The organism is Longicatena caecimuris (assembly GCF_004341945.1).
GTDB classification, from domain to species: domain Bacteria; phylum Bacillota_I; class Bacilli_A; order Erysipelotrichales; family Erysipelotrichaceae; genus Longicatena; species Longicatena caecimuris.
Map to the genome: position 1 here is coordinate 115,344 of NZ_SMBP01000001.1, position 115,343 is coordinate 230,686.

At 37.3% G+C, this 115,343-nt stretch carries 124 protein-coding genes, 1 other RNA gene and 3 other annotated features (2 of these 128 cut by a window edge); of the genes, 47 read left to right on the forward strand and 78 right to left on the reverse strand.

Going from position 1 to position 115,343, the window contains the following annotated elements:
* The 4 genes in view from EDD61_RS00555 to EDD61_RS00570 are tightly spaced (at most 21 nt apart) and all read left to right on the forward strand, a layout consistent with a single transcriptional unit that may run on beyond the window.
* On the forward strand, nucleotides 1–391 hold the end of the coding sequence (locus EDD61_RS00555) for a glycine--tRNA ligase (RefSeq protein WP_008688414.1). It extends 992 nt beyond the left edge of the window; the window shows 391 of its 1,383 coding nt (coding positions 993–1,383); the start codon falls outside the window, past its left edge; the stop codon is at nucleotides 389–391.
* A 21-nt stretch (nucleotides 392–412) separates the two neighbouring features.
* Complete coding sequence (gene dnaG, locus EDD61_RS00560; protein WP_008688416.1) at nucleotides 413–2,182, forward strand: DNA primase; 1,770 nt, start codon at nucleotides 413–415, stop codon at nucleotides 2,180–2,182.
* 4 nt (nucleotides 2,183–2,186) lie between these two features.
* Nucleotides 2,187–3,377, forward strand: coding sequence for an RNA polymerase sigma factor RpoD (gene rpoD / locus EDD61_RS00565; protein WP_008688418.1), 1,191 nt, complete (start codon nucleotides 2,187–2,189; stop codon nucleotides 3,375–3,377).
* Between the two features lies 1 nt (nucleotide 3,378).
* On the forward strand, nucleotides 3,379–4,062 hold the full coding sequence (locus EDD61_RS00570; RefSeq protein ID WP_132223216.1) for a tRNA (adenine(22)-N(1))-methyltransferase: 684 nt from the start codon (nucleotides 3,379–3,381) through the stop codon (nucleotides 4,060–4,062).
* Between the two features lie 102 nt (nucleotides 4,063–4,164).
* Here the strand turns inward: EDD61_RS00570 and ispH are convergent, their stop codons facing one another.
* Nucleotides 4,165–5,082, reverse strand: coding sequence for a 4-hydroxy-3-methylbut-2-enyl diphosphate reductase (ispH, locus tag EDD61_RS00575; RefSeq protein WP_008688423.1), 918 nt, complete (start codon nucleotides 5,080–5,082; stop codon nucleotides 4,165–4,167).
* A gap of 162 nt (nucleotides 5,083–5,244) precedes the next feature.
* Here ispH and EDD61_RS00580 point away from each other — a divergent pair, with 162 nt between their 5' ends.
* Complete coding sequence (locus tag EDD61_RS00580; RefSeq protein ID WP_132223219.1) at nucleotides 5,245–6,606, forward strand: DEAD/DEAH box helicase; 1,362 nt, start codon at nucleotides 5,245–5,247, stop codon at nucleotides 6,604–6,606.
* Nucleotides 6,603–7,487, forward strand: coding sequence for a deoxyribonuclease IV (locus tag EDD61_RS00585; protein WP_132223222.1), 885 nt, complete (start codon nucleotides 6,603–6,605; stop codon nucleotides 7,485–7,487). The genes EDD61_RS00580 and EDD61_RS00585 overlap by 4 nt, the downstream gene beginning before the upstream one ends.
* 145 nt (nucleotides 7,488–7,632) lie before the next feature.
* On the opposite strand, the gene ispG is transcribed toward EDD61_RS00585, so the two are convergent.
* On the reverse strand, nucleotides 7,633–8,706 hold the full coding sequence (gene ispG / locus EDD61_RS00590; protein WP_132223225.1) for a flavodoxin-dependent (E)-4-hydroxy-3-methylbut-2-enyl-diphosphate synthase: 1,074 nt from the start codon (nucleotides 8,704–8,706) through the stop codon (nucleotides 7,633–7,635).
* A 111-nt stretch (nucleotides 8,707–8,817) separates the two neighbouring features.
* Here ispG and EDD61_RS00595 point away from each other — a divergent pair, with 111 nt between their 5' ends.
* From EDD61_RS00595 to EDD61_RS00720, 25 genes are all read left to right on the forward strand, one after another.
* Complete coding sequence (locus tag EDD61_RS00595) at nucleotides 8,818–10,917, forward strand: peptidoglycan D,D-transpeptidase FtsI family protein (protein WP_008978393.1); 2,100 nt, start codon at nucleotides 8,818–8,820, stop codon at nucleotides 10,915–10,917.
* 72 nt (nucleotides 10,918–10,989) lie between these two features.
* Nucleotides 10,990–11,139 carry a 50S ribosomal protein L33 gene (gene rpmG, locus EDD61_RS00600; protein ID WP_008688434.1) on the forward strand — a complete coding sequence of 50 codons (150 nt, stop codon included), beginning with the start codon at nucleotides 10,990–10,992 and terminating at the stop codon, nucleotides 11,137–11,139.
* A 38-nt stretch (nucleotides 11,140–11,177) separates the two neighbouring features.
* On the forward strand, nucleotides 11,178–11,786 hold the full coding sequence (locus EDD61_RS00605) for an MBL fold metallo-hydrolase (RefSeq protein ID WP_119983373.1): 609 nt from the start codon (nucleotides 11,178–11,180) through the stop codon (nucleotides 11,784–11,786).
* Nucleotides 11,787–11,934: 148 nt separating this feature from the next.
* Complete coding sequence (locus EDD61_RS00610) at nucleotides 11,935–12,837, forward strand: transglutaminase-like domain-containing protein (RefSeq protein WP_008688438.1); 903 nt, start codon at nucleotides 11,935–11,937, stop codon at nucleotides 12,835–12,837.
* Between the two features lie 23 nt (nucleotides 12,838–12,860).
* Entirely contained in the window at nucleotides 12,861–13,889 is a 1,029-nt protein-coding gene (locus tag EDD61_RS00615; protein ID WP_132223228.1) for a type II secretion system F family protein, read from the forward strand.
* A gap of 9 nt (nucleotides 13,890–13,898) precedes the next feature.
* Complete coding sequence (locus EDD61_RS00620; RefSeq protein WP_008688441.1) at nucleotides 13,899–14,207, forward strand: hypothetical protein; 309 nt, start codon at nucleotides 13,899–13,901, stop codon at nucleotides 14,205–14,207.
* The gene (locus EDD61_RS00625) at nucleotides 14,191–14,646 is read left to right on the forward strand and encodes a DUF4860 domain-containing protein (RefSeq protein ID WP_008978390.1); all 456 of its coding nucleotides are present in this window, start codon (nucleotides 14,191–14,193) and stop codon (nucleotides 14,644–14,646) included. The genes EDD61_RS00620 and EDD61_RS00625 overlap by 17 nt, the downstream gene beginning before the upstream one ends.
* Nucleotide 14,647: 1 nt before the next feature.
* Entirely contained in the window at nucleotides 14,648–15,022 is a 375-nt protein-coding gene (locus EDD61_RS00630) for a hypothetical protein (RefSeq protein WP_008978389.1), read from the forward strand.
* Entirely contained in the window at nucleotides 15,009–15,404 is a 396-nt protein-coding gene (locus EDD61_RS00635) for a hypothetical protein (protein ID WP_132223231.1), read from the forward strand. The genes EDD61_RS00630 and EDD61_RS00635 overlap by 14 nt, the downstream gene beginning before the upstream one ends.
* Nucleotides 15,394–16,449: a type IV pilus twitching motility protein PilT gene (locus EDD61_RS00640; protein WP_008688447.1), complete on the forward strand. Its 1,056-nt coding sequence runs from the start codon at nucleotides 15,394–15,396 to the stop codon at nucleotides 16,447–16,449. Before EDD61_RS00635 ends, EDD61_RS00640 begins: the two co-directional genes overlap by 11 nt.
* 183 nt (nucleotides 16,450–16,632) lie before the next feature.
* Nucleotides 16,633–17,622 carry an ATPase, T2SS/T4P/T4SS family gene (locus EDD61_RS00645; RefSeq protein WP_119983367.1) on the forward strand — a complete coding sequence of 330 codons (990 nt, stop codon included), beginning with the start codon at nucleotides 16,633–16,635 and terminating at the stop codon, nucleotides 17,620–17,622.
* Nucleotides 17,623–17,635: 13 nt separating this feature from the next.
* Nucleotides 17,636–18,562: a type II secretion system F family protein gene (locus EDD61_RS00650; protein ID WP_132223234.1), complete on the forward strand. Its 927-nt coding sequence runs from the start codon at nucleotides 17,636–17,638 to the stop codon at nucleotides 18,560–18,562.
* 14 nt (nucleotides 18,563–18,576) lie between these two features.
* Nucleotides 18,577–18,876 carry a competence type IV pilus major pilin ComGC gene (gene comGC / locus EDD61_RS00655; RefSeq protein WP_132223237.1) on the forward strand — a complete coding sequence of 100 codons (300 nt, stop codon included), beginning with the start codon at nucleotides 18,577–18,579 and terminating at the stop codon, nucleotides 18,874–18,876.
* Complete coding sequence (locus EDD61_RS00660; protein WP_132223240.1) at nucleotides 18,866–19,249, forward strand: prepilin-type N-terminal cleavage/methylation domain-containing protein; 384 nt, start codon at nucleotides 18,866–18,868, stop codon at nucleotides 19,247–19,249. Before comGC ends, EDD61_RS00660 begins: the two co-directional genes overlap by 11 nt.
* 143 nt (nucleotides 19,250–19,392) lie before the next feature.
* A complete protein-coding gene (locus EDD61_RS00665; protein WP_132223243.1) occupies nucleotides 19,393–19,785 on the forward strand; it encodes a prepilin-type N-terminal cleavage/methylation domain-containing protein in 393 nt (130 codons plus the stop codon).
* Nucleotides 19,754–20,122: a transcriptional regulator gene (locus tag EDD61_RS00670; RefSeq protein WP_243642674.1), complete on the forward strand. Its 369-nt coding sequence runs from the start codon at nucleotides 19,754–19,756 to the stop codon at nucleotides 20,120–20,122. Before EDD61_RS00665 ends, EDD61_RS00670 begins: the two co-directional genes overlap by 32 nt.
* 524 nt (nucleotides 20,123–20,646) lie before the next feature.
* Complete coding sequence (gene efp / locus EDD61_RS00680) at nucleotides 20,647–21,207, forward strand: elongation factor P (RefSeq protein ID WP_008688463.1); 561 nt, start codon at nucleotides 20,647–20,649, stop codon at nucleotides 21,205–21,207.
* 118 nt (nucleotides 21,208–21,325) lie between these two features.
* Nucleotides 21,326–22,264 (forward strand): hypothetical protein, encoded by a 939-nt coding sequence (locus EDD61_RS00685; RefSeq protein WP_132223249.1) that lies wholly within the window; start codon nucleotides 21,326–21,328, stop codon nucleotides 22,262–22,264.
* Nucleotides 22,261–22,917 carry a (d)CMP kinase gene (gene cmk / locus EDD61_RS00690; RefSeq protein ID WP_132223252.1) on the forward strand — a complete coding sequence of 219 codons (657 nt, stop codon included), beginning with the start codon at nucleotides 22,261–22,263 and terminating at the stop codon, nucleotides 22,915–22,917. Before EDD61_RS00685 ends, cmk begins: the two co-directional genes overlap by 4 nt.
* Nucleotides 22,918–22,955: 38 nt before the next feature.
* Entirely contained in the window at nucleotides 22,956–24,266 is a 1,311-nt protein-coding gene (der, locus tag EDD61_RS00695) for a ribosome biogenesis GTPase Der (protein ID WP_026006721.1), read from the forward strand.
* 4 nt (nucleotides 24,267–24,270) lie between these two features.
* The gene (locus EDD61_RS00700) at nucleotides 24,271–25,260 is read left to right on the forward strand and encodes an NAD(P)H-dependent glycerol-3-phosphate dehydrogenase (protein ID WP_008688468.1); all 990 of its coding nucleotides are present in this window, start codon (nucleotides 24,271–24,273) and stop codon (nucleotides 25,258–25,260) included.
* Between the two features lie 99 nt (nucleotides 25,261–25,359).
* Nucleotides 25,360–26,952: a peptide chain release factor 3 gene (locus tag EDD61_RS00705; protein WP_132223255.1), complete on the forward strand. Its 1,593-nt coding sequence runs from the start codon at nucleotides 25,360–25,362 to the stop codon at nucleotides 26,950–26,952.
* A 62-nt stretch (nucleotides 26,953–27,014) separates the two neighbouring features.
* On the forward strand, nucleotides 27,015–27,200 hold the full coding sequence (locus EDD61_RS00710; RefSeq protein ID WP_008688470.1) for a (2Fe-2S)-binding protein: 186 nt from the start codon (nucleotides 27,015–27,017) through the stop codon (nucleotides 27,198–27,200).
* Nucleotides 27,201–27,298: 98 nt separating this feature from the next.
* Entirely contained in the window at nucleotides 27,299–28,777 is a 1,479-nt protein-coding gene (spoIVA, locus tag EDD61_RS00715; RefSeq protein WP_008688471.1) for a stage IV sporulation protein A, read from the forward strand.
* A gap of 99 nt (nucleotides 28,778–28,876) precedes the next feature.
* A complete protein-coding gene (locus EDD61_RS00720; RefSeq protein WP_008688472.1) occupies nucleotides 28,877–29,161 on the forward strand; it encodes an HU family DNA-binding protein in 285 nt (94 codons plus the stop codon).
* A 352-nt stretch (nucleotides 29,162–29,513) separates the two neighbouring features.
* Here the strand turns inward: EDD61_RS00720 and EDD61_RS00725 are convergent, their stop codons facing one another.
* The 7 genes from EDD61_RS00725 to EDD61_RS00750 all read right to left on the reverse strand — a co-directional run bounded on the left by EDD61_RS00725 (nucleotide 29,514) and on the right by EDD61_RS00750 (nucleotide 33,671).
* Nucleotides 29,514–30,527, reverse strand: coding sequence for a rolling circle replication-associated protein (locus EDD61_RS00725; RefSeq protein ID WP_132223258.1), 1,014 nt, complete (start codon nucleotides 30,525–30,527; stop codon nucleotides 29,514–29,516).
* 344 nt (nucleotides 30,528–30,871) lie between these two features.
* Nucleotides 30,872–31,615 (reverse strand): hypothetical protein, encoded by a 744-nt coding sequence (locus EDD61_RS00730; protein ID WP_132223261.1) that lies wholly within the window; start codon nucleotides 31,613–31,615, stop codon nucleotides 30,872–30,874.
* A 24-nt stretch (nucleotides 31,616–31,639) separates the two neighbouring features.
* On the reverse strand, nucleotides 31,640–31,885 hold the full coding sequence (locus EDD61_RS00735; protein WP_132223264.1) for a hypothetical protein: 246 nt from the start codon (nucleotides 31,883–31,885) through the stop codon (nucleotides 31,640–31,642).
* Nucleotides 31,882–32,466, reverse strand: coding sequence for a hypothetical protein (locus EDD61_RS00740; RefSeq protein ID WP_132223267.1), 585 nt, complete (start codon nucleotides 32,464–32,466; stop codon nucleotides 31,882–31,884). The genes EDD61_RS00735 and EDD61_RS00740 overlap by 4 nt, the downstream gene beginning before the upstream one ends.
* Nucleotides 32,397–32,996 (reverse strand): hypothetical protein, encoded by a 600-nt coding sequence (locus tag EDD61_RS00745; RefSeq protein WP_132223270.1) that lies wholly within the window; start codon nucleotides 32,994–32,996, stop codon nucleotides 32,397–32,399. The genes EDD61_RS00740 and EDD61_RS00745 overlap by 70 nt, the downstream gene beginning before the upstream one ends.
* A gap of 80 nt (nucleotides 32,997–33,076) precedes the next feature.
* Nucleotides 33,077–33,244, reverse strand: coding sequence for a hypothetical protein (locus tag EDD61_RS13700; RefSeq protein WP_165877185.1), 168 nt, complete (start codon nucleotides 33,242–33,244; stop codon nucleotides 33,077–33,079).
* 163 nt (nucleotides 33,245–33,407) lie between these two features.
* The gene (locus EDD61_RS00750; protein ID WP_132223273.1) at nucleotides 33,408–33,671 is read right to left on the reverse strand and encodes a hypothetical protein; all 264 of its coding nucleotides are present in this window, start codon (nucleotides 33,669–33,671) and stop codon (nucleotides 33,408–33,410) included.
* Nucleotides 33,672–33,879: 208 nt separating this feature from the next.
* Here EDD61_RS00750 and EDD61_RS00755 point away from each other — a divergent pair, with 208 nt between their 5' ends.
* Nucleotides 33,880–34,155 carry a helix-turn-helix domain-containing protein gene (locus EDD61_RS00755; RefSeq protein ID WP_132223276.1) on the forward strand — a complete coding sequence of 92 codons (276 nt, stop codon included), beginning with the start codon at nucleotides 33,880–33,882 and terminating at the stop codon, nucleotides 34,153–34,155.
* An 8-nt stretch (nucleotides 34,156–34,163) separates the two neighbouring features.
* On the opposite strand, the gene EDD61_RS00760 is transcribed toward EDD61_RS00755, so the two are convergent.
* The 4 genes from EDD61_RS00760 to EDD61_RS00775 all read right to left on the reverse strand — a co-directional run bounded on the left by EDD61_RS00760 (nucleotide 34,164) and on the right by EDD61_RS00775 (nucleotide 37,223).
* Nucleotides 34,164–34,415: a hypothetical protein gene (locus EDD61_RS00760; RefSeq protein WP_132223279.1), complete on the reverse strand. Its 252-nt coding sequence runs from the start codon at nucleotides 34,413–34,415 to the stop codon at nucleotides 34,164–34,166.
* 207 nt (nucleotides 34,416–34,622) lie between these two features.
* Entirely contained in the window at nucleotides 34,623–34,751 is a 129-nt protein-coding gene (locus EDD61_RS14220) for a DUF1660 family phage protein (protein WP_117547657.1), read from the reverse strand.
* Between the two features lie 421 nt (nucleotides 34,752–35,172).
* The gene (locus tag EDD61_RS00770; RefSeq protein ID WP_119983363.1) at nucleotides 35,173–35,913 is read right to left on the reverse strand and encodes a type 1 glutamine amidotransferase; all 741 of its coding nucleotides are present in this window, start codon (nucleotides 35,911–35,913) and stop codon (nucleotides 35,173–35,175) included.
* The gene (locus EDD61_RS00775; protein ID WP_117547582.1) at nucleotides 35,910–37,223 is read right to left on the reverse strand and encodes a Mur ligase family protein; all 1,314 of its coding nucleotides are present in this window, start codon (nucleotides 37,221–37,223) and stop codon (nucleotides 35,910–35,912) included. Before EDD61_RS00775 ends, EDD61_RS00770 begins: the two co-directional genes overlap by 4 nt.
* A 277-nt stretch (nucleotides 37,224–37,500) precedes the next feature.
* Between EDD61_RS00775 and EDD61_RS00780 the strand changes: the two genes are divergently transcribed.
* The 3 genes from EDD61_RS00780 (at nucleotide 37,501) to purB (ending at nucleotide 40,592) form a co-directional block, all read left to right on the forward strand.
* A complete protein-coding gene (locus EDD61_RS00780) occupies nucleotides 37,501–38,184 on the forward strand; it encodes a phosphoribosylaminoimidazolesuccinocarboxamide synthase (RefSeq protein ID WP_008688476.1) in 684 nt (227 codons plus the stop codon).
* A 233-nt stretch (nucleotides 38,185–38,417) separates the two neighbouring features.
* On the forward strand, nucleotides 38,418–39,125 hold the full coding sequence (gene purC, locus EDD61_RS00785; RefSeq protein ID WP_132223282.1) for a phosphoribosylaminoimidazolesuccinocarboxamide synthase: 708 nt from the start codon (nucleotides 38,418–38,420) through the stop codon (nucleotides 39,123–39,125).
* Nucleotides 39,126–39,161: 36 nt separating this feature from the next.
* Nucleotides 39,162–40,592: an adenylosuccinate lyase gene (purB, locus tag EDD61_RS00790; RefSeq protein ID WP_008688480.1), complete on the forward strand. Its 1,431-nt coding sequence runs from the start codon at nucleotides 39,162–39,164 to the stop codon at nucleotides 40,590–40,592.
* Nucleotides 40,593–40,886: 294 nt separating this feature from the next.
* Here purB and EDD61_RS00795 read toward each other — a convergent pair whose 3' ends face one another.
* The 24 genes from EDD61_RS00795 to truB all read right to left on the reverse strand — a co-directional run bounded on the left by EDD61_RS00795 (nucleotide 40,887) and on the right by truB (nucleotide 65,052).
* Nucleotides 40,887–42,500, reverse strand: a complete 1,614-nt coding sequence (locus tag EDD61_RS00795; protein ID WP_132223285.1) for a CTP synthase — start codon at nucleotides 42,498–42,500, stop codon at nucleotides 40,887–40,889.
* 16 nt (nucleotides 42,501–42,516) lie between these two features.
* On the reverse strand, nucleotides 42,517–43,095 hold the full coding sequence (locus EDD61_RS00800) for an ANTAR domain-containing response regulator (RefSeq protein WP_132223288.1): 579 nt from the start codon (nucleotides 43,093–43,095) through the stop codon (nucleotides 42,517–42,519).
* Between the two features lie 387 nt (nucleotides 43,096–43,482).
* The gene (locus EDD61_RS00805; protein ID WP_132223291.1) at nucleotides 43,483–44,766 is read right to left on the reverse strand and encodes an adenylosuccinate synthase; all 1,284 of its coding nucleotides are present in this window, start codon (nucleotides 44,764–44,766) and stop codon (nucleotides 43,483–43,485) included.
* A 206-nt stretch (nucleotides 44,767–44,972) separates the two neighbouring features.
* A complete protein-coding gene (locus EDD61_RS00810) occupies nucleotides 44,973–45,806 on the reverse strand; it encodes an Mrp/NBP35 family ATP-binding protein (RefSeq protein ID WP_132223293.1) in 834 nt (277 codons plus the stop codon).
* 21 nt (nucleotides 45,807–45,827) lie between these two features.
* The gene (locus EDD61_RS00815; protein WP_132223296.1) at nucleotides 45,828–47,018 is read right to left on the reverse strand and encodes a phosphopentomutase; all 1,191 of its coding nucleotides are present in this window, start codon (nucleotides 47,016–47,018) and stop codon (nucleotides 45,828–45,830) included.
* Nucleotides 47,005–47,916, reverse strand: a complete 912-nt coding sequence (locus EDD61_RS00820) for a tyrosine recombinase (protein ID WP_008688493.1) — start codon at nucleotides 47,914–47,916, stop codon at nucleotides 47,005–47,007. The genes EDD61_RS00815 and EDD61_RS00820 overlap by 14 nt, the downstream gene beginning before the upstream one ends.
* 176 nt (nucleotides 47,917–48,092) lie before the next feature.
* A complete protein-coding gene (locus EDD61_RS00825) occupies nucleotides 48,093–48,755 on the reverse strand; it encodes a tRNA1(Val) (adenine(37)-N6)-methyltransferase (RefSeq protein ID WP_132223299.1) in 663 nt (220 codons plus the stop codon).
* A 36-nt stretch (nucleotides 48,756–48,791) separates the two neighbouring features.
* Entirely contained in the window at nucleotides 48,792–49,397 is a 606-nt protein-coding gene (locus EDD61_RS00830; RefSeq protein WP_008688498.1) for a stage II sporulation protein M, read from the reverse strand.
* A gap of 66 nt (nucleotides 49,398–49,463) precedes the next feature.
* On the reverse strand, nucleotides 49,464–50,636 hold the full coding sequence (gene dinB / locus EDD61_RS00835; RefSeq protein ID WP_132223302.1) for a DNA polymerase IV: 1,173 nt from the start codon (nucleotides 50,634–50,636) through the stop codon (nucleotides 49,464–49,466).
* A 94-nt stretch (nucleotides 50,637–50,730) separates the two neighbouring features.
* Entirely contained in the window at nucleotides 50,731–51,561 is an 831-nt protein-coding gene (spo0A, locus tag EDD61_RS00840) for a sporulation transcription factor Spo0A (RefSeq protein ID WP_008688501.1), read from the reverse strand.
* A gap of 174 nt (nucleotides 51,562–51,735) precedes the next feature.
* Nucleotides 51,736–52,749: a SpoIVB peptidase S55 domain-containing protein gene (locus tag EDD61_RS00845; protein WP_243642675.1), complete on the reverse strand. Its 1,014-nt coding sequence runs from the start codon at nucleotides 52,747–52,749 to the stop codon at nucleotides 51,736–51,738.
* 59 nt (nucleotides 52,750–52,808) lie between these two features.
* Entirely contained in the window at nucleotides 52,809–54,464 is a 1,656-nt protein-coding gene (gene recN / locus EDD61_RS00850; protein ID WP_132223308.1) for a DNA repair protein RecN, read from the reverse strand.
* Nucleotides 54,465–54,468: 4 nt separating this feature from the next.
* Entirely contained in the window at nucleotides 54,469–55,248 is a 780-nt protein-coding gene (locus tag EDD61_RS00855) for a TlyA family RNA methyltransferase (protein ID WP_008688508.1), read from the reverse strand.
* A gap of 9 nt (nucleotides 55,249–55,257) precedes the next feature.
* A complete protein-coding gene (gene dxs, locus EDD61_RS00860; RefSeq protein WP_132223311.1) occupies nucleotides 55,258–57,117 on the reverse strand; it encodes a 1-deoxy-D-xylulose-5-phosphate synthase in 1,860 nt (619 codons plus the stop codon).
* A 12-nt stretch (nucleotides 57,118–57,129) separates the two neighbouring features.
* Entirely contained in the window at nucleotides 57,130–57,972 is an 843-nt protein-coding gene (locus tag EDD61_RS00865) for a polyprenyl synthetase family protein (protein ID WP_132223314.1), read from the reverse strand.
* Nucleotides 57,965–58,177 (reverse strand): exodeoxyribonuclease VII small subunit, encoded by a 213-nt coding sequence (xseB, locus tag EDD61_RS00870; protein ID WP_008688514.1) that lies wholly within the window; start codon nucleotides 58,175–58,177, stop codon nucleotides 57,965–57,967. Before xseB ends, EDD61_RS00865 begins: the two co-directional genes overlap by 8 nt.
* Entirely contained in the window at nucleotides 58,177–59,505 is a 1,329-nt protein-coding gene (gene xseA / locus EDD61_RS00875; RefSeq protein WP_008978359.1) for an exodeoxyribonuclease VII large subunit, read from the reverse strand. Before xseA ends, xseB begins: the two co-directional genes overlap by 1 nt.
* The gene (gene nusB / locus EDD61_RS00880; RefSeq protein WP_008688518.1) at nucleotides 59,502–59,882 is read right to left on the reverse strand and encodes a transcription antitermination factor NusB; all 381 of its coding nucleotides are present in this window, start codon (nucleotides 59,880–59,882) and stop codon (nucleotides 59,502–59,504) included. The genes xseA and nusB overlap by 4 nt, the downstream gene beginning before the upstream one ends.
* A gap of 86 nt (nucleotides 59,883–59,968) precedes the next feature.
* The gene (locus EDD61_RS00885) at nucleotides 59,969–60,868 is read right to left on the reverse strand and encodes a 5'-nucleotidase (RefSeq protein ID WP_008688520.1); all 900 of its coding nucleotides are present in this window, start codon (nucleotides 60,866–60,868) and stop codon (nucleotides 59,969–59,971) included.
* Nucleotides 60,869–60,912: 44 nt separating this feature from the next.
* Nucleotides 60,913–61,242 (reverse strand): Asp23/Gls24 family envelope stress response protein, encoded by a 330-nt coding sequence (locus tag EDD61_RS00890; protein ID WP_008688522.1) that lies wholly within the window; start codon nucleotides 61,240–61,242, stop codon nucleotides 60,913–60,915.
* A 39-nt stretch (nucleotides 61,243–61,281) separates the two neighbouring features.
* The gene (locus tag EDD61_RS00895) at nucleotides 61,282–61,827 is read right to left on the reverse strand and encodes a SpoIIIAH-like family protein (protein WP_008688524.1); all 546 of its coding nucleotides are present in this window, start codon (nucleotides 61,825–61,827) and stop codon (nucleotides 61,282–61,284) included.
* 78 nt (nucleotides 61,828–61,905) lie between these two features.
* Nucleotides 61,906–63,279: a GTP pyrophosphokinase gene (locus EDD61_RS00900; RefSeq protein WP_008688526.1), complete on the reverse strand. Its 1,374-nt coding sequence runs from the start codon at nucleotides 63,277–63,279 to the stop codon at nucleotides 61,906–61,908.
* A gap of 1 nt (nucleotide 63,280) precedes the next feature.
* The gene (ribF, locus tag EDD61_RS00905) at nucleotides 63,281–64,213 is read right to left on the reverse strand and encodes a riboflavin biosynthesis protein RibF (protein WP_008978357.1); all 933 of its coding nucleotides are present in this window, start codon (nucleotides 64,211–64,213) and stop codon (nucleotides 63,281–63,283) included.
* Between the two features lie 8 nt (nucleotides 64,214–64,221).
* Entirely contained in the window at nucleotides 64,222–65,052 is an 831-nt protein-coding gene (truB, locus tag EDD61_RS00910) for a tRNA pseudouridine(55) synthase TruB (protein ID WP_132223317.1), read from the reverse strand.
* A gap of 113 nt (nucleotides 65,053–65,165) precedes the next feature.
* Here truB and EDD61_RS00915 point away from each other — a divergent pair, with 113 nt between their 5' ends.
* A complete protein-coding gene (locus tag EDD61_RS00915) occupies nucleotides 65,166–66,113 on the forward strand; it encodes a tRNA lysidine(34) synthetase (RefSeq protein WP_132223320.1) in 948 nt (315 codons plus the stop codon).
* Between the two features lie 113 nt (nucleotides 66,114–66,226).
* Here the strand turns inward: EDD61_RS00915 and EDD61_RS00920 are convergent, their stop codons facing one another.
* The gene (locus EDD61_RS00920) at nucleotides 66,227–66,808 is read right to left on the reverse strand and encodes an HD domain-containing protein (RefSeq protein WP_008688530.1); all 582 of its coding nucleotides are present in this window, start codon (nucleotides 66,806–66,808) and stop codon (nucleotides 66,227–66,229) included.
* 79 nt (nucleotides 66,809–66,887) lie between these two features.
* Nucleotides 66,888–67,062, reverse strand: a non-coding RNA gene (gene ssrS, locus EDD61_RS00925) — 6S RNA.
* A 181-nt stretch (nucleotides 67,063–67,243) separates the two neighbouring features.
* Here ssrS and ku point away from each other — a divergent pair.
* Together ku and ligD are read left to right on the forward strand one after the other, a co-directional pair.
* On the forward strand, nucleotides 67,244–68,038 hold the full coding sequence (gene ku / locus EDD61_RS00930; protein WP_008688532.1) for a non-homologous end joining protein Ku: 795 nt from the start codon (nucleotides 67,244–67,246) through the stop codon (nucleotides 68,036–68,038).
* Nucleotides 68,038–68,973 (forward strand): non-homologous end-joining DNA ligase, encoded by a 936-nt coding sequence (ligD, locus tag EDD61_RS00935; RefSeq protein ID WP_132223323.1) that lies wholly within the window; start codon nucleotides 68,038–68,040, stop codon nucleotides 68,971–68,973. Before ku ends, ligD begins: the two co-directional genes overlap by 1 nt.
* Nucleotide 68,974: 1 nt before the next feature.
* On the opposite strand, the gene EDD61_RS00940 is transcribed toward ligD, so the two are convergent.
* The 9 genes from EDD61_RS00940 to EDD61_RS00975 all read right to left on the reverse strand — a co-directional run bounded on the left by EDD61_RS00940 (nucleotide 68,975) and on the right by EDD61_RS00975 (nucleotide 80,144).
* Entirely contained in the window at nucleotides 68,975–69,511 is a 537-nt protein-coding gene (locus tag EDD61_RS00940) for a methylated-DNA--[protein]-cysteine S-methyltransferase (protein WP_132223326.1), read from the reverse strand.
* 111 nt (nucleotides 69,512–69,622) lie between these two features.
* Nucleotides 69,623–69,940, reverse strand: a complete 318-nt coding sequence (locus EDD61_RS13875) for an ATP-binding cassette domain-containing protein (RefSeq protein ID WP_341539315.1) — start codon at nucleotides 69,938–69,940, stop codon at nucleotides 69,623–69,625.
* Nucleotides 69,937–71,208, reverse strand: a complete 1,272-nt coding sequence (locus EDD61_RS00945) for an ABC transporter transmembrane domain-containing protein (RefSeq protein WP_207900921.1) — start codon at nucleotides 71,206–71,208, stop codon at nucleotides 69,937–69,939. Before EDD61_RS00945 ends, EDD61_RS13875 begins: the two co-directional genes overlap by 4 nt.
* Before the next feature lie 344 nt (nucleotides 71,209–71,552).
* A complete protein-coding gene (gene aspS, locus EDD61_RS00950) occupies nucleotides 71,553–73,298 on the reverse strand; it encodes an aspartate--tRNA ligase (RefSeq protein WP_008688537.1) in 1,746 nt (581 codons plus the stop codon).
* Between the two features lie 14 nt (nucleotides 73,299–73,312).
* On the reverse strand, nucleotides 73,313–74,620 hold the full coding sequence (gene hisS, locus EDD61_RS00955; RefSeq protein WP_008688538.1) for a histidine--tRNA ligase: 1,308 nt from the start codon (nucleotides 74,618–74,620) through the stop codon (nucleotides 73,313–73,315).
* Between the two features lie 51 nt (nucleotides 74,621–74,671).
* Nucleotides 74,672–74,875, reverse strand: a binding site (T-box leader).
* A 176-nt stretch (nucleotides 74,876–75,051) separates the two neighbouring features.
* Nucleotides 75,052–75,789: a YebC/PmpR family DNA-binding transcriptional regulator gene (locus EDD61_RS00960; RefSeq protein WP_040013756.1), complete on the reverse strand. Its 738-nt coding sequence runs from the start codon at nucleotides 75,787–75,789 to the stop codon at nucleotides 75,052–75,054.
* Nucleotides 75,790–76,060: 271 nt separating this feature from the next.
* Complete coding sequence (locus EDD61_RS00965; RefSeq protein WP_008688540.1) at nucleotides 76,061–76,942, reverse strand: YitT family protein; 882 nt, start codon at nucleotides 76,940–76,942, stop codon at nucleotides 76,061–76,063.
* Between the two features lie 252 nt (nucleotides 76,943–77,194).
* Entirely contained in the window at nucleotides 77,195–79,594 is a 2,400-nt protein-coding gene (gene leuS / locus EDD61_RS00970; protein ID WP_132223329.1) for a leucine--tRNA ligase, read from the reverse strand.
* Nucleotides 79,595–79,634: 40 nt separating this feature from the next.
* Nucleotides 79,635–79,840: a binding site (T-box leader), on the reverse strand.
* A 64-nt stretch (nucleotides 79,841–79,904) separates the two neighbouring features.
* Nucleotides 79,905–80,144: a hypothetical protein gene (locus tag EDD61_RS00975; RefSeq protein ID WP_020990780.1), complete on the reverse strand. Its 240-nt coding sequence runs from the start codon at nucleotides 80,142–80,144 to the stop codon at nucleotides 79,905–79,907.
* Between the two features lie 210 nt (nucleotides 80,145–80,354).
* Here EDD61_RS00975 and EDD61_RS00980 point away from each other — a divergent pair, with 210 nt between their 5' ends.
* Nucleotides 80,355–80,606, forward strand: coding sequence for a hypothetical protein (locus EDD61_RS00980; RefSeq protein ID WP_008688543.1), 252 nt, complete (start codon nucleotides 80,355–80,357; stop codon nucleotides 80,604–80,606).
* Nucleotides 80,607–80,954: 348 nt separating this feature from the next.
* Here the strand turns inward: EDD61_RS00980 and gltA are convergent, their stop codons facing one another.
* From gltA to aroD, 3 genes are all read right to left on the reverse strand, one after another.
* Nucleotides 80,955–82,343: an NADPH-dependent glutamate synthase gene (gene gltA, locus EDD61_RS00985; protein WP_132223332.1), complete on the reverse strand. Its 1,389-nt coding sequence runs from the start codon at nucleotides 82,341–82,343 to the stop codon at nucleotides 80,955–80,957.
* A 1-nt stretch (nucleotide 82,344) separates the two neighbouring features.
* Nucleotides 82,345–83,187, reverse strand: a complete 843-nt coding sequence (locus EDD61_RS00990; protein ID WP_132223335.1) for a sulfide/dihydroorotate dehydrogenase-like FAD/NAD-binding protein — start codon at nucleotides 83,185–83,187, stop codon at nucleotides 82,345–82,347.
* Between the two features lie 123 nt (nucleotides 83,188–83,310).
* Nucleotides 83,311–84,081, reverse strand: a complete 771-nt coding sequence (gene aroD / locus EDD61_RS00995; protein WP_132223338.1) for a type I 3-dehydroquinate dehydratase — start codon at nucleotides 84,079–84,081, stop codon at nucleotides 83,311–83,313.
* 699 nt (nucleotides 84,082–84,780) lie between these two features.
* Between aroD and EDD61_RS01000 the strand changes: the two genes are divergently transcribed.
* Together EDD61_RS01000 and aroF are read left to right on the forward strand one after the other, a co-directional pair.
* Nucleotides 84,781–86,046 (forward strand): shikimate kinase, encoded by a 1,266-nt coding sequence (locus tag EDD61_RS01000; RefSeq protein ID WP_132223341.1) that lies wholly within the window; start codon nucleotides 84,781–84,783, stop codon nucleotides 86,044–86,046.
* A gap of 18 nt (nucleotides 86,047–86,064) precedes the next feature.
* On the forward strand, nucleotides 86,065–87,081 hold the full coding sequence (gene aroF, locus EDD61_RS01005) for a 3-deoxy-7-phosphoheptulonate synthase (protein WP_008688550.1): 1,017 nt from the start codon (nucleotides 86,065–86,067) through the stop codon (nucleotides 87,079–87,081).
* Between the two features lie 143 nt (nucleotides 87,082–87,224).
* Here the strand turns inward: aroF and EDD61_RS01010 are convergent, their stop codons facing one another.
* The 3 genes from EDD61_RS01010 to EDD61_RS01020 all read right to left on the reverse strand — a co-directional run bounded on the left by EDD61_RS01010 (nucleotide 87,225) and on the right by EDD61_RS01020 (nucleotide 90,017).
* Nucleotides 87,225–88,253 carry a zinc-binding metallopeptidase family protein gene (locus tag EDD61_RS01010; protein WP_207900922.1) on the reverse strand — a complete coding sequence of 343 codons (1,029 nt, stop codon included), beginning with the start codon at nucleotides 88,251–88,253 and terminating at the stop codon, nucleotides 87,225–87,227.
* Between the two features lie 232 nt (nucleotides 88,254–88,485).
* On the reverse strand, nucleotides 88,486–89,319 hold the full coding sequence (locus EDD61_RS01015; protein WP_132223347.1) for a DegV family protein: 834 nt from the start codon (nucleotides 89,317–89,319) through the stop codon (nucleotides 88,486–88,488).
* A 14-nt stretch (nucleotides 89,320–89,333) separates the two neighbouring features.
* Nucleotides 89,334–90,017: a M48 family metallopeptidase gene (locus EDD61_RS01020; protein ID WP_008688553.1), complete on the reverse strand. Its 684-nt coding sequence runs from the start codon at nucleotides 90,015–90,017 to the stop codon at nucleotides 89,334–89,336.
* Between the two features lie 230 nt (nucleotides 90,018–90,247).
* Between EDD61_RS01020 and mnmL the strand changes: the two genes are divergently transcribed.
* Both mnmL and EDD61_RS01030 read left to right on the forward strand, forming a co-directional pair.
* Complete coding sequence (gene mnmL, locus EDD61_RS01025) at nucleotides 90,248–91,198, forward strand: tRNA modification radical SAM protein MnmL/YtqA (protein WP_132223350.1); 951 nt, start codon at nucleotides 90,248–90,250, stop codon at nucleotides 91,196–91,198.
* A gap of 72 nt (nucleotides 91,199–91,270) precedes the next feature.
* Nucleotides 91,271–91,936: a gamma-glutamyl-gamma-aminobutyrate hydrolase family protein gene (locus EDD61_RS01030; RefSeq protein WP_008688555.1), complete on the forward strand. Its 666-nt coding sequence runs from the start codon at nucleotides 91,271–91,273 to the stop codon at nucleotides 91,934–91,936.
* Here EDD61_RS01030 and EDD61_RS01035 read toward each other — a convergent pair.
* The 4 genes from EDD61_RS01035 to EDD61_RS01050 form a co-directional block, all read right to left on the reverse strand.
* Nucleotides 91,891–92,457: a YqaA family protein gene (locus EDD61_RS01035; RefSeq protein WP_008688556.1), complete on the reverse strand. Its 567-nt coding sequence runs from the start codon at nucleotides 92,455–92,457 to the stop codon at nucleotides 91,891–91,893. The two genes, EDD61_RS01030 and EDD61_RS01035, sit on opposite strands and share 46 nt — an antisense overlap.
* Nucleotides 92,458–92,540: 83 nt before the next feature.
* Nucleotides 92,541–93,068, reverse strand: coding sequence for a hypothetical protein (locus tag EDD61_RS01040; RefSeq protein ID WP_132223353.1), 528 nt, complete (start codon nucleotides 93,066–93,068; stop codon nucleotides 92,541–92,543).
* 133 nt (nucleotides 93,069–93,201) lie between these two features.
* The gene (locus EDD61_RS01045) at nucleotides 93,202–95,292 is read right to left on the reverse strand and encodes a sodium-translocating pyrophosphatase (protein ID WP_008688558.1); all 2,091 of its coding nucleotides are present in this window, start codon (nucleotides 95,290–95,292) and stop codon (nucleotides 93,202–93,204) included.
* 200 nt (nucleotides 95,293–95,492) lie between these two features.
* Entirely contained in the window at nucleotides 95,493–96,653 is a 1,161-nt protein-coding gene (locus EDD61_RS01050) for an MFS transporter (protein WP_132223356.1), read from the reverse strand.
* A 137-nt stretch (nucleotides 96,654–96,790) separates the two neighbouring features.
* Here EDD61_RS01050 and EDD61_RS01055 point away from each other — a divergent pair, with 137 nt between their 5' ends.
* On the forward strand, nucleotides 96,791–97,363 hold the full coding sequence (locus tag EDD61_RS01055) for a TetR/AcrR family transcriptional regulator C-terminal domain-containing protein (protein WP_008688560.1): 573 nt from the start codon (nucleotides 96,791–96,793) through the stop codon (nucleotides 97,361–97,363).
* Nucleotides 97,364–97,702 (forward strand): cupin domain-containing protein, encoded by a 339-nt coding sequence (locus EDD61_RS01060; RefSeq protein ID WP_008688570.1) that lies wholly within the window; start codon nucleotides 97,364–97,366, stop codon nucleotides 97,700–97,702.
* Nucleotides 97,703–97,828: 126 nt separating this feature from the next.
* On the opposite strand, the gene EDD61_RS01065 is transcribed toward EDD61_RS01060, so the two are convergent.
* The 11 genes from EDD61_RS01065 to EDD61_RS01115 all read right to left on the reverse strand — a co-directional run bounded on the left by EDD61_RS01065 (nucleotide 97,829) and on the right by EDD61_RS01115 (nucleotide 105,663).
* Nucleotides 97,829–98,182, reverse strand: coding sequence for a hypothetical protein (locus tag EDD61_RS01065; RefSeq protein ID WP_132223359.1), 354 nt, complete (start codon nucleotides 98,180–98,182; stop codon nucleotides 97,829–97,831).
* Nucleotides 98,179–99,483 carry a pyrimidine-nucleoside phosphorylase gene (locus EDD61_RS01070; RefSeq protein WP_132223362.1) on the reverse strand — a complete coding sequence of 435 codons (1,305 nt, stop codon included), beginning with the start codon at nucleotides 99,481–99,483 and terminating at the stop codon, nucleotides 98,179–98,181. The genes EDD61_RS01065 and EDD61_RS01070 overlap by 4 nt, the downstream gene beginning before the upstream one ends.
* Nucleotides 99,480–99,968, reverse strand: coding sequence for a dihydrofolate reductase (locus EDD61_RS01075; RefSeq protein WP_132223365.1), 489 nt, complete (start codon nucleotides 99,966–99,968; stop codon nucleotides 99,480–99,482). The genes EDD61_RS01070 and EDD61_RS01075 overlap by 4 nt, the downstream gene beginning before the upstream one ends.
* On the reverse strand, nucleotides 99,965–100,663 hold the full coding sequence (locus tag EDD61_RS01080) for a pseudouridine synthase (protein ID WP_132223368.1): 699 nt from the start codon (nucleotides 100,661–100,663) through the stop codon (nucleotides 99,965–99,967). Before EDD61_RS01080 ends, EDD61_RS01075 begins: the two co-directional genes overlap by 4 nt.
* A gap of 1 nt (nucleotide 100,664) precedes the next feature.
* Nucleotides 100,665–102,317 (reverse strand): oligosaccharide flippase family protein, encoded by a 1,653-nt coding sequence (locus EDD61_RS01085; RefSeq protein WP_132223371.1) that lies wholly within the window; start codon nucleotides 102,315–102,317, stop codon nucleotides 100,665–100,667.
* Between the two features lie 14 nt (nucleotides 102,318–102,331).
* A complete protein-coding gene (locus tag EDD61_RS01090; protein WP_132223374.1) occupies nucleotides 102,332–102,895 on the reverse strand; it encodes a hypothetical protein in 564 nt (187 codons plus the stop codon).
* 151 nt (nucleotides 102,896–103,046) lie between these two features.
* On the reverse strand, nucleotides 103,047–103,211 hold the full coding sequence (locus EDD61_RS01095) for a DUF1540 domain-containing protein (RefSeq protein ID WP_008688582.1): 165 nt from the start codon (nucleotides 103,209–103,211) through the stop codon (nucleotides 103,047–103,049).
* Nucleotides 103,212–103,251: 40 nt separating this feature from the next.
* Nucleotides 103,252–103,431: a sporulation protein Cse60 gene (locus EDD61_RS01100; protein ID WP_008688585.1), complete on the reverse strand. Its 180-nt coding sequence runs from the start codon at nucleotides 103,429–103,431 to the stop codon at nucleotides 103,252–103,254.
* 39 nt (nucleotides 103,432–103,470) lie between these two features.
* A complete protein-coding gene (gene dapA / locus EDD61_RS01105) occupies nucleotides 103,471–104,322 on the reverse strand; it encodes a 4-hydroxy-tetrahydrodipicolinate synthase (RefSeq protein WP_132223377.1) in 852 nt (283 codons plus the stop codon).
* Nucleotides 104,322–104,903: a dipicolinate synthase subunit B gene (locus EDD61_RS01110; protein WP_008688587.1), complete on the reverse strand. Its 582-nt coding sequence runs from the start codon at nucleotides 104,901–104,903 to the stop codon at nucleotides 104,322–104,324. Before EDD61_RS01110 ends, dapA begins: the two co-directional genes overlap by 1 nt.
* A complete protein-coding gene (locus tag EDD61_RS01115) occupies nucleotides 104,893–105,663 on the reverse strand; it encodes a hypothetical protein (RefSeq protein WP_008688588.1) in 771 nt (256 codons plus the stop codon). Before EDD61_RS01115 ends, EDD61_RS01110 begins: the two co-directional genes overlap by 11 nt.
* 129 nt (nucleotides 105,664–105,792) lie before the next feature.
* Between EDD61_RS01115 and EDD61_RS01120 the strand changes: the two genes are divergently transcribed.
* Both EDD61_RS01120 and EDD61_RS01125 read left to right on the forward strand, forming a co-directional pair.
* Nucleotides 105,793–106,365: a TetR/AcrR family transcriptional regulator gene (locus EDD61_RS01120; protein WP_008688589.1), complete on the forward strand. Its 573-nt coding sequence runs from the start codon at nucleotides 105,793–105,795 to the stop codon at nucleotides 106,363–106,365.
* 178 nt (nucleotides 106,366–106,543) lie between these two features.
* Nucleotides 106,544–106,960: a DUF2871 domain-containing protein gene (locus tag EDD61_RS01125; RefSeq protein ID WP_008688590.1), complete on the forward strand. Its 417-nt coding sequence runs from the start codon at nucleotides 106,544–106,546 to the stop codon at nucleotides 106,958–106,960.
* Between the two features lie 536 nt (nucleotides 106,961–107,496).
* On the opposite strand, the gene tyrS is transcribed toward EDD61_RS01125, so the two are convergent.
* The 9 genes from tyrS to pepV form a co-directional block, all read right to left on the reverse strand.
* Complete coding sequence (gene tyrS, locus EDD61_RS01135; protein WP_008688593.1) at nucleotides 107,497–108,720, reverse strand: tyrosine--tRNA ligase; 1,224 nt, start codon at nucleotides 108,718–108,720, stop codon at nucleotides 107,497–107,499.
* A gap of 38 nt (nucleotides 108,721–108,758) precedes the next feature.
* Nucleotides 108,759–108,964: a binding site (T-box leader), on the reverse strand.
* A gap of 42 nt (nucleotides 108,965–109,006) precedes the next feature.
* Nucleotides 109,007–110,002 (reverse strand): LacI family DNA-binding transcriptional regulator, encoded by a 996-nt coding sequence (locus EDD61_RS01140; RefSeq protein ID WP_008688596.1) that lies wholly within the window; start codon nucleotides 110,000–110,002, stop codon nucleotides 109,007–109,009.
* 18 nt (nucleotides 110,003–110,020) lie between these two features.
* On the reverse strand, nucleotides 110,021–110,554 hold the full coding sequence (locus EDD61_RS01145) for a hypothetical protein (RefSeq protein WP_132223383.1): 534 nt from the start codon (nucleotides 110,552–110,554) through the stop codon (nucleotides 110,021–110,023).
* Complete coding sequence (locus EDD61_RS01150) at nucleotides 110,551–110,946, reverse strand: hypothetical protein (RefSeq protein WP_008688600.1); 396 nt, start codon at nucleotides 110,944–110,946, stop codon at nucleotides 110,551–110,553. Before EDD61_RS01150 ends, EDD61_RS01145 begins: the two co-directional genes overlap by 4 nt.
* Before the next feature lie 49 nt (nucleotides 110,947–110,995).
* The gene (gene murC / locus EDD61_RS01155) at nucleotides 110,996–112,309 is read right to left on the reverse strand and encodes a UDP-N-acetylmuramate--L-alanine ligase (protein WP_117547618.1); all 1,314 of its coding nucleotides are present in this window, start codon (nucleotides 112,307–112,309) and stop codon (nucleotides 110,996–110,998) included.
* Between the two features lie 18 nt (nucleotides 112,310–112,327).
* Nucleotides 112,328–113,083 carry an internalin gene (locus EDD61_RS01160; RefSeq protein WP_132223386.1) on the reverse strand — a complete coding sequence of 252 codons (756 nt, stop codon included), beginning with the start codon at nucleotides 113,081–113,083 and terminating at the stop codon, nucleotides 112,328–112,330.
* A gap of 19 nt (nucleotides 113,084–113,102) precedes the next feature.
* Nucleotides 113,103–113,441 (reverse strand): thioredoxin family protein, encoded by a 339-nt coding sequence (locus tag EDD61_RS01165; protein ID WP_008688603.1) that lies wholly within the window; start codon nucleotides 113,439–113,441, stop codon nucleotides 113,103–113,105.
* An 81-nt stretch (nucleotides 113,442–113,522) separates the two neighbouring features.
* Nucleotides 113,523–114,182 carry a tRNA (guanosine(46)-N7)-methyltransferase TrmB gene (gene trmB, locus EDD61_RS01170; RefSeq protein ID WP_008978316.1) on the reverse strand — a complete coding sequence of 220 codons (660 nt, stop codon included), beginning with the start codon at nucleotides 114,180–114,182 and terminating at the stop codon, nucleotides 113,523–113,525.
* An 8-nt stretch (nucleotides 114,183–114,190) separates the two neighbouring features.
* Nucleotides 114,191–115,343, reverse strand: partial view of a dipeptidase PepV gene (pepV, locus tag EDD61_RS01175; protein ID WP_008688606.1) — the 3' portion only. The gene runs 239 nt beyond the window's last position; only the last 1,153 of its 1,392 coding nucleotides appear in the window; its start codon lies off the right edge, out of view; it ends in the stop codon at nucleotides 114,191–114,193.

Genomic DNA, 115,343 nt, shown 5'->3' on the forward strand with positions numbered 1-115,343 from the left:
CGTTGGTGTGGAACGTTTGATGTTAGCCTTTTTATGCGATGCTTATGATGAAGAAGAATTAGAAAATGATACGCGTATCGTTATGCATTTGCATCCTTTCCTTGCGCCGATTAAGGCATGTATTACACCATTGTCAAAGAAATTAAGCGAAAAAGGTATGGAAGTATTCCAGATGTTGGCGCCTGTTGCAAATTGTGATTATGATGATGCAGGAAGTATCGGAAAACGCTATCGTCGTAATGATGCGATCGGTACACCATTCTGTATCACAGTGGATTTTGAAACAGAACAAGATAACTGTGTAACCGTACGTGAACGTGATACGATGAAACAAGAACGTGTAAATCTGAATGATTTAGTATCATATATTGAAGAACGTATCAAACTATAAGCGAAAAGTGTGGTGTAGCGCATGGCTCGATTAAGTGAGCAGGAAATTAATCAGATTCGCGCCAAAGCTGACATTGTTGATGTCGTAGGACGCTATGTTCCTTTAACACGAAAAGGGCGTAATTATGTTGCTCAGTGCCCTTTTCATGATGATCATGACCCATCCATGTCAGTAAATGCGGATAAACAGATTTTTAAATGCTTTGTATGTGGGACAGGCGGCAATGTCTTTGGTTTTGTCCAAAAGTATGAAAAAATTTCTTTTATTGAGGCAGTCTATAAAGTGGCAGAGTATGCCGGAGTACCCATTGAGCATTCTTTGGCTCTTCCTGTCAAAAAAATCGACCCTCATTTAGCTGCCTTATATAAGGCAAATCAAGAAACAATTGAATATACGCACTATCAATTAGATACTTTAGATGCTCGTCATGTAAAAGAATACTTATATAAACGTAATCTTACTGACGCGATTATCAAAACCTTTGCAATTGGGTATAATCCTGAAGAAGATGCATTATATCGTTTCCTTCATGCAAAAAAAATACCGGATAGTGACATTTTAGCTGCCGGTCTTGCCCGTATGAGTTCTATGGGGATGAAAGATGTGTTTGCGAATCGTATCATGATCCCAATTCATGATGCAGATGGTCATCCTGTTGGATTTACAGCCCGCCGCATAAAAGAAAGTGACGAGGCGAAATACATAAATACAACAGAAACTGATGTTTATAAAAAAGGGGATTTAATCTTTAACTATCATCGGGCGAAACCAGAAGCAAGAAAAGCCAAAAAGGTCTTCTTGGTTGAAGGTGCAATGGATGTTTTAGCATTTGAAAAGGTTGGATTGCATAATGCGCTTGCTACTTTAGGAACAGCCATCACCAAAACACAATTGCAATTATTAAAGATGCTTCATGTTCCTATCGTTGTTTGTTATGATGGGGATATGGCAGGGAAAAATGCAACTTATAAGTTTGGGAAGATGGCCGTTCAGGAACAAATTGCATTTGAAATCGTCGATAATCGGTATGGATTGGATCCGGATGAGATCATTGATGCTTATGGTAAAGATGAACTGATCGCTCTCTCTTCACGTACCTTATCTTGGATAGACTTTCTGTTTGAATACCTATTAACAAGATATAACTTAGATAATTATTCACAGAAAAAAGAATTTGCTATGGAAATGGCTGATGCCATAAAGCATCTGCAGGATGACTTTGAAAAAGAAAGCTATTATATCCGACTTCGTGAACTGACTGATTTTGATATGCAGGAAAAAAATACTGCTATAAATGAACGACAGATTCAGAAAAAAGAAACATTTGGAAAACGAAGTTTTTTGACTTTTCCCAAAAGTGGACGAAGTCATGCCGAATACGAAATACTCTCGCAGATGTTAAGTGGTATTTCTGCCAGCAACTACTATAAAGAAGAATTAGGTTTTTTGAAGGATGATACTTGTAATAAGCTTGCAATCTATATCATCGATTATTATCGCACGCATACGCTCATGGAAATCGCTGATTTGTTAGATACCATCAAAGAAGAAACGGTCAAGACGTTAGCACTTGATATAGCAGATTGGGAGCTAGCAAGAGAAGAGGTAGATATGGAAGTATTGAAAGAAGCGGTAGAAAAGGTTAAGGACTGTTTCCTTGATGATAAGATCCAAATGCTGAATGAAAAAATCAAAACAGTGAATGATCCTATGGAAAAAGCCAAGCTTGCAGGTGAGAAAAACCAACTTATCAAAGAACGCGGAGAACGGCTCTGCCAAGGAAGGAAGTAGAGATATGAAAAAAACGAAAGCCAAAGCACAGCTGCAGGAATATAAGACATTAGATGAAATCAAAGATGAATTGCAGGAAGCATATCAGGTCAATAAGGTACTGTATCAAAAAGATATCATGGATGCGGTTGAACATTTAGATATGAGTGATGCAGACTTTGATGAATTGTTGCAGTGGTTCAGCGACAACGGCATCGCTGTCAAAGATGATGAAGACGATGTTGACTTATTAGATGACGACGCTCTTGTTGGTGATGATGACGACATTGATTTTTTAGATGATGAAGATGAAGAGGAAGACTCTTTAGCAGCAGAGATTGAAAGCTTAGAACAATCTTTTGCCAATTCTTCTCATACTAAGATTAATGATCCGGTTAAAATGTATTTGAAAGAAATTGGTCGTGTAGAATTGCTGGATCCGAAAGAAGAGCCAGAAATTGCCAGAAGAATACAGGCTGGAGATGAAGAGGCTAAGAAGAAATTAATTTCAGCCAATCTTCGTCTGGTTGTTTCTATTGCTAAAAAGTATGTAGGCCGAGGCATGCTGTTTTTGGATCTGATCCAAGAAGGAAATATGGGCCTTGTTAAAGCAGTAGAAAAATTTGATTATACAAAGGGATTTAAATTCTCAACATACGCAACATGGTGGATTCGCCAGGCAATTACCCGTGCCATAGCGGATCAGGCGAGAACAATCCGTATTCCTGTACATATGGTTGAAACCATTAACAAATTGACACGTATTCAGCGTCAATTGGTGCAAGATTTAGGAAGAGATCCTTCGGCAGAAGAAATTGCAGCGAAAATGGAAAACATTTCTCCTGAAAAAGTACGTGAAATTCAGAAGATTGCTCTAGAACCAGTATCTTTAGAAACACCAATCGGTGAAGAAGACGATTCACATTTGGGTGATTTTATTGAAGATAAAGAGGCTTTATCACCAGATGAATATGCGAACAATCAGCTGTTAAAGGATGAAATAAATACCGTATTACAAGGATTGACAGAACGTGAAGAAAAGGTGCTGCGTCTGCGTTTTGGATTATATGATGGAAGAACAAGAACTTTAGAAGAAGTCGGCAAGGAATTTAATGTTACTCGTGAACGCATTCGTCAAATTGAGGCAAAGGCATTACGTAAGCTAAAACATCCAACCCGTTCAAAACGTTTAAAGGATTTTGTTGATAAACCTTAAGATGAAATTAAGTAAACGATTAAAGGCTATTTACGATATGGTAAATAGCCCTTGCATTTTAGCGGATATCGGATGTGATCATGCTATGCTTCCAATAGCATTGATGCAAAGTGGGAAGTGCGAAAAAGCTTATGCCTGTGATATTCATATAGGACCATTGCAGCGGGGCGCAAAGGCAATTAAAGAAGTGCATCTTGAAGATCGGATCCATACCGTATTAAGTGATGGTCTACAGAATGTGGCGGATGATATTACTTGTATTACGATCGCTGGTATGGGGTGGGAAAGTATTACTTCCATACTGGCACAGGACATAGAAAAAGCACATCATTGTACACAACTTGTTTTACAATCGAATAATCATGTTGATGATTTAAGACGATGGCTGAATGAGCATCATTTTGTGATTGATGGTGAGGATCTGGTGCATGAACAGCACTATTATCAAATATTATCGGTACATAGCGGTGAGCAAACATTAACTGAAGATGAGATTTTGTTTGGTGTTTTTTTAGATCAACATCCTTTGTTTACAGAATATTGGATGTATGTTCTTGAAAAGAAAGAAAATATTTTGAAGCAGTTACAGCTACATCATGTTGGCTATGCTGATTTAAAACAGGATATACAACGTATAAAAAATAAATTGGCGCAATCAAAAAAATCTGTGTTTCCGGCTAAATAAGGCTAGAAACACAGATTTTTTACAATCATTATACAGTCTTAATAATCAAAACGTTAAATTCTGATGGCTATTTATCATATAGAGTACTTTATCTTTTTAAGCTTATTGCAAGATTTTGGCCACCTCTGTAATAGGTTTCGCCAATTTTGGTGTATAGCTGTTTAGATACTGAATCACCTGATTTGTCAGATAGGTTGGTGTGGAAGCACCTGCTGTAATAGCTACAGCTTTACAGTTAGCCAATTGTTCATCAGTGATATCGTGTACATCATCAATAAGAAAAACATTTGCGATTCCTTGCTCTTTTGCAATCTGAGCAAGGCGGTTGGAGTTATTGGAATGTTTATCACCAACTACATATAAGACATCTATTTCAGCAGCATCAAGCTCAGCTATGGCCTGTTGACGGATTCTTGTGGCATTGCAGATTTCTTCACAAAACTCTGCTTGCGGATATGCTTGAGCAATCGCGGTAAATAATGTTTCAATATCAAATATTGACATTGTTGTTTGATTTGTGACAAAAACCTTAGACATTGTCGTAGGCAACTGCTGAATATCTTCCATATTTGTTATTAAATGAACCTTTGGGCTTAATGAGATGACAGCTTCAGCTTCTGGATGAAAAGCTTTTCCAATATAGAACACATCATATCCTTCTTCTAATTTTGTTTGTACAATAGCTTGTGTCTTTACAACATCTGGACAGCTGGCATCAATACCAATTAAGCCAAGTTCTGCGGCCTTTTGCTTTACTGCTGGGGCAACTCCATGAGCAGTAAAAATAACTACACTGCCAGATGGTATCTCTTGCAGCAATGCTAATCTTGTTTTCGTTTTATCGTCAATGGTATGAATATGCAGTTGATCTAAAGCCTGCATAACAAAACGGTTATGTACTAACATACCTAAAACATAAATGTTTTTATCGGGATACTCCATCGCTGTTTTGCGAGCAAGAGCAATGGCTCTTGTGACACCTTTACAATAACCGCGAGGAGTGACTTTTATTACCTTCATAAGCGTTCCTCCTGTTGTTATTATACCGTATTTTATGAGTGAAAAGATAGGAAAATACTAGAATTTCGGGTATAATAAGGAAGTAAAAACAGTGTTTTTTATTTACAACAAAAAGGATTCATGTATAATAGAAGAGCTGCTTTTAAAAAAGGAGGGGCATTCATGAGTAAATATAGCGATTATATGTTTCAAAAACATACAAAAATGTTTATTGAACTTGAAAAATTTATAGAACCTACACCGATTCAACAGGCGGTAATCCCTATGGCTTGTAAAGGAAAAGATATTATCGGTATTTCAGCGACAGGGACAGGGAAGACACACGCTTTTTTGATTCCTATTATGGAAAAAGTAGACAGCAGTAAACCTTGTGTGCAGGCGGTAATCACTGCACCTACCAGAGAATTAGCCTTACAGATTTATCAGCGATGTGAAAAGATGAGTGAAGCGGATCCCAAACTCGTCATCCGTTTAATTACAGGCGGAATTGAAAAGAGCCGGATGATTGAACAATTAAAAGTTCAACCACATATTGTTGTAGGAACTCCAGGTCGTATTAAGGACTTGTTTTTAAACGAACAGGTCTTGCGCGTGGATACCGCAGATATCATGGTGGTGGATGAGGCTGATATGACTTTAGAGTTTGGCTTTTTGGAAGATGTAGATGCGATTGCAGGGAAGATGCGCAAGGACTTGCAGATGATGAGTTTTTCAGCAACGATTCCTCAGGAGCTGCGCTTGTTTCTAAAGAAATATATGGATCGTCCGCAAACTGTACAAATTGAAGAACAAAGTGCATTTCATCCTAAGATCCAACATATTTTAGTGCCTGTCCAGCATAAAACATATGCTGAAAAAGTATTAGAGATTTTACCTTCTTTTACCCCATATGTTTGCTTAATCTTCGCTAATACGCGAAGTGAAGCTGCCAATGTGGCAAGCAATATGCGAGATGCAGGTTATGGTGTAATAGAATTGCATGGAGATTTAACTCCAAGAGAGCGCACGAAAGCGATGAAGGATTTGTCCAATTTGCAAAAATCATATGTAGTGGCAACCGATATTGCAGCTCGTGGCATTGATATTGAAGGGATATCTCATGTTATATCGATGGGGTTTCCTAAAGAATTAGATTATTATATCCATCGTAGCGGACGTACTGGCAGAGCAGGACATGAGGGTATCTGTTATGCACTATATGAAAAAAAAGATGATACTGCTATACGTCAGTTAGAAGTTCGAGGCATTCATTTTGATCATAAAACCATAAAAAATGGTCAGTGGTGCGATTTAGAACCTTTGCATAAGAAGAAAGTACGCAAAGATGACCCATTAGAGAAAGAAATTGCAAAGATTGTTTCTCGTAAGAAGAAAAAAGTAAAGCCAGGTTATAAGAAAAAGCGTCAGCAGGAAGTAGAAAAATTAAAACGAAAAGCCAAACGTGCTATGATTCAAGAAGATATTCAGCGTCAAAAGAAAGAACGTGCTAAACAAAAGATGTTAGAGAAGAGGAATAGCGAATGAAAATAGGTAGTCATGTATCTATGTCTGCTCCTGAATATGTATTAGGAGCCGTAAAAGAAGCTATTTCATATGGTGCAAATGCATTTATGTTATATACAGGTGCACCTCAAAATACACGCAGAAAGCCAATGGAAGAACTGCGCATAAAAGAAGCACATGAGATCATGAAGTTACATGGTATAGAAAAAAGCAGCATGATCGTACATGCACCATATATCATCAATTTAGCAAATTGTGCGAAAGCAGAAACATTTGAACTCGGTGTTGATTTCTTGGCAAAGGAAATTGAACGTGTCAAACAATTAGAAGCAAGCATTTTGGTCTTACATCCAGGCAGTCATGTAAAGGCCGGCGAAGATGCTGGACTTGCTAAGATCGTAGATGGATTAGATCTAGCTATGAAACAGATTGGTGATGTAGAGATAGCAATCGAGACGATGGCAGGGAAAGGTAGCGAACTTGGCTATAATTTTCAGCATATTCGCTACATCATTGATCATGTGAAACATCCTGAAAATATCAAGGTTTGTATGGATACTTGTCATTTGCATGATGCAGGATTTGATTTAAGTGATTTTGATCTTCTTTTGAATGAATTTGATGCGATCATTGGGATAGATCGTTTAGCATGTGTACATGTTAATGATTCAAAAAATATTCAAGGTGCTCGTAAGGATCGTCATGCGAATATTGGCTTTGGCGAAATTGGCTATGATAAGCTGCATGCAATCGTACATAACAAGCGAATTCAAGATGTCGTTAAAATATTAGAAACACCTTATGTGGACGGACATGCACCATATAAGCATGAAATTGCAATGTTAAAACAAGGTGTTTTTGATGCGGATTTATTGGACAAGTTAAAAAATGAAGTTGTGTAATGCATTTGCTATTTTTAGATAAGACTATGTGTTTATTAAGTAAAAAATGATAATAGTTCAGCATACGTTAGATCTTAGTTCCAACTATTGAAAATGATAAGAAAAAAGTAGGTAAATCCTAATGGAATGCCTACTTTTTTGAATATCAATTATCTTTTTTGTGTTCTGCAGCAAATGATCGGATTTCCTGCTTTAAGCGTTCCACTATTTTATCCTGTGGAAGTTTTTCAATGACAACGCCTTTTTTTATTAACAATCCTTCTTGTTTGCCACCGGCAATCGCGATATCTGCATGTTTAGCTTCTCCAGGACCATTTACAGCACAACCCATGATAGCGACATTTATATCACAATCTATCGTTGTTAAAAAGGATTCTATCTCATTGACAACAGGTTGCATATCCCATGCTGTACGACCGCAAGTAGGACAGGCAATTAAATTTGGTGTATTTTTTAATAACCCGCAGCATTTTAATAATTGCTTTACAATTGTGATTTCATTTACTGGATCACCATTTACACTGATACGAATCGTATCACCAATGCCTTCATTCAATAAAGTACCTAATGCCATACTGCTTTTAATAGCACTACCAATAAAAGTACCAGCTTCTGTAACCCCTAAATGTAATGGGTAAGGGAAGGTATTACTTGCTAAGCGATATGCCTCAATACATAATAAGGGATCACTTGATTTAAAAGACAGACAAATATCATGAAAATCCAACTCTTCTAAAATTGCTACATGGCGTTTAGCACTTTCCATCATGCCTGCAGCTGTCGGTTTGCCATATTTTTCATGGATGTCTTTTTCTAAAGAGCCACTATTTATGCCAATTCGGATAGGAATATGATGTTGCTTGCAAACACTTACCACTGCTTGTACATTTTCTTTCGATCCAATGTTTCCAGGGTTTAAACGAATTTTGTCAATTCCATTTTCTACTGCAGCTATCGCTAGGCGATAATCATAATGAATATCAGCGACAAGAGGAATATGGGTGCGGTTACGAATTTCTCTGATTGCTTTTGCATCCTCTTCATCAATGATAGCCATGCGTACCAATTCACAGCCGCAAGCTTCTAATTGTAAGATTTGCGCAACCGTTTTTTCAATATCCTTGGTACGTGTATTGCACATACTTTGTATCACAACATGCTCGTTACCTCCTATCATAAGATCACGAACACGAATACTTCTTGTTTCGGTGCGAAGCATATAATATCAACTCCTTCATGTACCATTATAACAAAATTTATTTCTTTTACAATATGGTGGCATTTTCCATGAGATTTGTATTATAATAAGCGGTATACAGGAGGTGAATACATGATACGTAATCCATTTCGCGATCTGGATCATAAGAAATTACGCCGTAGTTCTGATGTTCTGCAGACGCAAAACGATTATTATAAAATTGTAAACCGACGTATTTTAATTTTTTCAATGATTGTGATTTTATTATTTTCAACAATAACGATACGTTTGGTCTTTATACAAGTGCGTGATCATGAAGATTATACAACAAAGTTGGTGAATTATTCTTCTCAACAACAGCGGTTTCAGACACCTCGTGGTGAAATATATGACCGCAATGGCAAATTGGTCGTAAAAACGGCTTCTGCGCATAACATTACATATTTTCCGCCAAAGGATGTAACTAGTAATGAAAAATGGGAACTGGCTCAGAAATTTGCCAAACAATTTCATATTAAGCATGAAACATTTACGAAAAGCGACATGCAAGATCTCTATTTATTCTTATATCGTGATGAAAACGGTAATGCAGATCGTACAGGGAATCATCTATTAAGTGATGAAGAATTAGCTACATTGACAAAAGCCAGTGATAAGGATAAACTTGTGCGTTCACGTATTACAGAAAAAATGGTAGATGAAATAGCTAGTGAAGAGGATAAAAACGCATTTAGTGTATATCTGTTAATGAATCAATCACCTAGTAATTCAATTAAGGTCATTGTTGAAGATGCTTCGAATGAAGATGTTGCCTATTTGATGGAGCATAAGGATGAGTATCGAGGTTTTGATGTGGACTTTGGTTCTTGGAAACGCGAATATCCTTATAAAGATACATTACGTGATGTCTTAGGTAGTGTCACTACCACCAAACAAGGTGTTCCAAGTGAAGAGCGTGAATATTATGAAGCATTAGGCTATTCTTTAACGGACCGTGTAGGAAGCAGTGGCTTAGAAAAGCAATATGAGCAGTTATTGAGTGGTACCCCTAAGGTGAGTGAAGTAACCTTTGAAAAGGATGGTACAGCGGTTTTAAATGAGATTAGTGCTGGAAAGAAAGGATATAATCTACATTTGACGGTCGATATTGAATTACAGAAAAAAGTCGATGATATCATGACCAGTATTGTTAAGCAATATGCTGGTACAAGTGGCCGTGAGGCATTTAACCAGGCCTTTGTTTTATTAATGAATCCAAATACAGGAGAGATATATGCATTAAGTGGAGCTGTTAAAAACAAAGATGGATCGATGACGAAATTCGCCAGTGGAACCTATTTGAATAACTATCAGGTAGGTTCTGTCGCAAAAGGTGCCACGGTATATATGATATTGAATGAAGGCGTGCAAACGGTAACTAGTACAGAATATGATACGACGATGAATATCGCCGGAGAAGAAAAAAGTTCATTTATGAATTTGGGTGTTGTAGATGCGGTGCGTGCATTGGAAGTTTCAAGTAATGTCTATATGTGGAAATCTATTATAAAGTTAGCAGGTGGCACCTATGTATCAGGGCAACCCTTAAATATTTCCAATGAGGCAACAGCCAAGACATTAACCAAGATGCGTCAATATTATTCGATGTTCGGTTTAGGAACAAAGACAGGATTAGATGTACCTAATGAAGCGTTAGGCATCATTGGCTATACACAGACGGCTGGTAACTTACTAGACTATTCTATTGGACAGTATGATACCTATTCGCCAATACAGTTGGGACAATATGTATCTACGATTGCCAATGGTGGTAAAAAGGTGCAGCCGAAGTTGGTGAATACGGCAAGTGAGGTTAACAGCAATTATACGATTTATGAAAATAAAACCAAGGTACTTTCGCAACTTTCAGGTAATTTGGATTACCTAAAGACCGTACAGCAAGGTTTCCGCGCTTGTATCACTGGAAATCATTGTGGTGTGGAGTTAAATGCCATGGATAAAGGTATAGCAGCTAAAACAGGTACCGCACAGGTAAGAGAATATAAAAACAATAAAGAATATCGTTATACAAATGTAAGTGAAATCGGTTATGCTCCATATGATGATCCGGAAGTTGCCTTTGTGTGTAGTGCACCAACCTCTGCTGCCGATTCTAGCAATCAGGAGGCAAGTATCTGTTCAACACAGATTTTACCGAAGGTTTTAAAAGAATATTTCAAAAAGTACGACTAATTTCGTAAAAAGTATTAGCATTCTTGCATATTGTATGATATAATTTTCAAGCAAAGTACGAGGAGGGACAACATGAGAGATAGAATCACTTTCAAATGTTCAGAATGTGGCGAAGAAAACTACATTGGAACACGTAATAAACGTAAAAATCCAGAACGTATGCAGATTCAGAAGTTCTGCCCACGTTGTAACAAGAAAACACTACATAAGGAGAAAAAATAAGAAGGGCCGACTACGGTCTTTTTTATTCGTGAAGACATATGAAATCAATTGAAACATTTGTATTAGGTATGGTTCAGGTAAATACCTATTTATTATGGAATGATAATCATGTTTTGGTAATCGATCCAGGTAGTAAATCATTAAGATTGCAAGAGGCAATCGACAAACGAAACGGTATTGTGGATGGCATCGTTTTGACACATGCCCATTTTGACCATATTGCTGGTGTTGATACGCTGGTGAATAAATACCATTGTCCATTATATATGAATGATTTGGATATACCGCTGCTTACCGATCCGCAATTGAATTTTTCAATAGGAGATCCAATCATCGTTCATACAAAGGCACAAGTACTAACCCCTGGTGAGCATACGATTGGTAAATTTACTTTCCGATACATTGATGCACCAGGTCACAGCGAAGGCTGTAGTATGCTATTATGGGATGATCATTTATTTTGTGGAGATGTGTTGTTTCAAGGTAGTATCGGGCGGACTGATTTAGCCACAAGTTCAAATACTAAAATGATGCAGTCTTTAAAATACATTAAAACCATGGACCCCGATTTGAAGGTATATCCTGGTCATGGACCTAGGACGACATTAAAGGATGAATTTCAATGGAATCCTTATCTGCAATTTTAAACAGCTATTGCTGTTTTTTTTCTTCCTTAGTTTAAAACACAATTTTACCATTGAGAATGAACAGCATGCTAGCAGGCTTTTTCAATTCTTTTAGTTTTGTAAAGGTTTGATTTGGTGTATAATGAATAACAAGTGAGGAGGATATGCTATGCACAAAAAAATTTGTTTGCTGATTGCTTTTTTATTACTCTGTACAAGCTGTTCCTCCAATCAACAGGATAAGGTCAAAGAGGCAATGGAATCCTATCCCAAATCTCCAGCTGTTACAGAAAACCAAATCCTATATCCTAAAGAGCTGGGCAAGGATGTTTTAAAAACAAAAATAGCTATCATTGACTATACCCAGTGCAATGATGGATATATTTATGTTCATGCGCAATTTAAAGATAACAAAAAAGTGAAAATTCAAATTGCGAAAGGTGAAACCAAATATAATTACGATTTGCACAAAGATGAAGCAACGGCATTACCTTTACAAATGGGAAGTGGTAATTATCTCGTTAAGGTGTTGCAACATATGGAACAAAACCAGTATGCCATCGTAGATGTGATTGAATTTCATGCCGATATAAAAGAAACTACATCACCTTTTCGTTATCCAAATCAAATTGCATGGTATGAAAAAGGTGATGACATCATTTCCTTTGCTTTAGATACCGTAAAAGATGCGGATAATGATTTAAAACGGATTCATGATATTTACAACAAAGTTGCACAAACGATAACTTATGATGATGCAAAAGCAAAGCAGGCTTCTAATAAATATATGATTCCAAATCTGAAAGACGTGCTGAAGCGTAAGCGGGGGATTTGTTTTGATTATGCTGCTTTGATGACAGCAATGTTGAGAATCAACCATATTCCAGCACGCTTGATTTGCGGAAATACGGATATCGAATATCATGCCTGGGTGGAAGTTTATGTAGAAGGACAAGGATGGGTCAATCCGGATATTTATGTAGATGAGGAAACCTGGACTAGAATTGATCCAACTTTTGCAGCGCAAAAGTTTCAATACGATGGATCTTATGATGCGGTTTATTATTATTAAATCGAGTAGGAGGTGTTAAGGATATGAATATAAATATGCAAAGCCGTCATATGTTGTTTCTTCAGTTTGGTTTGATACTTCAAGCAGGCTATGGTTTGGAGCAGGGACTTCATCTGATTGCTGAACAGCTAGATGAGCAGGAATTGAAAACACTGGTATGCCGGTTAAATGAAGAAAGAGAAAAGCAGCCAACATTGGCAGATGCTTTTGCTGCTTGTGAGGTATTTGATGATTTCACGATCCATATGATTTCCATAGGGGAAATCAGTGGTAATTTAGATGAAGTGATGTTATCATTAGCTGATTATTATCAGCGTATGGATGAAATGAGCAATCAATTGCGACAGGCTTTGAGCTATCCTATGATCTTACTGCTGATGATGCTTTGTGTAGTAGGTGTGGTTGCATGGAAAGTATTACCTCTATTTCAAGATGTATTACGTTCTTTGGGAAGTGATTTATCTACACAAGCAGTTATGTTTATGCAATTCGGAAGAATTTTTTCAATGGCTGTCTTTGGGCTTTTGTTGTTGCTAACAGCGGGTCTTATTGTTTTCTTATTGTATGCAAAACGCCAAAAAGAAGATGCTGCAACCTTATTTCTATTCCATAGCCCCTTTTTCAAAAAACTTCGTCATATTTCTCTTTTAGCGCAATTGACGTATGCACTTGCTATGCTTTTGCGCAGTGGCATTGATCTGCGTGAAGCAATGCAATATGCATGTTCTTTACTTCCCAATTGCGAAATCATTGATAAGTTGCAGGCTTGTGTTCAAGGTATGAATGAAGGTGAATCTTTTTGCGATGTGATTCGCAAAGAACAGTTATATGAAGGTCTTGCGTTGAATTTTATTGAAATAGGTTTTACCAGTGGAAAAGGGGAAGCGGTCATGCAACAGCTAAGTGATGAATATCAACAGGAAGTATCACATAAAACTGAACATTATCTTAATGTGATTGAACCAATCATCGTATTGTTATTAGCCGTAATCATAGGTGTTGTCTTATTATCTATCATGTTACCACTGGTGAGTATTCTCTCTTCACTATAGAGGTGTAACATGCAAAAAACACTACATGGACTGCTATTTCTTGGTATCTTATTGTTATTTGTGTTTGGTTTTCAATCAGCTGCTTCTTTCAACAAAAGAAATGAACAACAACAAATTACGGAAACCATTCAGAAATTAACTTTAAAATGTTATAGCATAGAAGGAAGATACCCTACATCAATTGCTTATTTAAAAGAACATTATGGTTTATTGATAGATGAAGAAGAATATCGTGTTAATTATCATTATGAAGGAGCAAATATCGCTCCGCATATCGATGTTTATAAAAAGGGGCGAATTTATGAAAACGCATCATAATCTGTATTTGTTAGTTTCGTTATTGTTACTGCTACTATTTGCGGCAGGCTCCTTTTCTTTATTATCTACGGAAATATTTGCTTATCGCCGTCTGAATGAAACAATCCAATCGCAAGAAGATGTTAGTCTTCCGCTTGCTTATGTGCATACAAAATTGAAACATGCCAGTGCACGGGGACAAGTTGCTTATGTGACAAAACCTATTACCTGTTTACAGATTAAAGAAAAAGAGACAGTAACCTATTTGTATTATCAGGATGGCTATATCAAAGAAATTACGGCTGTTTCCAGTTATCAACCTACCTTTGAAGAAGGAACTAAGCTGTTTCAAGTAGATGCTTTTACAATAATTGAGAAACAAGATTGTTTCCTTTTTACAGTTGAGAAAGATGGTAAAAAAGAACAGTTAAGTATATATCTGTATGGAAAGGCGGGATAGAATGAAACACACGCAACGATCCTTTTCCTTTTTAATGGAATTTGTCATCATTTTGTTTTTCTTTGCTTTAGCAGCTACTATCTGTGCAGGTTTCTTACTAAAGGCAAAAGAAAAAGAAGCAACGGCCATTACCTTACAACATGATTTATTACAAGCACAAAGTATTATTGAAGAATTGCAAATAGCATCTGATGTGCCTTTTGAACAGCGATTTGATAGTATTAAAAAAGATGAATTGAACTATCAAAAAGGCAATATGAAAATCATATTTAACGATAAAGCTTTATCATCTGGCAAGATACAGTTATGGCATGAAGATGTCATCTTATGTGAGATACCTTTTGTTTTAGGAGAAATTTATCATGCGTACGAATAAGAATCATATACTGCCCCTTGGACTAGGTATACCAACATTATTTACTTTATTTGTTATTTTAGTTATGCTGATGTTGGCTATTTTAACATATGTGAGAGCAAATAGTTATTATGTTTCAACCATTCGCCAGATGGAATTTACAACAGATTACTATGAAACAAAGGCTAATCTTATGGATATCTATAGACAACTAGAACCTAACCATTTGGATGAACAGTTAAAAAAGATGAAAATAGATTATACAAAAAAGGAAAATCTCTATATAATAGAGGAAGATATGAATAATGGAACAGCGTTGCAGTTGCTTTTTCATAAACAAAATGATGAGATTGTTATACAAACCTGCCAGATGATAGATAAGGGTGATGAAAATGGAAATTAAAGCATTGTTAGAAGATGTAGTTAAACGCAAAGCTTCGGATGTGTTTATTGTCGCTGGTTCTCCTTGCGCTATTAAAATAGATGGCAAGATTGAGCCATATGATGATAAAAGGCTTATGCCTCAAGATACCGAACAAATGATTCGTGATATTTATACGATTGCCAAAAAGGATGATATTGAAGATTTTATACATAATGGTGATGATGACTTTTCTTTTTCCATACCTCAAGTTGGACGTTTTCGTGTCAATGCTTATCGTCAACGCAATTCCTTTGCAGCTGTCTTACGTATCGTTAGTTTTTTATTACCAGATCCTAAAATCATGCATATTCCTTCTATCGTAATTGACTTGGCAAAACAAATGAAAGGGATGGTACTGGTAAGTGGACCTGCGGGCAGTGGAAAATCGACGACACTGGCTTGTATCATTGATCAAATTAATAATTCACGTAATTCTCATATCATAACAATTGAAGATCCGATAGAATATTTGCATACCCACAAGCAAAGCATTGTTTCACAAAGAGAAGTTTATCATGATACCAAGGATTATGTATCAGCTTTAAGAGCGGCTCTTAGAGAAGCACCTGAAGTCATCTTAGTTGGAGAGATGCGGGATTTAGAAACGATTGAAATATCTGTAACAGCAGCTGAAACCGGTCATTTGGTGTTTTCGTCATTACATACGATTGGCGCTGCTAATACAATTGATCGCATGATTGATGTTTTTCCAGCAACACAACAACAGCAGATTCGCGTACAGCTATCCATGGTGTTGAATGGTGTGGTTTCTCAGCAATTGTTGCCAGGGAAAGATGGTAAGATGTTACCAGTGTTTGAAATCATGCTATGCAATCAAGCCATTCGCAATCTGATTCGAGAAGGAAAGACACATCAGATGCAAAATACGATAACGGCAAATCGCGCCAGTGGTATGATTACCATGGATGATGCTATTATTGAAGCTTACAAGCAAGATAAGATTACCAAGGAAACAGCGATCATGTATGCAAGTGATGCACGCTATGTAGCTAGTAAAATGTGATTTTATTTAATAAGTATTTTTATGAAATTTTCAAAGATATCAATCGGATTGCTAAGCTATGTGAACAGTCAATTTGACTGTTTTTTTTGTTTTATCAGTTGGTTAATAAAAAAAGAAGAAAATTCATGGAAATTACGTTTTTTCTAATTTTAAAACGTATATAAAGGTGAGGAGGCGATAGGGTTGAAAGAGAAACTGGATGCTATATTGCATATAGCGCTGCAAAAACAAGCGACAGACATTCATTTTGTTAGTACAACACAAGGATTATCAGTTACTATGCGCTGTGAAGATGGTGTCTTGCCAATATATAGTGCTGCGGCTGATAAGAGCTTGTTTAACTACTTGAAATATATAGCGCATTTAGATCTTGGGTTAGGGCAGACGGCGCAAAGTGGAAATTTTCAATATGAATTTCAAGGGGAATGCCTGCAATTTCGCTTTGCATTGTTATCCACGTTGCAAAAGCAGACGGCTGTGCTTCGCATATTGAATAATCATACAGGCATTTGTCTGGAAACTTTGAGTTATGATAAAAAACAACAACAGATTTTTCACTCATGGTGTCAGGCTAGAAACGGTTTGATCGTATTAAGTGGGCCAACTGGTAGCGGCAAGACAACAACTCTGCATGCCATGATGCAATATATTGCAAAAGGTGGAAAACAACGCGTTGTTTCTTTAGAAGATCCTATTGAAATTGTTGATGACTCTTATCTGCAACTTCAAATTAATGAACAACATCATTTTTCTTATGAAGAAGGGATTAAGGAACTGCTTAGACATGATCCGGATGTCATAATGATTGGCGAAATACGAGATCCGATGAGCGCCCGGATGCTGATGCGTAGCGCATTGAGCGGTCATCTGATTTTTACAAGTGTTCATGCAAAAAGTTGTCTGGAGGTGATCTATCGCTTGCATGAATTTGGTTTGAGCAAAGAAGATTTGCGGCAGACATTGACAGGTATTACATCGCAGCGTTTGTTTCATCGACGAAAAGGGAAAGGAAGGGTTTGTATCTATGAAGTATTGGATCAGAATGAAATTATCACTTATTTCAAGCAAGGTGAACTGCCTTCAACGCATGAAAATATGGAAATGCAAATTGCGAGCGCAATTCGGGCAGGTACGATTCAAGAAGAAGCGCAAGAAGACTTTCTCTTTCGATAAAGAATCATTTACTATGTTAATGGAACTTTTAAAAAGTGGGTGTTCATTACAGGATGCAATAGCTTTTTTACCAGGGGACGTTACATGGCTAAATGATAAACTGCAAGCAGGGGAAGAATTTTCTACAATTTTGCAAGAAGATAATCGCCCCTGGATTCGTCATTTTACTTTTTTTTATCGTATGAGTTCACTTCCTGTTGCTATGGAAGAGGCTTTACGTATGACAGACTTTGAGGAAGGGCTTAAGAAAAAATTCCTGCGACAAAGTGCCTATCCTATGCTTATTCTCTTTCTTTCTTTTGCAATGCTACAACTTTTCACAAGTGCCATCATACCCCAAATGTTAGAAAGCTTTGCGATGGAGGAAACATTCTCCCTTACGCAAATACTGTTACATATTTTACAAATATGCAGTATGGGCTTTTTCATATGTGTAATCATGACTTTGCTTGCTTTTTTATATTTAGCTTCACATGCTAAGATTCGTGGCCGATTTCTATACACTGCAGCAAAAAAAAGCGAAGTGATCCGTTGCTATTGTTCCTATCTATTTGCTGGATATATAAAGGAATTAGATACATGTGGAATCGCGACGATGCATGCACTTCAGTTCTTGCAAGAAGTTCCGATTTCATGGATGTGTGAAATGGCAAAACGTATGCAAAAACGATTAGAACAAGGAGAAGCATTCTTACATGTTTTGGAAACAGAGAGGTTACTATCTAAACAGCTGTATCGTTGTTTACAAATGCGTATGTTGACACAAGAAAGTGATAAACCTATGCAGCTTTATCTGATACAACAAGAACAGTATTGGAATCATTTGCTTAAGAAATGTAGTTATCTCTTACAAGGAATTGCCTATGGATTTGTCGCTGTGCTTGTCATCTTAGTCTTTCAAATTTTAATGTTGCCTTTGCAAATGCTGGAAACGATATAAGGAGGATTTACATTATGAAAAACGAAAAAGGCTTTACGATCTTAGAGATGATGATCGTTCTTTCCATCATTGCTCTTGTCTTTTTATTGACATTGCCGAATATTCAACAAAAGGAAAAAATCATTCGCAAAAAAGGATGTGAGGCTTTAATTGAAGTTGTAAATGCACAGATCTTATTGTACGAAATAGATAATCTGACAACGCCGACAAGTGTGGATTCATTGATTCAAAAGGGATATTTAAAAAGCACACAAAAGCGTTGCCCTAATGGTGATACGATCTATCTTTCCAATGGACAAGCTTATGCAAAATGAGAAAGGCTTTACCTTAGTAGAAATGTTAGTAACAATAAGTATTTTACTGCTGATCATGGCTATTTTTCCATTTTTAAAGCCATCGCGGCAATTGGCATTCACCTGTGAAACGGAAAAGCTTCATTCCTTTTTATTACAAGCACACATGAAGGCCATGTTTACTAAAAAAAACATGTACATCCAATTTCAAACAGATGGTGTACAAGCGGGAGAGGAGTTTTTTATATATGACAATATGTACTGTGAGGGAAAAGCGTTTCATTACACAAAACAAGGAACCATTTCACAAGCCCAAACGATCACTTGTTCGCTACAAAATAAGAAAAAAACCATCGTGTTGCAACTCGGCAGCGGCGCTATTGACGTACGATAAAAAAGGATTTTTGTTGATGGACGCCTTGATCTTACTTTTGCTTTGCTCGCTTTGTTGTTTGCTATTGATCAATTGCTGTATGACAGTTACTTCTTGGTATGCCAGTGATCAAGAGCTAAATAATGAAAAGGTAAGGGAAATCTATGCAAAATAATCATGGTTTTACTTTAATTGAAATGCTCTTAGCCCTTTTGATCATTTCCTTTGCTATTGCATTGTTACCACCTTGTCTATCAATCGTTAAACAATTGTTAAAGGATGAGCGCTTCACTGATGATCGTATAGCAATCCATCAATTGCGTCAAATCACTGCCATGTCTAGTGAGTATCTTATGCAAAATCAAAAGGTGATTTTGCAACGAGGGGATGAGGAAATTCAGTTGTTTTATGATCGTATGCGAATTGTGAAGACACCCGGTTACGAAATATATTTAGAACATGTTGACAATGCTGTTTTCTATGAAGATAATAGCTGTCTGCATCTGTTCTTAAAACGAGGCCATTATGAAAAAGATGCCATACTTGGTTGCAAATGATCATGGATTTGCCAGTTTATATGGCTTATGGGTGCTTTCTTCCATCTTATTGTGTATTTCTTTATTTACGATGCGTTTGGTTACGTATACCCAACTTCGAAAATCAGAAGATCTTATGGATGTGTTTATTCTACATACCGTACAAAAACAGTTAAAGAATGAGTATGCTAATAATAAACATGATAAGGAGGTGATAGAAAGGAAGGAAGAGAAACAGGATACATCGCATTCGGCAAAGGAAGACGATAAGGAAGTGGAAAACAAGCCTTACTATTTTTACAAAACATATGCAAATTGTACATTACAATTTCGTTGGGAGATACAGATGTATATGTAAATGGAGATTGTCTCAATGAAACTATGCACATTTATTTAGATGAACAATGTCATAGCATTGTATCTTTTGCATATGAAACCTAGAAAAGGGTAAACTGATGCTAGGTGATAATGATGAATGTACTATGTAGTATGATTTGTTTTGTTTTATTTCTGTTATTAGGTGATGTTTTAATGTTTATCAATACACGGTTTTTTGTTTTACTTCCTTGGTTTCTTATTTACCTCTTTCTTTTAAAAGGTGTTTACAAAACAGCAAATTGTAAAGCATTAGAAGCTAAGGATTTTTTATGCACTTTGCTTTTTACGATTGTTTCGGCTGCTCTTCTAGGTTTTCTTAATATCTCGATGAGTTTGCACACGTATGCTTATCTATATCTGATGAGCTTCATATCCTTACTTGTCTATATTGATGATATTCGCTTTAAAAGTCTTATGTAATCGGTGTTTTTGTATAAAAAAAATTGACAAATACGATAAATACATTAAAATAGAATAGGATAAGTAAGGAAAGGTGAAAAGATTATGATCAGTTCTAATGATTTAAAACCTGGTATGACAATACAGCAGGACGGTGAAATTTTTGTTGTGCTGGAACAGAGTCAGAATAAAACTGCACGTAGTGCTATGGTTGTAAAAGCGAAAGTAAGAAACCTGAGAACAGGTGCAAATGTTGAATTGTCTTGGGGTGGAGGAGATAAGATTACGCCTGCACACATCGAAAAGAAAGAAATGCAGTATTTGTATGATGCAGAGGATGCTTTGGTTTTCATGGACAATGAAACTTATGAACAAATTGAGATTCCTAAGGAACATTTGAAATGGGAATTAAATTTTATGAAACCAAATGATAACGTGAATATTTCTATGTTTGAAGGAGAAATTCTCGGTGTTATTTTACCAGATAAAGTAGCTCTGCAGGTTGTTGAATGTGAACCAGCAGTAAAAGGTGATACTGCTACATCGGCAAGCAAAAATGCCGTATTGGAATCAGGATTGGAAATTAAAGTTCCATTATTCATTTCACAAGATGAAATGATCCTTGTTTCAACAGCAGACGGTAAATACTCAGGACGTGCAAAATAAGGAAAAAGCTGCGTGATGCGGCTTTTCTTTTTGTGAATCTTCACAAAAACTTCCCAATAAAAGTATTCAAGACCCTATATTTTTGATATAATAAAAGCTAGATTGGGAGGTAACTCGTATGGAAAAATTATCACGGGTCAAAAAATATGAAGATCTAAGAAAATCTATCGAAATGGATAATAATATAGATGCTACCGTTCAGGATGAATCACTTGCAGCTTCAGAAAACTTATTGAAGTCTTTTGATTCCTCTGTTTTCAAAAAAGTGGAGATCAAAGAAGAAGAGGAAACGCCGAAACGAGCAAAAGCATTTGATGATCAGACAGAAACAAACAAGGAAAATCTGAATGATACTTTTACTAATGAGTATCTTGATGATTTCATCAAAGAGGTTCGTGATTATAATATTCGCAAAGGCAATCGTGAAAGTGAAGATACCGAAGTTGATATTTTATATCAATTAAATGCCGCCAATCGGGCCAAACGTACACGCTACATACAAGAAATAAAAGATGAAGTGCCAGAAATGGTCCAGGAAAGTCCGAAAACTGTATTAAGCAAAGAAGAAATTGCACAAGAAGTGAAAAATTTATTACGCGATGATTCAATAGCAGAAGATGTGCAAGAAACAGTAGCTCCGCCTGAAACTACGGAGACGATGGAAACACTGATCTCTGATATTCAGGAGGAAGAAGCCCTTGAAACTGAGGAAACGAATGATGAAGCAATACCTGATGTTTCGCAAACGCAGCAGATAATTACAGAACCAGTTAAAAAAATTATAACACCTGTTTATGAAGATGTTGAAGAAGAGGATGTACAGGAGATTGACGATGTACAGCTAGATAACACCTATCATAAGAAACTCATCGAAGAAACACAGCAGTTACGTGTTCAGATGGATGAATATGAAGAAGAATTAACAGATTTAAGTGATGGAGTCGAGAAAACGAATAAGTTATTAAACTTTGTTTTATGTTTTCTTATTCTTGTTTTATTAGTTGTTATAGGATTTATTGGATATTCCATTTGGAAAGCTGGAGGTTTTAATTTATGAAAATAAATATTGCAATTGATGGACCTAGTGCTGCCGGCAAAAGTACAATTGCGAAAATCCTAGCCAAAGAATTAGGCTATGCTCATCTAGATACAGGAGCGATGTATCGCTGTGTCGGCTATTATGCATTACAGCAAAAAATTAATATCGATGATGAAGAAGCATTAGTGCACATGATGGAATATATGCAGATTAGTTTTGATGCGGATGGCAATGTTTATATCAATGATCAAGATGTATCTAAAGAAATACGTCAAAATGAAATTTCAATGGTAGCAAGTAAAGTTTCAGCATTTCCTAAAGTACGAAAACACCTTGTAAAATTGCAACAGGAAATGGCAAAGAATAAGGGATATATCATGGATGGGCGTGATATAGGAACCATCGTATTGCCGGATGCCGAATTAAAAATCTATATGGTAGCAAGTGTGAATGCACGCGCAAAACGTCGTTACAAAGAATATTTAGAAAAGCATATTGAGGCAGATTACGATGTGATATTCAAAGATATTGAACAACGTGATTATCAAGATATGAATCGCAAAACATCACCGCTTTGCAAAGCGAAAGATGCTATTGAACTTGATACTTCCGATATGACGATTGAAGAAGTTGTTTCAGCAATACATAAGCTGATGAAAGTAAAACTGTGAATGGAGGTGGCGTTTGACTGTGATGGTCAAACATGCATATGATTAGTGGTATCGTAGCGATCGTGGGACGACCGAACGTCGGAAAATCCACGATTTTTAATCGAATAATTGGTGAAAGAAAAAGTATAGTAGAGGACACACCAGGTGTTACACGTGATAGAATATATGGTAAAGCAGAATGGTTGACAAAAGAATTTCGGGTAATTGATACTGGCGGTATACAACTAGCCGATCAACCGTTTCGTGAAGAGATTAATATGCAAGTAGAAATTGCCATAGATGAAGCAGATACGATTTTATTTGTTGTCAATGGAAAAGAAGGTATTACCAACGATGATGAATATATTGCACGTCTATTACAGCGTTCACAAAAAAAAGTTATCCTTGCAGTAAATAAAGTAGATGATTTTGCCCAAAGTGACAGCATCTATGAGTTTTACAATTTAGGGCTCAGTGATCCAATCGCAGTTTCTGGTGCACATGGCATTGGAATTGGTGATATCTTAGATGCAATTGTAAACAGCTTCCCAGATAAGATACAGAAGGATTATGATGGAATGACGCGTTTCTGCGTCATTGGACGACCAAATGTTGGAAAGAGTTCGTTGGTAAATGCTCTTTTAAATCAAGAACGTGTTATCGTATCCAATATTGAAGGGACAACAAGAGATGCAATCGATACACCTTTTAAACGTGAAGGTAAGGAATATGTAGTAATCGATACTGCAGGTATTCGTAAACGCGGCAAGGTGTATGAGAATATTGAAAAATATTCCGTATTGCGTGCCATGAGCGCTATAGAACGAAGCGATGTGGTGTTAGTTGTCATTGATGGAGAAAGTGGAATTCGTGATCAAGACAAACATGTTGCTGGCTTTGCACATGAAGCGGGAAAAGGGGTTATCATCGTATATAATAAATGGGATGCTGTAGAAAAAGATGAAAAAACGATGAATCGTATTGAGAAAGAAATACGGACACAGTTTCAATACTTATCCTATGCACCAATTCTGTTTGTCTCTGCATTAAAAAAACAACGCATCCAGACAATTCTGCCGATGATTGACGATGTACATGATGCTTCCGTTTTACGCATACAAACAAATGTGTTAAATGAAGTTTTAATGGATGCACAATTAATGACCCCACCACCGACCCATAAAGGGAAACGCTTGAAAATTTATTATGCGTCGCAGGTGGCTGTAGCACCGCCAACGATTGTTTTATTCGTAAATGATCCAGAATTACTGCATTTTAGCTATAAACGTTTCCTAGAAAATAGCTTACGTGAAGCCTTTGGCTTTCAAGGAACAACATTACGTATCTTAGCAAGAGAAAGAAACAGGTGATCATATGAAGTGTGTAGTTATCGGCAGCGGTAGCTGGGGAACTGCATTAGCACAAGTATTATGTGATAATAAAGTTCATGTGACTTTATGGGGCAAAAATAAAAATGAAGTGGAGGATGTTGAACTGCATCATCAAAACAGTCGTTTTTTTCCTGGTGTCGTTTTGCATCCCAATTTGCATGCAACAACGGATTTGACGATTGTTAAGGACGCAGATGTAATCGTTCTCAGTGTACCTACGATTGCGGTTGAGGAAATGTGTCGTAAGATTGATACTTTATTAGAGAAATCTGTTATCATCGTAAATACAGCAAAAGGATTTCATCCAGAAACAAATGAGCGTATGTCAGAGGTGATTCGTCATGCTATGACACATTTATCAAGCGTTGTATCCTTAATTGGGCCTAGTCATGCCGAAGAAGTTGTCTTGCGAATGTTGACAACTATTTGTGCAGTATCACAAAATAAAGAAGATGCTATTTGCATCCAAAAACTATTTTCAAATGACTATTTGCGTGTTTACCGTGGCCACGATGAAATCGGCAGTGAAATTGGCGTTGCTTTAAAGAACGCCATCGCAGTAGCAAGTGGTGTGTTAAGTGGTGTCGGTTATGGCGATAATACAAAAGCCGCTTTGATTACCAGAGGACTGACAGAGATGATCCGCTATGGTGTGGCCATGGGCGGTAAACAAGAAACTTTCATGGGACTTACGGGAATAGGAGATTTAATAGTTACTTGTACAAGTAAACACTCTCGTAACTTTCAAGCCGGTTATGAAATAGGTATCCATAATTCAGCTGATTATTTTTGGAAAAATAATAAAAAGACAGTAGAAGGTGTGCGTACTGCAAAAGTTGTTCATGAAGTAGCCCAGAAACGCGGCATTGAGATGCCGATTATTAATGAGATATATAAGGTGCTATATGAAGGTAAAAAACCGAAAGATAGCGCACAAGAGCTTATGCTACGTGATTTAAAAGAGGAAATGTAAAGGTGGTTTATGAAAACTGCCTTTTTTTTCATCATCTGTGGATTTTCTTTTCAAAATCATGCTATAATAAGTAACGCATTGTAGTCAGGAGGAAATAATATGGCAGATTATGTCAATGAAATAAAGCGGCGAAGAACCTTCGCAATCATTTCTCATCCGGATGCTGGTAAGACCACACTGACTGAAAAATTATTATTATATGGTGGTGCTATCTTACAAGCCGGAAGTGTAAAAGGAAAAAAAGCAAATAAACATGCAGTCTCTGACTGGATGGAAATAGAAAAACAAAGAGGTATTTCTGTAACAAGTTCTGTTTTACAGTTTGAATATAATGATTTCTGTATTAATATTCTAGATACGCCAGGCCATCAGGATTTCTCTGAAGATACATATCGTACCTTAATGGCAGCTGATTCTGCTGTTATGGTTATTGATGCTTCAAAAGGTGTTGAGGCACAGACAAAAAAATTATTCAAGGTTTGCTTGTTACGTAAGATCCCTATTTTTACCTTTATTAACAAGATGGATAGGGCGGCAATGGATCCATTTAAGCTATTAGAGCATATCGAAGCCGAATTAGGCATTTCTACTTATGCAATGAATTGGCCAATTGGTTCTGGCAAAGAATTCAAAGGTGTATATGAACGTGATCATAAAAGAATTATCGCGTTTCATGGCGGCGATCATGGAATGAAAGCTGCTGAAGTAACAGAAGGGTCTCTTGAAGATGATACCTTCCGCAGCATTCTTGGTGATCATTTTTTTGAACAGTTACGTGAAGATAGTGAATTGCTAGATATCGCCAGTACTGAATTTGATGAAGCAGCGATTGCAAAAGGTGAATTGACTCCCGTATTTTTTGGAAGCGCCTTGACTAACTTTGGTGTTGAACCTTTCTTATCACACTTTTTAAATATGACCACTAGTCCTTTACCAAGAGAAGCCAGTGTAGGCGAAATTGATCCTTTTGATGAACATTTTTCAGCATTTGTATTTAAGATCCAAGCAAATATGAATAAAGCACATCGTGATCGTATTGCATTTATGCGTATTTGTAGTGGTAAATTTGAAAAGGGAATGGAAGTCTTGCATGTCCAACAAGGTAAAAAAATCCGTCTTGCACAACCACAGCAATTCATGGCACAAGACCGCGAAATTGTAGAAGAGGCATATCCTGGTGATGTGATTGGTGTCTTTGATCCAGGTATCTTCGCTATCGGTGATACTCTTTGTGATGCATCTTATAAATTTGAGTTTAAAAAAATCCCAACTTTCGCTCCAGAACACTTTGCTCGTGTTACGCAAAAAGATACAATGAAACGTAAGCAATTCACAAAAGGCATTACGCAAATTGCACAAGAAGGAGCAATTCAAGTGTTCCAACAAATCGATACTGGGATGGAAGAAATCATCGTAGGCGGTGTTGGTGTTCTACAATTTGATGTATTAGAACAACGTTTACAAAGTGAATATAATGTTGAAATTAAATTAGAGATTCTTCCTTATCAGTGTGTTCGCTGGATTGATGATCAAACATTAGATCCACATACGTTAAATCTTACGAGTGATACAAAACGACTAAAAGATCTGAAAGGTAAAAATCTTTTACTATTCATGAATAATTGGGGAATAAAATGGGCAACGGAACAAAATAAATCGCTATCGTTAAGTGAATTTGGCAATATGGAATAAAAATACCTGAAAAGGTATTTTTTCTATTGTTCGCACAATAATAACTACAGGAGGTAATTATCATGAAGGATGAAGATATTATTTGTACCTGTATGAGCGTATCTGTAAAAGATATACGCCAGGCCATTGATGAAGGTGCTAGAACAGTTCAAGAAGTACAAGATAAGACGGGTGCAGGAACTGTTTGCGGTGTATGTAATGAAGATTTAGAACAATGTGTTATGGAGTTATTGGCTCAACTACATTAAGAACCTTTCAATAGGTTCTTTTTCAATGTTCTTTCTTTGATTAGGCATAAACCCAGTGTCTTTATCATAAGTTTAGAATGACTAAGGGAGGACAAACTATGGATACCACAGAGATTTTAAAAAATATAGCTCAGCGATGCGGTGGTGATATATACTTAGGAATCGTCGGTCCTGTACGCGTTGGTAAATCAACGTTTATCAAAGAATTTATGGAAAAAGCCGTCATTCCATACGTACATGATGAATATGAAAAAGCCCGAATGATCGATGAACTGCCACAAGCTGGTGTTGGAAAGACGATCATGACCACAGAGCCAAAATTCGTTCCAAACAATGCCGCTACAATTGAATTTGATGATGGTTTTACGGTTAATGTACGTCTTGTCGACTGTGTTGGCTATGTTATACCAGAAGCAAAAGGATATAAGGATGAAGATGGCATTCGTATGGTAAGAACACCATGGAATGATGAACCAGTACCGTTTAACGAAGCTGCTAAGACAGGAACGCAAAAAGTAATTCAAGATCATTCTACCATTGGCATTGTAATTACAACAGATGGAACGATATCCGATTTATCCAGAGAGGCTTATATAGAAGCAGAGGCTGAAGTCATTGAGGAACTGCAAGCTATTGGAAAGCCATTTATTGTTATTGTAAATAGTGTAGACACAGCTTCTCCAACATGTAAAGCTGTTGTTGAAAAACTACAAGAGAAATATCAAGTTCCAGTATTAGCCGTTGCTGTGAATCATATGAGTGAAGCGGACATTCAGTATATTTTAAGAGAAGCTCTTTATGAATTTCCTGTATCGGAAATTAATATAAATATGCCGCAATGGATTGCTGTATTGAATGATGAACATTGGTTGAAAAAAAGTTTTCAGGATACCATAGAAGAAAGCATGTCCAGTGTCGAAAAGCTACGTGAAGTAGAGAGTATCACGGACATATTAGATACGAATGATAATATTGAATCAAGCAATATTGCGACCATTGATACTGGGCAGGGAATAGTGAATGTTGATATCACTATAAAATCTGGTTTGTACAATGAAATACTAAAAGAGATTATTGGTAAGGATATTAAAGATAAAGCGGAGCTTATATCCCTAATGCAAGACTATAGTAAAGCAAAAAGGGAATATGATGCTGTAAGCAGTGCCCTGAAAATGGTTAAACAAACAGGATATGGTTTTGCTAGTGCATCCTTACAGGATATCGCTTTAAGTAAGCCAGAAATTGTTAAGCAGGGGAGCCGCTATGGTGTGAAGCTAAAAGCTGTCGCTCCAAGCATCCATATGATCAAAGTGGATGTTGAAAGCACTTTTGAGCCAATCATTGGTTCAAAGGAACAAAGTGAGGAGCTAATTCGCTATTTACTTCGTGATGAAGGTAAGAATGATGAAACTATCTGGGATAGTGATATTTTTGGTAGAAAGCTTTCCGATCTAATTCGCGATGGATTGAATGCAAAACTTTCAATGATACCGGAAGCAGCAAGAGCTAGACTTCAAGATATCTTGACAAAACTCGTTAATAAAGGAAAAGGAAATGTGATTGCTATCGTGTTATAACGATATAATTAGTTATAACTTTATTTGAATAATTAACGAAATATATTGAAAAAAAAGCCTTCAAATGGTATCATATATCTATGTTGGAGGTAATTAGACATGAGTGAAATCTTAAATAAAAAAGCATTGGTTGAAGTCGTAGCTGAAAAGCTGGAAATGACAAAAAAAGATGCAACAGTTGCTGTTGATACAGTATTTGAAGAAATTACAAAAACACTGGCAGACGGCGGAAAAGTTGATTTATCTGGATTCGGTAAATTCGAAGTAGCTGAGCGTCCAGCTCGTATGGGTATCAATCCTGCTACAAAAGAACCATTACCAATCGCTGCATCAAAAGCTCCTAAATTTAAAGCTGCTAAAGCTCTGAAGGATGCTGTAAAATAACAATGTTTAATAAAAGGGATGTTCTTTATCAATAGAATACCCCTTTTTATTTCACAGTAGAGTAGGTTAGTTGATTCATGTTATAGTTACTTATATTACTTTTAACTTATAAAATTGTTTTGTGTACTACCTGTGCTCTTATAATAAGCATAAGCGATTATAAGTATTACGAATTCGTTTTTTGTTTATTCCTTGAATTTTATTCTAATTATATTTATCCTAATGATGTAGTAGTAATTAAAAAGAATGTAGGTATCTTGAGCTATACATATTACTTCGCATAATGTATATTATGTAATATAAATAGACGTAATAATGTACACTTTAATAGTTTAATCATAAAATCACTCCTTTACAAATCTATACCGTATTGATAATCAGCTATCATATTAATATAATCATTAATCTCATCAACCGTACTTTCATAGCCGATTGATTTATCAGTCTTATATACTTGGTTTAACAATAATAGCAACTGCTTATTACTAACAACACTCTCTTTAACAGGCTTAAGACAATTCTGAGAATAATAAAAATGTCTTTGTCCCTTTTGGTAATCATCATCAATATTTTTACTGATATATTTTAATATATATGACCGACAAGCCGCTTGGTCTTGTATCTTAGATACAGTACTAAAACCATTATGCCAGTTACTCCAATTATAAATAGGCAAATCTTTATGATACCTACGTTTATACTGATTACTACGTACATTATCATATGTTAATAAACTATCATCCTCAAGATATATCAATCCATGATAATGATATGCTCCATCCTTGTGTTGCTCATGCACTAACAAATACTTAAAATTAGGACATGTGTCTTTATGCAAAGACCTAAAATTATTTAGATACTTGCGCACTTTACTGCTACAAGCACTAAAACTATACCTATCACAACACTCGGAGTTAAACGTAAGAGTAACAAAGTAGTTAAAATCATTACTACGAGCGATATCAAAAATCTTATTACGAGTTTTTGCGATATTATAAAGTACTTTTGCTCTCCGCTTTTCTTCAGCTGATTTTTTTCGCGCATCATCAGATATTGACTCAAACGCAGACTTTGCAAACGCAGGTTTTTCCGCGCTCGCAATATCCAAAAATCCACCTTGTAACTCAATCTCTCTACTACGCTTAGCGTCCGCCCACTGCGCCACAAAGTCACTATATGTTTCAGTTTTTTTATACTGTCTATCATACTTCTCTGCCAACCTTTCCTCATCCGTAATACATTCATAGCCACTAACTTTTTTAAATGCCGTGAAGTTAAGTTTTTTAACAGCTATAGTACCATCGGGATATTTAGTGATAATTGTATCAAAAGGCTTGCTAATCTCTATCTCTTTTTTTAGTGCCATGAGATACTCCCCTGTCTGTAATTTACCTAACGTTTAGTAGTTAGGTAGTGAGTTAGAGGGGTTTAGTCAAGTAACGCGCGTGCGCGCGATTATACCCCTCTAACGACAAAATGTCAATAAAAATTTAAATTTTATTAACATATAAATAAATAAAAGCTTCTGCCTCCCTCGGAAAAGCTATGGGCTTATCTCTCAATCAGCACTATCACTACAACATATGCGCTTGCTACAGCAAGGGTATATAAACGCACGTAGTGCGCCCTTGCTTGCGCTCACTTGCATATGTAACGTTAACCGTGCCGACCGAGGGAAAGCCCTAAAAAGCTGTCCCTCAATTTTTTTAGTTATACGCGCTTAGGAGCAAAGCCATCACGAGCCAAACGCTGTATAACCTCATACGTATTGTAACAATTACGTAACTCATCAGATTGGATAAAACTGCACTTATACTTACGTGGTGTTTTGAATTTCTTTTTAGGGTCAGTCTGATCAATCATATAGTTATAATCATCACCATCATAACAACGATTACGAGTCCATCTACCGCCAAATGTGCGGCACTCAATGACCTCGTAGCACTGCTCACGTAATGGCTTGCTAACGCGCGTAAATACTTGAGATGTACTTAATATAGTGACACACTGCTTACGTTGCATGGTAATAGCTGACAAAAGATACTCGGGAAAATCCTTAGACCTCTGACTGCTAAATTCATTCTGAATTTCATCGAACGCAAATATGACCCCATCCGTGCCATTACGTAACCTCATCAAGTCATTAAGAGACTTAAGACGACCGTCAGCATAACGGTAATAAAAATTAGTAAAAATCATTGCTTTTGGATATTGCTTATGTAACTCATTAAGACGATTTACCATGCTTACAGTCTTACCGCCACCTTGCCTACCAACATACATATGCAAACCAAATTCGTTAAATCTTTGTACCCCTGCCCGCCTTTCAGCGGCAGAAAGTTTAATATCCAACCACTTATACTTCAAAAATTGACATAAATGTATCAAAAAAAGCTTAATCTTACCAAACTTTAACACACAAATAAACACAATAAACATATATATATAATACATATATACCTCCCACTACACTGACCGCTAATCAACACCAGGTATCTTTTTGTAAATCCACTCTATGACAGCCCAACCTATGTGCCCGAATTGCCAAAGACTAATATTAGCCAAGCACACAGCCCACACATCCGCAGGAAAAAACATCATAGCAATACCTAATAAATTAGCAGTATCTTGTGCCCAACCAGGCATACTACTACCAACAGGTATCAAAGATATAAGACCATCAATTATGCCAAAGATAGGAGTAAACAAAAGCTCTAAAATCATTTACTATCACCGCCCTGAGAGCCACTACTACCATTTTGTAAAGTATCCCGTCTAATTAATTTATAAACTTGATTAATGTTATAAAACAGTAACAATACAAACATCACACCACGTACCCAACCATAAATAGTAGTCTGATAATCGCTATACCAACTCATATCAACAATAGTTAACTGTTGACCCATAATAGTAGTAGTCATATCAGGTAAAGTAGAAGCACGAGTAGCAACCTGTAAAGACGCTAATAACTCCTCATAATCTTGTGTTTTTACACGAGTACCAAGAGTCTTAGACAACATATTGAACTGAGAATCAAAATAATCATCAGACGGTACAAATAATGCCTTTAATAAATCTCCAATAGCACTAACAAGACCCCCTAAAAAATTAAGTAAGCTTGTAAATCCGCTAACAAGTGACCCAATCGGGTCAGAAAAGAAAGCCCAAACTGCCCCTGCAACAGCCTTAACAGCGGATACGATACCGTCAAAAAGAAACTTTAAACCATCAACTATTGCCCCAGGAATCGCGGCAATTGCTTGCACAAGACCGTCAAAGAGACTCCCAAGACCACCAAACAAATCGTCCCACCAATTATTATCGTCTGGTTCTGGTGGGTCTGGGTAATCAACGGCGCAACCGTCTCCGGAGTCAGCAGGGGTACACGAAAAGTGACGTTACCATTATCATCAGACAAAGTGTGGCTACTGTGAAATAAATGATAAGCCCATCCTTGAAACATATAAGGACCATTAGCCTCAGTAGTATGAGTATAATAATTTAAACCATCTTTGATCTGATCAGCTTTAAAACGTATCTTACCACCATCGCTATAAGACGTTAAACTACCCTTTGAATACACATAACTATCACCATATAACTTAACAGTTTCATTACCGTCAAAAGTAATAGGCTTGTTACTACAGCAAAAAACATAAGAACTATCCAAAGCAATAAAAGCGTAATAAGGGTAATCATCGGCAATATCTTTATAAGCAGTAGGCAAAGGTGGAGTATCATATACGATACTAGCCGCACTTACAGGAGTAGTCCATAAACCAAACAAACAAGCAAAACATAAAATACCAAAAAATATCTTTAATTTTTTCATTACTTATCTCCTTTCATTCATCATGAAAATTTAAAGAAAGCCCCGCGACCGCAGTCATGCGGGAGCGCGGGGCAGTCATCTTACAAAAACTTGTAAACGATGCGCGGTATTAAACCAACACCAACCATAATAGCCATGATAGCAATACCAACAGGTAATAATACACCAACATTGTCACTAACAGCTGTACTAATAGGAGCAAGTTGCTCAGCAGTAAGAGTAGCACCAGCAGCTAAAAAAGCACCCATAAATTACCTCCTTTCTACCGACCTATTTCAACGACCAACGAAATACATCAATGGACGTAAAACAAAATAAACAACTAAGATGCCAAAACCAACAATCACAGACCAATGTATTAATATATGTATCTGCTCAATATGTGAAAGAATCTCAGTAAGTAACTCAATATCACTCAACAGATATCAACTCACTGACCTTACCATATTTGTTATAGATAACTTTAACCTCTGTATCCACAACATCATCGATATTACGGCCCTGTAAAAACTCAATCATACGCTTTTCATTAAGACTAAATTTAAACGTCTCCCTACCTGCAAAATACTGACTGTCTGGACGGTCGTTTAATACGTGACAAGTGTAACCTTGAATTTGTTGACCAGTCTTTTGGTCAGCAAAGTTGTAAGGGTTAATACCCACTAATAACATCATGTGCCATACCTCCTTTTAATTTATAAGCACAAAACCATGATATGGTAAAATTTACCATGTAGATAATAAATAAGGATATTTATATCTTACATAAATATTATAAGATATAAATACAAATATGTAAATAATAAATATTTATTTTTTAAATAAAAGCTTTAATTTTATAAATAAAAACATATAATAACAATAACAGAAAAGAGGCGAGATAATGAATAGATTAAAAATACTCAGAGAGTCAAAAGGACTAAAACAAAAAGATATAGCAAATAAAATGAATTTGTCACAAGGAAATTACTCAAGATATGAACAAGGTACTTTGACACCAACAACAGAAACATTAATCGCATTATCAAACTATTACAATGTATCAATTGACTACATTTTAGGATTAGATAAAACAAAAGGTGACATAGAAATACAATTAGATTTAATAATAGATTACATAGAAAACATAAAAAAAAGCTTAAAAAAAGACGCTGAATAGCGCCTTTATTACTTTATCTGAATAACTTTATACCTATCAAGTGGAACAAGACTCAAGACCTCTAAAATTAGCTCACAATGCCAGTCATAACTATCAATTAGCTTATGTGGAGCAAATTTAGTAACTTTAAGTTTAATATGCCCATCCTTATGCCAATAAGACCAATACTCATAATACATACCAAAGCCACTATGCACATAGACATAACCAATACCAAAACGATAAACACGCTTATAATAACCCTGTATAATACCTAGCATATAAGTGTTAACTTAGCGATATGTATATTATGTTGTTAAATAATATAAAAATATAAGGTTTATAAAACAATTAGTAATACTTAGCTCTTAATTATTACTATATACACACACTTCATATGATATTGTTTCTTCCAGCATTTCGTTTGTTGATCCTTTACACATTACTTTCTTATATTATATTTTTGTCATATAAATAGCTATTAATTCCTATAGCAAGTAGTATTCCTTATGATATATTACATTATCTATTTCATGTATCTTGCTTCTATTGACTTTCTTCATATATTCTTTATTTTTAGCACGCTCTAATTTGCAACGAAAGCATGCTAAACGTATCTATGCTTTGCTTGCTGCATAAAATCGGATAGTATACTACCTCTGATTGCTATGTGTGCTTATTAAGGCGATTCATAGCATTATTCCTACATGTGATTAGGTGTTTTAAACTACATCATAGTATGTACATGATAAATTCATCATCTGCAATTTATTTGTCAAACAATAATATAATTATAGACATATTATTAACACATAAATTCAATGCCAAGTCTATATGTTTATAATTCGTTTGTTGCATCCTGCTATAATTCTTTCAAAGAACATATCGTATTTCAATGGCCCGTTTTATAATAAATATAATTATCTTATTATCATTCTCACCTCTTGTACCCTATACAATATGTGAAATAATTAACAAATAAATATCGTAATAAAAAAAGGATGATATTCATCACCCTGATCAAATGTTCTTATGCTCTTAAATAGCGTGTAGTCGTTTTAACATTTGATTTTTCGCTTTATTTTCTAAAGAATCATCCAATGGCAATAGGTCTGAAAACTTCAAATCCGGATATTCTTTTGTTAAGCTCTTATAAATTACAAAATCAGCAATTTTGGGGTTTTTAGGAAATAAAGGGCCATGCATATATGTACCAAGCACCTTACCGTTATAGAAACCCTCTATTTTATCTTCAAAATTGTTTCCATAGCCAGCTATGACTTTGCCAAATGGAGTTGCTACATTTCTCGTTTGCCCACCATGGTTTTCAAAGCCGACTGCCATGAATTCTTCACCATCTAAATTACACTGAATAGCAATATTGCCAATACAACGTTTTCCATTATCGCCGCTTTCAGTATAATAATCGAAGAATTTCAAACCTTCAATTTTTTCATTATTGGCATCGATATAATACTGACCAAATAACTGATATCCACCACATACAAGGAAAATGAAAGTATTGCTATCCATAGCTTTTTGAATGTTATTTTTACGGGCAAGTAAATCATCAATCAGCATATGCTGTTCTTTATCTGCTCCCCCACCTAGAAACATCAGATGAAATTTGCTTAAATCTTTCTTTTCACCAATGGCACAAGTGTCAATCTCAATATCGATACCGCGATCTTTACAACGTTTCGTAAGTACCATCATATTCCCTTTATCTCCATAAAGATCCATGATATCGTGATACATCCAGCATACCTTTAATTTCATTTTTCATTCCTCCTTAGCAGCTTGCGAACCGGCTGCAAGGCCGTATACGTAGCAATGGCATACATAGTGGTATCTGCATTCTTTAGACTTGCGACTGCCTTTTCCAGATTTTCTTCCACTTCAATGCGTTCTTTATAACCTGCATACTTTAATCTTAATGCCATATCGTAACAACGTGTACCGCTGCAGATGATATGAACGGTTTTTTCGTTTACTAATTTTTCAAAAAATGTATCATAAATCCAGGATACATCAGTGCCATCCTGCGCATGATCATTTAATACCAGTAAAACTGTTTTATCATCCTGATCTTCTTCTATGACTTTCATGACTTCATTGGCACCTGTAGGATTTTTCACAAGATTCAATACACATTTTTGACCATGAAAGTTAAATTCTTCATTACGGCCATCAGGAACATCCATGGTTTCAAACGTTTTAGCTGCATACTGCATATCAATGTGGAAGAAATCTGCCACGCATAAAACAGCCATACAATTATACATGGTATATAAACCACCTTGTGGTGCATGAAATTCCATATCTTTCCAAGTGAATTGGCGATCACGAATGCTTTTCACGCTACCTATGACATCTGTAGCAGGTGTTTCATAGTCCTTATTCTCACAATGGTATTCACCGATATGAGAATACTGGTAAAAGTCATAAATCAGCTTACCACCACAACGTGGACAGAATTTACCTTCACTTGCCTCTTTGTTAACGGTTTTGCTTTCCTCACATCGCTCCATGGCAAAGTATCGTGCATCTGCTTGCACAGCAGCATCTTTTAAACGAACAACATTGGGATCATTGGCATTCAAGATCAAGGTACCATCAAAATCATGGATTGCTTCTTCTACTTTTTGGATTAATTGCTCCATCTCCCTTGCCCTATCCAATTGATCACGAAAGAAATTAGTTACCACTAATGCGGTGACAGGCAGACTTTTAATAATATAAGGGATATTTAATTCGTCAACCTCTAATACGATATAATCGGCAGGCACTACACCAGATAGACTTGCCGCTTTCAATAAACAAGTCGTAATACCGGCACGCATATTATCACCTTTACGATTGGTAACCACTTGTTTATGAGCCGTTTCAAACATGGAAGCAATTAGATTGCTTGTAGATGTCTTGCCATTGGTTCCTGTTACTAAAATGATGGGGCATGAGATTTTCAGCTCTTTTAAGATGTTAGCATCAACCTTTAGTGCTAATTGTCCAGGCAGAGAACCTCCGCGATGAACCAAACTTAGCAGAAAGGATGCAAGCTTATTCAGCAGTATTGCGAGATACTTCATATAATTCCTCCTTGATTGCTAGAAGTGTATTGTAAAATTCACTTCCTTATTATACCTTGAAATGTTTAAAAACGCTACGTTCTTCATAGAATTTATGGGATTTCTTCTTTTATTATATAACTGCCCTTAGAAATTATGTGAAAGCCTTTTAAAAATAAGAATATTTTCGGTAAAAGAGCAAAAAAAATTAAAAAATTGAAGAAATTGTAAAATTTAAGTGGTAATTATGCTGAGAAATGCTATAATAATTTCGTCATTAAGGAATATGGAGGACACTATGGAAAAAATCTACGTAGGTAAAACAAAAGATGTTTACAAATTAGACAACGGTAACGTATTGTTGAAGTTTAAAGATGACTGTACTGGAAAAGATGGCGTTTTTGATCCAGGCGAAAATGCAGTTGGCTTAACAATCGAAGGTATTGGTAAAGCAAATCTGGAAACTTCAATCCACTTCTTTGAAATCTTAAAAGATGCTGGCATCAAAACACATTACGTAAGTGCTAATGTAGAAGATGCAACGATGGAAGTTCTGCCTGCTACCGTATTTGGTAAAGGCTTGGAAGTTATCTGCCGTCTGGTAGCAACCGGTAGTTTCATTCGCCGTTATGGTGATTATATTGAAGATGGAACACCTCTTCCTGGCGGATATGTAGAAACAACATTGAAAGATGATGCCAAAGGTGATCCGCTGATTACCAGTGAAGGTCTGGCTGCTTTAGGAATCATGAGCGAAGAAATGTTCGCAAGCATGAAAGAACAGACTTTAAAAATTACGGAAATTGTAGCTGCAGACTTGAAGAAAAAAGGTCTTGACCTGTATGATATCAAGTTTGAATTTGGTTACAACAATGATGAAGTGATTCTGATTGATGAAATTGCATCCGGAAACATGCGTGTTTACAAAGATGGTAAGATCGTTGATCCAGTTGATCTGACATCAATTATTTTAGGTAAATAATGCAATGAAGCATTCTCATGCACGTAATAAGTGTGAGAATGCTTTTTTAAACGGTTACATTACAATATCAGCACAAGAAAGATTGACATGAAAAATCCCCTGCCCTATAATTGTAAGGTAAAAAAAGCAATACATTTTTTTACTTGGTTTACATAGGTATTCATGTTCGATATATGCTATAGAAAAGATATTTATTTATGTGATATCTGTATATGGAAAGGAAATGAACAACAATGAAAGAGTGCACATTACTTTACGAAGGAAAAGCAAAGAAAGTTTTTACCACAGAAGATGCTGATGCTGTTATTGTAGATTATAAAGATGATGCAACAGCATTTAATGGTTTAAAAAAAGGTACGATTCAAGGAAAAGGCAGTATGAATAATCGCATAACAAATTTTTTGTTTCAGAAGTTGGAAGAGCAAGGAATTCCAACCCATCTGATCAAGGAATTAGATGATCGCAAGACCTTGGTGAAAAAAGTGGATATCATCCCTTTAGAGGTCATCGTACGTAATAAGGTGGCTGGTAGTTTTGCGAAGCGTTTAGGCCTGGAAGAAGGCACGGAAATCAAGAGCCCGATCTTAGAATTCAGTTATAAAAATGATGAGCTTGGTGATCCTATGATCAACAGCTATATGGCAATTGCTATTGGTATTGCAACACGTGAAGAAATCGATACTATTACTGATATGGCATTTAAAATCAACAACACATTAAAGGATATCTTTGCGAAAGCCGATATCGAATTGATTGATTTTAAAATAGAATTTGGTAAATTTCATGATACTATTGTATTAGCGGATGAAATTTCCCCAGATACATGCAGATTATGGGATATGCATAGCCATGAACATTTAGATAAGGACCGTTTCCGCCGTGATTTAGGAAATGTGGAAGATGCCTATCAGGAAGTATGTAAACGTCTGCATATCGCTTAAAAAATTACTTAAATAGATGAATGGAAAGGAGCTTATATGTACGATCGATATGAAAGTCCGTTGGGACAGCGCTATGCTAGCAAAGAGATGCAGCAAATATTCTCACAGGATAAGAAATTTAAAACATGGCGTAAGCTATGGATTGCTTTAGCGGAAAGCGAAAAAGAATTAGGATTGGATATCACTCAGGAACAATTAGATGAATTGATTGAGAATAAAGATACTATCAACTATGAAGTGGCGAAAGAACGTGAAAGAATCGTGCGCCATGATGTGATGAGCCATGTGTATGCATATGGTGTACAGTGTCCAAAAGCCAAAGGTATCATCCATTTAGGTGCGACTAGCTGCTATGTTGGTGACAATACAGATCTCATCCTCATGTATGAAGCATTAGAGCTGGTAAAAAACAAAATTGTGAACGTCTTGGCGGAATTAAAAAAATTTGCATTGACCTACAAAGATCTTCCGGTTTTAGCATTCACCCACTTTCAGCCAGCCCAACCAACCACACTTGGTAAACGTGCTGCCATTTGGGCACAGGATCTACAGTTGGATTATGAAGAAATTTGCTATTTACTAGAGCATAAAAAACTTTTAGGCTGTAAAGGTACGACCGGTACACAAGCAAGCTTTATGGAATTGTTTGACAATGATAATGAAAAGGTTAAGGAACTGGACAAACGTATCGCAAAAAAAATGGGTTATACAGATTGTTATCCGGTATCTACCCAGACCTATTCACGTAAGATTGATTCTCGTATACTTCAGGCATTAAGTAATATTGCCCAAAGTGCACATAAGTTTTCAAATGATATTCGCCTTTTACAGCATTTAAAAGAAGTGGAAGAACCATTTGAAAAGGGACAGATCGGTTCCAGTGCTATGGCTTATAAGCGCAATCCTATGCGCAGTGAACGAATGGCTTCTTTAGCTAATTATGTCATCTCGGATGCATTAAATCCGGCATTAACTGCCGCAACGCAATGGTTTGAAAGAACCTTGGATGATTCAGCTAATAAACGCATCAGTATTCCGGAAGGCTTTCTTGCTGTAGATGGTATTCTTGATCTTTATTTGAATATTACGGATGGCTTAGTTGTTTATCCAAAAGTCATTCATGCACATTTAATGAAGGAACTCCCTTTCATGGCTACCGAAACTATATTGATGGATGCGGTAAAAGCCGGCGGAGATCGTCAGGAGCTGCATGAACGCATTCGTATTCATTCTATGGAGGCTGGTAAAGCGGTGAAAGAAGAAGGAAAGGAAAACGATTTGCTTGCACGTATAGCTGAGGATGAAATGTTCCCTATGCATATGGAACAGCTAGAAGCTATCATGGATCCACAGAATTTTGTTGGTCGTGCGCCACAGCAAACGGAAGAATATTTCCATGACTTCATTGACCCTATTCTAGCCAAAGAAAAAAACGCACTGGGAATACATGCTGATATTCAAGTATAAAAAGCGATAAGCATTGCTATGTATAAGAAAGACTGTACGACACGCAGTCTTTTTCTTTTACGTTAAAGCGAATCGGTTTTTGCTTATTTGCAAGAAAAAATTATAGGAGTAGGAAGATGGTGGTTACCAATAACGTTTATTTTGCATAACATATACCATCTTCCCTTTCTACTAAAAATACGACACACCCATAAGCAGGACTGTGTCGTATTATAAAGAATTATCATAGAATATCATAAAAAAGCATATAAAGCACTTTTTATGGTTTATCCAATACATAAAGATACTGCTTTGTTATTCGTAATCCTTCTTATCCAATTGTTTTGCATATTTAATAAAGTCTATAAATAAAGGATGTGCACGATGTGGGCGGCTTTTAAATTCCGGATGATATTGTACGCCTATATAAAAATCATTGGCAGAATACTCAATAGCCTCGACTAATGCATCATCAGGTGATACCCCACTGATACACATGCCATGCTCTTCAAAAGATGCGCGATAGGCATTGTTAAATTCAAAGCGATGACGATGTCGTTCTGCGATATGATTTTTTTGATAGGCTCTCTCTAGTTGCGTTCCTTTTTTAATGGTACTAGGATACGCCCCTAAACGCATTGTTCCACCTTTTGAAAGCAGTTCTCTTTGTTCTTGCATATAGTGGATGATTGGATGCTGACAGTCATTATCAAACTCTGCAGAATTGGCATCCTTAAGTTGTAATACACTGCGGGCAAAAGCAATAGCGGCAATCTGCATCCCTAAACAAATACCTAAATAAGGAATGTTATGGATACGGGCATAATTGGCAGCAACGATCTTCCCTTCTATGCCTCTATTACCAAACCCTCCAGGTATTAATATACCATGACAGCCGCTTAATTTTTCAGCTACGCTTTCCTCTGTTAATTCTTCTGAATCTATCCAGCGGATTTGAATGTGAACTTTGTTTTTTAAACCGGCATGATGAAGTGCTTCAACAACGGATAAATAAGCATCATGGAGCTTCACATATTTTCCTATCAAGGCAATTGTTACTTCTTCCTGAATACTGGAAAAAACTTCACTTAATTCTTCCCATTGATGTAAATCAGCTGATGGTAACGAATAGTTAAAATGTTTCAGCACAATCTCATCTAATCCATTTTTTTGTAACATCGAAGGTACCTCATACAATGAGCGCATCGTTCGATTTTCAATGACACATTCCTTAGGTACGTTGCAAAATAATGATAACTTTTCTTTAATCGTATCTTCTAATGGTTCATTGACTCTCGCAATCAAAATATCCGGTGAGATACCATACGATTGCAGTTCTTTTACCGAATGCTGAGTTGGCTTTGATTTATGCTCTTGGCTGCTTTGTATATAAGGAATAAGCGTCACATGAATGTACAAACAGTTTTGACGTCCCTGTTCAAGTGCAACCTGACGAATCGCTTCAAGAAATGGCTGGCTCTCAATATCCCCGGTAGTTCCACCGATTTCGCATAATAAAATATCTGCTTGCGTTTTCTTCTGGGCCATATAAATATAACTTTTAATCTCATTGGTAATATGGGGAATGACTTGAACAGTTTGACCAAGATAATCTCCCCGACGCTCTTTTTGTAAGACATTCCAATAGATCTTCCCAGTTGTTACGTTGGAATAGCAGTTTAAATCTTCATCAATAAAACGCTCATAATGACCTAAATCCAAATCGGTTTCACTGCCATCCTCGGTCACAAAGACCTCGCCATGTTGATAAGGGCTCATGGTTCCCGGATCTACATTGACATAGGGGTCCATTTTCATCGCTGAGATTTTCAACCCTCTTGCTTTTAATAGTCTTCCTAAAGATGCTGCGGTGATGCCTTTTCCCAAGCCGGATACAACACCACCGGTAATAAAGATAAATTTACACATAGATATATATCCTTTCTCATTCGGTTTTATTTTCATATTTTCGTATCACCGCTTTTGCTAGCTGTAAGCGTGTGAGTCGCGCATTCATTGCTTTTTTCTCTAAATATTTGTGTGCTTGTTGCTCATTCATATGTTCATGTTCTAACAACAGGCACTTTGCTTGCTGGATAACCTTGATTTCCTGCAGACGTTGTTTCCATTGCTGTTCATCTTTTTGTTGCTGTTTTTGTTTGCGCTGAGTAAGTATGGCAAATTTTAAAAGCTGATACAGCGTATGTTGATGAATTGGTTTTCCAACGGTCATGATACCGGCTTTCTGCATGCGATCATCAATACTTTTTAATTTCTCATGATGTACCAGTAATAAGATGCTGGCATTGTTTTTCACATTCATATCCAACATCAGGCGATAATCTGCTTCATCTGGAAGCGGATAGTTTATGATAATGAAATCATAGGCAGCTGTTATAAAAAGACGGCGAGCGTGCGCTGCATGGGTGCTGATCGTGATACTGAGGTCATCTTCACATGCTAAAAATTCGCGTATGCATTCAGTTGTCTTTTTACTGCCAGATATAATCAATACACGAATCATAGATCATCACCTCTTTTAATCGTATCAAGTTATTGTTTGTGTGTTTTCATTTTGATAGTTTTTACATTTAGTTTTAATGCACAAATCCTTGTTTGCAGTAGACCGATAGCCTTATTCGTATATATATCGATTCATAGTTAGTATGGTGTAGAACAAGAGCTAGAATACTATCTAAGCGTGTATTATGCAATCACAGGTTGTATGTTCCCATGCTTAAAATTCGCAGTTGTCTAATCATGAAATGTTATTAGAAGTTCTAACACTTCCCTTACAAGTCGCTATTTCTTTCTGGTTATGAAATTAAAAAGGGCGTTAAAGGAAGTGAAACATCTAGTTTCATCCTTTGAACGCCTTTGTTCAATACTTATTTTATAATATATATAAAGCTTACTTTAACATTTCATGAACGATGATATTACTATTACGCTCTGGTCCAACAGATATCATAGAGATTTTTGTATGGCACAATTCTTCAATGCGACGCAAATAAATTTTGGCATTCTCAGGAAGCTCATCATAATGGGATATGTTTGCGATATCCTCATTCCATCCATCGAATATTTCATAAATTGGTTTTGCTTTTTGCAAGTCTTCAATATTGCTTGGTATGTAATCATAGCGCTGTCCATCAATCTCATAGGCAACACACATTTTGATTTTATCAAACCCGCTTAAAATATCTAACTTCGTAATCACAAGATCGGTTAATCCATTGATCATTGCGGCATGTCGTACAACATTGACATCCAGCCAACCACAGCGGCGTGGACGTCCGGTCGTAGCACCATATTCCCCACCTTTTTCACGCAGTGTATCGCCTTCCTCATCAAATAATTCACATGGGAAAGGTCCTTCTCCAACACGCGTAGAATATGCTTTGGCAATTCCGATGATCACATCCAACTTCTGCGGTGCAACACCAGCACCTGTACATACACCGGCACTTGTAGGTGAACTGCTTGTCACATACGGATAGTTGCCATAATTGATATCTAGCATTGCCGCTTGGGCACCTTCAAATAGCACCTGTTTGCTTGTGTCTAATGCTTCATTAACTAGCAACTGCGCATTGACGATACGCGGCAATAGTTTTTCTCTGATCTGGGCAAATTGCTGCACCATGTCTTCATATACGAATCCTTCATCCTGATAAACTTGATGAAAGAGGATGTTTTTCATTTCTAAAGCACGTTTCAATTTCTTTTTAAACTGTTCAAAGTCTTTTAGATCTCCCATTCGCAAGCCGATGCGAGAATACTTATCAGCATAGCATGGACCAATACCACGTTTTGTTGTACCGATTTTTGCTTCCTGCAATTGAGCTTCCTGCAAACTATCTAAACGCACATGATATGGCATAATGATATGGGAACAATCAGAAATCTTGACATGTTCCGTAGGCAGACCTTTTTCCTCTAATGCCTTAATTTCTTCCAAAAAGACAAAAGGGTCAACAACAACACCTGGTCCAATGATACACAACGCTTTTTGTAAAACGCCACTTGGCAACAAATGGAGAACTACCTTATCATCATTGACAACAACTGTGTGTCCGGCATTGTTACCACCTTGAAAACGAACAACATAATCCATATGGGAACCTAAATAATCGACGACTTTTCCTTTTCCTTCATCGCCCCACTGTGTTCCTACAACAACATAACCTGGCATAAAAATTCCTCCTTGCGGGTTTTTAAAGCCCAGTTGTTAAGACTTATAAAAAATCCTTTACTAATATAGCACAATCTATGGTAAATGAAAATATTTTTTTCATGAAAATAAATGGGAATTGTTACATTTAGATAGATTTAGCAGTATCACATAAGTGAGTAATCTTGCAAAAGGCACTAAAAAAAGGCATTTTATGCCCTTTTTCATTATTTCATGCACGCTTCCAATTTATCAACAGCAGGTGCAATTAATTTCTGTACTTCTTTTACTGTTTCCGGGGTGAAGTCATCATCTTTATAAATCTGTGAAATGGCATCCATCATTGGTAATTCAGCCCATAATTCAACATCATTGTTCTGTAAGAATTCATCTGTATTCTTATGTGCAAATATTTCAATATGGCGACCACAATCCGGGCAAACGACATAGCTCATGTTTTCGATGATACCCAAAACCGGCACCTTTACTTCCTTACACATATTAATGGCTTTCGATACGATCATTGATACCATAGGTTGTGGTGTAGATACCATCACAATGCCATTCACCGGCATATTTTGTAAAACAGTCAATGCGACATCACCAGTTCCCGGTGGCATATCGATCAGCAGATAATCCAATTCTTCCCAAACGACATCTGTCCAAAACTGACGAACAGCATTTCCAACGATGGGACCTCGCCATACAACCGGTTGATTTTCATCATCCATCAAAAAGTTCAAAGACATTACTTTAATACCATCTTTATCAATGACAGGTTCAATAGCATCGTTTGTGCCATATGCCTTTTCATGTTCCAAGCCTAAAAGTCTTGGGATACTTGGCCCAGTGATATCGGCATCCATGATACCCACCTGATAGCCTCTTTGACGCAGCTCTTTTGCTAATAAAACGCTCATTGAGCTTTTACCTACGCCACCTTTTCCACTCATCACGCCAATGACGTGTTTGATTTTGTTGCGGGCATTGTTCTGGATACCACAGGTATCTTCACTCTTCCCACAGGTCCCTTTACTAGGACAGCTACTGCAATTACTCATGTTCTCTACTCCTTTACTTATTTATTTCCATAAAGCCAGCATACTTGTTCCAATCGTATTCTCTGGCATCTCAATTGCAAAATTTTCCGCAATGCTGGCACCGATATCCGCAAAGCTATCGCGCAATGCTAATAAGCCATGTCCTTGCATAGATGGACTATAGGCAAGCATTGGCACCATTTCTTTGGTATGATCACTGCCTTTATAGGTAGGATCATTTCCATGATCAGCGCTGATAATTAATAAATCATCTTCCTTTAGCTGTTTTAAGACGATGCCGAGTTTTTCATCAAAGCGCTCTAGCTCTTCTCCATAGCCAACAGGGTTACGGCGATGCCCCCACAAAGCATCAAAATCAACAAGATTTACAAAACATAAGCCTTGGAAGTCCTTTTTCATGATATCGATTGTCTGCTCCATACCATGCACACTGCTTTTTGATTTATACGCTTCACTGATGCCTTCGCCTACAAAGATGTCATTGATCTTACCAACACTGATAACATCATACCCATGCTCTTGTAAGGCATTTAATACCGTTTTCCCATATGGTTTTAAGGCATAGTCATGACGATTTGCCGTACGCTTGAATTCGCCTTTTTTCTTGCCGATATATGGACGGGCTATAACACGTCCTACCTTCCATTCCGGTTTCATGGTCAACTCTCTGGCGATTTCACAACAGCGATATAATTCGTCTAAACCGAATGTTTCCTCGTTACCGCAAATTTGCAAGACACTATCTGCGGAAGTATAGACAATCATATCACCGGTGGCAATTTCGTGTTCGCCCAGCTCATCTAAAATTTCGGTACCACTTGCTGCTTTATTCCCGACAATCTTATGTCCGGTGCGTTTGCTCAGCTCATCGAGCAGCTCCTTAGGAAAGCCACTATCTGTAAATGTTTGAAATGGTGTGTCGATATATAACCCCATCATTTCCCAATGACCGGTCATCGTATCCTTACCGACACTGCGCTCGATCATTTTGGTATGATATCCCATAGGTTCTTGTACGCTTGCTACATGCTGCATAGGATGCAGATTGGCAAGTCCTAGTTTTGCTAAATTTGGGATATGGAAATTTTCCATATGCATAGCAATATGACCTAAGGTATCACATCCTTCATCGCCATATGCCTTGGCATTAGGGGCAGCCCCAACACCAAGGGAATCTACAACGATGGTGAATACACGTTTATATGTTTTCATGGTCGTCTTCCTCCTTTGATCTTGGATGAAAAGATGCATAAGCATCTTGTAATCGTTTGTTTTGAATATGGGTGTAAATTTGTGTCGTAGCGATATCCGCATGTCCCAGCAACTCCTGTACAACGCGAAGATCAGCACCACCATCTAAAAGATGTGTGGCAAAGCTATGACGAAAGCTATGTGCGGATAAACGTTCATCTAAGCCAAGTGCTGTAAGTTTGCTTTTGATCAGGTTATGTACATATTGTCTTGAAACATTCTGTCCTCGTGAGTTAAGAAACACAAAAGGACTTCGCTGTTTCACCCATTGTGGGCGAACGAATTCTAAATACTGTTGCAACGCATGTACGCTGCGCTGATGCATAGGCACCATCCGCTCTTTTTCTCCTTTACCAAGCACTTTGAGAAAGCCCTGCTCTAAATGTGTCATATTTAAACGCAAATGCGTCAGCTCACTTACTCGCAAGCCACAGCCATAAAGCACTTCTAATAAAGCCTTATGGAATATGTCCATATCACTGTCTTGAAAGCTATCTAATAAGCGTTCAATATCCGCCACATTAAAATAGGTCGGTAATTTCTTTGCGGTTTTGGAAGAGCGTATGTGTAAGGTTGCATCGGGAATTTTAGGGTATGTCATCGTCAAATAGCGATGAAACATGCGCAATGAAGTAATCATATGATTGACACTGCTCGTTTTTTTCTTTACTTTTTGTTCTTTGAGAAAATCTTGCAGATCCATGTAGGTTACATCTTCAATAGCCGTAAATCCATGTGCGTCTAAAAAAGCGAGGTATTCCTTTAGATCATTACGATAGGATGCCACGGTTGCTAAGGACTTATTCTCTACGACTTGTATATAATGAAGATAATCTTCAAATGCATCAGTTATCTGCATAATCTCACCATATGATATTATAGCACAGTTTTTATCTTTTTGGTATGGATAGGCTTATATCCTTACTACATGCAGAAACACTTCAATATCCTATCTTTTAACCGTAAAAAAGAAATATATACGTGACAATCTAAATTAGTATTAAGATTGAACAATCTTACGATTGATACTTTACTTCATCGCTTTAGCATGATTGGTGGTAACACATGTGTATGATGACCCCCATCTTTAATTGCCTCAATTAAAACAGTGATGGCTTCCTCTTTATTTTGATCATAAACAAATTGTAAGGTACGCACACCGAATCGATGTTGTAACAATTCTTTCATCAATTCGCCAATCCGATCCGCACGATGTACCAAATAAAAACGGCCTTTTTCTTGTAGCGTGGAAGCTGCCTGTTTACACAATAAAGGAAAAGGCAGGTAACACTCGTGACGGGCAATACGCAAATAATCACTCTCATTGAGATTTGCATGCGTATTGACCTTAAAATAAGGTGGATTGCATATCACAACATCTACCTTAGGAAGCGTCATGTTCCTAGCATCACCTGCTAAAATTGAAAATGGCACACCACAATCTTTTAAATTATGTTCAGCCAACTTGCATGCTGCTTCTTGAATTTCTACACCATATAGGTAAGCGGGCTGCTTTGTTGCAGCCACTGCCAGTAAAGCTCCATTGTTCGTTCCAATATCTAAGATGCGCTCTCCTTGTTTTATCTGCATAAATGCGGCTAAAAGACTGGTATCAGTATTTATGCGAAACATGTCTTTTCGCTGATATACATAAGTAGTTGTACCATGTATATAATCATACGTATAATGATCGTTCATCTTCTCACTTCCTGTATGTAGTATTATACAGGAAAATCACATTAAATTAAACAGCTTAATGAATTCAATAACAATCGTTGATTTCAAATATGCCCCCACTAGCATAATCAGAAAACAAATAAAGATATCATTAAGTACGGTATTAAATAATTTACGAAAGTCTAGGCGTTCACGGTTTGTGCAGCTATAAACGATGTACATTGACAATTGAATTGCACTGGCAGAAATCAAAAACGTAGCAAGTAGGTCAAACACAACCTGGGGTAAGAGTGTCAACAAAATGCCGACAATTCCTTTCATCTGATAGGTTGCCACAAAGAGCGCACAAGAGAAGCCGATTTGTAATCCCTTCGTAAACACAACGAAACTAATAATGGGGATGCCGGCAATGCTTGTCCCCAACAAAAAGACAAATAAAATAAAAAGAATTCCCAAAAAGAATTGTGATATAAAATAGTCATACTTATTGACATTGGAATCAATGGTCGTTAAATAAGCAGAAAGATTTTGAATATCATTCACATCTATGTAATTCGATAAGATAATACCCATGCATAGTCCACAACCAACCAAGATAGCAATATACAAATAGACATTTTGATATTTCTTTAAAAAGCCGTGATAATGATGTTTCTTTTTCATATGCTCACCTCACTTCAGCATATGAAAAAAAAGAAGAGTTCACCCCTTCTTTTCTTCGTCATATTTCTACATTTTTTTCTTAAGCTGCGCGGCGCTGATCAGATTTGCACCAGGAAGTTGCTTATTCAACTGTTTCAACACCATAGCAACATCGTTTGTATCTTCTACGGGTTCTTGAAACATGTCAATTTGTGTAACACTGGTTTCTTCACTGTAAAGCGATCCTAATCCGATTCCAAGATGACGGATTTCTTTACCGCTGTGATTTTGATCAAACAATAGCAATGCTGTTTCCAATAAAATGGTTTCCTCATTCGTATAGCCTTGTAAAGACTGTGAGCGAACAGCATTGGTAAAATCATAATATCGAATAGAAATGGATAGTAAAGAACCTTTGATTTTTTCTTGTTTTGCTCGTTGACTCAAAGAATGAGCTAAACGGCGAAAAACAGTTTTTACTTCATCGTATTCTATGATATCACGATCCAGTGTCGTTGATTGTGAAATGGATTGCACACTGGTGTTATAGGATAAACGATTACTGCCATTTCCACGCGCATGTTGAATGGCCATATACCCCTGCTTGCCAAGCAGTGTCATTAGCATCGTTTCATTTGATGGATCAGCCAAATCGCCAATGGTATGAATTCCACGTTCTTCTAATAATGGCACACTTTTCTTACCAATGCCCCACATATCTGTGATTGGTAGTGGCCATAACTTAGATGGCACTTCTTGCTTCCGCAATACCGTGATTCCCATAGGTTTTCGCATATCACTCGCCATCTTTGCTAAAAACTTATTTGGTCCTACTCCTATACTGCATGGTAACCGCAAATCTTCATAGACACGTTTCTGAATGATCCATGCCAAATCTAGCGGTCGTTTATAATTACCTATGATATCAGTAACATCCATGTAACATTCATCGATACTAGCCGGTTCAATACAAGGGGTGAATTTACGCAGATAGGTGAAAAAACGATTACTTAATTCTTCATACCAGGAAAAATCACCTTGTACAACTACCAGCTGCGGACATTTTTCTAAAGCCATCAATAATGGCATAGCACTATGAACTCCACATTTACGAGCTTCATAATTTGCCGTACTGACAACACTTCTGCGATGCAATCCGGCTACAGCAACCGGTTGTCCCTCCAACGCAGAATTCTTCAAAACCTCCGCACTTGCATAAAACGCATTTAAATCAATATGAAATATAACTCTTCCTGCCATATCCAACATCCTTTATTTTGGTTAATAAACATCAAATGTACATGATGATTCATCCGCTTACCTTGACCATTATAAAGGATTTCAGGAAGAAAATCTAGCGATAAGTTTGCATCATCGCTGTTTTGTTTTTTAAACGATGCTCAAGACGTAATTTATCGGCAATCATCGCAATGAATTCCGAATTGGTTGGTTTTGCCTTACTAGCAGAAATCGTATAACCAAAAATATCATCAATGGCATCAATATTCCCTCTATTCCAAGCTACCTCTATCGCATGACGAATGGCTCTTTCCACACGTGAGGCGGTCGTTGCATATTTACGAGCAATCTCCGGATATAAGACTTTGGTGATCTGACCTAAGAAATCAACATTTAGATAAGTTTCTAAAATAGCTGTTCGTAAGTACATATAGCCTTTGATATGTGCGGGTATACCGATCTCATGGAGTAATTCCGTAATCTCACTTTCCAGTTCTAATTTGGCAAGGCGTTTCTTTTCATCTTCATCAAGATTCACCCGCAAGCCATTGCCTTTCTTTTGTTTACTGGTAAAGCCAACGATGAAGTTTAGCTTATCGACAAGCTCCTCCATCTCAAAAGGTTTCATGAGTATGTAGTCGATCCGAAAGTTCTGCACTTGTGATACGATCAAATCATTCACAAATGGTGTTGTGGTGATGATGTGAGCTACCTCAATGTTGTTTTTCTTTAAATCTTGCAGAACACTGATCCCATCCTTCTTTGGCATCAGCAGATCCAGTACGAGGATGTCAATGTGTTTCCCATGAAGCTCTACAAGACATTGTTCACCATTGGTGGCACTGCCTACGATCTGATATGCATCACTCTTTGCGAATGCTGCTTTCATAGAGTGAATCATTTCCAGACTGTCATCGACAAGATAGACGCTAAGTTTGTTGTTCATATATTTCTTTCTCTCCTTCCCTATTAATTATAAGAATTCTAAATGAGAAATAACAATGAATTTGTCGAACACCGTAAAGAAATTTACAAATTTTTTCAAATTATGAAAAAATGACGACGTTTTATGCCGTCATTTCTGTGATAACACCAAAGTGTAAGTCGAATAATGTCGTAATTACGCAAGTTTCTTAGAATTAGATAACATCCATTCGATAAAGACACCATATCCATGAATAGGATCATTCGTAATAACGTGTGTAACTGCTCCTATGATTTTGTTATCTTGGACGATAGGTGAGCCACTCATGCCTTGAATAATACCATTTGTCTGTGCTAATAATACAGGATCGTCAACAATAAATTCTATACCTTTTACATCACCGATGTGCTGATGATGAATCTTGGTGATATTGATGGAAAAAGCTTGTACTTCGTCACCATGTAAGACCGTATACAACTGGGCTTTCCCTTTGTGTACACTTTGCGCATCTGCCCATTCCATGAGAGGCGCATTCCTTCCCAATTGTACATAGGTTCCATAAATACCAATACGCGTATTTTCCCGAATCGTTCCCAAGACTCTAGTAAAATCAATGGTGGCGCGTTTTTCTCCGGCATGATTTTGCTGTGCTTTTTGAATAGATGATACATTCGCCGGATAAATGCTTCCTGCTTGAATATCCGCTATCTCCTGCAAATCCGTATCCATAATTTCATGCCCAAGTGCTCCATAAGTATGATTGCTAGGATCATAATAGGTCAAGGTACCAACACCGACAATTTTATCTTTTACATATAAACCACACTTATATACCTTGTCTGTTTCATCATACACATTAAACAATGATGTTTCTATGAGCTGATTCTTTCTAAGAACAGTGATAGGAATACTATCTTTTGATTGTGTTCTTTGATAGGTCAACAGTTCCCTTTGCATATCGGCAATGTTTGTTACCGTGACGCCATTGATTTTTTTTATGATATCTTTTTTCTGAATATAGGTTTCTGGTGTATACGTTTTATTTTGTATCGTAAAGTGATACGTCCCACTGATGAGTACACCATCATAAGAAACTTCAATACCAACGCTATCTCCGCCTAAGTAAATACCTTCATTGGCACAGATCATTGAAGGATGAATGAATAGGCAAATGAAACAGCTTAGTAAAATTAAAAATTTCTTTGACAAAGTATCACCTCCCAGGGCTAGTTTGTCCTGTGTCAAGTGAAACAAGTCAAAGAAAATCATTAATCTCTTCGCGCTTTTTCTAATAATTCTTTTGCCATGGCATGCGCAGAAACACTTTGTGATGCACTAGATATACTAGCAAGTTGAATGATACGCTCTTGTTCATCTAATACATGGATCTGTGTTTTGACATGATCATTTTCCTGTAACTTTTCTACTACATAATGATGGTCCGCACAAGCTGCTACTGGGGCCAGATGTGTTACGCAGAAAACCTGAACATCTTTTGCCAGCTCCTGCATCTTTTTACCAATAGCAAAGGCAACATTGCCACTGACACCAGTATCAATCTCATCAAAAATAACAGTCTCAATACCTTGCAAACGTGTGAATACCGTCTTCATGCCAAGCATAAAACGCGATAATTCACCACCGGAAGCCGTTGCTGAAAGACTTTTTAAGCGTTCTCCAGCATTCATCGATATTAAAAATTCCACCTTATCCATCCCAGTGGCATTGCCTGCAAATGTTTCAATTGAAACATGAAAACGAGCATTGGGCAATTCTAGATCACGCAACTGTGTAACAACAAGTTCTTCCAATTCTTTTGCTTTCGCTACGCGTAACGTATGCAGTTGTTTTGCTTGCGCTTCATACGCCGCATAAGCTTTCTGTCGGGCTTTTTCCAATTTTGTGATAGCATCTTGACGATGTAAGATACCATCAATGGTACGATCTAGCTCATCGCGTTTTTCACAAACAGCATCATAGCTTCCTCCATATTTACGAAAAATTTTATGTATGTAAGAAATACGATTCTGCAATTCATGGAAATGTTCTTCATCAAATTCTAGGCTTTGTGCATATTCTTTGATTTCTTCAGTAAGATCTTGCATCACATAATAAGCATCATTTAACTTCTGTGCATATGTATCCAGTGTCTCATCATAATGCAATCCACTTAATTGATGAGCCGCTTCATAGATAATAGGCAATCCACCCTCTTCTTCATCCAATAATTGAATTGCGGCATGTAAACCGGCACTGACCTTTTCATAACCCATCATATGACGCAATTCTTCTTCTAATTCATCTAATTCATTTCCTTTCAGCATTGCTTCATCAATTTCATTTAACTGAAATGTGAGAAATTCTAAATCATCTTCACTGTAATCTGCATGCAGCAGTTGTGAAAGCTCATCATCACATTTCTTAAAAACACGATAGGTATCACGAACATCCTCGCGTAATGCATCTTGTTGCAGAAAACGATCTAGTAAAGATAAATGATATTTGGGATTCAATAAATATTGTGTATCATGTTGGGAATGTAAATCAACTAGAGCTGCCATAACTTCTTTTAAAAAGGCAATCGTTGTTGTTCTTTGGTTAATACGTGCGACACTTTTGCCTTCTTTACTAAATTCACGCGTTACGATGAGCAAATCATCTTCCAAAGTATATCCCGCTTCATCTAATAAGCTTCTTACAGCATGGTGAGAAGGCACTAAAAAGGCTCCTTCGATAATTGCTTTATCTTTACCATCTTTTACCATACTGGCACTGATGCGATCTCCTTTTAAGATTCCTATGGCATCCATCAACAGCGATTTACCTGCTCCTGTTTCACCAGTAAAAGCAGACATATGGTCTTCCAATGTTAAATTCACATGATCCAGCAAAATAAAATCTTTGACATAAATTTGTGTCAGCATAGAATCACCTCGTTTTCTTATGGTTCATGACGATTGTATGATAATCAAATAGCTGCTGCTTGTAGGTATCACAAATGTGCATGACAAATTCACGGTTGCCATCTCTTCCTAAGATGCTGCTTTCTTGTAAATGATGAACATAAAGTCCTTGTTCTTTTACAAAGTCAACCATCTCTTGCAACACGCGCATGTGCACCTTGGCATCTTTAACAATGCCATGTTTTCCAACGTAAGCTTTCCCTGCCTCAAATTGCGGTTTAATCAAAACAACAAGTTCTTTCTTACTCATCACCGAGAATACTGCTGGTAAAATGAGTTTTGCGGAAATAAAAGAGACATCCATACAAGCAAAGGTAATTGCATCATCAAACATATCCTTGCGCAAATAGCGACAATTGCAATTTTCCATATTTACGACGCGTTTATCCTTACGCAATCGCTCAATCAATTGATCTTTTCCTACATCAACAGCATATACCTTTTGAGCACCTTGTTGAAGACAGACATCACTAAATCCTCCCGTGCTGGCACCCACATCCAAACACACACGATCTTTTAGTTGTAACTGAAAATCATCTATGACATCATATAGTTTAAAACCAGCTCTACTGGCAAATACCATATCTGCTTCGAAAATGACAATTTCATCCTCTTCTGTTATAGCATAACTACTTTTGGTGATGGTTTGTCCATTAACCTGCACAAGGCCTTCTTTGATCATATCTTGTGCACGAGAGCGTGATAGATCTCTACGCATGACAACGATTTTTTGATCTAATCGCATAGGCATCCTCTACAAATAGCTTGCGATAATATCGCAAAGCGTGTTGATATCTAAACGTTCCAATTTCTTTAATTGCGGTATACTGCCGTGTTCTACAAAATGATCATCAATACCGATACGTACAAAATGTTTTTGGTAGCCATGATCATTCGCATATTCTAAAATCGCACTGCCTAAACCACCAGCTAACATATCTGTTTCATAGATGATGACAGGTTCTTCCATTTGACAAATGCTATTCAGCATTTCTTCATCCAGAGGTTTAAAGAACCGTGCATTTACAACGGTAATCGCTAGTCCATTGATGCGCGCCTTAGAAATAACTTTATCCACATTATCTCCATAGGTGATTACACAAAGTTTACTCGTCTCCATAATCTTTTGCATGCTCCAACTGCCAATACGCACAGGATGATATGTATCTACCTTATGAAAGGGAGTGTTTCCACGCGGATAGCGTAATGCAAAAGGGTGTTCTTGTGTAAAAGCTGTGTATAAAAGTTGTTGTGCCTCATCGCCATCTTTTGGTTGTGCTAAGATCATATGCGGGATATGACGCAACATGGCAATATCAAAAACACCATGATGGGTTTCACCATCCTCGCCAACTAAGCCACAACGATCAATGCCAATGACAACAGGCAGATCCATTCGAGCTACATCATGACTGATTTGATCATAGGCACGCTGCAAAAAGGAAGAATATACTGAGATAAAAGGACGTTTCCCACTTGCAGCTAATCCTGCCGCAAAAGTCATCGCATGTTCCTCGGCTATACCACAATCAAAACTACGCATAGGAAATTGCTCAAAGAAAGCAGATAACTTACTGCCACCTTTCATAGCAGGGGTAATTGCTATGATATCTTTATTATCTTTTGCCAAATCACAAAGTGTACTGGATATGACTTCACTCCAGCTTTTTTGCCCATTTGGCATACGTGATAAGGAACAACCGGTCTTAGGATCAAACTGCGATACACCATGCCATTTTCCTTCTTTATCTTCTTCCGCAAAAGGATACCCTTTTCCTTTTTTTGTTAATACGTGTACGACAATCGGGCCATCATGACGCTTTGCTATTTCTAACACTTTGATCAAACGACGAATATCATGACCATCTACCGGACCGATATAATCCAAATTAAAATCACCGAAAATCGAAGTATCCACAACATTTTCTTTTACCGCATTTTTGATATTTTTCATGGATTCTAAAACACTTTTCCCCATTTTAGAGGTTGATAAAGCACCTTTTAAATCTTCTTTTAAAGTATTATATGGCTTGCTTGTACGAAGCCGAGTAAAGGTTTCATCCATTGCACCGACATTTTTGGAGATTGACATGTTATTATCATTGAAAATAATGACCATATTACGCTGTTCACTGCCAATTTGATTTAATGCTTCCATGGCCATACCACCCGTTAAAGCTCCATCACCAATTACAGGAACAACCTGATAGGAAGCATGATTCAGATCCCGTGCCACACACATCCCTAAAGCGGCAGATAAAGAAGTAGAAGAATGCCCTGCTTCCCATGCATCATGCTCACTCTCTTTGCGTTTCTGAAAGCCGGCAATGCCTTTGTATTGGCGCAGTTGCGTAAACAGCGGCGCACGTCCAGTCAATATTTTGTGTACATACGATTGATGCCCAACATCAAAAATGAACTTATCCTGTGGTGTTTCAAAGACATAATGCATCGCTAGTGTCAATTCTACGACACCTAAATTGCTTGACAAATGTCCTCCTGTTTTCGCAATACTCTCAATTAAAAAAATGCGAATTTGTTGGGCAAGATCTTCCAACTGTGCATAGGATAAAGACTTGATATCCGATGGACTTTTAATATCAAATATATTCACATGATCACCTCATCAGTTTTTACGCTTTGTTAAAGCCACAAAGATGGCATCCAAGGCATGCGCATCATCAAACAGTTCATGCAGTCTTTGCTGCGCCCGCTCATAATAGAAGGATGCCTCTTTTTGCGCTTCTTCAATACCAAGTAAAGAAACATAGGTGCGTTTATTATTCTGTGCATCACTGTTGATATTTTTACCCAATTCCTCAACGGTACTCGTCACATCCAAAATATCATCTTGGATTTGAAAAGATAAGCCCAAATCACTACCGATTTGCTCCCAAGCAGGTATATCTTCTTCATGGTGTGTTAGATAAGCCGCACATACCAAAGGAAGCGTTAATAAACGTCCGGTCTTATAATAATGAATATCTTTTAGTTCCGCCAAGGTAAGATCTTCCTTTACTTCACCTTCTAAATCTTTTATCTGTCCAAGCACCATACCATCTGCACCAGCATACCTGCTTAATGCTTTTACGATTGCACAATTCACCAGCGCATCCTCACTTGCCATAGCTCCCAGTAAAAAAGCCTGCGTTAGTAAAGCATCTCCTGCTAAAATGGCAGTTGCTTCATCAAATTGCACATGACAAGTCGGTTTACCACGGCGCAGCGTATCATCATCCATTGCCGGAAGATCATCATGAATTAAAGAATAGGTATGTATCATTTCAATAGCTGCAGCAACAGGATATCCAACACGCTCTTCTATGCCATAACATTGCAAAGCTGCCAGTAAAATTTGCGGACGTATTCTTTTACCTCCTGCCATTAAAGAATACTGCATGGCATCTTTTACTTTGGAATCTTGCAAAGCATCACATATATGCTGCAAATATGTTTCAAAGTTATTCATCACCTGCATCCTCCTGGTAAGCAGCTAAAAGCTGAGCCACTTTATTTTCAAAGGTTTTTAACTGCGTATCACAAGAATTTACAAGCTTCAGCCCTTCTTCAAATAAGCTGATGGCTTCTTCTAATTCTATTTCATTTCGTTCTAATAATGATACAATTTCTTCTAATCGCGCCATGGAATTTTTAAATGATTGTTTTTCTTCCATTATAATCTCTCCTTTTTCTTTACACAAGCATGCAGAAAGCCATCCACAAGACGTATGCGCATAAGACTTTCTTCTTGAACATCATCAATAGATTTAATCAATGTATCTTTAGTTTCAGCAATCGCATAACCCCGCTTTAAAACATTCAGCGGACTATAGGCATCTAGTAAGGATATTTGTTTATATAATGTTGTCTGTTGTTTCCTTTGATATTCTTGTAGCGCATGTGCAAGCTGTATCCAAACCTTTGCTTTTTCCGCTTGTTTTTTCTGTGCAATCTGTTGCGATTGATGTGCCAATCGATTTGCATATTCCTGTACTGTATGACGATGTTTTAACAGACGCTGTTCGATCATTCCCATTTCCCGTGCTTGCATCGCTAATTTCATCTGACTTTCACGGATATAAGATAAGGGATCGCTCATATAACGATGTTGCTTTAAAGATTCAAGGACAGCCTTTTCTTCTTGCAAACGATGATTCATGATTTGTTTCATCCTGCTTTTTAAATGCATAAGCTGCATAAGGATTTCTTCACGTTGAGGTGTTATCAATTCCGCAGCAGCCGTGGGCGTTGGCGCTCTGGCATCACTCACATAGTCAACTAATGTCGTATCTGTTTCATGTCCTACACCAGTCACGATAACACTTTTCATCGAACTGATACAACGTGCAACACGCTCTTCATTAAAACACCAAAGATCTTCAATTGCTCCGCCTCCACGAACCAACAAAATCACATCATGTTCCATCTCATCAGCCTTTTTTAGATTACGAATAAGATCATCTGCCGCATTGATTCCTTGCACAAGACTTGGATAAACATGAACATTTGCTAACGGCCAACGTCGTGCAATTGTTGTCAAAACATCTTGCACGGCTGCTCCGCTTTTTGCGCTGATTACGGCTATATCCATGGGATATAAGGGCAAAGCTTTCTTACGCTCCAAAGCAAATAAACCTTCCTTCGCCATCTGCTTCTTCACCGCTTCTAACTTTAAGTACAAATCACCTAAGCCATCCACTTGTACATGTGTTACATATAACTGTAAGCTGCCTTGTGGCTCATACATTGAAACTTCCGCTCTGACGATGACCTTCATACCTTCTTTTAATAAAATAGAACAGCGACTAGCATACGAAGAAAACATCACACAACTGATTTTAGCCTTTTTATCTTTCAGCGTAAAATACCAATGACCGCTACGATGATTGGTAAAATTGGAAATTTCGCCTTGAATCAGTAACGTTTGCAGATTAGGATCATGATCAAGTGTCTGTTTCAGATAATGGACAAGATCATAAACACTAAGAAGGGGTTGTTTCATAAACGATCTAAAACCCCATTGATGAGTTTATATGTTTCCTCATCACAATATTTTTTTGCTAATGTCACTGCCTCATTAATTACGATTGGTTTAGGAGCGATCTCCATATCCAATTCACAGGCTGCCATGATCAATATTGCTTTTTCTACATAACCCAAACGCTCAAATGTCCAATCTTCACGCAAGGCTTCATTGATCATCTGAATATAATCCTCTTCATATTTTATGGCATCAATGGTTACTGTATATAGAAATGGATCTATTTCATTACTGTCATTGTTTTCAAAAACTGTTTCTTTAATATCTTTATTGAGAAGAAAATGCTGATACAGGCAAGTCATTGCCTTCTCTCTTAATTCATGTCTGCTTACTGCCATATTCTGATCCTCCTGTATATTCTTTTTTATTTTATCATAAAATGATGTAAAACCACTATGTATTTGATTGAAACATGCAAGTTTTCTTATTCCTTCCATGGAACCTGTGCACTAGGTACCACTTGAGATGCCACATCGGCATGCACTTTCTGATCATCGAAAAAGATATGGGGCGCAAATGCCTTTAAAACATCTTTTTTGGTTATTCCACCTAGGAAAAATGCCTCATCAATACGTACATCCCAAGCCCGTAAGGTCCGTATGACACGTTCATGAGCTGGAGCGTTGCGAGCAGTTACCAAAGCCGTACGAATGGGAGATTGTGTACTATCCATATGATTCTGTAAATCGCTGATGGTTTTTAAAAAACGCGCAAATGGTCCAGCCGGCAATTGTTGAAGAGCTTTTTTTTGCTCATTTTCCACAAAGGCTGCCAAGCCTTTTTCCTGAAAGATGCGCTCTGCCTCATCGCTAAACAAAACAGCATCCCCATCAAATGCAATTCGTATTTGCTCAATCTCTTGCATCGGATCAAAGTCCTGAATAGCGTTGGTATAAATACGTCCAGCCGCAAAACCAGCTTGGATGGCTGCTTTGACATCTTCTTCATTGGCACTTAGAAATAAATCAACCCCAAAACTAGAAAGATAAGGAGATAAAGCAGCACCTCCACTCAATACAGCGCGGCTGATATCCAACTGATAATGCGCTATACTGTTGAAAATGCGCAAAGAAGTATCTGCTGAATTTCGCGACATGATCAACACTTCTACCTTACGTTTATCAAATCTACTATTCAATTTTAATAAAGCTTTTACTAATGCAAAACCACTTCCCGGCTTTAAGATCGTATCTTCATGAGCAATCTGATAGTCCGCATATGCTTTTAAACCTTCTTCTTCATAAATGCGATTTTCTTCATCTAGATCAAAAAGAGCTCTTGAACTGATTCCGATCACCAAACAATCCTCTAAGCTAACCGCCATATCTTCACCTCCAACTCAAAAAAAAGAAATCCATGCGGATTTCTCTAAAACATAAAGCCACTGACGCGAATATCAATCTGGTCAGGCTGAAAGCCCGTCATGTGTTCTATATTTTCAAAGATCTTACCCTGCAGTTTACTGCATACATCGTTTACATTCACGCTGTATTTCACTTTTACATCCATCGTTAAAATCAGCTGATCGTTCGCAATTTTACAAACAAGCGGATATTTAAATGGTGTACTTGTTTCTGCGAGCTTAAGATTTTCGTCTTCTTCAATAACAATCTTGGCAATCGTCTGAAAAGCTGATTTGCTCAATGCGATAATACCATCGTTATTGTTTTCCTTCAAAGCAATGTATTCTTGTGCCATAGTTATCACCCTCTGGAACTATTATAACAAAAACCATTCCTATTTGAAAGTGACTTCAATGAAATATTTCTGATTTGTTACTTCACTGACGGTTTTCATGATTTCATTTGCTAATTTTTTTTCATCTTTTTTATCAAATACATTCACGATACATGTATTATCCTTAATTTCAACTGCTACATTCAATTTTTCTTTACTTAATGCCTGTGCAACTTTCTGTTGCATTTCTTTGTCATCTTTTAATTCTTCCATCGTTGTCAATGCCTGCTTTTTCGCTGTTTCATCTGCATCACCTTTTGATAGAACCGAACTGTTTTTGTTAATTTCACTATCTTTTTTCTTGTCAATTTCTTCCTGCAGTTTCGCTGCCTCATTCACTTTGGATGTATCCTTGCTTTCTTCCTGTTTCCCTGTTTTCGTCTCTTTATTTTCTATCTTGTCTTTACTGTTTGAATCGCCAGTTTCTTCTTGTGGCGTATTCTCCTTCATCACTGCTGTTGTATCACTTGGCAGCGTGACATAGTATACACTTAACATCAAAATTAATGAAAACATGGTCAGAAATGCAAGTGCCTGTTTATTCATAGAAAATGCCCTCCTTGCTACTACACTACTATGCAAAAGGGCATCTTAATATGTCTATTAGGTTTCAAAAAGATAGGCTCAACTGAAAATCTTGCGCATACGTGTCATCCATTCATCATAATACGCTTCCTTATACTGCATAAAATCAGAATAACTGATGACGCGTTTTTCCAATTCTTCAATAAACTTCACAAAAGCCTTATTTATGGCGATCATCTTATCATCGTGAATAATCTTGATCGTTCCTATTTCACAAAGTGAATTCGCCAACATTCGCGAACACTCATCATGTAATAAATCACTCTGATCCATCGGCAGTCGTACAAAGCTTGTGTTTAGCCAGTAATTGTCTACCAAATAATTGCGAATTACCGTTAAGAACAAACTGAAGTCTTCCATATTATTCCCTGGTTCAATGGCAAATAACATATTAAAGAAGACAAACCAATCATAGTCTTCATTAATGATGGAGAGTAAATAGGTCCCTAAGATATGAACAAAAACATCTTGTGAATAAAAACCTTCCTCCATCACGATTTCATTTTCAAAGTCCATATGTATGGAGTTCAATTTCTTAAACGTCCGAAACAAAGTCGCAATACGGTCATTATTTCCGCCATCATAGCGAATATCCTTAATGAAGATATAATGACCTAAAATCGTTGAAGTGTTCTTTAGATTCATAGTAAAACCAATAGATTCATTCATTTTCGTCGCGAATAAATCATTAATTGCCTTACTGATTTGTTTTTCAAAACTTGATTCGGTAATATTGGCATCTCCTAAGGATGTTGACTGCATCTGATCATAAATAATGTTAAGCTGGCGATCGGTTATTGTCAGGTTGGCTTTGATACTGGCCAATAAATCTTTCATGAAATCATCGTACACATAATAATTGGTGTTCTTATAAACCAATTTATGCTCAATTTCTCCCCAAAAGGAATGTACCAGTGCTTTTATCTGCAATTCCATATTCACCTTCACACCATTTTTGAGATAGTAACCGTCAATGCGATAGATGGCAAATCCATTTTTTTGAATCTGTGGTTGGCGGGAAGCGCAATCCAGATAAAATAGTGGATGCGCCTCATTGCAATAATACCCATCATCTTCATTACGAACATTCATACGTTCGCGAATGATATTTAATACTTTATATTCATCCTCAATGAAACGACATTCAATAATAAAACCAATCAAATCGCTTAGATTGTCCAAAATATCTTGCGCATTTTGATAGTCCACATAAAACCGATTGCGGATAATCTTTTCTCGTAGACTTTCTTTGCTTTTGACGCGCGAATTCACATCAACGATCATCTCGGTTTTATTAGCAAATAAGTCTTTTAGCGCTTTACGAATATCTTTTTCCACTTCATGATAAAATGCATTATTTTCTTCTAGTAACGCTAATGCCTCATCAATTGTATCAAATAGCTTTAAACGCATGCTATCCTTCCTTTCTTTGCCTAAAATAGTTTCTGGCACGATCACAGTCTTTGAGCAACTGCTCTTTTAACTCCTGCATGCCGGCAAATTTCTGCTCTTCGCGTAAAAAACGATGAAATCTGAATGTAACCGTTTTATCATAAATCATTTTATCAAAATCAAGTAAATATGCTTCAATCGATGTGTTTTGCTGATAATTAAAGCTTGGATTATGTCCGACATTAATAATCGCCATCCACCAGGTATCTAATACAAACACACTTCCAATATAAACACCCTGCTTTGGCATGATATATTCACCCTGTGTTTTAAGATTCGCTGTAGGAAAACCATACTTGCGTCCAACTCGATTACCACTTTTCACAATACCTCGCATTTCATAAAAGCGCCCCATAATATCTGCCGTTTCTTCCATTTCACCACGTTTTATGGATTGTTCTATACGAGTTGAACTAATTTTCTCATTGGCACTGGCGATTTCTTCAACGACCTCTACTTTAAAAAAATGCTGAGCCTGTAACGTTTTTACACTGCCTTCTCCACGATTGGCGTAATGAAAATCATAACCACATACTAATGTTTCAATATGCAATGGTTTTAAGACAAGCTCATGAAATTGTTCATAGCTAAGTTGCGCCATATCCTTTTGAAAATCAAGTATGATCCATTTCTGGATCCCCAGTTTTGCGCCAATATCTTGTCGATGTTTCATCGGTGTAATATGGGGAATATTGTGCAATTTTTTCAATACGACCCAGGGATCTGGATCAAAGGTAATCAGCGCTGGAATGGTATGGGTTTTTTCAGCTATTTCCAGCACCCGTTTTACCAACTGTTGGTGACCTAGATGTAAACCGTCAAAATACCCGATACAAGCCGTTATACGTTCCCGGCATTCTATGGGTGTATGTATATTAAATCGTAATATTTCCATAATTTCACCTACCACAATCCGCGAATACAACGAAAGACATCGCCATGATCACGTTCATATAAAGCTATGACATCACCTTTATCTAAAATTGCCAAGCGATTATCCTCACATTGCAAACGTATATGTTTCCCATTATAAATATCTGAAATTGGTGTATAAGGAACACTTGTGTAATGATCCAACACGTCCTTTATAGGGTGTAAGATAAACTCGCCTTTTTTCACATCATCTAACGTCACACAATCCTGTATGCTAAATCGCCCAACACGCGTGCGGATCAAAGAAGACATACATCCATAGTTTCCTGTGTTTTCGGCAATATCATGGCACAATGAACGTACATACGTGCCACTGCTACAACTTACCCTAAATTGTAGTTTTACCTCATCAAGTGCTTGAATATCATAAATTTCCACGCTTCTTACCGGGCGTATCACATGCTCATGATTACGAGCATATTCATAAAGCTTTTTTCCATTAACTTTAATACTTGAAATCATTGGAGGGACCTGTTCAATCACACCGCGAAATTTATCAAGTTCTTTTTGCAAATCTTTAATTGGTATAACCGGTTTTTCATCCAAAACCTCTTCCCAAATATCATCACTAATGGTTTTCTTGCCCAATTCCATGCTTGCGATATATTCTTTATCCGTATCTGCTAAAAACGGTAATACTTTACAAGCTCTGCCAACCAACACGAGCAAGACACCGGTCGCATTAGGGTCTAATGTACCACTGTGACCGATTTTCTTTATATGAAGGATCTTTCTCAACTGTGCAACCACATCGTGAGAAGTCATCCCTGCTTCTTTATTTATCAATAAAATACCATCCATGTCATCACCGTGTATCATTATAACATAAAAATCAAGAATTTCTTGTGGTTAGCCTGTGAAAGAACGAAAAAATCATGTATAATGATACAGATTTGAGAAAGAGCGTGATAAGGATGAAATTACATAAGATACTTGGGGATATTCGTAAAGCGGATCAGGACTATGGCTTAATACAAGATGGTGATCGTATTGGCGTTGGAGTGAGTGGCGGAAAAGACAGCATGGTATTATTAACTGCATTACATATGTATGCAAAATTTTGCGATCGTCGATTCGAAGTTGTCGGTATCCATATTAAACTCGGCTTTCCTAACATGGATTTTCAAGAGGTGACACAATTTTGTGAGCGCCTTGGTATTGAATTTCATCAGATTGATTCCAAGGTTTATGAAATATTAAAACGTAATTTAGATAAAAATGGTCGTATCCGCTGCAGTTTATGCTCCAAGTTCAAAAAAGCTACCGTTAACCAAGCCGCAAAAGATCTACATTGTAATAAAGTTGCCTTTGGTCATCACAGTGATGATGCTATAGAAACCTTATTAATGAATGCAATTCATGGCGGTAAACTAGCCACCTTCTTGCCTAAAATGCATTTATCAAATGATGATATCACCTTTATCCGTCCGCTGATCTATGCGCATGAAAATGATATTTTGAATGCCCAAATGTTAAACGATATTCCCTTTGTAAAAAGTACCTGCCCCAATGATGGTTACACGGAACGTCAGGCGATGAAAGATATGTTAAATCATTTTTATGAACAATACCCGATGGCTAAGAAAAATTTTATCCGTATGCTGTATAATGAAGAGCAGTTATGTTTATGGAAACGCGAAGATGATCACAAACGCATAAAAGAAGAAGCCCGCAAACCAATCGTATTACTGCAAGAGCAGGATAACACCCTATTACAACGAGGCCATAAAACTTTTCTCTGTTATCATCCCCAAGAAAACCCAGCGATGCTGCGCAAGCTGAAAATTAGCGATGATGAAAAAGAAGCATTGCTGCATCATACAACAACCTTCCAAGAAATTATTGCCAAATATGCAAAATAAAAGACGATCACGCATTGTCCTGGAGAATTTCACAGAACCTTTGCTAATCGTCTTTTTATATATACTATAATGTTACTTGCCCTACGCAAAACAATCTTACATATTTTGATAACTTATACCGTTTCACTTTCTAAGAAATAAGTAGCCTCCATATCCGCAGTGCTTAAAGCAAACGACAAAGGGAAATGTTCAAAGGAGTAACCTACACCACGTGCATCATCATTTCCACTAAATCCCATATGATAACGAATGGCAAAGGCTTCTTCCCTGCTTAATCGCATAAAACCTGTAATGATATATACACTTTTTTCACCGTGTCCATACGGCAGCTGATCATCAAATTCATAATATGGAACTTGTGTCCATGCTCCATTTACTTTAACATTCCGTGTACTTTCTTTATAACAATTCACTTTGCAGATATCATGCAATAATGCAACAATTGCAATTGTCTCTTCATTATACTCCATGTGATAGACTTCTTTACTGCGTGATCTAGCTAAGTAATCTTTTAAGCAATCATATACATTCAAGCAATGTTCAACTAATCCTTGCGCATGAGAGCCATGAAATCTAGTGCTGGCAGGAGCTGTAAAAAAATCACTATGATGTAATAAATACTCTAATAGCTTATCACTTCCGTCACGATGAATATGTTCTTGATATAAGCTTATAAAACGTTCTTTTGCATCCATAATTATCTTCTCCTTTATTCTTACAATTAGTATAGCATGAAATAAAGCGAAAAGAAAAACAGATGATTGCTCATCTGTCAATTTCTCATATACGTCCGAAGGGAGAAATCTTTCCCTGTATATACAGGTGGGTGATCTGCGTTAGACATTAGGATCCCTGCACGTAGCAGGTATTCAACACCATCTAACAACATCCGATCTCCCTTATCTCTAAGCGTAGGAAAAATTTATACCCTCCGGACACATATAGTATAGCAGATAACTTTTGAAATAATACTCTTGACTTTATTTTTTTAGGCGTTCCATTAAATTGGATACTTTAGAATCCTCTTTAACGCTTCTAATCACATCATATACAATAGTTTACCAAAGTATATTTCATAATGATAAGAATGATACTATCCGAAACAGCCATAATAGCCTTGAGGTGATACCATGGCTGTTGCACATAAAGGAGCTATATCTTTTGGACTTGTTCATATCCCAATACAACTGTATCGAACAACACAGGATACAGCTATATCCTTTAATCAACTTTGTAAAGATACCCATGAACGCGTAAAATATAAAAAATATTGTCCTAATTGTGACAAAGAATTAAAAAGTGAAGATATTGTAAAAGGCTATCAATATGAAAAGGATAAATATGTCATCATGACAAATGATGAGATTGAAAAGTTAAAAGTTGAAAAAGATCGTACGATCCAGATTCAACATTTCACTTCTTTAGCCAATATCAATGATTTATATTATGAAAAGAATTATTATGCTGTTCCTGAGAAACATGCCGAAAAAGCATATGAATTGCTGCGTAAAGCCATGCAGGAAGAAAATGTTGTTGCAGTTGCCAAAACGGTTATTGGCACTAAAGAAACGCTGCTAGCTCTTTGCCCAAGCGATGAAGAAATTATCGTCAAGACCCTTTTCTATGAAGAAGAATTAGTTGAGAATCCCAAAACCATTTTGCACCCGGATATTGATAAAGCTGAGTTGAACATGGCAAAACAATTGATAACATCCATGAGCAAACCATTTGAACCAGAAACGTATCATGATGAATTTCAAGAGCGCTTACGCAATGCAATTGAAGAAAAGATTGATGGTCATCAAATACTACACAGCAGCGATCGTAAGGAAGATCATAAAACTCCAATTGATCTTATGGAAGCTTTAAAGCAATCCATTGAAGCCACGAAGCCGAAAACCAAGCGAAAACGGGTGCGTCACTAATGCATTTTCCCTTATACGATCCCATGTTAATCGGAACAGAACAGCCTCCATTTGACGATGATGCATATATTTACGAGATTAAAATGGATGGTGTTCGTTGTTTAGCTTATCTTTATAAAGATCATGTAGAACTTATCAATAAACGTCATCTAAAATTAAATTCTAAGTTTCCTGAACTAAAAAGTTTATATAAACAAGCAAAGAAGCCTTGTGTGATCGATGGAGAATTGCATGTTTTTCAAGATGGAAAAAGTGATTTTTTCGCCATTCAAAGAAGAACTCTTACAAGTGATCCTTTTCGTATACGTCAACATAGTAAAAAGTTTCCTGCTGTCTTCACTGCTTTTGATATTTTAAATCTTGATGGTGAAGATCTTTGTCAAAAGCCTTTGATGGAACGAAAAAAATTGCTTGAAAAGAACATTAAAGAATCCCCTATCTGTAATATCTCTCGTTACATCGAACAAGAAGGAAAAGCTTTGTTTGCTTTAACGAAGCAACAACAACTGGAAGGTATCGTCGCAAAGCGTAAAGAAAGTCTGTATCAACCAGGCAAGCGCACAAAAGAATGGATCAAATGCAAACATCTATTGGAAGCCGATTTTGCTGTTGTTGGTTATATTCCCAAAGAACATGCCATGCTCTCCTTAGTGCTAGCTGCTTATGATAACCAAAAACTGCAATATTGTGGGCATGTTACCATGGGTGTATCCAAAGATTATTTATTTGCCCATATCAAAGACACGATTCCTTGCCCTTTTTCTGTCCTGCCAGATGGCAATGAGGATGCCACTTGGATATCGCCGTTTTTATGCGGTACCGTGAAATTTATGGAATACACACAAAGCGGTGGTATGCGTCAGCCAGTATTTAAAGGCTTTCGTGAGGATAAGCAACCTATTGAATGTCTAATGCATCAGTTACAAGAACACTAACTTATAACGCCGTTCCCCTCTTTGGTCGGTAAAAGGCATCCATCGCTACGTTTTCTAATGTAAGAAGCTGTATTTTCTTATCTAATCCCCCACCATATCCTGTAAGATTTCCTTTTGCGCCTACGACGCGATGACAAGGAATAATGATAGATATTGGATTATGACCAACCGCATAGCCAACCGCTTGGGCTGACATTTTCGCTTTTCCTTGTTCTGCTGCAATTTGCTTTGCTATATCTCCATACGTTATGGTTTGTCCATAGGGAATGGTTTTTAAAATTTCCCACACCCGTAAGCAAAAAGCACTTCCACTCAATCGCATAGGTACATCAATTTTAGGATTTTGACCTTTAAAATAAGCATTTAACCACCTACGTGTCTTATGAAAAACGGGCAGTTCTTCATGGAATTGCTCTTTTTCTATTTCACATAACTCGCTAAATCTTGAAGTAGTAAACCATAAACCTGTTAAATTTTCTCCATCACTCGTTAGAATAATTCTTCCAATGGCAGATTCATAAAAACACTTATATTCCATAAACAATCCTCCATCTGCTTTTCTATTTCACTATAACACAGGATAACACAGGTGCATATAACAAAAAACTTAATTGTTTAGTAAACATTTTCTAAGTGTTAAGATTTTCCATTATCTTGATTCTTCTAGATCAATAACTTCATCAGCGCATTGTATGATATCTTTATCATGAGATACAATAATGATCATACGATCACTCTTCTTCATCATAAGAAAATCGATTACTTTCTTTTTCGCGTCAGCATCTAAAAAAGACTCAGGTTCATCTAATAAATAAAGTGAAACATCTTTAACAAAAGCTCTATTTAAAACAATTTTACGCTTTTCTCCTTGGGAGATGTTATCTTCATGAATATCGCGGTTGTTAAGACTATCTAAACGAAAGAGCATCGCAGTATTTCGTGACTGTCCAAAATTGATGTTATTCAATACGGTGTCCTGTATAACATACGGCTGTTGAAGTGCATAGGAGATACAATTTTTCGATAATGATATACTTGCAGTTCTGAAAAAGGAATATCATTGATTAGAAAAGCCTCTGCTTCATATGCTTGAAAGCCACTCAATACATCTAAAAGAGAACTTTTACCGGCACCGTTTGCTCCTTTGATTACATAGCTATTTCCTTGCTTAAATTTACAAGTCAGATGTTTTACAATCTTTTTATCGCCATAGAATATGGTTAAATTTTTTATGATAATATCATGAATGCTATCTAAGATAATACCTTCCTCAGACTCCTCTTCTAAATCCATAAGAGTATCTAAGCGCGTTATTGCAATATGCATTTCCTGCTTTTTCGAGCCGAAATTTAAAATTGAAGATATATACGTAACCAACATATTGAAAAAATTAAATGCCACAACAAATTCACCAACGGTGATTTCGCCGACTTGTATTCGCTTTAATGAAAGATAGATGATTAAAATTAAGGATAAGCTGGATATCATGGAACATATGAAATTATAAGCGGATGAAACATTCAAACTATGTTTCATTGCTTTTTCACATGTCGTATAAATTGCATGTATATCTTTTTTTACATTAGTATAAAGATGTTCTAATCGCACAAGTTTCCCCCGCCCCATCCACATCACTTCACGTGAGAAAGACGCCGTTTGTGCATCCTTCTCAGCTTTGCGGATGCGAAACATCTTCTGATAACTAATCATGTATATACCAATATTTAAAATTGCAAGCAGTAGTACCAAAAGACAAATTTGCCAATCTACAAAAAACAGAATACCCGTAATCAAAAATGCTAAAACAGCGTCAATATATACTTGTAGCTTATCTTCCATCACGTAGTTAGCACAAGTTAAAGTATCCGTATCTATCTTCTCGCAGATGGCACTAACAGATTCTGTTAGAGAACTCAGTTTTACCCGAAACAAATGTTCATAGATAAGCTCTTTTAGCTTGTGTTGATAAGAAAACTGTAAGTGGCTTGAGATATATGCTTGTAGGGTAGAAAGTGCAGTGATCGCAATGATTAGGATACACACAAAGACTAATACTTGTAATACCCATGAGAACTTCATAGATGTCAAACCATCAACAATAATCCCCATTACATAAGATATTAACACATTCTGCGATTGCACAATAATAGAGATAAATAAGAGGAAAATGAGTTTTTCGCGTATACCTTTTGTTAAAGAGGTAATTAACTTTTTTATTACTGATTCTGTATGCATGATAATCTCCGCCTTTTTTCTTATTTAAAACTATAACAGAAAAGTCATTAAATGCAACTGAATGTGTGTTTTTTTGTTTGAGTAATTACCCTAATCTAGTTTAAGTAAAGCTAACAAACATTCAAAAAACTTTAACGATTTAACCAGTATTAATAGAAGCTATTGCATACTATAATAACGGAAAGTACTGCATAAAGAAAAGGATTGCGTCTATTTGCATATAGACAACAATCCTTATGAAATACAGTTTCATGTAATGTGTCCTACTTTTTAAGGTCACTACACACGATTTTATCCATGTTGTTTGTTCCTTATATAAGTTAAAACTACCTAATCCGCTTCTATTACTCTTTTTCAGTAATGGTAATATGCAACTCCTGCAACTGTTCTTCATCGACTGGTGTAGGTGCATCACTCATTGGACATTTTGCGTTTGCATTTTTAGGGAATGCTATAACATCACGGATAGAGTCGCTCTCAGATAAGATCATTGCGATACGATCAAGTCCAAATGCCAATCCACCATGTGGAGGTGTTCCATATTTTAATGCATCAACGAACCATCCAAAGTTCTCTTGAATCTTTTCTTCTGTAAAGCCAAGTACCTCAAACATTTTATCCTGCATAGCTCCATCATAGATTCGTAAAGAACCTCCACCTAATTCATAGCCATTTAACACAACATCATAGGCAATCGCATGGACTTTACCTGGATCGGTATCAATGTATTGCATATCCTCATCACGTGGACGTGTGAATGGATGATGCATTGCATACCAACGTCCATCTTCTTCGCTGTACTCAAACATTGGGAAATCGGTAACCCATAAGTAAGAGAATTCATCTTTTTTCTTTAACCCTAATAGGGATCCAAAATGATTACGTAAAGCACCTAAGACTTCACATGTAATTCTCCATTTATCTGAAACAATCAACACTAAATCATTTTCTTTCAAGGTTAATCGCTCAATCAAAGCATGAATTTCATCTTCAGATAAGAACTTAACGATAGGGCCACTCACTTCACCATTGAGATATTTCAAAGTTACTAAGCCTTTTGCGCCATTCTTTTTCGCAAGTTCGGTAATCTTATCAATCTCTTTACGCGTCATGCTTGCTTTATCAGGGACAACTACCGCTTTGATGCTGCCGGCATTTGCAATACAATCCTGGAATACTTTAAAGCCACAATTAATGAACAGCTCTGTGATATCCTGCAATTCCATGGCAAAGCGGTTATCTGGCTTATCACTACCATAACGATTCATGGCTTCTTCCCATGTTAATCTTGGGAATGGAATGCTGATATCCATGCCTTTTACATCTTTCATCAGCTTTTGCAGCATTTCTTCCATCATCGTCTGAATTTCCACATCGCTTAAAAAACTGGTTTCTAAGTCAACTTGTGTAAAATCTGTTTGACGGTCTGCTCGTAAATCTTCATCACGGAAGCATCTGGCAAACTGATAATAACGTTCAAAGCCTGATACCATCAATAATTGCTTATAGAGCTGCGGAGATTGTGGGAGTGCATAAAAACTTCCCGGATGCACACGACTTGGTACCAAATAATCACGAGCACCTTCTGGTGTACTTCTTCCCAACATTGGTGTTTCAATCTCAATGAAATCTTTGCTATCTAAATATTCACGCATGCTGTGGGTAATCTTATGACGCATCATTAATTTGTTTTGCATGATTGGACGACGTAAATCTAAATAGCGATACTTTAAACGAGTGTCTTCCAAAGCATCTGTATCATCGGCTACGATGATAGGAGTTGTTTCGGCACTATTGATGATGCTGACCTCATTTACTTTAACTTCAATATCTCCAGTTGCAAGTTTTGGATTCTTGTCTTTTCGTTCTAAGACCGTACCACTTACTTGTAAGATATATTCATTTCGCACATCCTTAATTTGCTCAGCCAGTGTTTCATCAAAAACCAGCTGTGTGATTCCTGTACGATCACGTAAATCAATAAAAACCAAGGCTCCGAAGTTACGACGTTTGGCTACCCAGCCCAGCAAAGTAACTTCTTTTCCAGTATCACTTAAACGTAGTTCTCCATTTGTATGTGTTCTCTCCATATGCGATTTCCTTCCTATTCTTCTTCATTAATTTCACCACAGCCAACATTGCCAAAGATACGATCCATCGTTGGGATCAATTCCTCCATTGGGACTGTATACTGCTGTTGCGTTTTTACATCTTTGATATTCACGGTACCATTAGCTACTTCACTATCCCCGATTAGAATTGCACATCGTGCATGTTTGCGATCGACGGTTTTAAACTGTGCTTTAAAGCTTCTACCTAAGTAATCTGTATCTGTGCGATAGCCATTTGCTCGCAATTCGGTCGTAATTGCCAATACTTCCTTATGTACGCTATCTGCTAAACAAAGGACATACGCATCTAATCCATCTTCCTCATCAAGAGTAATGCCTTCTGCCTCACAAGCAATGATCAAACGTTCCAATCCCATTGCCCAGCCAATGCCACTCATTCCTTCCGGACCACCGAAATATTCTACCAAGCCATCATAACGGCCACCGGCAAATACCGTAGATTGGGCGCCCATTTCCTTATTAACGGAGACAACTTCAAATACTGTATGTGTATAATAATCCAAGCCACGAACCAAACGATCATCCACTTCATAAGGAATACCTAAAGCATCTAAGCCTTCTAAGACTTCCTTGAAATATTGTTTGCTGGCATCATTTAGATAATCTTCCATCTTAGGTGCTGTCTTCATAATATCTTTATCATGATCCACCTTGCAATCTAAGATACGTAAAGGATTTTGTTCATAACGACGCTTACAATCCGCACACATAGTATCAATATCGTTTTTAAAGTGTTCCTTTAATGCGGCGCGATATGCAGCACGGGATTCATCATCACCTAAAGTGTTGATCAACACTTTCATATCCTTTAATCCTAATGCGGATACAAAGCTCCAACCTAAAGCAATCGTTTCAACATCCAACATCGGACTTTTTGCGCCAATCACTTCTACACCAAATTGATGAAAGATACGCATTCTTCCCTTTTGTGGACGTTCATGACGACACTGTGGACCTACATAGTACATCTTTACTGGTAGATCCGCATTGCCAAACATCTTATGTTCCACAAAGGCTCTGGCTACACCTGCTGTTCCTTCAGGGCGCAGGGTCAATGAGGTTGCACTGTTTTCCAGCTGGAAGGTATACATTTCCTTATTCACCATATCACTGGAATCATTGCCTCGTTTAAAGACATTTGTATGTTCAAAAATTGGGGTACGAATTTCATCGTAGTTATACACATAGCAGAATTGACGAATCATATCTTCCAGCTTGTGCCATTTGCTAATATCCTTAGGCAGGATATCCTGTGTTCCTCTTGGTACCTGATAACGCATAGTCATTCCTCCATTCATTTATCATCTTCATAAGCATAAAAAAACGCCCTCACAAAGGACGTATTCCACGCGGTGCCACCTTTTTTCATCTCGAATTGAAATGCTGCTTAACACCTTAACGCGGTCATACGATTATCCATTTCCTGATAATTCCTCCAAAGTGTCCCTTAACATAAATGCATCGCAAAGACTCTCAGCTAATGTCTTTTTCTCTGTAACTTACTTTATGATAAGCCTCTTTTTCATCGGATTACTTATAGTTTACCCATCTTAGCGAAGTTTGTCAATTAGAAGTAAAACAAAAAAACGATTTCTTTAAGAGAATAAATGATTTTTCTTATCTATCTGAACAAACAAAACAACAATGGCTACATATGATAAAAGCGATACTCAGGTTGGTCATACCATAAAGTATCGCTTATCGCTATTTCTTATTCAACAGGATCATTAATGTTACGAACATTGTGATATACCTGCTGTACATCATCAACATCATCCAGTAACGTTACCAATCGCTGGAACAGTTTCAAATCTTCACCTTCCAGTTCAACATACTCATTAGGCAACATCGTATCTTCCATGATATCAAAGTTTACATCAGGAATCAGTTCGGCAATTGCATCCTGAGCTTTATTTAAGTCTGTAGGCTCTACCGTAATTGTCATTTGCCCATCTTCTACTTCAATATCTTTTAAATCAACTTCCGCCATGATCAAAGCATCCATCATTGCCTCTTCATCTTCATAAGCAATGGAAATCAATCCAACATGCTCATAATTGAAAGATACACAGCCACTCACACCTAATTTCGCATGTGATTTATTAAAGCATGCACGTAAATCGGCAATCGTACGATTTGCATTATCTGTTAAGCAGTCAATAATGATGGTTGCAGCTCCACCAGAGCCGAATCCTTCATATGTAGCAGGTGCATAGTTTTCATTGGTACCACCTTTTGCTTTGTCAATGGCACGCTTAATAACATCAGCAGGAACCTGATTTGCTTTTGCACGTTCAATTACTTTTTTTAATGCAGCATTCATTTCCGGATCAGGCACACCTGATTTTGCTGCTACTAAAATTTCTTTACCATAACGAGAATATTTCTTTGCTTTTGCTGCAGCCGTCTTAGCCATGGAAGCGGCGCGCACTTCAAAATGTCTACCCATTTTTATCACCTTCCAAATTTCCTCATATAGTATAGCATACATATGCTTTTTAACGCAAGAAAATCCTGATCGACGCATGAAACAAGCCTTTGTTGCGTATCACGCTTTGCTTGCTTGTAAGCATTTTCCATCAAAACCATTTCGTGTAATACGATTCATAGCGATTAGCTAAACCCGAAAATTAGTGTTATTACAGTTCAACAAGTGCCAAATAAAAGTCTTCCTAGAACCATGTTGATGTTACGTAAATCAATTAGCGTACGATGATTCATCATTCAAAAGGCTTTTGATAAAAATTACCAAAAAATTGTTCTGTACGCATAACATTAACTATAATTCGTTCATCAGTTTGTTTAAGTAATTCAATGATATCAGCAACTTCGTACGTAGAGACAACAGTATGTAGGATATAAATCTTTTTGTGTGAAAAGCCCCCATATCCTTGTACACAGGTAATGCCATGGCGAAAATGATCTACATACGTATCTACAACACTTTCTGCATCACTTGTGAGAATTTCCAAGGTAACACGTTCATAACGGTGGTGGAAAGCATCAATTGTCTTTGTTGAGATAAATTGAAATATAATTGAATATCCGGCATAAATCCAACCAAACATAGAACCAAAGATACATAAGATAGCCGCATTAAAGAGGAACACATAGGACCATATGGATTTGCCTAAACGATTCGACACAAACAAGGCTATAAAATCAGTTCCACCGGTGGAAGCATTGCCTTTTAATGCCAGAGTAGTACCGATTCCATAAAGGAACCCACCAAAAATAACATTTAATACGATATCATGAAACATTGGCTGAAAATTCATCACTTGTAGAAAGAGACTTGTACAGGCAAATTGAATACAAGAGAAGAATGTGAATCTTGCCGAAATACTTTTATAACATAAAAGGGCAACTGGTACATTTAACATGATAATAGCGATTGAGGTAGATATAGAACCACCATATAATGCTGCAATTTTGTCAATTAAGATTGCAACGCCGGTAAATCCACTAGATAACATATTAGCAGGACGAATCATAGATTGAATAACAAAGGTCTGCAGCAAAGCAGACGTGATGACTGCCAACAATGTAATCAGATTACGTATCGCTTTTTTGCGTTTCAGTATAGCAATTTTTTTATTCATCCTATCACCTGCTCTTTAAAGCTTATTTATTATCTTTATTGTAACAGATTTAACGCTTACAAAAAAGCTTAAGATGCTTGTTTCTATGTGACAAGTCGACTTGTCATTTTCTAAGACATCCCCATGGAAAGACTAAAAGCAAGCGATATGTGAACCTCTTCTTCGATAAGGATAGCATAAGCTATTTATATAATGAATCGTTTACATGCAAAAAAAGAAACCATCGGATGACCCATATGGTTTCTCATGAAATTAATTTGCAACGATATTCACAACTTTACCTTTTACAACAATGATCTTACGAATGGTTTTACCTTCTAATTGTGCTTTCACACTCGTTAACTGTAATGCCTCTTCTTTAATAGCATCCTCATTCGCATCCGCTGCAATCTTAAATTTACCACGCAATTTACCATTCACCTGAACGATGATTTCAACTTCACTTTCAATCAATTTACTTTCGTCATATGTCGGCCAAGGTTCATATGCAATAGTTTGTTCTCCATGGAAGACATCCTGCCAGATTTCTTCCCCCATATGTGGAGCAAAACATGCAAACATTTTTAAGAAACCTTTTGCATATTCTTCATAAATAGTATCTGCTTTATAGCATTCATTGATAAAAATCATCATTTGTGAAATCGCTGTATTTAAGTTCAAGGTTTCGACGTCATGTGTTACCTTTTTTACAGTTGCATGATAGACCTTATCTAATTTTCCATCATTCTCTTTTGCTAATTTATTTTGTTCGGTATATAAGCGCCAAACACGTTCCAACCATTTACGAGAACCATCCAATCCGGTCGTACTCCAAGGCAAAGCAGCTTCAAGTGGCCCCATAAACATTTCATATACACGCAGCGCATCAGCACCATGGCTTTCAACGATATCATCTGGATTTACAACATTTCCACGCGATTTTGACATTTTTTCGTTATTTTCTCCTAAGATCATTCCCTGATGGAATAATTTTTGGAAAGGTTCTTTGGTTTTTACAACACCGCAGTCATACAATACTTTGTGCCAGAAGCGTGCATATAATAAGTGTAATACCGCATGTTCAGCACCACCGACATATAAATCTACTGGCAACCAATGTTCTAATAGTTTTTCATCTGCAATTGCTTCATGATTTTTAGGATCAATATAACGTAGATAATACCAACAGCTGCCAGCCCATTGTGGCATCGTATTGGTTTCGCGTTTTCCTTTAACACCATCGATTTCGACATTCAACCAATCTTCGCAATGTGCTAATGGTGATTCGCCATTTGCATTTGGTTTGAAAATCTTAGTTTCTGGTAATTCAAGTGGCAGTTCATCAATATCAACCGTGCGTGTCGTACCATCTTCCATATGGATAATAGGAATTGGCTCTCCCCAGTAACGCTGACGAGAAAACAGCCAATCACGTAATTTATATGTTGTCTTTGCACAACCACAATGATGTTCTTCTAACCATTTGATCATAGTATCAATGGCTTCCTGTTTCCCCATACCATTTAAGAACGCGGAATTCACGTGAACACCATCTTCCGTGAAGGCTTCTTTGCTGATATCTCCGCCTTCTAAAACAGGAATGATTTCGATATTAAATTTCTTAGCAAATTCATAATCACGGGTATCGTGTGCAGGAACAGCCATGATTGCTCCAGTTCCATAACTTGCTAATACATAATCACTAATCCAAATAGGAACTTCTTTTCCATTTACTGGGTTGATCGCATAAGCGCCAGTAAAAACACCTGTTTTCTCTTTGTTTAATTCCGTACGTTCTAAATCAGACTTTGATGCACAAGTCTTCTTATAAGCAGCTATTTGCTCTTTTTGAGCAGCTGTCGTAATTTCATCTACATATGGATGTTCAGGAGCCATAACACAATAAGTAGCGCCAAATAAAGTATCGCAGCGTGTCGTAAATACCGTAAATTCTTTATCTGTATTCTTTATCTTAAAGATAACATTAGCGCCTTGTGATTTACCAATCCAATTGATCTGCATTTCTTTGGTGGATTGTGGCCAATCGCATAACTCCAGATCTTCTAACAGACGCTCTGCATATTCTGTGATTTTTAAGACCCACTGACGCATCGGCTTACGAATGACTGGGTAGCCACCTCGCTCACTCTTTCCGTCAATGACTTCTTCATTAGCTAAAACCGTCCCCAATTCAGGACACCAGTTTACAGGAATCTCATCAACATATGCTAACCCTTTCTTATAAAGCTGCAAGAAAATCCATTGGGTCCATTTATAATAATCGGGATCTGCCGTTGAAATCTCGCGATCCCAATCATAGGAGAAGCCTAAAGACTGAATCTGTTCACGGAAATGATCAACGTTTTTCTTTGTGAATTCAGCAGGATGATTTCCTGTCTGAATAGCAAATTGCTCTGCTGGCAAGCCAAAAGCATCCCATCCCATTGGATGTAATACGTTGTAACCTTGCATGCGTTTCATTCGTGCCAAAATATCGGTAGCGGTATAGCCTTCTGGATGGCCAACATGCAAACCATTTCCACTTGGATATGGAAACATATCCAATACATAAAATTTAGGCTTACTGAAATCATGTGTGTCACAGGCAAAAGTTTTATTCTCTTTCCAGTACGTTTGCCATTTTTTCTCTACTTTCTGGTGTTGATAGTTCATAATCATTCTCCTTTTGTAATAAAAAAACATCCTTAAACATTCTAAGGACGTTGTTCAACGCGGTACCACCTTAGTTCTTTTTTCTTAAGGAAAAAAGCCCTTCATTTCTTCTTAACGCGAAGTAAAACGGATAAGTGTGCTTATCGGCTCCTTAACGAGTTCCCCTGTTCCATACTTCAGCTTTTCACCAACCAGCTGACTCTCTGCATTATTTTCCAAGGTACTACTTTAATTCATCGCCTTTACGAGTATTAGTATACTCAATTCTTCATGTTTTTGTCAATGTTTCACTGACTTTTTTCATCTCACATCATACAAAAAAGAGTAAATAGCCTAAAATGAGAAAAACCGCAAGGGAAAACATAGCTGCTTTTTGAATATCCTCTCCCTCTTTCTTTTGCTTTTGTAAGGATACTATACTAACCAATGCATATAGCAAAAGTGCGATTGTCTTAGCTAACGGCTCAAATGACGGTATGAAAATCGTCACAACAAACAAGACCAATATACATGCGGCCGCTATTAAATTCCATTGTTCTTTATGTCTCATAGGATCACCACCATCAGCATACCATAAACTTAGCGCAACAAGCAATTTTTATATCGGTATATATTATGGATTGCCTTATCTTTCATACGGGCGTTCTTCTCATTTTTAAAAAAGTACGAGCGATTGCCTAAATGGGCAAGCAATGCTATTCATACCTTATTGATGAAGATACGTTAAGAAAAAACGTATCTCATAAAGGAGGAATTGTTTATGTGTAATGGTAACTTCAACAGAGGCTTTAACGATGGTAACTTCTTCAACAAAGGTTGTAACTGTTGCTCTTGTAACAACAACTATGATGATGCATTGTTCCGTGAAGTAGAACGTATTGCTCATCATGCAGCATGCCGCAGAGCAAGAGAAAACCGTTGTGCTCGTCAGTTTGTTAACTGCATGCGTAGTATCGAAGGCGATTTTGGATGTGGCTGCAACAACAATTGGAATAACTGCAATCGCTGGTAGTATTACAGGGAACGTTCTTGTTCCCTTACATAGCTTTTAAAAAGGACGCGCATCACCACGTCCTTCTTAAATAGGTTATCGAAAGGAAATCGATATGAATATGGAAGGTATCTCTTACAATGAAAGGAAGGAATGCAAGAAAACCATTTCCATTTCTATCATAATAGAGCCAATATTATGATATTAGAAATAAGGTACTTATTTCCTGAGATTATAATAACATTTTTCAAAGCTTTTGTAAACCCTTCCAAAAACTTTTGGGCTATACACTTTCTTATGCAATGTCCGTTTTATAATTGTAAAAATCATCTTATCTTATAAAAAAGCAGTGTTGTCACTGCTTTTTTATCATTTCTTATTTTGAATATAGGCATCCATCGCTTTTGCTGCTGTTTTCCCAGCACCCATGGCCAAAATAACCGTAGCAGCACCTGTAACAGCATCTCCTCCCGCAAAGACACCTTCTCTTGTAGTAGCACCATTATCATCGGCAATTAAACAGCCTTTGCGATTTGTTTCCAATCCTTCCGTAGTGGAACGAATTAAAGGATTTGGTGAAGTTCCGATAGCCATGATCATACAATCCACATCCAAAACAAAATTACTATCCTTTATTTCTACAGGGCGTCTACGACCGCTTTCATCTGGTTCACCTAATTCCATAGATACACATTCCATACCTTTGACCCAGCCGTTTTCATCACCAAGTACACGTACAGGATTAGTTAACAATCTAAAGATGATTCCTTCTTCTTGTGCATGTTCAACTTCTTCTTTACGGGCAGGAAGTTCTTCCATGCTACGACGATATACGATGGTAACTTCTTCAACTCCCAGACGTTTTGCGCAACGAGCTGCATCCATTGCCACATTACCGCCGCCGACGATAACTGCACGTTTTGGATGCTGAATTGGTGTATCAACACCTTCTTTATAAGCTTTCATTAGATTGCAGCGAGTTAAGAACTCATTTGCTGAATATACACCTTTCAGATTTTCACCTGGCATATTCATAAAGTTAGGCAAACCAGCACCGCTGCCAATAAATACCGACTCATAACCGGCTTCAAACAAATCATCCACCGATTCACTGCGCCCAATGACCATGTTTGTTTCAATATCTACGCCCATCTGCTTTAAACCATCAATTTCATTTTGTACGATTGCTTTTGGCAGACGGAATTCAGGAATACCATACATTAACACACCGCCGGCTACATGCAATGCCTCAAAAACGGATACTTGATAACCCAATTTTGCCAAATCTCCGGCACAAGTCAAGCCTGCAGGGCCAGCACCAACAACAGCAACCTTATGTCCATTGCTGGTAGGTTTTACCGCCTCATCCTTTACATGTTCGCGATGCCAATCAGCTACAAAACGCTCTAAACGTCCAATTGCTACTGCTTCACCCTTTACACCACGAACACACTTGCTTTCACACTGTGTTTCCTGTGGACAAACACGTCCGCAGACAGCAGGTAAAGAACTTGTCTGGCGGATGATCTGATACGCTTTTTCAAATTCTCCATTTTTTACTTCTTCAATGAAATCAGGAATATTGACAGCTACCGGACATCCGCTAATACATGGTTTCGTAGGACAATGCAGGCAGCGTTGTGCTTCCTCCATCGCCATTTCTTTCGTATAACCAAGGGCTACTTCATCAAAATTATTTCTTCTGACATTCCCATCCTGTGTAGGCATAGGTACTTTTGTCATTGCCATATTTGCCATATTATGCAACCCCCTTCCTCAATAGATTGCAGGCTTCTTCACGTTCTCTAGCCTCAAATTCACGATAGGTAGCACCACGTGACATCGCCTCATCGAAATCAACTTCATGACCATCAAAATCCGGACCATCTACACAAGCAAATTTGGTTTTACCACCTACACTCAGACGGCAACCACCACACATGCCTGTACCATCGATCATGATCGGATTCATGCTGACAATCGTTTTGATGTTATATTTCTTTGTTAATTCGCAAACAAATTTCATCATAATCAGTGGTCCAATTGCAATGACTTCATCAAAGGTTTCTCCCTGATTGATCAAATCTTGCAATACATTGGTAACCAGACCTTTTGTACCGGTACTGCCATCATCACTTACCAAATAAGCATGATTGCTCACCTGTTTGAATTCATCCTCCAGAATGACAAGATCTTTATTTCTAAATCCGGTAATTACCGTCACATCAGCTCCGTTTTCATGTAAAGCCTTCGCTGTTGGATACGCGATTGCACAGCCAACGCCTCCACCAATGACACAAACTTTTTTTAAGCCATCCACATGAGATGGTTTTCCTAATGGACCAACAAAATCTAAAATGCTATCTCCTTCATTCAATTCATTCAACAGCATAGTTGTTTTTCCAACAATCTGAAAAATAATTGTAATTGTTCCCTTTACACGGTCATAATCCGCAATAGTCAAAGGAATACGTTCCCCATTTTCATGCACACGCAAAATGATAAATTGACCAGCCAACGCTTTTTTAGCAACAGCTGGAGCTGCAACCACCATTTTGGTTACGGTTGGGTTCAGGTTCTCTTTCTCTACGATCTTATACATAGCTTCTCCTTCCTGAAACTTTTTCATTTATTTCTGAAAAAAGTTCCAACACACCTTTTATTTTACCCTTTTTCGTTTTAATGTGCAACAGTAAAATCATAGAAAAAGAAAGGAAAAGTGGCTTTACTCTTCCTTTAAACTCTTATGCAGCATTTCAACCATATTCTTTAAATCCTTTGCGGCAACTTGTCCTGGTGCACTGGCTTTTGTTGCGGCGCCAAAGGTCATTGCAGAACCAAAGACCTCTCCACATATGCGTGAGACGATACCATCCTTCGCCATCGACATGGTGATAATTGGACGATCCGCAAATTGTTCATACATGATATTTGTTGCAGATAACAGTGTTATAACATCCACTTTACTCTGTGGCATAACGGCCATTTTCGAAATATCCGCATCGCGTTCCTGCATTGTTTTTAGCCGTGCAACAATCTCGTCACAGCTTGGTGTTTTCACGAAATCATGATTACTCATCACGATTGCCACTTGATGGTTATGAGCATCTTTAACAATGGTTTTAACTTCTTCTTCCCCAAAAAACAATTCTACATCAATCAGATCCGCATCCTTACTCATGATAATATCATGATACAATGCTACATAATCTTCTTTCTGTATCGCTTTTTCGCCACCTTCCTGTTTTGTACGAAAGGTCGCTAATATCACCATATCGCCTAATGCTTCACGCAATGTATGCAGCATAGCACATGCCTTTGAATGATCCATAATATCATCAAACCAATCCATACGCCATTCTACTACATCAACATCTAATTGTTTCAATTCATCTACTTCTGATAACAGTTCTTCTTTATTTTTACCAAGAATCGGAACACAAATCTTTGGCCGTCCTTCTCCGATTACTGTCTTTCTGACCTTTACCGTTTTCATTTTTTCCTCCTATTGCATATGCTTTAAATGCCTCTAGATTATCATCTCATGAATGGAATACTTTTTAGTCCTTTATGCTTTGAATGCTTTTTATTATACCAAGAATTTCTTTATTTTGCTATTCTTTAGGTTATTTAACAATGAAACAACACCTACACACATTATGGCAATTTACCCAATAACCGTTATTGAACATTCATCATGAAGATAGATACCATCTCCTTCATGCCTGTAAGCGATATGATCGTGTAGTTAAAGAAAAATGATATAATCCTAACAATGTCGGTAATTGTATCTATGATCCTAAGACTACATCGTTTCTTATTGGCGTACCAACGGTAGGATCACTCCTTTTATATAACATTGCGCATCTCACAACAACAGGCCAATCGCATGCACACAGCCATTAATCTTTTTTCATTATTTTTCATACATCATGCAAATTCATGAAAATAATTATTGCATTTTTTGCAGAAACATTGTATTCTATAAGCAATAGGAGTGATACTCATGCATACAACAACCTACGAAACATTTTACTTTTACTTTAGATAGCCCTGAAAAAACCATGATAAATTGAATGGTTCCTTTTCAGGGCTTTAATAAAGCATCGAACAGTTATCAGACGTTGATGCTTTTTTTGTTGCAAAGCATGATGTACTTCTATTCATAATCATGAGAAAGAAGAGGTAGAAAATTATGAGATATGGACTTATCGGAGAAAAACTCGGGCATAGCTTCTCGAAAGAAATTCATGAGCGCATTGCTGATTATACGTATGATCTGATTCCCCTTTCCAAAGAAGCATTTCACGCATTTATGGAAAAACGTGATTTTACCGCAATCAATGTCACGATCCCTTATAAAAAAGAAGTCATCCCCTATTTAGATGAAATTGATGAGCATGCAAAAGCTATTGGTGCTGTAAATACCATTGTGAATAAAGAAGGCAAATTGATTGGCTATAATACAGATTTCACCGGTTTTCATTACATGGTAAAAAAGCATGATGTGCAAATGAAAGGCAAGAAGGTACTGATCATCGGCAACGGTGGAGCATCCGCAGCAATACAGGCTGTTGTGCAGCATGAACAAGCAAAACAAATGATCATTGTTGATGTGGTTGCAGGAAATGGTGCCATCACATATGATGAATGCTTTTTGCATCATCTAGATGCTGAAATTATCATTAACACCTCCCCTGTCGGCATGTATCCTCATATTGGCAATACTCCTATTGACATTACATTGTTTCACAAATGTGAAGCAGTTATGGATGTGATTTATAATCCAATTCTAACACGTTTCTGTTTAGAAGCCCAAAATGAAGGTATCAAACATGTCAACGGCTTAGAAATGCTCATTGCACAAGCAAAACAAAGCGTTGAGTATTTTCTGAACAAAACCATCGATGATGCCATCATAGATGAAATCTATCAAGATATGTTAATGAAACGCTGCAACATCGTTTTGATTGGCATGCCAAGTTCAGGAAAAACGACAATCGGTAAAATGCTAGCAAAACGGATGCAGAAAGAGTTCATTGATTTAGATGATAAGATTATTGAAAAAGCTGGTAAAAGCATTCCTGAAATTTTCACAGAAAGTGGAGAAGCTGGATTTCGCGCTATAGAAACAGAAGTTGCTATTGAGCTTGCGAAAACAAACAATAAGATTATCGCGACAGGCGGTGGCACTGTTAAGCATAAAGTGAATATGGATTACTTAAGACAAAATGGCATCACTATTTTCATTGATCGCGATGTCGATAAGTTAATTAGTGCTGACCCCAATCGTCCATTGTCAAGCAGTAAGGAAGCTTTGCATAAAATGTATACAGAGCGTATAGCGCTCTATCGAAAGTATGCAGCTTATATTGCGGTGAATAACACCGATATAGAAGAAACAGTTAGCGAAATTGAAACAGCTTATCACAGCGTTCTAATCAATGCTGTAAAAGATTAATAGAAAGAGGAAAAATTTATGATTATTACATTAAAGAAAAATGCGCCTAAAGACGAGGTCAATAAACTGATTCACAACTTTGAACAAAAAGGCTTATCTGTCACGATGATTCATGGTGATAATTATAATGTCTTTGGTCTAGTTGGAGATACCTCACGAGTTGATGAAAAATTAGTAAAAGCTCACCCTTTTGTAGAAAATGTTACTCGTATTGCCGCTCCATACAAAAAAGCTAATCGCTTATTTCATCCAGCAGATACTATAGTCGATGTAGCTGGTATCAAGGTTGGCGGTAAGGAAAAAATCGTTGTGATTGGTGGACCTTGCTCAGTAGAGGGTGATAAACAAATTATGGATATTGCCAAAAGTGTGAAAGAAGCCGGTGGCTGTATGCTGCGTGGAGGTGCTTATAAACCGCGTACCTCTCCATACGCTTTTCAAGGCATGGGGACAAAAGGCATTCAATGTATGATGCACGCAAGAGAAACATATGGCTTACCTATCGTCAGTGAGTTAATGAGTGTGGATAAGCTAGATGAATTTGTCGAAAATGTTGATTTGATTCAAATTGGTGCTCGCAACATGCAGAATTTCGATTTATTGAAAGCTGTGGGACGTGTGAAGAAACCAGTACTATTAAAACGTGGATTAGCAAATACCATTGAAGAATGGATCATGGCAGCAGAGTATATCATGTCAGAAGGAAATGAAAATGTCATCTTCTGTGAACGCGGGATTCGCACCTTTGAAACGTATACAAGAAACACCTTAGATTTATCGGTAATTCCAATTCTTAAAGAAAAAACGCATCTGCCGATCATTATTGACCCAAGTCATGCAACCGGTGATTGGAAATTAGTAGAATCTGCTTCTTTAGCAGCCATTGCCGCTGGAGCAGATGGATTGATTATCGAAGTTCATAATGATCCAGAAAATGCATGGAGCGATGGAGCGCAATCCTTAAAGCCAGAACGTTTTAAAGAAGTGATTGATAAAGGCAAAGCCATTGCCACTGTCATTGGTCGTGATATGTAACTCATACATTTTACGATCGTAAGCAAATCAAAAAAAGTCAGCTCATATATTGCATAAGATTGCAAATGAGTTGGCTTCTTTTTCGTTTACCATAACTTTCGTACTAGTATGATGCTTTTAACATTCCTATTTGTTCTATGTAGTTAAAGATAAGAAAAAGCTGAATCTAATGAGCAAAGAAAGGCAGCAATTAAATCAATACAACTTTCTACATCTTTCCAATCCGCCGTTTCAATAGAAGAATGCATATAGCGTAAAGGCAATGATACCAAACAGATAGGTACGCCTTCATTGCTCATATGAATCGTATCTCCATCTGTTGATGTAAACCCTGGCGTAACCTCCCATTGATATGCAATACCATGCTGTTTAGCCAAAGTCTCCATACGTTTATTCATTGCTTCATTCACAATACTGCTATGGCATAAAATAGCACCTTTCCCTAAAAAAATATCGCCGCCTTCATTATTCTGAACACCTTGATAATCACTGGCAAAGGTTACATCAACGATGATAGCGCAATCGGGTTTCACTGCTTTAACCGCATGGAACGCTCCACGCCGTGTTGTTTCCTCGCCTGTAGTAGTTGCTGCATACATACCAACAGAAGCTCCCATTTTCTTTGCTTTTCGCACTGCCTCTAAAATGATAAAAGCTCCACCTCGATCATCAATTGCTCTTGCGGCAAAGCGATTCTTTTGCAGTTCTTGCATATCCACTGCAGCACAGATAACATCGCCAAGCGACACTACTTTTTCACTTTCTTCCTTCGTATCACATCCGATATCTATTCGCAAATCATCACTGACGATTGTTCCCTTTGTTTCTAACATTTTATTACATATTACAACTCCATGAATCAGCTCTTTACCAACAATTTGTACATGTGTACCCAAGTATAAGATAGGATGTGCCCCTCCGGCCTTTATGACCCCTAATGTTCCATCAGGGTAGATACGATTCACATAAAAACCGATTTCATCTACGTGTGCACATAACAATACTTTTTGTTTTGCTTTTGCGTTCAAAACACTAATTAGGGTCTTACTGGCATCCATCCGACTATCTTCACATACATCCTTCATATATTCATAAATAATTTGTTGGATCGCTTTTTCTTTCCCACTTACAGAGATACATGTAAGTAATTCTTTCATAAATGTTTTATTCATCATTTCATCCATCCTTTCCAATTATCAAACATCACAAGATATCATGTCTCATTATTGATAACATCAGTATTCTATACTATAGAGTGTAACGTAATTGCTAGAAATATACGAAGGACCTGGCATTCTAAAAGCAAACATAAGCATAAACGATATGCATAAAAATGCTGTTCAGCGTTTGGTTAGAAACAGCTGTTTTTTTATATGCAAAAAAGAAGATACTCCTACATACCTTCTATTTTGCAATATATTGAATGGCAATGCACTGTGGCCCTCCCTGTGTAATGAAAGCCGGTGACAAATCCAATAATTCTATTTCACATTCGCTGAAGATAGATACTAGTTTTTCTTTGATCTTTCTTGCATCTTCTAAGGCATCTGCATGAGAGACAAAGATTTTATAATATTCATTTACGCCATCTTCTTTCATGAAGTCTACAATATGCTGCACTGCCTTACTTAAAGTTCTAGCAATATCAAACTTATCTAGCCGTGTACCGCCTTCTACTTTCTCCATGATCGGTTTAAGTTTCAAAAGACCGCCAATCGTTGCAGCCGCAGGTTTTAAACGTCCACCACGACGTAAGAAATCAAAATTTTGTGGAATCAAAAAGGAGTGTTCACTGGCAATACTGTGTTCCAGTTCCTGCACGATTTCTTTTACATTCTTTCCTAAATCACGAAGACGCACTGCCTTCTCCACTAAATAACGATGAGGTCCACATAATGTTTGTGAATTTAACACCGTAATTGAGGAAGCATTGCATGCCTGCTGCTTCGCCATACAAGCGGTTTGGTAGGTGCCTGACAAGCCATCAGCCATTGTGATATTTAAAATTTCTTCTTCTTTCGCATCTTCATATGCAGCCAACACTTCACCAATCGGTGGTTGTGAACTGCTGGGAACATGCCCTTCCTTTATTTTATCAAGAAACAATTTTGTATCAAAACATAAATCACGATACTGATGGTCATCAATGCTGACACATAAAGGCAAGACATCTACTCCCATATGGATGCCATCTTCTACCGTAAATAAAGCAGAAGTATCTGTTATAATTTTTACCATGTGAACTCCCTTTTCTAGCTGACAAGCTCCATCCGTTTTTTATAATCCGGCATATAATTTTCGATAATGTGATAAAATGCTTTTGAATGATTTGGCTGAATAAAATGTACAAATTCATGAAGAATTACATACTCAATAAATTCTAATGGGTAATGGATCAGCTTTCGATTCAAAGTAATGGACTGTTTGGCCGGTGTACAGCTTCCCCAACGACTTTTCATATCCCGCACTTTGATTTGAGGGTATGCGATATGATAGTCACTGAGCGAACGACACGTGAGCATTGCTACATCACTAAAGACATCCTTACACAATTTATCAATAAACTGATGAATGACCTTTTGCGGATCACTGTTTGTGCGATATTGCACATACAGATATTTATCATCATAGCTTACATGATTATACTTCCCCGTCATATATTTTATTTTCAAAGAATTACCAAACAACATCAGCTGATTCTCATCAAACACAGTACAATGGCTTCGTTCTTCCATCGATTTCTGGTGTTTGGCAATCCAACTGGCTTTACTACTGACGAAATCATCAATTTTATCCAGTGATACGAATGGATTTGCGCTAACGATGACTTCACCTTTCGTACTAATACGCATATTGATATTTTTCACTTGTTTAATTACCAATGTATAGGTAATCGGATATTTTTTACACTGTATTACTTTCTTGTTTCCATCCATAATTCTTACTACCTCAATCCTTGCGTGTGCATTTTATTATCTCATACTTAATGTGAAAAATAAATACTTTTTCCTTTTACATTTCTGGAATTTTTTTCATTTGTAATATTTTATTTTCCTATTTCATATTTTACGTTTTTATTAGTAAGAGTATTATAGCATGCTTTTACTTTTGATGGAGAAAAGATTTACTTTTTATACGAATATGCTAAAATGAATGCGGTGATTTTATGGCATACAATAACCCCTTCTCGTATAGTGATGATAATAAACGTTATCATACATGGAATTATTATTTAAAGCATCGTTATCATCAAAAAGTATTTAAAGTTCCTTTAAATGCCAATTTTTCCTGTCCGAATCGTGATGGAACCTGTGGTCAGGGCGGTTGCACCTTTTGTGGCAGCTTAGGCAGTGGTGAATATGCTGGAAATCTACAGGATGATTTAATGAAGCAATTTATGGATCGTCAGCAGATGATGCTTAGAAAATGGCCAAATGGTGGTAGTATTGCCTATTTTCAAGCATACACGAATACATATGCCCCTTTGCATGAGCTCAAACACTGTTTTCAACCATTTATGGAACGAAAAGATGTACTTGCCTTAAGCATTGCCACACGCGCAGATTGCTTAGAAGATGATAAGCTTGCTTATCTGCATTCCTTATGTAAAGAGAAAGATATTTGGATCGAGTTGGGATTACAAAGCATCTATGATCAAACAGCTCAACATTGCAATCGCGGTCACACATATGCACAGTTTTTAGATTGTCTGCAGCGCCTGGCAAAAACTGATATCAAAGTGGCGGTGCACTTAATTAATTCATTACCCTATGAAACCACAGATATGATGCTGGAAAGTGCCAAAGCATTAGCTACATTGCCTATTCACGCACTCAAACTTCACATGCTGCATATCATGAAGGATACGCAGATGGCAACAGAATATGAAAACCAACCATTTCCGTTATTATCATTAGAAGATTATGTAGATATCGTGATACGCCAGTTAGAAGTTTTGCCTCCGGAAATGATCATCCAACGATTGACTGGTGATGGTGTGAAAGAACTACTTATTGCGCCTGCTTGGACCTTGCACAAAGTAAATGTTTTAAACACCATCGATAAAGAGATGAAACGCCGTAATACTTGGCAAGGACGACTTTACTCCAAAAGCTGATAATCAGCTTTTCTTTTTTTTAGATAGGCACAAGCATAGGAAAAACGCATAGAGTAAAACAGGAGGTTTGTTATGAAAACCATTGCCATTACATGCCGTATGGAATCTTTTGATAGCCAATCAAAATGGTTCATTAATGCAACCTATGTGGATGCTTGTTCGCAATATGGTTGTGCCCTATTCCCCATTGTTTCCTATGCTTCATTAGCTGTAGCTGCCACAAGTTGTGATGCGCTCATCGTGTGTGGTGGTTATGATTTACGCAGCTATTATCTTCAAGAAATACCAGATGCCTCTTGCAACTTTTATGACCATGCACAGGATCATTTTGATTTTGCTTGTATACAAGCCTTTTTACAAAAACAAAAACCGATTTTAGGAATATGTCGAGGAATGCAATTACTTGCTGTATATTATGGCAGCAAGCTTTTCCAAAACATTGATATAAATACCCATGCCACACTACATGCTCATCCGTTATATTTCCCCAAAAACTCCATACTGCATCAACTTTATAGCGATGGTACCAGTTTCAATAGCTATCATCATCAAGCAGTAAAACAATGTGGTGAACAATTGGATATATTAGCTTATAGTAAAGAACAATATGTGGAAGCCTTTCTCCATAAACAACTTCCCGTTCTTGGTGTACAATGGCATCCGGAAAAAATGGAAAACGATCAACTATTTCCTTATTTCTTAGATGTTGTTTGTGAGCGTAGCTTGCGCCGGCTTTGATACCAGCGATACAACATCCATACTAGAATTAATAAAGAAAACCAAGTTCCAAAAGCATCCACATGAATGATGGTTCCCAAACTCTTTAATCCATAAGTTACGATGATACTGCGTAAAAGTCGAGCCATGCCATCACACAGCGTAAAGGAAAGAAAAGGCATTTTGGTAAAGCCAGCCAAATAAGCCAGTAAGAAATCAGGGATTGGCGTAATACCTCCGATGAACACAGCAAGCAATCCATGTTTGCGCATCAAAGTTTCTCCCTTTTCGATATCTTCATCACTGGCAATATGAGCAAGTGCTTTACGACCGACGCTGTATGCAATGCCATATCCGATAGCACCGCCAATGCAAGTACCAATTGCACCTTCAAAGGAATATAACAGCCATTTTTCCGGATGCTTTAAGCATAATGGAGTCAGCACGACTTCTAATGATGGAAGAGGTAAAAAAGCTTTTAAAATGGCATATAAAATAAGTCCTACATCCTGCCAAAGGGTAAAAAAAGCCTGCAAGTTCATGAAATCCCTCCCGTTTTCAGTATACTTGCAGTCAAGATAAATTATGTTATAGTAAAAGCACTTAGATTGGGATCATCATCTGATTATTTTTCAAATTCATAAGCATCTTGATAACGTCCTTTATATCGATACAAATATGCCTCTTCTTCAAATTTATCAAAGGCCAAATGTGCATCAAACATACACAACAACAAAGCAAAAATGGCATTTAACGAAGTATTACGTAAACGGACAGTAGGTTTTGCATCCATCGTAAATTCGGCAAGCTGCATTTCTTTATCAATACATAAGATTGTTTTTTTGGTGGCATGATAACCACCATAAAAGCGATAAAAAACATCCTTCCATGCCACTTCATAGCCTTCTTTAAAACCATGCATTTCACCTTGTTTATCATCTTTTGCATAAATTGTAAAATCTTCCGTATGTTTACGGATAAAACGCGTATACCATTTTTGTATCTGATACATTCCTAATACTTCTTCGCCATACATATTCTTTAGATAGACACACAAAAGACCCTGCTCTTTTTCTTCTTCAATCGTATAAATCGCATGCCCATTTTCTTGAATGATCGTTTGCCCATTCTCTTTGCATAAGACAAGTTCCATAAGGAAATCCTCCTTCATGAAAAAGCTCTTGAACCCAAAAGTCAAGAGCTTTTTCTATTTCAACCCACTATCGTAGGGTCACACAGTCTACTCTTACATAGACATTATAAGAAATTTTTTGTTATTTTTCAAGCTAATGGAAAAGGAAATCCAACAGTGGTGTCATTTCTAATAATACAGGAGCTAAGATCAATGAAATCACTGACATTAATTTGATTAAGATATCCATTGCCGGTCCTGCCGTATCTTTAAAGGGATCACCGACCGTATCTCCTGTGATGGCCGCTTTATGAGCCTCACTTCCCTTACCACCGCAAGCACCGGACTCAATATATTTCTTAGCATTATCCCATGCACCACCGGAATTCGCCATAAACACCGCCAACATGATTGCTGACATCAATGCGCCAATCAGCAGTCCTCCAAGACCTTTTGTTCCTAGAAGGATACCAGTCGCGATGGGTGAAATCACCGCAATCAACCCAGGCAGAATCATTTCTTTTAAAGCTGCTTGTGTAGAAATATCAACACATTGTGCATAATCCGGCTTACTTGTACCTTTCATAATACCGGGATCCGCCTTAAATTGTCGGCGAACTTCTTCAATCATCTGATTCGCCGCTTTTCCTACCGACTTTATTGTTAAAGAAGTAAAGAAAAATGGGAGCATTGCACCAATCAGTAAGGCGATGATCACACCTGGTTCTAATAGTGATATGACATCTAGATGAGCAAGCTGGGAATAAGCGACTATCATTGCTAACGCGGTAAAGGCCGCAGAGCCAATACAGAATCCCTTACCGACTGCTGCTGTGGTATTCCCTACTGAATCTAAATGATCTGTGATTTCTCGCACATGCTCTTCCATATTACTCATTTCAGCAATACCTCCGGCATTATCAGCTATTGGTCCATAAGCATCCACAGATACAGTAATACCGGCAGTTGAAAGCATACCGACTGCACCTAAGGCTATACCATACATTCCAAAAAACAGATAGCTGGCAGCAATACCAGCAGCCAACAAGAGAATTGTTAAAGCTGTCGATTGCATACCGATACTAAAACCGGAAATAATATTGGTCGCATGACCGGTTAATGATTGCTCAGCTATTTCTTTTACATGACGATACGAATCACTTGTGTAATACTCGGCAATACGTCCAATAAAGACACCAACAACTAATCCACTTAGAATGGAATAGAAAGGATAGACATCATTAAATACAAAATAGCTTAATAGTAAAGAGCCTACTAATACTACCAAAGTAGAAACATAAGTTGCAATATTTAAAGCTTTTGCAGGGTTATCCCATTCTTTGGCTCGGACAAAGACTTGTGCAAAGATACTAGATAAAATACCCAAAGCCGCAATCAGTATAGGAAACATTAAGGAACTTATTCCCATGTGTTCACCCTGCACTGCCATATAACTGATACCCAGGGATATTGCGGAAACGATTGCCCCAACATAGGACTCACACAAATCACTTCCCATACCCGCGATATCCCCAACATTATCTCCGACATTATCGGCGATGACCGCCGGATTACGTGGATCATCTTCTGGAATACCACTTTCTACCTTACCTACTAAGTCTGCACCAACATCGGCAGCTTTTGTATAAATACCACCACCGACTCTGGCAAATAATGCGATAAAACTACACCCTAAACTGTATCCACTGATGACGTGTGCTGCCAGATACATATCTTTTGTAAAGAAATAAAAACCGCAAAATAAAACACTTAAACCTAATAAACCAAATCCAACTACACACAACCCCAAAACAGAACCACCACTGAATGCAATACGTAAAGCCTTTGGCATACCGTTGTCATGTGCTGCCTGTGTTACACGGGCATTTGCTTTTGTTGCCGTCAACATACCACAAAAACCTGCTACACCAGAACAAAGGGTTCCAATAAGAAAACAGAAAGCAGCTCCCGGTCCTACACCATCTGCATGTTGCAAAGATGGAATTAAACCTAAAGAAGCCAATAAGACAGCTACTACGATAATGAATAGAATAATGATCTTGTATTCACGCGATAAAAAAGCCATTGCCCCCTCGTGAATAAAACTGGAAAGGTTTTCCAGCAGATGCATGTGGATCTTCTCTTTCTTGACACTGCCGTAAAGATAGCGCGCATAGAACAGCGCCGCAATAGATACCCCTATAGCAATGCCAAGAAACGCAAAGACGTTGTCGTCGTTAATCATTCCAATTCGCCTCCTTGTAAGCGATTACATGTTTTCATTATACACCTGATTGATGGATATCGCAATGTGTTCTTTTGGTATTCTATCAAAAAAAGTACAAAGAAACCAAGCAGCGTGATGTGTAATTATTTATCGTTTGATATTTTGAAAATAGGGCTATTTAGTTAAATACATTTATAAAAAAACATCCGCATAGGATGTCAGGATTGTTTTGCTATCACTTGTTTACGTAAATGTAAATACCAAAGAATTAGTACAACTGGCAAAAGGGTAAAGGCAGCTATCATATACAACGTCATATCATACCCTATTCTCTTGCATAAATAACTTGTGATAATCGGAGTCAGTAAACCACTGACACCAACAAAGATTGCCATGGCAAACATTTGTGCACTGCTAAACAATTTGCGTGGTGTAATTTCTTTGATCAATATCTTGCTGCTTAGCATGATAATCGGTAACGTCACTAACTGTAAAGATGCTGCTGCGATGATTGCCCATGCAACACTAAACACTCCGTATAAGAAAAACTTTAGGCCATACATCACCGTACCAAACAATAAAAGCATGCCTGGTTTTACACGTTTTAAAATAGCGGAAGCAAATAAGAAGAGTGGTACTTCCATAAATGACTGTACTGCCCACTTAATCCCTACAGCACTCGTATCAGCACCAATCGCTAACATCTTATCAATGACGACATATTGATCTGCCGTACCAATCATGTAAATCATTAAATAAATCAACACGAGTAATAAGTATAAGCGATTCGTAAGCAATTCTTTTAAACTTTCTAAACGTACATGTTCGCTCTTCTTTTTTTGTGCATCCACGCTTTTCCAAAAAAAGAAGAGCAGGCATATGCTGACTCCTATTAGCATAAATAGTAAAAAATCATATCCGAAAGCATGAATGACACTGCCTGCGATCGGTGAACCAATGGTCAATCCTAAAGCACCGGCAGCTCGCAATCTGCCATAATTTTCCTCATCAACCTCTAGCATCCATGTTTCATTCAGTCCCATAATGACCTTTACCATTCCTCCACTAAGCGAAACAGCAAAAAGATGATAATAAAACAATTGTTTATGTATGATAAACATCATGATACTACCTGCTATCATAAAACCATATGCCAATAAGAAAAAAGGCTTTAATCTCTTAAATCGATCGCATAAATAACCAAACAGAAATTGTCCGATGATAGCAATAATAGCACTTCCTGCTAAGATATAACCACGCTCAACTACATCATACCCTACCTTTCCCAAATAAGGAATTATTTGTGTATTCACCATAGAAATTGCCGCAAACACGAAAAAATTCAAGCTGTAAAGAATCCATCGTTTCTTTTGTTTCATACCATCACATCCTATCATTAGTATGATTCATAAAGCCTTATGTCATACCCACAGCAAATGAAAACAACTTTGCTATCATAAAAAAAGTAGTGTATAATAAGATACAAGAAACGGGTGATACTATGCAGCAGGAAAGTATGGATACAAAAAGCATATTAGCAACTGCTCTTATGGAATTGACCTCACGCAAGAATTTTGCAAAAATTACGATTGCGGATATAACACATGTCAGTGGTTTTAATCGTCAAACGTTTTATTATCATTTCCGTGATAAATACGAGTTGCTGAGCTGGATTTATGAACAAGAGGCCAGTCAAGTGTTTGATGAAGACATCTCTTTAGAAAACTGGCATCGCTACATGGCTGTATTATTACAACATATTCGTAATAACAAATGGTTTTACAGCAATACGATTCGTCATGATGAAAGCTACTTCCAAAATTTTATCTTCACACTAACAAGCACCCTTTTTTATAAAGCTATTGATGCTTTAGATTTACATCATCAGCTTGATGCTTCGGATAAAAAATTTTATGCTGAATTTTTCAGTTTTGGTATCAGTGGTGTTGTGATTAATTGGATCAAATCGGATATGAAAGAGAGTCCCGAACAGGTTGCCAGTGCCTTGAAAAGTTTAGCCCAGGATTCTGAAAAACTGGCTTATGAGAAATATCGCGAATCCTATCGTAAAATGAAAGGAACTACCTAAATGAAACAACCTATTGAACATTATGAAAACCGTGCAGGTGGAAAAGGAACCATGCACATAGAACGTCTTTTATCACCAGAAGAAATGGGTCCACATGTGAAAATGTATGCTCGCGTAACAATTGATGTTGGATCTTCGTTGGGATATCATGCTCATCACGGAGATAGTGAAACTTATTATATTCTTGAAGGAAAAGCTCGTTATCATGACAATGGCACTATACGTATTTTAGAACCATTTGATGTAACGCATACTCCAGATGGAGCATCGCATGGCATTGAAAACATTGGTACGACGCCTTTGGTGTTTATGGCACTCATTATTTCTTCTGTAAGATAAAAACAACGTTATGCAATGAAAAACGATTTTCAAAGGAAAAGAGCAGATTCCCTGCTCTTTTGTTGTTCTTATTCAACTCATATACTTGTATTTAATGTTAAACCCATTTTCATTACGCAAATGGCTCTATTCATGAAAGGATAAGCAAATACCTGGTATTATAAACAATACATATGCTGGAACATAAGCGGAGAAAATAGGATATCTTATCATACCAGAGAGCCAAGGCAAGGTATGAAAGAAAAAAGTATCCACTAAAACAATCGTATAACACGTCAGCAATATGACACCCATCATGGTCAAAGTTGTATTTACATAAGTGATACGCTTACTACATAATGCATATGTGAGCAAAGTGATGCCATACGCCATACAGCCATATTTTATGACAGACCAAAAAGAACTAATCAATACTTCTTTATCTATTGCCAAGGCAACTAGAATACAGATACAGGCAAGCGCAAACAAACCTTTTTTCATTCACCTAATACCTTATGAATCAAAGACTGTTTTGCTTGTGGAACAGCGGAAAATGTATACGCGTCATAAAAATCCTGCAACCATTGTTTTGCTAATGGATGATTGCTATGCACATACGCAAGTACATCTCCTGTTTGCACATAATCGCCATCCTTTTTATTTAAAACGATACCAACAGAAGGATCTATGCGATCTTCTTTTACCATACGTCCGGCCCCAAGCTGCATCGCTAATGTTCCTAATTGCAAGGCATGCAGTTCTTTTACATAACCATCACATAACGCCTTTACCTCAAAAATGGCTTTTGCTTTTGGTAATGTTTCTGGATGTTTAATCTGTTCTACATTGCCTCCTTGGGCCTGTACCATTGCTATTAATTTTTCAAAAGCCTTCCCATTTTTAATAACTTCCATCAACATCGCCCTAGCTTGTGACTCACTATTTGCAAGATGAGCCTGCTGTAACATAATACTGCCAGCTTTCAAGCATAATTCAGTAAAATCCTGCGGGCCTTCCCCTTTTAAGGTAGCTATTGCTTCCTTTACTTCTAAGGCATTTCCAATGGCATTGCCTAAAGGCTGATTCATGCTGGAAATCATGGCTCTAACATCTTTATGGAAATGCTTACCGATTGCTATCATCGTTTCGGCCAATTCTTCTGCTTTTTGTGCAGTTTCCATAAAAGCCCCTTCACCATACTTTACATCTAACAAAATGGTATCACTGCCAGCAGCTAATTTTTTTGACATGATGCTGGAGGCTATCAACGGTATTGAATTCACAGTAGCCGTGACATCTCGTAAAGCATATAATTTTTTATCCGCAGGTACTAATCGTTGCGTTTGTCCAATGATTGCCAAACCGATGGTATTGACTTGTTCAAGAAATTCCTGTTCATTTAAATCCACGCGAAAACCTTCAATACTTTCTGCCTTATCTAAAGTGCCGCCGGTATGACCTAAGCCGCGTCCACTCATCTTTGCTACCTTGGCGCCACAGGCTGCTACCATCGGTGCTAAGGATAAGCTTGTTTTATCACCTACGCCACCTGTAGAATGCTTGTCACATTTCACACCAGAAATCGCAGACAGATCCATGACATCTCCACTATACAACATTTCTTCACATAAGCAGGCCGTTTCCTGAGCATCCATACCATTAAAGTAAATAGCCATCAAGAGTGCACTCACCTGATAATCAGGGATGGTGCCTTTCACATAACCATCAATGAAAAAATGTAATTCTTCTTTTGTCAAGGATGCTTTTTCTTTCTTTTTTTCTATGATATCGACAAACCTCATAAAGATGCTCCTTTCTTTTTTCGCAATAAGCGAAAAAATTGAAATTTTGTATATCTAATTTGCTCTTTCACCATAAAGTCTTTCTCATCAAACTTAGGAAAAAATACCGTTCCTTCATAGGTGTCAGGAAGAAGTGAAAGCCATAACTCATCTGCATATGGTAAAGACTGCTCATATGTTTGCGCACCACCACAGATGAGTAATGGCTGTGCTTGTGGTTTCCAATTGAAGATGACTTTTTGCAGGGAAGTTTCGATATATTCATACCCTGGTTTGCCTGCATAGTCAGGATTCCTAGTTAAAACATGAACGTGTCGTTGCGGCAATGTACTTTCCATCGCCTCCCATGTTTCTCTTCCTATGAGTACATGCTGATGGAGGGTTTTCAGTTTAAAAAATGCCAATTCTTCTGGCACATGCCAAGGCATTTTATCATGATTACCAATAAGTCCATGTGCATCCAGAGCAGCCATGAGAACAATCATGCGACTGTCTTAAGAGCAGCAAGCTCTTCCTGTGTCAGCGCTCGCCACTCGCCCACTTCTAAATGATCATCTAATCGCAAAGGCCCCATAGCTACGCGTTTTAAATACAGTACCTCATTGCCAACAGCTGAAAACATCCGTTTTATCTGATGATAGCGGCCCTCTTCAATGTGAAAGAAACAGCTTGTTTCATTAATGACTTCTAATGCAGCACATAATACTGTTTTTTCATCTAAAATGATGCTTCCATTGCACAATGTTTTAATTGCCGTTTCATCTAAACATAGCTGATGCTCGACATAATAGGTTTTACGTACATGGTGCTTAGGTGATAGTAAGTGATGCGCTAGTTTCCCATCATTGCTAATGAGCACCAGCCCTTCCGTATCCATATCTAATCTTCCAACTGGGAAGCAGCCTTTGGGCAACATGACATCAAAACAATCTAACACTGTTTCATGTTCACTATCCTGAGTAGCACAAATGACTCCACTTGGTTTATTCAGCATCAAATAGACGAAAGGTTCATAATAAATATGTTCCCCATCGAGTTGAACCAAATCATCTTCTTCCACATGCATATCATCTTTTACCACCAATTCACCATTCACACGTACATGTTTTTTGCGAATTAGTTGTTTCACTTCTTTACGTGTTCCCACACCGGCATGGGATAAATATTTATCTAATCGCATATTATCCTCTCTTCCGTTTCTTAAATAATACAGCAAAATCCAAGTGTAATAACGTTTGTGGCAAATGGAATACATACGTGAACGCAAAGTAGCCAATACAAGAAATACCGCCAGCAAAGGCCATTTGTATAAATGCCATGCCACGTCCTGCCTCATAATTTCCACGAAGTCCTAAATGAAAGCACAGTTGTGCAAGTATCCATAAAATACCACAACCGCATAGGATGACGAAAAGTCGATGCAAGGTATATTTCCATTGAATATCATGATGTTTTGTTAGTTCATACAAACTGATGCTAATATTCAGCATAGCTGAAATCACCGTGGAAAACACTAAGCCTTGGTAGCTAAATTTTACCAGCATGATATAGCTAAGGGCAAATTTCACAACGACTTGAATTGTCGTATTACGCACAGAATTGCGTCGTAACCCCGTAGCCACCATTAAATTGGTAACAATTGGAGTCATCGTATCTAGAAAAGCGACAATGGAAAACCAGCGAATAATCTGGGCTACTGCCGGGATGTCTTTAGCATGTTCCGGCGGAAATAGTGTAACGATCAGCGGTTCAGCAAACACATATAGGCAAAACGATACCGGTAAAGCAATATACAAAACGATATCTATGCAATCGCGGATGTTTTTACGTACCTGTTTCATATTATGTTGCGTTATGGCACTTGTAATATGGGGAATGATCGCACTGGAAAAACCTGGTGCCAATACCATGGGAATACTCATCAACTTAACAACCTTATAATTAATAGTAGATGAAATCAGGGTGATTTCACTTCCTGAAAGACCATGCCCCTTTAAACCTTTTTGTAAGAACAATGTGTTAATAATGCTATCACTATAGCCTAATAAAGCTATTAACATAAACGGTATGGATACATATAACAATTCCTTTAAAATCTCTCTGCTTTCAATCTTATTTTCAAAGGCTTGTTCATGTGCCAATCGTCGTATTTCTTTCATTCGCTTACGATCATAAAATTTAAGATGGATCATCGCCGTGATAGCTGCAACGCTCGTTGAGAAAACGCCAAAATATACAGTCCATATATGATCACCATGAAAGATATAAACAGCGATGCTGGAAGCAATCAGCACAAACGAAGCATTTGCTAGCTGTTCCAAAACTTGTGACAATGAATAGATTTCCATCTCTTTCAATCCCTGATAAAACCCACGCATACTACTCAGAATCGGCACAAAGAACAAAGCAAAACTGGAGCCGACAAATGCCCAACGTAAATCATCTGCACTTCCTGCCCCATCGTACATCATATGCGCAATTGGTTTGGAAAACAGCATAAATAACAACATCATGACAAATCCTAAAGAAATCATCAATCGCGTGCTGAGCTTTTTCACAAAAATACTTGTCTTATAATCACCTTTTGTCGTGTAACGAGCTACCAGTGTTGCTATTGCAAAAGGAAAGCCCGCCTGACATACATTTAATAAATACATATAGAGCGATTGGGTAATCGCATAATATTCGACGTTGACATTGGTACCCAAAATATTATTGAATGGTATTGCATAAATCAGTCCAATCAATTTGGCAAAAAAGATACCAGCAGAGCTTACCAATGCTCCGGCGACGATTGACTGTTTTCTTTTTGTACTTCTTGTGTTATCCTTCATGAATAGTTTCCTCTCTAATCCACATTTGCTTTACCAGCATCCGAAGTAGTCTTTTCTCCAATTGCCGTATCCCCTTTTTCCTGCACATAATTACAGTTGAAAAAAACACGGGATTGGTTTTGCAATGTGCTGTCTTTCCAAGTCACCATCACATTGACCGTAAATTGTTTCTTTGGTGATATTGCATCTAAAATGATCATTTTAACAAAGCCTTTTTCTCCCCGCGCTTGATAGGGAATCATATTATACTGACTGTTGGCATCATCCCCTAATATCCCAATACAAGGATATACATTCGTATTAGAATCCATATTCTGATCCACTGCGATGGCCTGGATATCATACATGGCAACCTGTGGATTATACAGCTCTATTTCATATTTATAATCATCCTTTTGTTTAATTACATTCATCTTATATTCAAAGGGAATGATTTTTGATTCTATCCCCTTATTGCTAACTACGGCATCAATAAAGCTCTCATATACTTTTATGCTTTCACTATCTTGATGATGCAGATTTTTACATCCGGTAAGAAATACCGTCAACAAGATGCATAAAATCGAAAGTTTACGCATGAAATCACCTCGGTTTTAATTATACCATATGTATGTGAAATGCACCATACCTGTAATATCAAGGGGCTTTTATCTGTCGATGGGAAAGTATTGATGATTGTCTTAGGAATTCGCGGAAAGAAAAAGCGATCGTATGGATCGCCTTTGTTTGTTATTTTCCGCATTTGCAACGGAAAGAACTGCATTCAGTTTCGCAACAAGCATTTGGTTCAATGCAATTGTCGCAAGTAACACTGATGGTTTCTGCTACACAATGATTGTCTTTATGATAGACACAATTGTTCACACTACATAAAATTTCGGTTTTTTTCTGCATATTTACACCTCCATCAGTAGTATGCGCAAACACTTTCATGTTATGTGCGATATATGAGTAGTGCTGAAAAGCAATATATTTGTTCTTCCTCCTGTATACTGCAGGAAGTTGAAAATTTAATATCAACTACATCGATATCCGGATTATCCTCTAAAAATGCATTGATCATATCGCTGAGATCATCCTCATGCTCCTCATCAAACACTTTGACCTGAACCATCTTCATCACCTAAGATGACTCTAACATATTCATGAAGGATTACTTGTCGATAAAAGTAGCCTGTAGTTTCTTTTTTAAATGTTCATTTTGCACTTCGATCATAGGTAATCGCAAAACATTTTGAATTTCTCCTCTTTGTGCCAAGACATATTTCACACAAGCTGGAGATGGTTCCTGAAATAACAATGTCGCTTCCTGCTTTAATTCCTTACGCAATTCGTTATCTTTACGATTGCCACATAGAAAATGCTTTAGCTTGGTAAGTGATACATGTCCAAGTACAGATACCAAACCATCCATACCCGCATCCATGCCTTCATCAATGGTTCCATCTTCCCCGCTATATATTATGAAATGAGGATGCTCTTTTTTTAACTTTTGAACTGCTGCAAAATCATCACATGCCTGCTTTAAAGCAACAATATTCGGACATGTTGTTATTAATTTTGCGATCGTCTCTGCTTCAAGTTTCACACCTGTCCGAGATGGGATATTATAAAGCATAATATTGACAGAGCTATGTGCAGCAATGCATGCAAAATGTTCATACAATCCAGCTTGTGAAGGTCGATTATAGTACGGTGCAGCTAAAAGCACACCATCAATAGGCAGCTGTTGAACCTGATGCACAGCCCGCAAAGTATCTGCTGTACAATTTGTCCCACAGCCAAACCATATTTCTATCTCATGATGGGTTTCTTGCAAAACAAATTTCACTATTTGCAAACGTTCCTCTTCACTTAAACAAGGTGTTTCTGCTGTTGTACCACATACGATAAACCCATCCGCTCCCTCCGCCATTAAGCGGGCAATTAATGCACGCAATGCCGGATAATCAACCTCATGTTCTTTGGTAAAGGGAGTAATCAATGCTACCATCAATTTTGCCATTATACGTTTCCTCCTAATAAGATTGGTTCTATCTGTTGATCTTGAAGCGCCATATCACAGGTTTCCATTAACAGATCCCATTTGGCGACAATACTGCGTTCTTTTTGGAATGGTGCATCTTGAGCAAATGGAATGGCATAAAACCCTCGATAATTCAGCAGAGTGAAAATATTAGCTCCACTAATCCCCAGGCCATCATTTGTTGCTATTCCAAAAACAATATTTTTCTTATTTCGCAGCATAGCTTTGGCAGCTAGTGTAACAGGATGATCGTAAATGCCGTGCACTAGTTTTGCACAAACAGTAGCACTCATCGGGGCAATCACCATTAGATCGTAACAATTGCATGGGCCGACCTTTTCAGCCTCTACGATTGTATGAATGATACTGTGACCACTTAAATTTACCAAGCGATTCAAAAAATCATCCGCTTTAAAGAAACGTGTATCACAAGTGTACACATTTTCACTTACCACGATTTGTACATCATTTTCCTGACATAAGATTTCCAACTGCTTTAATACTTTCGCATGATTACAAAATGAGCCACAAATACCAAATAAAATGCGCTTATTCTTCATGTAATCTCCTCCTTATATGATCTGCGATAATATTACCGGCACTGATACATGCAAAACGACCTGGCAGATTACTGATCTTGTAATAGTTCAGATGCAGACGGTGTATTTGTTCCTCATGAAACAAAACGGGAGTTGAAATATCTAAGAATAATGGTGTTTTTGACCATGAACGTATCTGCGCATCATCCAATATTTGTACCGGAGCAGTATAAATGATGACATCGCCACATTCTTTCCATTCCTTTATTGGTAAAAATTCCTTACTCATCACACAATCACGGCGTATTACGCGTACATGAGTATGAAGATTTTTTAACATTGTATAAATAGCTTTACCACAATGCCCATATCCAACAATATCGATTGTTATAGCATAAATACTTTTACAAGTATGTGAAATTAATTCATTTAAAACACCTTCTGCTGTTAAAATAGCGTTTTGTGTTATGACCTCTTCCGCATTCATATAATAATCGACTTCTACATTTAATTTTTTGGCAGCTTCATTTTCTATACCCTGGAAAACAACCATTTCTTTTCCCTGAATTTTCCAAAAGCTACTGGGAATATGCATATAGGAATTCCACATCTGTACATTATGTTCTTCATTCATTCCCTTCACTGGCAAGACAAAAGCATCCAGCTGTGGTAATGTTAAAAAGTCAGTATCTTCCTGTATCCTATAAACTACATAATCTTTTTTCAGATTATCTGCTACCTGCATCATTCTTTCATCACTACAAACCACACCGATTTTCATAGCACTCCTCCTTTACTTTTATACTATGTGAATTGTATCGATTGGTTCTATAGCATAGAAAGGTATTCTACTTGACGAGCAGCAATAACGCGTCTATAATGAACAGTGTTCATATTAGGAGGAATCATTATGAATAAGGTAGTCACATCAAAAGACGAATTATTAGAAGCTGCCGAACAAATCACCTATGAGGAAGGAATGACTCACCTCAGTATTCGCTCACTCGCCAAAAAACTGGATATATCTGTTGGTGTAGTGTACAATTACTTTCCTTCAAAAGCCGATTTAGTATTGGCTATCATCGAAAATTTCTGGAAAAAGGTTTTTCATAAAGATCTTTGCACATTCGATGAACCCCCTTGTTTCCCTATCTTCTATGAAACCATCTATCAACGTTTAAGCGAACATATAGAGGATTTCCAAGCTGTTTTTTTAGGACAATTGCATGTATTGCGTTCAGAAGATAAGCAAAAGGGGAAAGCCTTGGAACAACAATATTTACAGCACATACAGAAAGGGTTTCTTCTTGTCCTATCTCAAGATTCGCATATTCCTGAAAGCTTATGGACAGCAACCTTTACAAAGGAAGCCTTTCTACAGTTTTTATTTGAACATATGTTGGTAGATCTCTCACATCAACGCAAAAACTGTCAATTCACAAAAGAAATGTTATATCGCTTATTATATGCGAAATCAACATAATTTCACGTTACAACGAACAAAGTTCAGCAACAATGCTTTGCAAACAATAAATAATGGAAATAGGCTTTCATATTCTCTATCTAACCATTGGTATTTTTTGAAACCCTCTCTATTAAAAAGGCGAAGCATGATAAAGCAATTCCATTATTTAGCATCATAAGAAAGGAGTTCTATCATTATGAAAAGAACAGTAAACTACGCTATACTTTATGCAATTCTCGCCATGATTGGTGGTATCTTTTATCGCGAATACACCAAATTCATGGGATTTGACGGCAGGACAACACTTGCCTTTGTACATACCCATCTCTTTCTGCTGGGAATGGTCATGTTTCTCATCGTGACATTTGCCATTCATCAATTTCATATCGAAAAACAAAAACATTATCGGCTATTTCTTATTCTCTACCATCCCGGTGTCTTATTAACTTCCCTCATGCTCTTTCTGCGCGGTATCACACAAGTAAATGGCAATGAACTAACCAATACTGTTAACGCTATGATCTCCGGTGTTTCCGGTATCGGCCATATCCTAACAGGTATCGGTCTTCTTCTTTTCCTGTTTATATTGAAAGCGAGTGTGAAAGATGCGTAAACGAATGTATATCCCTAAAAACTACCTTTTGTTACTAGCCGGCTTCATTTGGTTGCTAGCGGGTATTAATATTCTAAATATCGGCTATCAATCCACTTCTGTTCTTACTTTATGGATGATGCTAGCAACGATTTTGACCTTTCTTGTTTTCTATTTTGCTATTTTTCGCAAACTCATTCATAAGCATACAAATCGAATCTTACGTTATGCCCATGCTTATATGCATATATTACAATTTTTCGATAGAAAATCATACATCATCATGTTTTGTATGATGAGCGGTGGTATTTTATTAAGAAAAAGCAATGTATGGCCAACAGTATGCATAAAATCTTTTTATACCGGTATAGGTCTAGCCCTATGCATATCAGGCCTGTGTTTTATAAAGCAATTTTATCACCAGCAGCTTTCATTCACTAATAAATAAAGCACATCAGATACTATTTCTGTATGTGCTTTTTTCTCATATATATATAATCTTTCATATTGAAACGTGGGATTTCATAAGCATATCTGTTTGAAATTCTTTGTTTATCTTATTGTGTAATTACATAATAATTACGTTTCCCGCGTTTGATGATGGTTTTATTCGTTGTGATTGCATGTGTTGAGCTTACGATAAATTCACAGTCTTTTATACGTTCACCATTGATTTGAATAGAACCTTGCTTGATCCATTCTCTTGCTTCACGTTTACTACTAGCAATTTTCGCTTGTACTAAGACATCAAGTAACGGCATATGATCATCTACTGCGATACTATCAAAACCATGCAACGCATCCTCGAGTTCATCGCTGGTTAAATCTTTAATATTTCCTTTGAAGAAAGCATTCGTAATTTTTAATGCTTTTTCATATTCCTCTTCACCATGCAAATCAATAACGACAGCTTTTGCAAGTGCCTTTTGTGCTTCTCTGCGTCCCGCATCTATCTTTGTCTTTTCTTCTAAATCTTCAATTTCTTCGCGACTTAAGAAGGTCAATGTCTTTAAATATTCAATAACCTTACTATCTTCACTATTCACCAAGAACTGATACAGTTCATAAGAAGATGTTTTATTTTTATCCAGCCAAATCGCCTTGCCTTCGCTTTTGCCAAACTTTGTTCCATCCGCCTTAGTTACCAATGGCATTGTAAACCCATATGCTTCTTTACCTAATTTCTTACGAATCAATTCAATACCGGCTGTGATATTCCCCCACTGATCTTGTCCTGCTACTTGCATGATACAGTTGCGATTTTCATACAAATGCATAAAATCCAACGCCTGTAAGATCATATAAGAAAATTCTGTATACGTAATTCCTTCATCCAATCGACGAGCAACAATATCTTTATTCAACATATAATTAATGTTAAAATATTTCCCATAATCGCGCAAGAAATCCAAAGTATTGATATCCTTAATCCAATCGTAGTTATTTACAACTTCAAAGCCAAATACATCCTGCGCCTGTTTCTTTAGACATGCAAAGTTATGCGCAACTTCATCTTTTGATATCATAGCGCGTTCTGCTGTTGGCTTAGGGTCGCCAATTAACCCTGTTCCTCCACCAACTAACAAAATCGGATTGTGCCCTGCCTGTTTTAAACGCTTAGAAATTAAAAAGGATGAATAATGTCCAATATGCAAGCTGTCTCCGGTAGGATCAGTACCAATATAAAAAGTGACCTTTTCATTATTCAGCATGTTTTCAATTTTCGGTGAGCTACAATCTTTAATTAAGCCTCTCCATACCAATTCTTCATAAATATTCATAGTCTATTCCTTTCTCAGCCATTAAAAAAGCGCCCTTATCCAAGGACGCCGTTTTTTATTTGCGTGGTACCACCTTAGTTCCTCATAACATGAGGCTCTCTAGCTCATAACGTGAGCATACGGCTTTACTTTTCATAAAGCAGCTCCAAGGTGTATTCCATAAGTTCCTGACTGCGGCTTTTCACCAGCCAGCCGCTTCTCTGTGCTCATTTCCTTATGTACTCTTTCTTATCATAGCTGTTGTAGTATTAAGTATAATGTAATTTTTTACTTTGTCAAGCAATGATTACTTGGTTGATTTACGTGGAGTGAAAATATAGCTCAATTCGATTTCTTTATCTGGAACATCATTTTCATCCGTTAGCATCTTTGTCAATAAACGCATAGCAACAGCACCTAAATCATAATCTGGAATTTTAAAGCCAGAAATCTGAGGGCGTGCCATAGAGTTATATTTACTATCTAAGATACATACCAATTCCACATCATCCGGAATATTCATTCCTGCTTCTTTCACGGTGTTCATAACCGCCATAGCTTGAGAATCACGATACGTAATGACGACATCATAAGGGACGCCATCCTTCACATATTCTTTCAAGAATAAGTAAGAGGAACGATATTCCTTAGGAATTTCAATATAGCCGTCAAATTCCATACCGTTTTCTTTATAAGCACGTGATAATCCATCACGAAGTTGTTTGATCATTGCTGGATTCTTACGATCCTCAATCAATGCCAAACGTTTTTTCCCTTTTGCGATGCAATCCATTGCATAATCATAAACAAGGCTGGAGTAATCCACATAAACAGAACCAACAGTTTCATCACTCATCTTATTACCGATGACAACAATGGGAACTTGATATTTTGTTAATTGATTCAATTCTTCCTTATTTAGCTTATCATTGAAAATCACAACACCATCCACACGGGATTTGATGATATTTTCAATAATATCATTCATTTCAGTAATGCCTTCCGTCGTTGTATGCAGCATCAGATTATATTTATAAATTTTTGCCACATCAATCAAACCATTAATAATCTGTCCCGTATAGAAATAGCTTGCTTCTGGTACGATCAGAGCAATCGTCGTCGTTTTCTGAAGTGCCAATCCTTGAGCAATCGCATTCGGTTTATAGCCTAATTTTTCAATTGCCTCCTGCACTTTCACACGTGTGTCTTCACGGACAACTTCAGAACCGTTGATAACACGGGAAACGGTTGCCAGTGAAACATCTGCTTCTTTTGCTACATCATAAATGGTAATTCGTTTCATAACACTTATCCCTTCTGACTAATCGTCTTCATCCTTCGTGTCTAAGACACGTTGTAACCCTTCAAAGGCTTTTTCCGCTGCTTTCAGCGTACCCTTTTTTAGCTTCTTTACATTCTTCTTAACGCGCTCATCTTCACGAATAGCACTAACCGTGTCCGTAATGGTATCCATCGTTTTCACAACATAGTCCTTCTTCATAAGCTCATCTACACCATCACTGAATGCATTCGTCACTTTGCCCGTCATTTCATTCAGTTTTTCCTTGCCATTTTTTACATCCTCACGCTGATTAAAGGCTGCTACTTTCTGTTTCGTTGTTTCCAATAACAAGGCCGTATCAGTCTTCAGTTTTTCTAAACGCTGTGTTGTTTCCTGCGCATTCACATTATTTTTTATCCACTGACGAAATTCTGCGTACATCCGACTTAGTTCTATTTTGGCATCCGCAAAAATTGAAGAGGCATTTTCATTATCCTCGTCATCTTCCATTTGAATAATGGTATAACGCGTTTCTTTTTCCATGTCATCAACATGCTGGCTTGCATCGCTCATGAAGTATGCACCTCCTGCTCACAGGCTTCTTCCTGTTGCTCATCGCTGCCATCTTTTCCCATATGATGTAAAATCCAATCTTTAATCAAAGAGAAATTTTCAATCACCATCACCATCGTACTGCGAACAGCATGTTTGCTTGCTTCATGCACACTGTCAACAGTCTCACTTAATTCATTTAAAGTCTGTAAAGGCTTTTCCAGTGTTTCCAATTCTTTGTTTGTCGTATCGAGTGTTTTTTTCATACTGATCACAGCTTCATTCGCACTTTTTAATAACACGATCAGATGCCTGACAAAGATAACCAGAAATATCAGGACAATAACACCTACAATCGGTAATGCCTTAGCGGCAACATTACTCGTTAATTCCAATAACTGATCTAAACCCATAGAAACACCTCTTTTTATATTTTACCTTATTTTGTAAACATTTACAAGTTTACTGAAAACTTTTTACAATATTTTTTAATTTATAAATATCTTTACTGCTCATAAACAGATATACTGCAGGGCCGCGATCTGCTAAAAACTTAGCCGCTGTTTCATCTTCTTGAATCACTTGAGCATGCGCGCAACGATCTGCTAAATCTTGTATCGTAATATTGATTCCTGGCTCTTTTGCGGCATTTTCAGGAAAATGGCATAAATATGTCTCGTCAGCTTGATCTAATTCTTGGGCAAAACGATCCATAAAATAATAGATACGAGAATAACGATCCGGTTTAAATATCGCAATGATTTTTTTATCAGGATACTTAATGCGAGCAGCCTCAATCATATACTTAACAGCAGTTGGATGATGTGCATAATCATCAATATACACATTACCATTTTTTTCTTCTATCGTAAAACGGCGTTTTACTCCCGGAAAACTTGCCAATCCTTCCTGTAACACTGCCGGTTGTAATCCTTCCATGATTCCTAAAGCGATTACCCCTAGGCTGTTCCACAATAAAGGTTTCCCAACAAACGGTAATTTAAAACTGCCAAAGTACGCTTTTTTATATAAAACATCAAAAGACATACCTTCTTCATTTTGTATAACATGAACAGCTTGTACGTCATTGTCATCCTGTAAACCATAATACAAATGCTTCGTTTTGACGTGCAGGCGACGCACTTCTTCATCATCACCAAACAGTACAATACCTTTTTTTACTTGATTGGCAAAGGTTTCAAATGCATCGCGATAATCTTCCATATCTTTATAATAATCCACATGATCCAATTCAATATTCGTAATGATCGCGTATTGCGGTTTATAAGCCAAAAAGTGACGCTGATATTCACAGGATTCTAAGACAAAATATTCACCATCATCCGGCATATCTCCTGTACCATCACCAATCAAAAAACCAGTTGGTGCTACTTCGGCCATCACATGAGAAATCATGCCTGTCGTTGTGGTCTTACCATGGGTACCGGCAACACTGATACTTGTATATTCTTCGACCAACTGCCCTAAAAAATCATGATACCAGTATACCTGCACTTTTCCTTGCTTGGCCAATTCCATGGCTTTTTTCACTTCCGGATTGCTTTCATTAAAAGCATTGCCAATGATGATTGTCATTCCTTCTTTAATGTTATTCTCATCAAAATGGTAAATCGGAATATGTCGTTCCTCTAAAGGTTTTTGGGTAAAGATATATTTATCAATATCCGAACCGCTCACTTGTTCATGGCGGTCAAAGACGATCGTAGCTAAAGATGCCATACCGCTTCCCTTGATACCAATAAAATAATATTCCATATTACGTTTACACTCCCTTTATTTTTCCGTTACATCTTTTATATTAGATTCAGCCTCTTTGATTGGCGTAGAATCGCCAAACAGCGAAATTTGCAACAAATCTTCAGTATCCGTATCATCATCTGCTAAAATAGCTTCCAAGGGTAACGTATGTTCTTCCTCTTCTTCTACCTTTTGTAATAAATCTGCCGGCATTTCTTGTGATGAAAGCTCATCCCTTGTTTCCGTCATGATGATTTCTTCCTGCTTACTTTTGGCTTTTTTTTCAATATCTTTTTTCGCTTCTTCTTCAAATTCTTCCAATTCATTCACACCATAATACGGTGATATAATTGTCCCTAACGGATTTTCCTTACGTTTGCGAGCGCGTGGCATATTGACATTAGGTGTCTTCGTTGAAGTCTTCGCTTTTGCGTTTTCTTCTTTCGCTCCAAAAATCGGCGAAATCACCGGTGTAAACTCATATTCTTTCTTTTCTTCTTTTTTCATAACAGGTCGACTTTTTATTGTCTCTTTTGGTTGTTTTACTTCTTTTGCTGGTTCTTTTTTTGTCTCTAAATCAATACTGACAAACTTTCTCGTCTCCTGCTTGATTGGCGTCTGTTCCTTTTTAACACTTTCTAGATCCGCTTGTTTCGGCGTATTCTGCGGTTCTTTATCCACTGTTTTTGCTTCTTTCTCTTTTAAAGAAATTGCTTCCAAATCATCTTCTGCAATGATATCTGCCTCTGTTTCTTCAAACAGAAAGGAAGTAACTTTTTTCCATAACGACATTTTCCTCACCCTTTCTGCGTCATTGATTTACTTGATTCAAGAATTGTTCTATTTCTTCTCTAGTCTTGCGCTGCTTCGATACAAACCGATTACTTTCTTTCCCATTTAGATAAATGACAAAGCTGGGTATGCCCATGATCATCAAGTCTACACATACATCCATGCATTGATCACGGTCAACATAGTAAAAGGTAAAGCCTTTTGCCGTATATTCTTTTACGACGTCTTCAAAAAAGCCTTCTAAAAAACGACAGTCAGGACACCAATTCGCAGAAAAGACAAAGACATTTTTGCCTTCGCTGGCACATGCTTTATAAAACGCTTCTGCATTGTTAATTACATTCATATATTCTTTCATGGTATGACTCCTTTTGTTGAACCGTTTACATGTTCTTATTATAGCATCATTCGATGAAAATTTACTTTTTATTTTCATTATTTATGCATTCTTTTCATTCATAGGATATTTCTTCCAAATGGCACGATAAATAGGCTGCCCTTTTTCCATGAAGCGATGCTCATATTCCGTAATTACATCTTCATCATGAGCAACACGGCGAAAATCCACACTGAAATCATGAAGAAACCAACCTGCATTTTGGAATTCTATTATACTATATTCAAATAATGAGCTATTATCTGTTTTCATCTGAATTTCCCCATCATCTGCCAAGATTTTCGCATATTGGGCAATAAATTTCTGATTTGACAATCGCTTTTTATGTGCTCGTTTTTTAGGCCAAGGATCACTGAAATTCAAATGGATGACTTGAATTTCACCTTCTGCAAACCAAGAAGCAAGCTGCTCAGCATCATCGTTGATGAATCGCATATGTGCTTTTTCTTTTTCTTGTTTTGTATATTTACGTACCGCCAGAGCAGCTACATTGTTATTTTTCTCAACACCGATCCAACCGTATTCTGGATATTGCAAAGCCATCTTTGTCCAATAATCCCCTTTGCCACAGCCAATCTCTAAATGTAGCACATCACGTTTTAGCGTTTCTTTCCATTTGCCTTGCAAAGCAGCGGGTTCTTTAATAACGACATCCTGCTCCTTTAAAAAGTCTTCTGCCCATGGCAATTTTCGCATTCTCATAGATCGTCCTACTTCTTTCCCAGCTTTTCCACAGCTGCTGTATAAATAGCGATAGAAGTCATTAAATCTTCTAGTTTTACCCCTTCATCTTTTTGATGACATCCTCCGACATATAATCCTTCAGGAATCTCGGTTTTCGGAAACTCAGGTCCAAAGGCGACAAAGTTTTTAAATTTCTTCGCATAGGTACCTCCGCCAATTGTCTTATTTGGTGTAAAGGTGTCCTTGCTGTATTCTTGATATACTTCACTTAATGTACTTACCAAGGTAGATTGTGGATCAACAAACAAAGGTTTTGTATCGTGTTCTAATAGTACATCTAAAGCATATTGACGTTTTTCGGCACTTTTTTTCATATTATCTATGATCAGATTTGCATCCGCATCATTTGGATAACGGATATCAATGGTAATATCCGCCTTTCCATCAGCAATATGAATGATCCCGGTATTCATTGTCAAAAATCCCATATAAGCGCCCTCAATGGCAATATTCAATGGTTTTCCCTGCCAATCATGCAGCAGTGCATACGTATCATACGCAAATTTATCCTGCATAGCACTTCCTACAAAATTCAAGAGATGCAAACCAGCATTTACTCCATTGTATGGCATCGCTGCATGTGCGGATACCCCCTCCATGGTTAAAACAGCTTGTTTTCCATCATAGGCAACACTGCCTTTTAACCCATTCGATTTTAGGTAAAAATCAAACATATCCATATAGGCATCGTTCCATTTATCCACGCATAAACTAGCTTTACCGATGACGATATTTGGACGTTCACCGGCATGCATGCTGGTTATACACGTTTGCACATCGCCTTTTAACCTAACATGCAAGCCGCCTTTTTCACCATAAATCACAGGAAAATCAGCATCGGGTGTAAAGCCCATGGTAGGTATTTCTCCATGTTGTGTATAATACTTCATGCATTCCATTCCCGTTTCTTCATTGCACCCTAAGATCAACATGATCTTGCGATCCAATTGGATACCTTTATCTTTTAACATCTTTAAGGCATAAAAACCCGCCATAGCAGGACCTTTATCATCCAAAGCCCCTCTGCCAAACAAATAGCCTTGTTCAATTTCTCCTCCATAAGGATCTTTGGTCCAGCCATCACCTAAAGGCACAATATCCAAATGTGCTAATACACCA

Bases quoted from the DNA above. Each gene is read 5' to 3' on its own strand.
- dnaG (WP_008688416.1), top strand. From the start codon at position 413: ATGGCTCGATTAAGTGAGCAGGAAATTAATCAGATTCGCGCCAAAGCT.
- rpoD (WP_008688418.1), top strand. From the start codon at position 2,187: ATGAAAAAAACGAAAGCCAAAGCACAGCTGCAGGAATATAAGACATTA.
- EDD61_RS00570 (WP_132223216.1), top strand. From the start codon at position 3,379: ATGAAATTAAGTAAACGATTAAAGGCTATTTACGATATGGTAAATAGC.
- ispH (WP_008688423.1), bottom strand. From the start codon at position 5,082: ATGAAGGTAATAAAAGTCACTCCTCGCGGTTATTGTAAAGGTGTCACA.
- EDD61_RS00580 (WP_132223219.1), top strand. From the start codon at position 5,245: ATGAGTAAATATAGCGATTATATGTTTCAAAAACATACAAAAATGTTT.
- EDD61_RS00585 (WP_132223222.1), top strand. From the start codon at position 6,603: ATGAAAATAGGTAGTCATGTATCTATGTCTGCTCCTGAATATGTATTA.
- ispG (WP_132223225.1), bottom strand. From the start codon at position 8,706: ATGCTTCGCACCGAAACAAGAAGTATTCGTGTTCGTGATCTTATGATA.
- EDD61_RS00595 (WP_008978393.1), top strand. From the start codon at position 8,818: ATGATACGTAATCCATTTCGCGATCTGGATCATAAGAAATTACGCCGT.
- rpmG (WP_008688434.1), top strand. From the start codon at position 10,990: ATGAGAGATAGAATCACTTTCAAATGTTCAGAATGTGGCGAAGAAAAC.
- EDD61_RS00605 (WP_119983373.1), top strand. From the start codon at position 11,178: ATGAAATCAATTGAAACATTTGTATTAGGTATGGTTCAGGTAAATACC.
- EDD61_RS00610 (WP_008688438.1), top strand. From the start codon at position 11,935: ATGCACAAAAAAATTTGTTTGCTGATTGCTTTTTTATTACTCTGTACA.
- EDD61_RS00615 (WP_132223228.1), top strand. From the start codon at position 12,861: ATGAATATAAATATGCAAAGCCGTCATATGTTGTTTCTTCAGTTTGGT.
- EDD61_RS00620 (WP_008688441.1), top strand. From the start codon at position 13,899: ATGCAAAAAACACTACATGGACTGCTATTTCTTGGTATCTTATTGTTA.
- EDD61_RS00625 (WP_008978390.1), top strand. From the start codon at position 14,191: ATGAAAACGCATCATAATCTGTATTTGTTAGTTTCGTTATTGTTACTG.
- EDD61_RS00630 (WP_008978389.1), top strand. From the start codon at position 14,648: ATGAAACACACGCAACGATCCTTTTCCTTTTTAATGGAATTTGTCATC.
- EDD61_RS00635 (WP_132223231.1), top strand. From the start codon at position 15,009: ATGCGTACGAATAAGAATCATATACTGCCCCTTGGACTAGGTATACCA.
- EDD61_RS00640 (WP_008688447.1), top strand. From the start codon at position 15,394: ATGGAAATTAAAGCATTGTTAGAAGATGTAGTTAAACGCAAAGCTTCG.
- EDD61_RS00650 (WP_132223234.1), top strand. From the start codon at position 17,636: ATGTTAATGGAACTTTTAAAAAGTGGGTGTTCATTACAGGATGCAATA.
- comGC (WP_132223237.1), top strand. From the start codon at position 18,577: ATGAAAAACGAAAAAGGCTTTACGATCTTAGAGATGATGATCGTTCTT.
- EDD61_RS00660 (WP_132223240.1), top strand. From the start codon at position 18,866: ATGCAAAATGAGAAAGGCTTTACCTTAGTAGAAATGTTAGTAACAATA.
- EDD61_RS00665 (WP_132223243.1), top strand. From the start codon at position 19,393: ATGCAAAATAATCATGGTTTTACTTTAATTGAAATGCTCTTAGCCCTT.
- EDD61_RS00670 (WP_243642674.1), top strand. From the start codon at position 19,754: ATGAAAAAGATGCCATACTTGGTTGCAAATGATCATGGATTTGCCAGT.
- efp (WP_008688463.1), top strand. From the start codon at position 20,647: ATGATCAGTTCTAATGATTTAAAACCTGGTATGACAATACAGCAGGAC.
- EDD61_RS00685 (WP_132223249.1), top strand. From the start codon at position 21,326: ATGGAAAAATTATCACGGGTCAAAAAATATGAAGATCTAAGAAAATCT.
- cmk (WP_132223252.1), top strand. From the start codon at position 22,261: ATGAAAATAAATATTGCAATTGATGGACCTAGTGCTGCCGGCAAAAGT.
- der (WP_026006721.1), top strand. From the start codon at position 22,956: ATGATTAGTGGTATCGTAGCGATCGTGGGACGACCGAACGTCGGAAAA.
- EDD61_RS00700 (WP_008688468.1), top strand. From the start codon at position 24,271: ATGAAGTGTGTAGTTATCGGCAGCGGTAGCTGGGGAACTGCATTAGCA.
- EDD61_RS00705 (WP_132223255.1), top strand. From the start codon at position 25,360: ATGGCAGATTATGTCAATGAAATAAAGCGGCGAAGAACCTTCGCAATC.
- EDD61_RS00710 (WP_008688470.1), top strand. From the start codon at position 27,015: ATGAAGGATGAAGATATTATTTGTACCTGTATGAGCGTATCTGTAAAA.
- spoIVA (WP_008688471.1), top strand. From the start codon at position 27,299: ATGGATACCACAGAGATTTTAAAAAATATAGCTCAGCGATGCGGTGGT.
- EDD61_RS00720 (WP_008688472.1), top strand. From the start codon at position 28,877: ATGAGTGAAATCTTAAATAAAAAAGCATTGGTTGAAGTCGTAGCTGAA.
- EDD61_RS00725 (WP_132223258.1), bottom strand. From the start codon at position 30,527: ATGGCACTAAAAAAAGAGATAGAGATTAGCAAGCCTTTTGATACAATT.
- EDD61_RS00730 (WP_132223261.1), bottom strand. From the start codon at position 31,615: ATGTATTATATATATATGTTTATTGTGTTTATTTGTGTGTTAAAGTTT.
- EDD61_RS00735 (WP_132223264.1), bottom strand. From the start codon at position 31,885: ATGATTTTAGAGCTTTTGTTTACTCCTATCTTTGGCATAATTGATGGT.
- EDD61_RS00745 (WP_132223270.1), bottom strand. From the start codon at position 32,996: ATGAAAAAATTAAAGATATTTTTTGGTATTTTATGTTTTGCTTGTTTG.
- EDD61_RS13700 (WP_165877185.1), bottom strand. From the start codon at position 33,244: ATGGGTGCTTTTTTAGCTGCTGGTGCTACTCTTACTGCTGAGCAACTT.
- EDD61_RS00750 (WP_132223273.1), bottom strand. From the start codon at position 33,671: ATGATGTTATTAGTGGGTATTAACCCTTACAACTTTGCTGACCAAAAG.
- EDD61_RS00755 (WP_132223276.1), top strand. From the start codon at position 33,880: ATGAATAGATTAAAAATACTCAGAGAGTCAAAAGGACTAAAACAAAAA.
- EDD61_RS00760 (WP_132223279.1), bottom strand. From the start codon at position 34,415: ATGCTAGGTATTATACAGGGTTATTATAAGCGTGTTTATCGTTTTGGT.
- EDD61_RS00770 (WP_119983363.1), bottom strand. From the start codon at position 35,913: ATGAAATTAAAGGTATGCTGGATGTATCACGATATCATGGATCTTTAT.
- EDD61_RS00775 (WP_117547582.1), bottom strand. From the start codon at position 37,223: ATGAAGTATCTCGCAATACTGCTGAATAAGCTTGCATCCTTTCTGCTA.
- EDD61_RS00780 (WP_008688476.1), top strand. From the start codon at position 37,501: ATGGAAAAAATCTACGTAGGTAAAACAAAAGATGTTTACAAATTAGAC.
- purC (WP_132223282.1), top strand. From the start codon at position 38,418: ATGAAAGAGTGCACATTACTTTACGAAGGAAAAGCAAAGAAAGTTTTT.
- purB (WP_008688480.1), top strand. From the start codon at position 39,162: ATGTACGATCGATATGAAAGTCCGTTGGGACAGCGCTATGCTAGCAAA.
- EDD61_RS00795 (WP_132223285.1), bottom strand. From the start codon at position 42,500: ATGTGTAAATTTATCTTTATTACCGGTGGTGTTGTATCCGGCTTGGGA.
- EDD61_RS00800 (WP_132223288.1), bottom strand. From the start codon at position 43,095: ATGATTCGTGTATTGATTATATCTGGCAGTAAAAAGACAACTGAATGC.
- EDD61_RS00805 (WP_132223291.1), bottom strand. From the start codon at position 44,766: ATGCCAGGTTATGTTGTTGTAGGAACACAGTGGGGCGATGAAGGAAAA.
- EDD61_RS00810 (WP_132223293.1), bottom strand. From the start codon at position 45,806: ATGAGTAATTGCAGTAGCTGTCCTAGTAAAGGGACCTGTGGGAAGAGT.
- EDD61_RS00815 (WP_132223296.1), bottom strand. From the start codon at position 47,018: ATGAAAACATATAAACGTGTATTCACCATCGTTGTAGATTCCCTTGGT.
- EDD61_RS00820 (WP_008688493.1), bottom strand. From the start codon at position 47,916: ATGCAGATAACTGATGCATTTGAAGATTATCTTCATTATATACAAGTC.
- EDD61_RS00825 (WP_132223299.1), bottom strand. From the start codon at position 48,755: ATGAACGATCATTATACGTATGATTATATACATGGTACAACTACTTAT.
- EDD61_RS00830 (WP_008688498.1), bottom strand. From the start codon at position 49,397: ATGAAAAAGAAACATCATTATCACGGCTTTTTAAAGAAATATCAAAAT.
- dinB (WP_132223302.1), bottom strand. From the start codon at position 50,636: ATGGCAGGAAGAGTTATATTTCATATTGATTTAAATGCGTTTTATGCA.
- spo0A (WP_008688501.1), bottom strand. From the start codon at position 51,561: ATGAACAACAAACTTAGCGTCTATCTTGTCGATGACAGTCTGGAAATG.
- recN (WP_132223308.1), bottom strand. From the start codon at position 54,464: ATGCTGACACAAATTTATGTCAAAGATTTTATTTTGCTGGATCATGTG.
- EDD61_RS00855 (WP_008688508.1), bottom strand. From the start codon at position 55,248: ATGCGATTAGATCAAAAAATCGTTGTCATGCGTAGAGATCTATCACGC.
- EDD61_RS00865 (WP_132223314.1), bottom strand. From the start codon at position 57,972: ATGAATAACTTTGAAACATATTTGCAGCATATATGTGATGCTTTGCAA.
- xseB (WP_008688514.1), bottom strand. From the start codon at position 58,177: ATGGAAGAAAAACAATCATTTAAAAATTCCATGGCGCGATTAGAAGAA.
- xseA (WP_008978359.1), bottom strand. From the start codon at position 59,505: ATGAAACAACCCCTTCTTAGTGTTTATGATCTTGTCCATTATCTGAAA.
- nusB (WP_008688518.1), bottom strand. From the start codon at position 59,882: ATGGCAGTAAGCAGACATGAATTAAGAGAGAAGGCAATGACTTGCCTG.
- EDD61_RS00885 (WP_008688520.1), bottom strand. From the start codon at position 60,868: ATGGCGGTTAGCTTAGAGGATTGTTTGGTGATCGGAATCAGTTCAAGA.
- EDD61_RS00890 (WP_008688522.1), bottom strand. From the start codon at position 61,242: ATGGCACAAGAATACATTGCTTTGAAGGAAAACAATAACGATGGTATT.
- EDD61_RS00895 (WP_008688524.1), bottom strand. From the start codon at position 61,827: ATGAATAAACAGGCACTTGCATTTCTGACCATGTTTTCATTAATTTTG.
- EDD61_RS00900 (WP_008688526.1), bottom strand. From the start codon at position 63,279: ATGCGTTTAAAGCTATTTGATACAATTGATGAGGCATTAGCGTTACTA.
- ribF (WP_008978357.1), bottom strand. From the start codon at position 64,213: ATGGAAATATTACGATTTAATATACATACACCCATAGAATGCCGGGAA.
- truB (WP_132223317.1), bottom strand. From the start codon at position 65,052: ATGGATGGTATTTTATTGATAAATAAAGAAGCAGGGATGACTTCTCAC.
- EDD61_RS00915 (WP_132223320.1), top strand. From the start codon at position 65,166: ATGAAATTACATAAGATACTTGGGGATATTCGTAAAGCGGATCAGGAC.
- EDD61_RS00920 (WP_008688530.1), bottom strand. From the start codon at position 66,808: ATGGATGCAAAAGAACGTTTTATAAGCTTATATCAAGAACATATTCAT.
- ku (WP_008688532.1), top strand. From the start codon at position 67,244: ATGGCTGTTGCACATAAAGGAGCTATATCTTTTGGACTTGTTCATATC.
- ligD (WP_132223323.1), top strand. From the start codon at position 68,038: ATGCATTTTCCCTTATACGATCCCATGTTAATCGGAACAGAACAGCCT.
- EDD61_RS00940 (WP_132223326.1), bottom strand. From the start codon at position 69,511: ATGGAATATAAGTGTTTTTATGAATCTGCCATTGGAAGAATTATTCTA.
- EDD61_RS00945 (WP_207900921.1), bottom strand. From the start codon at position 71,208: ATGCATACAGAATCAGTAATAAAAAAGTTAATTACCTCTTTAACAAAA.
- aspS (WP_008688537.1), bottom strand. From the start codon at position 73,298: ATGGAGAGAACACATACAAATGGAGAACTACGTTTAAGTGATACTGGA.
- hisS (WP_008688538.1), bottom strand. From the start codon at position 74,620: ATGCGTTATCAGGTACCAAGAGGAACACAGGATATCCTGCCTAAGGAT.
- EDD61_RS00960 (WP_040013756.1), bottom strand. From the start codon at position 75,789: ATGGGTAGACATTTTGAAGTGCGCGCCGCTTCCATGGCTAAGACGGCT.
- EDD61_RS00965 (WP_008688540.1), bottom strand. From the start codon at position 76,942: ATGAATAAAAAAATTGCTATACTGAAACGCAAAAAAGCGATACGTAAT.
- leuS (WP_132223329.1), bottom strand. From the start codon at position 79,594: ATGAACTATCAACACCAGAAAGTAGAGAAAAAATGGCAAACGTACTGG.
- EDD61_RS00975 (WP_020990780.1), bottom strand. From the start codon at position 80,144: ATGAGACATAAAGAACAATGGAATTTAATAGCGGCCGCATGTATATTG.
- EDD61_RS00980 (WP_008688543.1), top strand. From the start codon at position 80,355: ATGTGTAATGGTAACTTCAACAGAGGCTTTAACGATGGTAACTTCTTC.
- gltA (WP_132223332.1), bottom strand. From the start codon at position 82,343: ATGGCAAATATGGCAATGACAAAAGTACCTATGCCTACACAGGATGGG.
- EDD61_RS00990 (WP_132223335.1), bottom strand. From the start codon at position 83,187: ATGTATAAGATCGTAGAGAAAGAGAACCTGAACCCAACCGTAACCAAA.
- aroD (WP_132223338.1), bottom strand. From the start codon at position 84,081: ATGAAAACGGTAAAGGTCAGAAAGACAGTAATCGGAGAAGGACGGCCA.
- EDD61_RS01000 (WP_132223341.1), top strand. From the start codon at position 84,781: ATGAGATATGGACTTATCGGAGAAAAACTCGGGCATAGCTTCTCGAAA.
- aroF (WP_008688550.1), top strand. From the start codon at position 86,065: ATGATTATTACATTAAAGAAAAATGCGCCTAAAGACGAGGTCAATAAA.
- EDD61_RS01010 (WP_207900922.1), bottom strand. From the start codon at position 88,253: ATGAATAAAACATTTATGAAAGAATTACTTACATGTATCTCTGTAAGT.
- EDD61_RS01015 (WP_132223347.1), bottom strand. From the start codon at position 89,319: ATGGTAAAAATTATAACAGATACTTCTGCTTTATTTACGGTAGAAGAT.
- EDD61_RS01020 (WP_008688553.1), bottom strand. From the start codon at position 90,017: ATGGATGGAAACAAGAAAGTAATACAGTGTAAAAAATATCCGATTACC.
- mnmL (WP_132223350.1), top strand. From the start codon at position 90,248: ATGGCATACAATAACCCCTTCTCGTATAGTGATGATAATAAACGTTAT.
- EDD61_RS01030 (WP_008688555.1), top strand. From the start codon at position 91,271: ATGAAAACCATTGCCATTACATGCCGTATGGAATCTTTTGATAGCCAA.
- EDD61_RS01035 (WP_008688556.1), bottom strand. From the start codon at position 92,457: ATGAACTTGCAGGCTTTTTTTACCCTTTGGCAGGATGTAGGACTTATT.
- EDD61_RS01040 (WP_132223353.1), bottom strand. From the start codon at position 93,068: ATGGAACTTGTCTTATGCAAAGAGAATGGGCAAACGATCATTCAAGAA.
- EDD61_RS01045 (WP_008688558.1), bottom strand. From the start codon at position 95,292: ATGATTAACGACGACAACGTCTTTGCGTTTCTTGGCATTGCTATAGGG.
- EDD61_RS01050 (WP_132223356.1), bottom strand. From the start codon at position 96,653: ATGAAACAAAAGAAACGATGGATTCTTTACAGCTTGAATTTTTTCGTG.
- EDD61_RS01055 (WP_008688560.1), top strand. From the start codon at position 96,791: ATGGATACAAAAAGCATATTAGCAACTGCTCTTATGGAATTGACCTCA.
- EDD61_RS01060 (WP_008688570.1), top strand. From the start codon at position 97,364: ATGAAACAACCTATTGAACATTATGAAAACCGTGCAGGTGGAAAAGGA.
- EDD61_RS01065 (WP_132223359.1), bottom strand. From the start codon at position 98,182: ATGAAAAAAGGTTTGTTTGCGCTTGCCTGTATCTGTATTCTAGTTGCC.
- EDD61_RS01070 (WP_132223362.1), bottom strand. From the start codon at position 99,483: ATGAGGTTTGTCGATATCATAGAAAAAAAGAAAGAAAAAGCATCCTTG.
- EDD61_RS01075 (WP_132223365.1), bottom strand. From the start codon at position 99,968: ATGATTGTTCTCATGGCTGCTCTGGATGCACATGGACTTATTGGTAAT.
- EDD61_RS01080 (WP_132223368.1), bottom strand. From the start codon at position 100,663: ATGCGATTAGATAAATATTTATCCCATGCCGGTGTGGGAACACGTAAA.
- EDD61_RS01085 (WP_132223371.1), bottom strand. From the start codon at position 102,317: ATGAAGGATAACACAAGAAGTACAAAAAGAAAACAGTCAATCGTCGCC.
- EDD61_RS01090 (WP_132223374.1), bottom strand. From the start codon at position 102,895: ATGCGTAAACTTTCGATTTTATGCATCTTGTTGACGGTATTTCTTACC.
- EDD61_RS01095 (WP_008688582.1), bottom strand. From the start codon at position 103,211: ATGCAGAAAAAAACCGAAATTTTATGTAGTGTGAACAATTGTGTCTAT.
- EDD61_RS01100 (WP_008688585.1), bottom strand. From the start codon at position 103,431: ATGGTTCAGGTCAAAGTGTTTGATGAGGAGCATGAGGATGATCTCAGC.
- dapA (WP_132223377.1), bottom strand. From the start codon at position 104,322: ATGGCAAAATTGATGGTAGCATTGATTACTCCCTTTACCAAAGAACAT.
- EDD61_RS01110 (WP_008688587.1), bottom strand. From the start codon at position 104,903: ATGAAGAATAAGCGCATTTTATTTGGTATTTGTGGCTCATTTTGTAAT.
- EDD61_RS01115 (WP_008688588.1), bottom strand. From the start codon at position 105,663: ATGAAAATCGGTGTGGTTTGTAGTGATGAAAGAATGATGCAGGTAGCA.
- EDD61_RS01120 (WP_008688589.1), top strand. From the start codon at position 105,793: ATGAATAAGGTAGTCACATCAAAAGACGAATTATTAGAAGCTGCCGAA.
- EDD61_RS01125 (WP_008688590.1), top strand. From the start codon at position 106,544: ATGAAAAGAACAGTAAACTACGCTATACTTTATGCAATTCTCGCCATG.
- tyrS (WP_008688593.1), bottom strand. From the start codon at position 108,720: ATGAATATTTATGAAGAATTGGTATGGAGAGGCTTAATTAAAGATTGT.
- EDD61_RS01140 (WP_008688596.1), bottom strand. From the start codon at position 110,002: ATGAAACGAATTACCATTTATGATGTAGCAAAAGAAGCAGATGTTTCA.
- EDD61_RS01145 (WP_132223383.1), bottom strand. From the start codon at position 110,554: ATGAGCGATGCAAGCCAGCATGTTGATGACATGGAAAAAGAAACGCGT.
- EDD61_RS01150 (WP_008688600.1), bottom strand. From the start codon at position 110,946: ATGGGTTTAGATCAGTTATTGGAATTAACGAGTAATGTTGCCGCTAAG.
- murC (WP_117547618.1), bottom strand. From the start codon at position 112,309: ATGGAATATTATTTTATTGGTATCAAGGGAAGCGGTATGGCATCTTTA.
- EDD61_RS01160 (WP_132223386.1), bottom strand. From the start codon at position 113,083: ATGTCGTTATGGAAAAAAGTTACTTCCTTTCTGTTTGAAGAAACAGAG.
- EDD61_RS01165 (WP_008688603.1), bottom strand. From the start codon at position 113,441: ATGAAAGAATATATGAATGTAATTAACAATGCAGAAGCGTTTTATAAA.
- trmB (WP_008978316.1), bottom strand. From the start codon at position 114,182: ATGAGAATGCGAAAATTGCCATGGGCAGAAGACTTTTTAAAGGAGCAG.